At 69.0% G+C, this 115,343-nt stretch carries 96 protein-coding genes and 1 riboswitch (1 of these 97 running past the window's edge); of the genes, 51 read left to right on the top strand and 45 right to left on the bottom strand.

Annotated elements, in window-relative coordinates:
* The 9 genes from H0B54_RS10900 to H0B54_RS10860 all read right to left on the bottom strand — a co-directional run.
* Positions 1-100 carry the start of an L-2-amino-thiazoline-4-carboxylic acid hydrolase gene (locus tag H0B54_RS10900; RefSeq protein WP_425490026.1) on the bottom strand. 407 nt of this gene lie to the left of the window's left edge, so the window shows 100 of its 507 coding nt (coding positions 1-100); the start codon lies at positions 98-100; its stop codon lies off the left edge, out of view.
* Between the two features lie 8 nt (positions 101-108).
* Entirely contained in the window at positions 109-834 is a 726-nt protein-coding gene (locus tag H0B54_RS10895) for an ABC transporter ATP-binding protein (protein ID WP_211109308.1), read from the bottom strand.
* Positions 831-1,598, bottom strand: coding sequence for an ABC transporter ATP-binding protein (locus H0B54_RS10890; protein ID WP_094304648.1), 768 nt, complete (start codon positions 1,596-1,598; stop codon positions 831-833). Before H0B54_RS10890 ends, H0B54_RS10895 begins: the two co-directional genes overlap by 4 nt.
* A complete protein-coding gene (locus tag H0B54_RS10885) occupies positions 1,595-2,623 on the bottom strand; it encodes a branched-chain amino acid ABC transporter permease (protein ID WP_199230184.1) in 1,029 nt (342 codons plus the stop codon). Before H0B54_RS10885 ends, H0B54_RS10890 begins: the two co-directional genes overlap by 4 nt.
* Positions 2,610-3,524: a branched-chain amino acid ABC transporter permease gene (locus H0B54_RS10880; protein ID WP_040136279.1), complete on the bottom strand. Its 915-nt coding sequence runs from the start codon at positions 3,522-3,524 to the stop codon at positions 2,610-2,612. Before H0B54_RS10880 ends, H0B54_RS10885 begins: the two co-directional genes overlap by 14 nt.
* Before the next feature lie 53 nt (positions 3,525-3,577).
* Positions 3,578-4,705, bottom strand: coding sequence for an ABC transporter substrate-binding protein (locus tag H0B54_RS10875; protein ID WP_188260315.1), 1,128 nt, complete (start codon positions 4,703-4,705; stop codon positions 3,578-3,580).
* Positions 4,706-4,788: 83 nt separating this feature from the next.
* Positions 4,789-5,322, bottom strand: a complete 534-nt coding sequence (locus tag H0B54_RS10870) for an L-2-amino-thiazoline-4-carboxylic acid hydrolase (RefSeq protein WP_188260314.1) — start codon at positions 5,320-5,322, stop codon at positions 4,789-4,791.
* 2 nt (positions 5,323-5,324) lie between these two features.
* Positions 5,325-6,650: an FAD-dependent oxidoreductase gene (locus tag H0B54_RS10865; protein WP_188260313.1), complete on the bottom strand. Its 1,326-nt coding sequence runs from the start codon at positions 6,648-6,650 to the stop codon at positions 5,325-5,327.
* Positions 6,651-6,981: 331 nt separating this feature from the next.
* Positions 6,982-8,154 carry a M20 aminoacylase family protein gene (locus tag H0B54_RS10860; protein WP_188260312.1) on the bottom strand — a complete coding sequence of 391 codons (1,173 nt, stop codon included), beginning with the start codon at positions 8,152-8,154 and terminating at the stop codon, positions 6,982-6,984.
* Positions 8,155-8,329: 175 nt separating this feature from the next.
* Between H0B54_RS10860 and H0B54_RS10855 the strand changes: the two genes are divergently transcribed.
* Both H0B54_RS10855 and H0B54_RS10850 read left to right on the top strand, forming a co-directional pair.
* A complete protein-coding gene (locus H0B54_RS10855; protein ID WP_188260311.1) occupies positions 8,330-8,923 on the top strand; it encodes a TetR/AcrR family transcriptional regulator in 594 nt (197 codons plus the stop codon).
* 3 nt (positions 8,924-8,926) lie between these two features.
* Positions 8,927-12,337: an acyl-[ACP]--phospholipid O-acyltransferase gene (locus H0B54_RS10850; RefSeq protein WP_188260310.1), complete on the top strand. Its 3,411-nt coding sequence runs from the start codon at positions 8,927-8,929 to the stop codon at positions 12,335-12,337.
* Between the two features lie 12 nt (positions 12,338-12,349).
* Here the strand turns inward: H0B54_RS10850 and H0B54_RS10845 are convergent, their stop codons facing one another.
* Together H0B54_RS10845 and H0B54_RS10840 are read right to left on the bottom strand one after the other, a co-directional pair.
* The gene (locus tag H0B54_RS10845; RefSeq protein ID WP_188260309.1) at positions 12,350-12,943 is read right to left on the bottom strand and encodes an O-methyltransferase; all 594 of its coding nucleotides are present in this window, start codon (positions 12,941-12,943) and stop codon (positions 12,350-12,352) included.
* Positions 12,944-13,086: 143 nt separating this feature from the next.
* Positions 13,087-13,920, bottom strand: a complete 834-nt coding sequence (locus tag H0B54_RS10840; RefSeq protein ID WP_188260308.1) for a tellurite resistance TerB family protein — start codon at positions 13,918-13,920, stop codon at positions 13,087-13,089.
* A gap of 268 nt (positions 13,921-14,188) precedes the next feature.
* Between H0B54_RS10840 and H0B54_RS29750 the strand changes: the two genes are divergently transcribed.
* Positions 14,189-14,386 carry a hypothetical protein gene (locus H0B54_RS29750; protein WP_246472463.1) on the top strand — a complete coding sequence of 66 codons (198 nt, stop codon included), beginning with the start codon at positions 14,189-14,191 and terminating at the stop codon, positions 14,384-14,386.
* Positions 14,387-14,423: 37 nt separating this feature from the next.
* On the opposite strand, the gene H0B54_RS10830 is transcribed toward H0B54_RS29750, so the two are convergent.
* Complete coding sequence (locus tag H0B54_RS10830) at positions 14,424-15,113, bottom strand: alpha/beta fold hydrolase (RefSeq protein ID WP_188260307.1); 690 nt, start codon at positions 15,111-15,113, stop codon at positions 14,424-14,426.
* A gap of 279 nt (positions 15,114-15,392) precedes the next feature.
* Between H0B54_RS10830 and H0B54_RS10825 the strand changes: the two genes are divergently transcribed.
* Positions 15,393-15,761 (top strand): hypothetical protein, encoded by a 369-nt coding sequence (locus H0B54_RS10825; protein WP_188260306.1) that lies wholly within the window; start codon positions 15,393-15,395, stop codon positions 15,759-15,761.
* 76 nt (positions 15,762-15,837) lie between these two features.
* Positions 15,838-16,263, top strand: coding sequence for a hypothetical protein (locus H0B54_RS10820; RefSeq protein ID WP_188260305.1), 426 nt, complete (start codon positions 15,838-15,840; stop codon positions 16,261-16,263).
* A 26-nt stretch (positions 16,264-16,289) separates the two neighbouring features.
* Here the strand turns inward: H0B54_RS10820 and H0B54_RS10815 are convergent, their stop codons facing one another.
* Entirely contained in the window at positions 16,290-16,853 is a 564-nt protein-coding gene (locus H0B54_RS10815) for a manganese efflux pump MntP (RefSeq protein ID WP_188260304.1), read from the bottom strand.
* Positions 16,854-16,936: 83 nt separating this feature from the next.
* A riboswitch (yybP-ykoY riboswitch) is annotated at positions 16,937-17,058 on the bottom strand.
* Between the two features lie 219 nt (positions 17,059-17,277).
* Between H0B54_RS10815 and H0B54_RS10810 the strand changes: the two genes are divergently transcribed.
* From H0B54_RS10810 to H0B54_RS10800, 3 genes are all read left to right on the top strand, one after another.
* Positions 17,278-18,966: a methyl-accepting chemotaxis protein gene (locus H0B54_RS10810; protein ID WP_246472462.1), complete on the top strand. Its 1,689-nt coding sequence runs from the start codon at positions 17,278-17,280 to the stop codon at positions 18,964-18,966.
* A 16-nt stretch (positions 18,967-18,982) separates the two neighbouring features.
* Positions 18,983-19,327, top strand: a complete 345-nt coding sequence (locus H0B54_RS10805) for a hypothetical protein (RefSeq protein WP_188260303.1) — start codon at positions 18,983-18,985, stop codon at positions 19,325-19,327.
* A 90-nt stretch (positions 19,328-19,417) separates the two neighbouring features.
* Positions 19,418-19,714, top strand: coding sequence for a DUF1289 domain-containing protein (locus H0B54_RS10800; protein ID WP_188260302.1), 297 nt, complete (start codon positions 19,418-19,420; stop codon positions 19,712-19,714).
* Between the two features lie 8 nt (positions 19,715-19,722).
* Here H0B54_RS10800 and H0B54_RS10795 read toward each other — a convergent pair whose 3' ends face one another.
* Positions 19,723-19,905 (bottom strand): hypothetical protein, encoded by a 183-nt coding sequence (locus tag H0B54_RS10795; protein WP_014242488.1) that lies wholly within the window; start codon positions 19,903-19,905, stop codon positions 19,723-19,725.
* 264 nt (positions 19,906-20,169) lie between these two features.
* On the opposite strand from H0B54_RS10795, the gene H0B54_RS10790 reads away from it, so the two are divergent.
* From H0B54_RS10790 to H0B54_RS10770, 5 genes are all read left to right on the top strand, one after another.
* Complete coding sequence (locus H0B54_RS10790; protein WP_246472461.1) at positions 20,170-21,126, top strand: DMT family transporter; 957 nt, start codon at positions 20,170-20,172, stop codon at positions 21,124-21,126.
* A 73-nt stretch (positions 21,127-21,199) separates the two neighbouring features.
* The gene (locus H0B54_RS10785) at positions 21,200-21,985 is read left to right on the top strand and encodes an SDR family oxidoreductase (protein ID WP_094304622.1); all 786 of its coding nucleotides are present in this window, start codon (positions 21,200-21,202) and stop codon (positions 21,983-21,985) included.
* A 10-nt stretch (positions 21,986-21,995) separates the two neighbouring features.
* Positions 21,996-23,609 (top strand): alpha-amylase family glycosyl hydrolase, encoded by a 1,614-nt coding sequence (locus tag H0B54_RS10780; protein ID WP_188260301.1) that lies wholly within the window; start codon positions 21,996-21,998, stop codon positions 23,607-23,609.
* Complete coding sequence (locus H0B54_RS10775; RefSeq protein WP_188260300.1) at positions 23,606-23,902, top strand: GNAT family N-acetyltransferase; 297 nt, start codon at positions 23,606-23,608, stop codon at positions 23,900-23,902. Before H0B54_RS10780 ends, H0B54_RS10775 begins: the two co-directional genes overlap by 4 nt.
* A gap of 10 nt (positions 23,903-23,912) precedes the next feature.
* Complete coding sequence (locus H0B54_RS10770) at positions 23,913-24,707, top strand: DUF3108 domain-containing protein (protein ID WP_188260299.1); 795 nt, start codon at positions 23,913-23,915, stop codon at positions 24,705-24,707.
* A gap of 96 nt (positions 24,708-24,803) precedes the next feature.
* Here H0B54_RS10770 and H0B54_RS10765 read toward each other — a convergent pair whose 3' ends face one another.
* The 4 genes from H0B54_RS10765 to H0B54_RS10750 all read right to left on the bottom strand — a co-directional run bounded on the left by H0B54_RS10765 (position 24,804) and on the right by H0B54_RS10750 (position 33,094).
* Positions 24,804-25,388, bottom strand: a complete 585-nt coding sequence (locus H0B54_RS10765; protein WP_188260298.1) for a glycine zipper 2TM domain-containing protein — start codon at positions 25,386-25,388, stop codon at positions 24,804-24,806.
* Between the two features lie 104 nt (positions 25,389-25,492).
* Positions 25,493-27,577, bottom strand: a complete 2,085-nt coding sequence (locus tag H0B54_RS10760; RefSeq protein ID WP_246472460.1) for a response regulator — start codon at positions 27,575-27,577, stop codon at positions 25,493-25,495.
* A 10-nt stretch (positions 27,578-27,587) separates the two neighbouring features.
* Positions 27,588-32,522, bottom strand: coding sequence for a HAMP domain-containing protein (locus H0B54_RS10755; RefSeq protein ID WP_246472459.1), 4,935 nt, complete (start codon positions 32,520-32,522; stop codon positions 27,588-27,590).
* 140 nt (positions 32,523-32,662) lie between these two features.
* Positions 32,663-33,094 carry a response regulator gene (locus H0B54_RS10750; protein WP_188260296.1) on the bottom strand — a complete coding sequence of 144 codons (432 nt, stop codon included), beginning with the start codon at positions 33,092-33,094 and terminating at the stop codon, positions 32,663-32,665.
* 427 nt (positions 33,095-33,521) lie between these two features.
* Here H0B54_RS10750 and H0B54_RS10745 point away from each other — a divergent pair, with 427 nt between their 5' ends.
* The 4 genes from H0B54_RS10745 to H0B54_RS10730 all read left to right on the top strand — a co-directional run bounded on the left by H0B54_RS10745 (position 33,522) and on the right by H0B54_RS10730 (position 36,684).
* A complete protein-coding gene (locus H0B54_RS10745) occupies positions 33,522-34,808 on the top strand; it encodes a pentapeptide repeat-containing protein (protein ID WP_188260295.1) in 1,287 nt (428 codons plus the stop codon).
* Between the two features lie 294 nt (positions 34,809-35,102).
* Positions 35,103-35,474 (top strand): c-type cytochrome, encoded by a 372-nt coding sequence (locus H0B54_RS10740; RefSeq protein ID WP_188260294.1) that lies wholly within the window; start codon positions 35,103-35,105, stop codon positions 35,472-35,474.
* Positions 35,475-35,767: 293 nt separating this feature from the next.
* The gene (locus tag H0B54_RS10735) at positions 35,768-36,430 is read left to right on the top strand and encodes a DUF4142 domain-containing protein (protein WP_188260293.1); all 663 of its coding nucleotides are present in this window, start codon (positions 35,768-35,770) and stop codon (positions 36,428-36,430) included.
* The gene (locus tag H0B54_RS10730; RefSeq protein ID WP_188260292.1) at positions 36,427-36,684 is read left to right on the top strand and encodes a hypothetical protein; all 258 of its coding nucleotides are present in this window, start codon (positions 36,427-36,429) and stop codon (positions 36,682-36,684) included. The genes H0B54_RS10735 and H0B54_RS10730 overlap by 4 nt, the downstream gene beginning before the upstream one ends.
* A gap of 33 nt (positions 36,685-36,717) precedes the next feature.
* Here H0B54_RS10730 and H0B54_RS10725 read toward each other — a convergent pair whose 3' ends face one another.
* Positions 36,718-38,712 (bottom strand): methyl-accepting chemotaxis protein, encoded by a 1,995-nt coding sequence (locus tag H0B54_RS10725; protein ID WP_188260291.1) that lies wholly within the window; start codon positions 38,710-38,712, stop codon positions 36,718-36,720.
* A 347-nt stretch (positions 38,713-39,059) separates the two neighbouring features.
* Between H0B54_RS10725 and H0B54_RS10720 the strand changes: the two genes are divergently transcribed.
* Complete coding sequence (locus H0B54_RS10720) at positions 39,060-40,112, top strand: methyl-accepting chemotaxis protein (protein ID WP_246472458.1); 1,053 nt, start codon at positions 39,060-39,062, stop codon at positions 40,110-40,112.
* A 34-nt stretch (positions 40,113-40,146) separates the two neighbouring features.
* Here H0B54_RS10720 and H0B54_RS10715 read toward each other — a convergent pair whose 3' ends face one another.
* From H0B54_RS10715 to H0B54_RS10680, 8 genes are all read right to left on the bottom strand, one after another.
* A complete protein-coding gene (locus H0B54_RS10715; protein WP_188260290.1) occupies positions 40,147-41,259 on the bottom strand; it encodes a prohibitin family protein in 1,113 nt (370 codons plus the stop codon).
* A complete protein-coding gene (locus H0B54_RS10710) occupies positions 41,256-41,453 on the bottom strand; it encodes a hypothetical protein (protein ID WP_188260289.1) in 198 nt (65 codons plus the stop codon). Before H0B54_RS10710 ends, H0B54_RS10715 begins: the two co-directional genes overlap by 4 nt.
* A 120-nt stretch (positions 41,454-41,573) precedes the next feature.
* Complete coding sequence (locus tag H0B54_RS10705) at positions 41,574-42,224, bottom strand: YcjF family protein (RefSeq protein WP_188260288.1); 651 nt, start codon at positions 42,222-42,224, stop codon at positions 41,574-41,576.
* 193 nt (positions 42,225-42,417) lie between these two features.
* Positions 42,418-43,179, bottom strand: coding sequence for a thioesterase II family protein (locus H0B54_RS10700; RefSeq protein ID WP_211109307.1), 762 nt, complete (start codon positions 43,177-43,179; stop codon positions 42,418-42,420).
* Entirely contained in the window at positions 43,179-44,831 is a 1,653-nt protein-coding gene (locus H0B54_RS10695; RefSeq protein ID WP_188260286.1) for a cyclic peptide export ABC transporter, read from the bottom strand. Before H0B54_RS10695 ends, H0B54_RS10700 begins: the two co-directional genes overlap by 1 nt.
* Complete coding sequence (locus H0B54_RS10690; protein WP_188260285.1) at positions 44,828-46,477, bottom strand: ATP-binding cassette domain-containing protein; 1,650 nt, start codon at positions 46,475-46,477, stop codon at positions 44,828-44,830. Before H0B54_RS10690 ends, H0B54_RS10695 begins: the two co-directional genes overlap by 4 nt.
* The gene (locus H0B54_RS10685; protein ID WP_246472457.1) at positions 46,474-47,484 is read right to left on the bottom strand and encodes a TauD/TfdA family dioxygenase; all 1,011 of its coding nucleotides are present in this window, start codon (positions 47,482-47,484) and stop codon (positions 46,474-46,476) included. Before H0B54_RS10685 ends, H0B54_RS10690 begins: the two co-directional genes overlap by 4 nt.
* 17 nt (positions 47,485-47,501) lie before the next feature.
* Positions 47,502-60,095 (bottom strand): non-ribosomal peptide synthetase, encoded by a 12,594-nt coding sequence (locus H0B54_RS10680; protein ID WP_188260283.1) that lies wholly within the window; start codon positions 60,093-60,095, stop codon positions 47,502-47,504.
* Positions 60,096-60,460: 365 nt separating this feature from the next.
* Between H0B54_RS10680 and H0B54_RS10675 the strand changes: the two genes are divergently transcribed.
* Positions 60,461-60,664, top strand: a complete 204-nt coding sequence (locus tag H0B54_RS10675; protein WP_094306237.1) for a DUF3008 family protein — start codon at positions 60,461-60,463, stop codon at positions 60,662-60,664.
* A gap of 39 nt (positions 60,665-60,703) precedes the next feature.
* Here the strand turns inward: H0B54_RS10675 and H0B54_RS10670 are convergent, their stop codons facing one another.
* Positions 60,704-61,288, bottom strand: coding sequence for a DedA family protein (locus H0B54_RS10670; RefSeq protein ID WP_211109306.1), 585 nt, complete (start codon positions 61,286-61,288; stop codon positions 60,704-60,706).
* 231 nt (positions 61,289-61,519) lie between these two features.
* Between H0B54_RS10670 and glpD the strand changes: the two genes are divergently transcribed.
* The 9 genes from glpD to H0B54_RS10625 all read left to right on the top strand — a co-directional run bounded on the left by glpD (position 61,520) and on the right by H0B54_RS10625 (position 71,633).
* Complete coding sequence (glpD, locus tag H0B54_RS10665; RefSeq protein ID WP_188260282.1) at positions 61,520-63,061, top strand: glycerol-3-phosphate dehydrogenase; 1,542 nt, start codon at positions 61,520-61,522, stop codon at positions 63,059-63,061.
* A 68-nt stretch (positions 63,062-63,129) separates the two neighbouring features.
* Positions 63,130-64,233 carry an ABC transporter ATP-binding protein gene (locus H0B54_RS10660; protein ID WP_149649048.1) on the top strand — a complete coding sequence of 368 codons (1,104 nt, stop codon included), beginning with the start codon at positions 63,130-63,132 and terminating at the stop codon, positions 64,231-64,233.
* A 17-nt stretch (positions 64,234-64,250) separates the two neighbouring features.
* Complete coding sequence (locus H0B54_RS10655; RefSeq protein ID WP_188260281.1) at positions 64,251-65,339, top strand: ABC transporter ATP-binding protein; 1,089 nt, start codon at positions 64,251-64,253, stop codon at positions 65,337-65,339.
* Entirely contained in the window at positions 65,339-66,223 is an 885-nt protein-coding gene (locus H0B54_RS10650) for a carbohydrate ABC transporter permease (RefSeq protein WP_014242526.1), read from the top strand. Before H0B54_RS10655 ends, H0B54_RS10650 begins: the two co-directional genes overlap by 1 nt.
* 15 nt (positions 66,224-66,238) lie before the next feature.
* A complete protein-coding gene (locus H0B54_RS10645) occupies positions 66,239-67,036 on the top strand; it encodes a carbohydrate ABC transporter permease (protein ID WP_014242527.1) in 798 nt (265 codons plus the stop codon).
* 19 nt (positions 67,037-67,055) lie between these two features.
* Positions 67,056-67,349 carry a DUF2160 domain-containing protein gene (locus H0B54_RS10640; RefSeq protein WP_094306232.1) on the top strand — a complete coding sequence of 98 codons (294 nt, stop codon included), beginning with the start codon at positions 67,056-67,058 and terminating at the stop codon, positions 67,347-67,349.
* Between the two features lie 58 nt (positions 67,350-67,407).
* Positions 67,408-69,162, top strand: coding sequence for an ABC transporter substrate-binding protein (locus H0B54_RS10635; RefSeq protein ID WP_094306231.1), 1,755 nt, complete (start codon positions 67,408-67,410; stop codon positions 69,160-69,162).
* A gap of 179 nt (positions 69,163-69,341) precedes the next feature.
* Complete coding sequence (glpK, locus tag H0B54_RS10630) at positions 69,342-70,847, top strand: glycerol kinase GlpK (protein WP_188260280.1); 1,506 nt, start codon at positions 69,342-69,344, stop codon at positions 70,845-70,847.
* 12 nt (positions 70,848-70,859) lie between these two features.
* A complete protein-coding gene (locus tag H0B54_RS10625) occupies positions 70,860-71,633 on the top strand; it encodes an SDR family NAD(P)-dependent oxidoreductase (RefSeq protein ID WP_188260279.1) in 774 nt (257 codons plus the stop codon).
* Here H0B54_RS10625 and H0B54_RS10620 read toward each other — a convergent pair.
* On the bottom strand, positions 71,623-72,189 hold the full coding sequence (locus H0B54_RS10620) for an AAA family ATPase (RefSeq protein WP_246472456.1): 567 nt from the start codon (positions 72,187-72,189) through the stop codon (positions 71,623-71,625). The two genes, H0B54_RS10625 and H0B54_RS10620, sit on opposite strands and share 11 nt — an antisense overlap.
* Before the next feature lie 49 nt (positions 72,190-72,238).
* On the opposite strand from H0B54_RS10620, the gene H0B54_RS10615 reads away from it, so the two are divergent.
* Positions 72,239-72,706: a flavodoxin family protein gene (locus tag H0B54_RS10615; RefSeq protein WP_188260277.1), complete on the top strand. Its 468-nt coding sequence runs from the start codon at positions 72,239-72,241 to the stop codon at positions 72,704-72,706.
* 123 nt (positions 72,707-72,829) lie between these two features.
* A complete protein-coding gene (gene gltA, locus H0B54_RS10610) occupies positions 72,830-74,170 on the top strand; it encodes a citrate synthase (protein WP_188260276.1) in 1,341 nt (446 codons plus the stop codon).
* Positions 74,171-74,185: 15 nt separating this feature from the next.
* Here the strand turns inward: gltA and H0B54_RS10605 are convergent, their stop codons facing one another.
* The gene (locus H0B54_RS10605; RefSeq protein WP_188260275.1) at positions 74,186-75,049 is read right to left on the bottom strand and encodes an aldose 1-epimerase family protein; all 864 of its coding nucleotides are present in this window, start codon (positions 75,047-75,049) and stop codon (positions 74,186-74,188) included.
* A 22-nt stretch (positions 75,050-75,071) separates the two neighbouring features.
* A complete protein-coding gene (locus H0B54_RS10600; RefSeq protein ID WP_186464758.1) occupies positions 75,072-75,698 on the bottom strand; it encodes a MarC family protein in 627 nt (208 codons plus the stop codon).
* A gap of 197 nt (positions 75,699-75,895) precedes the next feature.
* Between H0B54_RS10600 and H0B54_RS10595 the strand changes: the two genes are divergently transcribed.
* The 10 genes from H0B54_RS10595 to H0B54_RS10550 all read left to right on the top strand — a co-directional run bounded on the left by H0B54_RS10595 (position 75,896) and on the right by H0B54_RS10550 (position 86,178).
* Complete coding sequence (locus H0B54_RS10595; protein WP_188260273.1) at positions 75,896-76,318, top strand: response regulator transcription factor; 423 nt, start codon at positions 75,896-75,898, stop codon at positions 76,316-76,318.
* Between the two features lie 42 nt (positions 76,319-76,360).
* Positions 76,361-77,029: a chemotaxis protein CheC gene (locus H0B54_RS10590; protein ID WP_246472455.1), complete on the top strand. Its 669-nt coding sequence runs from the start codon at positions 76,361-76,363 to the stop codon at positions 77,027-77,029.
* A gap of 104 nt (positions 77,030-77,133) precedes the next feature.
* The gene (locus H0B54_RS10585) at positions 77,134-79,107 is read left to right on the top strand and encodes a methyl-accepting chemotaxis protein (RefSeq protein ID WP_188260271.1); all 1,974 of its coding nucleotides are present in this window, start codon (positions 77,134-77,136) and stop codon (positions 79,105-79,107) included.
* Positions 79,108-79,129: 22 nt separating this feature from the next.
* Positions 79,130-80,680: a chemotaxis protein CheW gene (locus tag H0B54_RS10580; protein WP_188260270.1), complete on the top strand. Its 1,551-nt coding sequence runs from the start codon at positions 79,130-79,132 to the stop codon at positions 80,678-80,680.
* A gap of 18 nt (positions 80,681-80,698) precedes the next feature.
* Positions 80,699-81,784 (top strand): chemotaxis-specific protein-glutamate methyltransferase CheB, encoded by a 1,086-nt coding sequence (cheB, locus tag H0B54_RS10575; protein ID WP_188260269.1) that lies wholly within the window; start codon positions 80,699-80,701, stop codon positions 81,782-81,784.
* Between the two features lie 28 nt (positions 81,785-81,812).
* Complete coding sequence (locus tag H0B54_RS10570; RefSeq protein WP_188260268.1) at positions 81,813-82,430, top strand: HEAT repeat domain-containing protein; 618 nt, start codon at positions 81,813-81,815, stop codon at positions 82,428-82,430.
* Positions 82,431-83,291 (top strand): CheR family methyltransferase, encoded by an 861-nt coding sequence (locus tag H0B54_RS10565; RefSeq protein ID WP_188260267.1) that lies wholly within the window; start codon positions 82,431-82,433, stop codon positions 83,289-83,291.
* A gap of 12 nt (positions 83,292-83,303) precedes the next feature.
* Positions 83,304-83,747 carry a response regulator gene (locus H0B54_RS10560; protein ID WP_188260266.1) on the top strand — a complete coding sequence of 148 codons (444 nt, stop codon included), beginning with the start codon at positions 83,304-83,306 and terminating at the stop codon, positions 83,745-83,747.
* A complete protein-coding gene (locus H0B54_RS10555) occupies positions 83,744-85,939 on the top strand; it encodes a chemotaxis protein CheA (RefSeq protein ID WP_188260265.1) in 2,196 nt (731 codons plus the stop codon). The genes H0B54_RS10560 and H0B54_RS10555 overlap by 4 nt, the downstream gene beginning before the upstream one ends.
* The gene (locus H0B54_RS10550; RefSeq protein WP_094306214.1) at positions 85,939-86,178 is read left to right on the top strand and encodes a hypothetical protein; all 240 of its coding nucleotides are present in this window, start codon (positions 85,939-85,941) and stop codon (positions 86,176-86,178) included. The genes H0B54_RS10555 and H0B54_RS10550 overlap by 1 nt, the downstream gene beginning before the upstream one ends.
* A 75-nt stretch (positions 86,179-86,253) precedes the next feature.
* Here H0B54_RS10550 and H0B54_RS10545 read toward each other — a convergent pair whose 3' ends face one another.
* The 5 genes from H0B54_RS10545 to H0B54_RS10525 all read right to left on the bottom strand — a co-directional run bounded on the left by H0B54_RS10545 (position 86,254) and on the right by H0B54_RS10525 (position 91,102).
* A complete protein-coding gene (locus H0B54_RS10545) occupies positions 86,254-86,652 on the bottom strand; it encodes a response regulator (RefSeq protein ID WP_188260264.1) in 399 nt (132 codons plus the stop codon).
* Positions 86,649-88,538 (bottom strand): sensor histidine kinase, encoded by a 1,890-nt coding sequence (locus H0B54_RS10540; protein ID WP_246472454.1) that lies wholly within the window; start codon positions 88,536-88,538, stop codon positions 86,649-86,651. Before H0B54_RS10540 ends, H0B54_RS10545 begins: the two co-directional genes overlap by 4 nt.
* Entirely contained in the window at positions 88,483-89,124 is a 642-nt protein-coding gene (locus H0B54_RS10535; RefSeq protein ID WP_094306211.1) for a chemotaxis protein CheC, read from the bottom strand. The genes H0B54_RS10540 and H0B54_RS10535 overlap by 56 nt, the downstream gene beginning before the upstream one ends.
* Positions 89,125-89,366: 242 nt before the next feature.
* Positions 89,367-90,518, bottom strand: coding sequence for an acetylornithine deacetylase (gene argE / locus H0B54_RS10530; RefSeq protein WP_343068926.1), 1,152 nt, complete (start codon positions 90,516-90,518; stop codon positions 89,367-89,369).
* Between the two features lie 236 nt (positions 90,519-90,754).
* Positions 90,755-91,102, bottom strand: a complete 348-nt coding sequence (locus H0B54_RS10525) for a hypothetical protein (protein WP_188260263.1) — start codon at positions 91,100-91,102, stop codon at positions 90,755-90,757.
* 382 nt (positions 91,103-91,484) lie between these two features.
* On the opposite strand from H0B54_RS10525, the gene H0B54_RS10520 reads away from it, so the two are divergent.
* Entirely contained in the window at positions 91,485-91,994 is a 510-nt protein-coding gene (locus tag H0B54_RS10520; protein ID WP_188260262.1) for a DUF2934 domain-containing protein, read from the top strand.
* 22 nt (positions 91,995-92,016) lie between these two features.
* Here the strand turns inward: H0B54_RS10520 and H0B54_RS10515 are convergent, their stop codons facing one another.
* Positions 92,017-93,312, bottom strand: a complete 1,296-nt coding sequence (locus H0B54_RS10515; RefSeq protein WP_188260261.1) for a family 4 glycosyl hydrolase — start codon at positions 93,310-93,312, stop codon at positions 92,017-92,019.
* 198 nt (positions 93,313-93,510) lie between these two features.
* Between H0B54_RS10515 and H0B54_RS10510 the strand changes: the two genes are divergently transcribed.
* The gene (locus tag H0B54_RS10510) at positions 93,511-94,845 is read left to right on the top strand and encodes a GH1 family beta-glucosidase (RefSeq protein ID WP_188260260.1); all 1,335 of its coding nucleotides are present in this window, start codon (positions 93,511-93,513) and stop codon (positions 94,843-94,845) included.
* 426 nt (positions 94,846-95,271) lie between these two features.
* Here the strand turns inward: H0B54_RS10510 and H0B54_RS10505 are convergent, their stop codons facing one another.
* A complete protein-coding gene (locus tag H0B54_RS10505) occupies positions 95,272-95,724 on the bottom strand; it encodes a calcium-binding protein (protein ID WP_211109304.1) in 453 nt (150 codons plus the stop codon).
* A 231-nt stretch (positions 95,725-95,955) separates the two neighbouring features.
* Between H0B54_RS10505 and H0B54_RS10500 the strand changes: the two genes are divergently transcribed.
* From H0B54_RS10500 to H0B54_RS10485, 4 genes are all read left to right on the top strand, one after another.
* On the top strand, positions 95,956-96,693 hold the full coding sequence (locus tag H0B54_RS10500; protein WP_188260259.1) for a hypothetical protein: 738 nt from the start codon (positions 95,956-95,958) through the stop codon (positions 96,691-96,693).
* Between the two features lie 223 nt (positions 96,694-96,916).
* The gene (locus H0B54_RS10495; protein ID WP_188260258.1) at positions 96,917-98,974 is read left to right on the top strand and encodes a glycosyltransferase; all 2,058 of its coding nucleotides are present in this window, start codon (positions 96,917-96,919) and stop codon (positions 98,972-98,974) included.
* Positions 98,975-98,987: 13 nt separating this feature from the next.
* Entirely contained in the window at positions 98,988-100,532 is a 1,545-nt protein-coding gene (locus H0B54_RS10490) for a DUF6212 domain-containing protein (protein ID WP_188260257.1), read from the top strand.
* A gap of 119 nt (positions 100,533-100,651) precedes the next feature.
* The gene (locus H0B54_RS10485) at positions 100,652-102,451 is read left to right on the top strand and encodes an ABC transporter ATP-binding protein/permease (RefSeq protein WP_188260256.1); all 1,800 of its coding nucleotides are present in this window, start codon (positions 100,652-100,654) and stop codon (positions 102,449-102,451) included.
* Between the two features lie 8 nt (positions 102,452-102,459).
* On the opposite strand, the gene H0B54_RS10480 is transcribed toward H0B54_RS10485, so the two are convergent.
* Entirely contained in the window at positions 102,460-104,586 is a 2,127-nt protein-coding gene (locus tag H0B54_RS10480; protein ID WP_188260255.1) for a tetratricopeptide repeat protein, read from the bottom strand.
* A gap of 155 nt (positions 104,587-104,741) precedes the next feature.
* Between H0B54_RS10480 and H0B54_RS10475 the strand changes: the two genes are divergently transcribed.
* Positions 104,742-106,514: a radical SAM protein gene (locus H0B54_RS10475; RefSeq protein ID WP_188260254.1), complete on the top strand. Its 1,773-nt coding sequence runs from the start codon at positions 104,742-104,744 to the stop codon at positions 106,512-106,514.
* Here the strand turns inward: H0B54_RS10475 and H0B54_RS10470 are convergent.
* Entirely contained in the window at positions 106,466-107,851 is a 1,386-nt protein-coding gene (locus H0B54_RS10470) for a GH1 family beta-glucosidase (RefSeq protein ID WP_188260253.1), read from the bottom strand. The two genes, H0B54_RS10475 and H0B54_RS10470, sit on opposite strands and share 49 nt — an antisense overlap.
* A 135-nt stretch (positions 107,852-107,986) precedes the next feature.
* Here H0B54_RS10470 and H0B54_RS10465 point away from each other — a divergent pair, with 135 nt between their 5' ends.
* The gene (locus tag H0B54_RS10465; RefSeq protein ID WP_188260252.1) at positions 107,987-109,312 is read left to right on the top strand and encodes a GH1 family beta-glucosidase; all 1,326 of its coding nucleotides are present in this window, start codon (positions 107,987-107,989) and stop codon (positions 109,310-109,312) included.
* Positions 109,313-109,490: 178 nt separating this feature from the next.
* On the top strand, positions 109,491-109,958 hold the full coding sequence (locus H0B54_RS10460) for a Ros/MucR family transcriptional regulator (RefSeq protein WP_051658475.1): 468 nt from the start codon (positions 109,491-109,493) through the stop codon (positions 109,956-109,958).
* A gap of 82 nt (positions 109,959-110,040) precedes the next feature.
* Here H0B54_RS10460 and H0B54_RS10455 read toward each other — a convergent pair whose 3' ends face one another.
* The 3 genes from H0B54_RS10455 to H0B54_RS10445 form a co-directional block, all read right to left on the bottom strand.
* The gene (locus H0B54_RS10455; protein ID WP_246472452.1) at positions 110,041-111,270 is read right to left on the bottom strand and encodes a polysaccharide deacetylase family protein; all 1,230 of its coding nucleotides are present in this window, start codon (positions 111,268-111,270) and stop codon (positions 110,041-110,043) included.
* Between the two features lie 245 nt (positions 111,271-111,515).
* Positions 111,516-112,172: a class I SAM-dependent methyltransferase gene (locus H0B54_RS10450; RefSeq protein ID WP_343068925.1), complete on the bottom strand. Its 657-nt coding sequence runs from the start codon at positions 112,170-112,172 to the stop codon at positions 111,516-111,518.
* Positions 112,173-112,293: 121 nt separating this feature from the next.
* Positions 112,294-113,232 carry an alpha/beta hydrolase gene (locus H0B54_RS10445; protein WP_188260250.1) on the bottom strand — a complete coding sequence of 313 codons (939 nt, stop codon included), beginning with the start codon at positions 113,230-113,232 and terminating at the stop codon, positions 112,294-112,296.
* A gap of 104 nt (positions 113,233-113,336) precedes the next feature.
* Here H0B54_RS10445 and H0B54_RS10440 point away from each other — a divergent pair, with 104 nt between their 5' ends.
* On the top strand, positions 113,337-113,732 hold the full coding sequence (locus tag H0B54_RS10440; protein WP_188260249.1) for a PRC-barrel domain-containing protein: 396 nt from the start codon (positions 113,337-113,339) through the stop codon (positions 113,730-113,732).
* Positions 113,733-113,837: 105 nt separating this feature from the next.
* Entirely contained in the window at positions 113,838-114,266 is a 429-nt protein-coding gene (locus tag H0B54_RS10435; protein ID WP_188260248.1) for a serine hydrolase, read from the top strand.
* Between the two features lie 7 nt (positions 114,267-114,273).
* Here the strand turns inward: H0B54_RS10435 and H0B54_RS10430 are convergent, their stop codons facing one another.
* On the bottom strand, positions 114,274-115,035 hold the full coding sequence (locus H0B54_RS10430) for an SDR family NAD(P)-dependent oxidoreductase (protein ID WP_188260247.1): 762 nt from the start codon (positions 115,033-115,035) through the stop codon (positions 114,274-114,276).
* 235 nt (positions 115,036-115,270) lie between these two features.
* Positions 115,271-115,343, bottom strand: a 73-nt coding sequence (locus H0B54_RS30505; protein ID WP_188260386.1) for a 4Fe-4S dicluster domain-containing protein, incomplete at its 5' end; no start/stop codon positions are given.

The following is a 115,343-nucleotide window of genomic DNA, read 5'->3' as shown; positions in this document are numbered from 1 at the left end:
CCTCATAGACCGGCTTCAGGATCGCCGCCTCGATCCCGCGACGCTCCAGCATACCCATCGCGGGCTTGGCCGCGGGCGTGTCGGTCGGTTCGGTCATCATGGTCTCCGTTAATGCGTGTGCCCGCCGAGATAGGCTTCGGCGATGCGGGGGTCGTCACGCAGTTGTGCGGCCGGACCGGCCAGCACGATGCGCCCGTCCTCCATCACCGCGGCGTGGTCGGCGACCCGCAGGGCGGCGCGGGCGTTCTGCTCGACCAGCAGGATCGACACGCCCTCCGCCCGGATGCGCTGCACCAGATCGAAGATCTGCGCAACCACCATCGGGGCCAGCCCCAGCGACGGCTCGTCGAGCAGAAGCAGGGCCGGGCGGCGCATCAGGGCGCGGGCGATGCACAGCATCTGCTGCTCGCCGCCCGACAGCGACCCGGCGTTCTGCCGCAGGCGTTCCCGCAGAACCGGGAACATGTCGAGCATCCGGTCGAGTTCGCCGAGCCCGATGTCGCCGCCGCCGAGCACCAGATTCTCCCGCACGCTCATGTTGGAGAAGATCTGGCGGCCTTCCGGCGCCTGCGACAGGCCGAGCTTGACGATGCGGTGGGCGGGCAGGTTGGCGATGGCCTCGCCGCGGAAGGCGATGCTGCCCCGGCTCGCCCGGTAGACGCCCGAGATCGCCCGCATCAGCGTCGTCTTGCCGACGCCGTTGGAGCCCAGCACGGCGACGATGGCGCCCTGCGCCACGGTCAGGTCGATGCCGTGCAGGATCTCCTGCGGTCCCATGGTGACGTGCAGATTCTCGATCGCGAGGATCGGGCCGTTGGCTTGTGGCTGGCTCATGCGTCCACCCCCAGATAGGCTTCCAGGACCGCCGGATCGCGGCGGATGGCATCGGGCGGGCCGTCGGCGATCTTGCGGCCGGAGGCGAGCACCAGGATGCGCTGGCAGATGCTCATGACCAGGGTCATGTCGTGCTCCACCAGCATGATGGTCAGGCCGGTGCCGTGCAGCCGCTTGATGAAGTCGGCCAACGCTCGGGTCTCGGTGTCGTTCAGGCCAGCGGCCGGCTCGTCGAGGATCAGGAAGCGCGGCTGCATCGCCAGCGCGCGGGCGATCTCCAGATACTTGCGCTGGCCGTAGGGCAGGTTGGCCGCCAGTTCGCCCGCCACATGGGTCAGGCCGACGGCCTCCAGCGCCTCCCAGGTGCGGCGGCTGATCTCGGCGGAGCGGGCGCCGCCCCCGGCGAGGGAGCCGAACAGGGCGCCCAGCGCCCCCTGCGGCAGCGCGCCCACCGCGCCCACCGACACGTTGTCGAAGACCGACATGTTCGGGAAGACGCGCAGGTTCTGGAAGGTGCGGCTGATGCCCAACCGGGCCACCTGGTTGGTCTTCAGCCCGCTGATGGTCTTGCCGTCGAAGGCGACGGTGCCCGATGACAGCGGCGTGAAGCCGGAGATCAGGTTGAACAGGGTGGTCTTGCCGGCGCCGTTCGGGCCGATCAGCCCGACCAGTTCGCCCTCGTCCACATGACCGGTCACGTCGTTCACCGCCAGCACGCCGCCGAAGCGGCGGCTGACGTTGCGGATGTCGAGAAGATGGGTCATCGCCAGCCGATCCCTTCGCCCTTCACGGTGTTGCGCCACGCCGCCCCCAACTGGCGCCGCGCGAGCTGGAGCGCGGAGACCTCGCCCAGCAGGCCCTTCGGCAGCAGGAGGATCGACAGGAACATCACCAGACCGACCATGATGTTGCGGAAGTCGCCGAAGGCGCGCAGCCCCTCCGGCAGCAGGATCAGCAGAAGCGCGCCGATCACCGCGCCGGGAAGGCTGCCCAGGCCGCCCACCACGACCATCGCCAGGATCAGGATGGATTCGGAGAACTTGAAGTCGCCCGGCGAGATGTAGCCGGTCATGTGCGCCCACAGGCTGCCCGCCACCCCGGCGAAGAAGGCCGAGAGGGTGAAGGCCTCCATCTTCAGACGCGCCGTGCTGACGCCCATGGCGTCGGCGCACTGGTCGTCCTCGCGGATCGAGCGCAGCGCGTTGCCGTAATAGGAGTGGCTGAGCCGCCCGATCGCCAGCACGCACAGCGCCACCACCGTCGCCACCGTGTAGTAGGTGGCGAGCCGGCCCGACAGGCTGAAGCCGAACAGCTCCAGGCCCTTGGTGACGATGATGCCGTTGGGGCCCTTGGTGAACTCCACCCAGTTCAGCATGACCAGATAGAGCATCTGCCCGATGGCCAGCGTCGCCACGGCGAAATAGATGCTGACCAGCCGCATGGTCGGCAGCGCCACCAGGAAGGCGATCAGCGCCGCCACCAGACCGGACAGCGGCAGCGTCACCGTGAAGCCCAGCCCGAACTTGGTCGAGAGCAGGGCGGCGGTGTAGGCGCCGACCCCGTAGAAGGCGGCGTGCCCGAGATGCAGCAGCCCGGCCACCCCGGTGACCAGATGCATGGAGGCGGACAGCAGGATGAAGATCAGCGCCAGATTGGCGATCTGGTAGAAATAGCCGCGGTCGAAGCCGGCCAGCAGGGCGGGCAGCCCGACAAAGACCAGCAGGGCGAGCAGGAGCGGAATCAGCGCGCCTTGCCCGCGCCGCGGCGCCGACAGGTCAGACACGTTCACGGCGCGCTCCGAACAGTCCGTTGGGGAAGAAGATCAACGTCAGGATCAGGAAGCCGTAGGCCACCATGTCCGACCAGCCCGACGACACGAAGGTCGTCGCCATGCTCTCCGAGATGCCCAGGATCAGGGCGCAGATCACCGCACCCGGGATCGAGGACAGGCCGCCCATCACCATGGCGACGAAGGCCTTGATGCCGGGGACGAAGCCCATGGCGGGGAAGATCGCCCCGTAATAGAGCCCGGTCAGGATGCCGGCCGCCGCGCCCATCATCGAGCCGACGACGAAGGTCATGATGATGGTGCGGTCGGTGTCGATGCCGACATACTTGGCGCCCAGCGGGTTGTTCGACACCGCCCGGATCGACAGGCCGATGCGGGTGCGGGTCAGCAGATACTGGAGACCGATCAGCATCGCGGCGGCCACGCCGAAGATGATGAAGTCGCCGGTCACCAGGATCACCGGCCCGATGCGCACCGGCGTGTTGATGAGATACTCGAACGGGACGGAGCGCATCTGCGACCCGAACACGATCTCCAGCGCCTCGCGCACCACGATGGACACGGCGAGCGAGGAGAGCAGGGTGGATTCGCGCATCGCCCGCGACTTCAGCGACGCCTCGTCGGTGAAGCGGCGGAAAGGCTTGAAGGCGATGCGCTCCAGCGAGAATCCGGCCATGGCGCCGATCGCCAGGGCGATGAAGATCACCGCGAAGATCGGCGGGGCCGTCGCGGAGATCAGCACCAGCCCGGCGAAGGCGCCCAGCGTGTAGACCTCGCCATGGGCGAAGTTGACGACGTTCAGCACGCCGAAGATCAGCGTGAAGCCGATCGCCATCAGCGCGTAGGTCATCCCCAGCGACAGCCCGATAGCGAGCTGCTGGAGGTAGTAGGGGTCGATCATGCGGGCCGTTCGCTGGAGATCGTTGTCTTATCGGGTCGGTCTGTACGAAGCGGTCAGTCGGCGACCGGCACGAAGGCGCCGCCCTTGACCTCGACCTTCACCAGTTCCTTCTCGGCCTCGCGGTCGGCGCTGAAGCTGGTCTTGCCGGTCACGCCCGGGAAGTCCTTGGTCTGGGCCAGGGCGTCGCGCACCTTCTCGCGGGTCGGGTTCGGGTAGGCCTTCTCCACCGCGGCCAGCATGATGCGCACGGCGTCATAGGCCTGCGCCGGGAACTGGCCCGGAACCGCGCCGTTGGAGGCGGCCTTCCACTCCGTCACGAAATGCTGGATGTGCGGGGCCGGGTCGGTCGGCAGGAAGTTGGAGGTCAGGTGCACGCCCTCCGCGGCTTCGCCGGCCAGCTCGATCAGCTTCGGGCTGTAGGCGGCCGAGGTCGAGTAGACCGGGGTCTTGATGCCGAGCTGCTGGACCTGACGCAGGAACTGCGCGCCGTCCTCGTAGAAGAAGCCGGTGTAGATGGCGTCCGGCTTCGCGCGCTCCAGCTTGCTGATCAGCGAGCGGTAGTCCTTCAGGCCGCGGTTGAAGAACTCGGAGAAGACCACCGTGCCGCCGTTGGCCTTCACGCCGTCGGTGAAGCCGGAGACGACGGACTGGCCCCAGTCGGTCTGCTCAGCGATGACGGCGATGTTCTTGTAGCCCTTGGACAGCATCCACTTGGCGTTGTAGGGGCCTTCCTGCGCCTGGGTGGCGATGTTGCGGAACTGGTACTTGGAGATCTTGGTGTAGTCGGGATGCGAGGCCGTCTGCGAGAGCTGCGGCATCCCGGCGTCCTTGTAGACCTGCGCCGAGGCCATCGACACGCCCGAGGTGAAGTCGCCCAGCACGCCGACGATCTCCTTGTCGTCCACGAACTTGCGGGCGATGTTGGTGCCCTCCTTGGCGTCGGAGCGGCTGTCCTCGAAGACGATCTCGGCCTTGAACGGCTTGCCGGCGGCGTTGAACTCGGTCAGGGCGATCTCGGCGGCCTTGCGGAAGTCCTGGCCGTACTGTGCGGTCTCGCCGGTCAGCGGCAGCTGGTAGCCGATCTTCACGGTGTCGGCGGCCAGGGCGGTGCCGGTGGTCAGGACGCCAGTCAAGGCGCCGGTCACGAGGGCGGCGAGGGAGGCGGTCTTCAGGGCGGTCATCGCGGGTGAACCTTTCTTGTGAAGGCCGGCTTCGAGGCCGGTGTTGGGCAGCATCGTTCGGTTGGATGGGATCAGACGAAAGATCAGGCGGCTTTCGGGCCGGGCAGGACCTTCAGGCGGCAACAGCCTTCGTCGCCGGGCTTCCAGGTCTCGCCGCGGAAGACGAAGCCGGCCGCCTCGAACAGGCCGCCGTCGATGGCGCCGGCCATGTTGCAGAGCAGCTCCAGATCCTCGTCGGACTTGCCCTGGGCCTGCCACGCCTCCTTCAGGGGGCAGCGGTGGAAATGGATTTCCAGCGCGTCGTCGTCGCAGCGCTTGATCTCCGGCGCGAACATGGAATCGCGGTTGGGAATTCCGTCGAGGAAGGCGTGGCACAGGCCGGCCAAGTCGTCGGGGCCGTGAGCCGCGTATTTCACGCCCATCGCCTCGCCAAGGCGGCGGGTCGCCTCGCGCCCGATGTCCAGCGCCGTGTCGGTGCCGTAGCGCTCGCGCAGCACGTCGAACATGTGGGCGTAGGACGCGGCCCGCATCGCGTAGGCGTTGCGGAGCTGCGTGGCGTGGTCGGGGGCGCCGCCAGCGGCGGGGGCAGAGGCGGACGCCTTGGTGTCTTCAGCCATCGTCAGATTTCCCGGATGTCGTTCCAGCGGTATTGCAGGAGTTTGAACGGACCGATGCGTTGCAGCAGGTCGTTGAAGGGCAGGGGCCGCGGCTCGGTCAGCGGCAGCGCCAGCTCGGCGGGATCGCGGCCCAGCGCGGCGTAGGCCAACTCCCGCCCCAGCGAGACGGACAGGGCGACGCCGCGCCCGTTGCAGCCCGCCCAGGTGAAGGCGTTGGGGCCGAGCTGGTGGACCCGTGGGGTGTAGTCGGTGGTCATGGCGATTCGCCCGTTCCACACATGGTCGAACCGCAGTCCGCGCAAAGTCGGGAACATGGAGGCCAGACGCAGGCCGACGATGCGCCGCAGCCGGTCGGCCCCGTCGATGGGAACCAGCAGAGCGCCGCCGCTGACCAGCCGGTGGTCGGCGGTGTAGCGCATGAAGCGCAGGTCGCCATGGGTGTCCGACATGGCCTGACGGCCCGGCAGGATGCTGCGCCGCTGCGCCTCGTCCAGCGGCTGGGTGGCCATCTGCCAGGACAGCACCGGTACGACCTCCTTGCGGATCTCCGGAAAGACCGCGGCGGCGTAGCCGTTGGTGCCCAGCACCAGGGCATGGGCGGTCACCGTGCCGTCCGGCGTGCGGGCGACCCAGCGGTCGCCGCGCCGCTCCACCGACAGCACCGGCGAATTTATGTAGACCGACGCGCCGGCCTCGACCACCTTGCCGGCCAGCCCGCGCGCCAGGGCCAGCGGGTTGATGTGGCCGCCGCTGCGGTTCATCCAGCCGCCGTAGTAGGCGTCGGTGCCCAGCAGGGCCGAAATGCCGGCGCGGTCGAGAAGCTCCACCGGAGCGCCCCGGCTACCCCACTGCTTCGCCCGTCGTTCGGCGATGGCGATGCGGCCCGGCGAATGGACCGGCTGCACCCAGCCGGTCTGCTCGGCCGCGCAGTCGATGCCCAGGCGGCGAATCAGGGTGAACAGGGTCTCGGCGCTGTCGCGGATCAGCGCGACGAAGCGCTCACCCCGCTCCGGCCCGAAGCGGGCGACGAGGTCCTCGGGGTCCGGACGCGTCAGGGTCGGGATGACCTGCCCGTTGTTGCGCCCGGACGCGCCGCGCCCGATCTCCGACGCCTCCAGAACGACGGCACGCTTGCCCGCTTCGGCGGCGTGCAGGGCCGCCGACAGGCCGGTGAAGCCGCCGCCGATCACCAGCAGGTCGGCCTCCACCGCGTGCTCAAGCGCTGGAAGGACCGGCGGCGGCGGGGCCGTGGCCTCCCACAGGGAGTCGGGCCGTTGCCAGATGCCGCCGGTTCCAGGAACACCGGTCTTCTTCTCTATCGCCTTCACCGTGCCTTGTCCCACGTCTGTCGGGTGAAATCGGCCCGATCATGGGACAAATTGCATACTCGGGCAATTACCATAGCGAGGACGCGGTAATTTTCCTGTTTCATACACAAACCATAGGGAGATAGGAATGGTTTGTACAAGGGCACTGGAATGAACGCGGTGTCCTGGAACCCCTCTCCCGCCCCGGGAGAGGGTGCCCGCGCAGCGGGCGGGTGAGGGTCACGCGAGTATCAAGGCGCTGAGTCTTGCCGACACCCTCACCCTCCCGCCGCGACGCGGCGGGCCCCTCCCTCTCCCGGGGCGGGAGAGGGGATGGTGGATACGACTGCCGTTACGCAGCGCGCGGCAGCACGGTCTCGGCCAGCCGCACCCAATAGCTGAGGCCGATGGGCAGAACCGCGTCGTTGAAGTCGTAATGCGGGCTGTGCAGGTTCCGCCCGCCGTCCGACGGTCCGGCGCCGACCCAGACGTAGCAGCCGGGGCGCTGCTGCAGCATGAAGGCGAAGTCCTCAGCACCCATGCTGGGCATCGGGTCCAGGTCCAGCCCCGATTCGCCGACGACTCCGGCGGCGGCGCGGCGGGCCAGCGCGGTCGCCCCGGCCTCGTTCACCGTGGAGGGGTAGCGGCGCTCGTAGCGCAGCTCCGCCTCGACCCCAAAGCCGCTGGCGATGGCCTTGGCCAGTTCGCCCATGCGCCGCTCCACCATGTCCTGCACCTCCTTGCGGAAGGTGCGGGTGGTTCCACGCAGAACGGCGGTGGCCGGCAGGACATTCCACGTGTCGCCCGCGTGGAACTGCGTGACGCTGACCACAGCGGAATCGACCGGGTGCACGCTGCGGCTGGCGATGGTCTGCCAAGCGTTGACGATCTGGGTGCCGGCCAGAATCGTGTCGGTGCCCAGATGGGGCATGGCGGCGTGGGTGCCCTTGCCGGTCAAAGTCAGTTCGAAGATGTCGTAGGCGGCCATGATCGGGCCGGGGCGCAGCGCGATCTTCCCGACCTCAAGACCCGGCCAATTGTGCATGCCGTAGACCTGCTCGACGGGGAATTTCTCGAACAGCCCCTCCTCGACCATCACGCGCCCGCCGCCCTCGTTCTCCTCCGCGGGCTGGAAGACGAAGGCGATGGTGCCCTGGAAGTTCGGATGCGCCGACAGATGACGCGCCGCCCCCAGCAGCATCGCCGTGTGTCCGTCATGCCCGCAGGCGTGCATGCGCCCCGGATTGCGCGAGGCGTGGGGCAGGTTGGTCTGCTCGTGGATGTGCAGGGCGTCCATGTCGGCGCGGAAGGCGACCGCCGGACCCTCGCCGTTGCGCAGCAGGCCGACCACGCCGGTCTTGGCGAGGCCGCGATGCACCTCCAGCCCGAAGGAGGCCAGCTTCTCGGCTACGAAATCGCTGGTCCGCTCCTCCTCGAAGGCCGTTTCCGGGTGGGCGTGCAGGTCGCGCCGCCACGCGGTCATTTCGGCCGTCAGCGCCTCCGTCCCGTCGATCGTCCTCACCATGTCCCTGATTCCCTGTGTTTCATGAGTGTGTGCGAATGATCTTGCCCAAAAAAGCACCTGCGGTGCAAAGCGCACGGCGATGCGGTGCCGTCACATCACCCTTGCAGGGCGGCCCGGTTCCGTGCAGGATGTGAGTGAACGTTCACTCATAATGGACGCCACGAACGGAAGTGCCATGTCCAAAGATGCCCGCATCGATGCACGCAACAAGGTCCGGGACGCCGCCATCGCGCTGTTCGCCCAGAAGGGGGTGAAGGCGACCACCATCAAGGACATCGCCCGCGCCGCCGGGGTGTCGGAGGGGGCGCTGTACCGCCATTGGGCGAGCAAGGAGGATCTCGCCGCCGCCCTGTTCGCCGCCGAATACACCGCCCTGTCGCACAGCCTGCGCGAGGCGGCGGGGAGCGGTCCGGCGCCGGAGCGGCTGCGCCGCGTCATCGTCTGGGCTTTTGGGCTGGTCGAGGCGGCGCCGGACCGCGCGCGCTTTCTCCTGCTGTCGCAGCACGACGCGCTGCCGCCGGTGCCCGCCCTGATGAAAGACGGGCTGGAGACGCCGGTGGACGTGGTGTGCGCCATCGTCGGCGACGGCATCGCGGAGAGGAGCATCGTCGACGCCGACCGCGAGGCGCTGGCCCACACCGTCATTGGCGCCATCGTCCTCAACATCCAGTCGCACGTTTACGGACGGCAGACGGCCCCGCTTGGCACGCTGGCCGACACGGTTGCCGACGCGCTGCTGCGCGGCCTGTCCACAGGAAAGGGAGCCTGAAGCATGAGCGAACTCGGCCTTCTCGCCACGCGGCGCTTCCTGCCGCTGTTCGTGACGCAGTTCCTCGGCGCCTTCGGCGACAATGTGCTGCGCGGCGCCATCGCGGTGCTGGCGGTCTATGGCATGGCGGGGACGGCGGGCGACGGCGCGCTGATCTCAACGCTCGCCGCGGCGGCCTTCACCGTGCCCTTCCTGCTGTTCTCGGCAACCGCCGGGCAACTGGCCGACCGGTTCGACCGCACGCTGATCGCCCGTGCCGTGAAGGTGGCGGAGATCGGCCTTATGGCGATTGCCGCCTGGGGCATCCTGCGCGCCGACCTCGGCGTGCTGATCGTCGCGCTGGTCGGCATGGGCGCCCATTCCACTGTCTTCGGGCCGGTCAAGTACGGGCTGCTCCCCGACCTGCTGAAACCGGAGGAACTGACCGCCGGCAACGGTCTGGTGGAGGCCGGGACCTTCGTGGCGATCCTGCTTGGCACCATCGCGGGCGGCTCGCTCGCGCTGGCCCATCCGCTGGCGCTTCCGGGGCTGCTCGGGGCGACGGCGCTGGGCGGGCTGGCGGCGTCGCTGCTGATCCCGCGGGCGGGCAACGCCGACCGGACGGTGCGCGTCGGGCTGAACCCGGTGTCGGTCACCCTGCGCGTGCTGCGGGCCACCGCGCAGGACCGCGTGTCGATGCTGGCGATCTACGGCATCTCGGTCTTCTGGGGCGTCGGCGCGGTCGTCATGGCGCAGTTTCCGGCCATCGCGCGGGAAACGCTGGGCACCGACAGCGCGGGGGCGACCCTGCTGCTGGCGGTCTTCGCCGTCGGCGTGGCGGCCGGCTCCGTCTACGCCGGGCTGGGGCACCGGGTGCCGTCGCGCGCCGACGCGCGCCGCGCCGCCCTGGCGGGCCTCGTCGCCGCCGTGGCCGGGGCGGCGCTGCCCTTCCTGACGCCCGATGCGCCATCGGCCGAGCCCCTGTCGGCGCTGGCGCTGCTGGCCCAGCCCTGGGCGATGCCGCTGCTGGCCGACCTGTTCCTGATCGCCGCGGCGGGCGGCGCCTTCGCCGTGCCGCTCTACGCGCTGATCCAGCACCGCGCGGCGGTCTCGGCCCGTGCGCGAGTGATCGCGGCGGCCAACGTGGTCAACGCGCTGTTCATGGTGATCGGCTCGGGCATCGCGGCGGCCATGCTGGCGCTGGGCGTCACGCCGCTGACCGTCGCGGCCTGGGGCGGGGCGAGCATGCTGGCCGCCGTCGTCCTGGCGCTCGCCATCGACGCGGTGGGCCTGGGGCGGGCGCTGGCCCGCGCCTTCTTCCGGCTGGCCTTCCGCGTCGAACTGCGCGGGGCGGAGCATCTGGAGCGGCTGGAGGGAGCGGCGGTGGTCACGCCGAACCACCAGTCCTTCCTGGACGGCGCGCTGCTCGCCGCCTTCCTGCCGGGGATGCGCTTCGCCGTGGACAGCTTCATCGCGCAGCAGGCCTGGGCCAAGCCCTTCCTGGCGCTGGCCGACCATGTGACCATCGACCCGACCAAGCCGATGGGCACGCGCCTGCTCGCCCGCACCCTGGCCGAGGGCCATAAGATCTGTGTCTTCCCGGAGGGGCGGATCACCGTCACCGGTTCGCTGATGAAGATCAACGGCGGTCCCGGCATGCTGGCCGACAAGGCGGGCTGCCCCATCGTGCCGGTCTGCATCGAGGGCGCGCAGCGCTCCATCCTGTCGCGGATGCATGGGCGGCTGCGGCTTGGCCTGTTCCCGCGCATCACCATCACGGTCATGCCACCGGTCACCACCCCGGACGTCACGGGGCTGGCCGGCAAGAAGCGGCGGGCGGTGCTGAAGTCCTGGCTGTCGCGCGTCATGACGGAAACCGTCTTCGCCGCCGGGCAGCGGCCCGACACGCTGGCGCTCGCCCTGCTGGAGGCCGGACGGAAGACCGGCTGGGGCAAGGCGGCGGTGCAGGACGGCGACTTCACGACGCTGTCCTACCGCGCCCTGACCGCGCGCTCCCTGGTGCTCGGCCGCATCCTGGCCCGCGGCACCGAACCGGGGGAGGCGGTGGGCGTGCTGCTGCCGACCGCCTCGCCGACCGCGGCGGTGTTCTTCGGGCTGGCGGCCTACGGGCGGCCGGCGGCGATGCTGAACTTCACCGCCGGGGCGGAGGCCGCAAAGGCGGCCTGCCGCGCCGCCGGGCTGCGCCGCATCGTCACGTCGGCCCGCTTCGTGGAGATGGGGCGGCTCGGCCCGCTGGTGGAGGCGCTGGCCGCCGAGCACAGCATCGTCTTTCTGGAGGACGTGAAGCGCGGGCTGGGCATCGGCGACAAGCTGCGGGCGCTGGCCGCGTCGGTGGCGCCGGAGCGGTTCCTGCCCACGCAGGGCCAGCCGGACGACGTGGCGGCGATCCTCTTCACCTCGGGGTCGGAGGGGCCGCCCAAGGGCGTGGCGCTGACCCACGACAACCTGCTCGCCAACATGGCGCAGGTGGCCTCCGTCGTCGACTTCACGCGGCAGGACGTGGTGTTCAACTGCCTGCCGGTCTTCCATTCCTTCGGGCTTCTGGGCGGGATGCTGCTGCCGATCCTGAACGGGGTGAAGACGGTGCTCTACCCCAACCCGCGCCACGTCCGGCTGATCCCGGAGCTGGTCTACCAGACCAACGCCACGGTGCTGTTCGGCACGGACTTCTTCCTGAACGCCTGGGCGCGGGCGGCGGACCCCTACGACTTCCGTTCGCTGAGGCTGGTTTTCGCCGGGGCGGAGCGGTTGCAGGAGGAGACGCGCCGCACCTACACGGAACGGCTGCGCGTGCATCTGCTGGAGGGGTACGGCACCACCGAGACCTCTCCGGTGATCGCGGTCAACACGCCGGCCCGCTTCCGCCCCGGCACGGTCGGGCAGGCCCTGCCGGGCATCGAGACGGAACTGCTGCCGGTCCCTGGCGTGCCCGTGGGTGGGCGGCTGCGGGTGCGCGGACCGAACGTGATGAAGGGCTACATGCGCGCCGACAACCCCGGCGCGGTGGAACCGCCGGAGGACGGCTGGCACGACACCGGCGACATCGTGGACATCGACGCCGACGGCTTCATCCGCATCGTCGGGCGCGTCAAGCGCTTCGCCAAGGTGGCCGGCGAGATGGTCCCGCTGGGGCTGGTCGAGGAGCTGGCGCTCCAGGCCGATCCCGACGCCGCCCACGCCGCCATCGCCCTGCCGGACGCCCGGCGCGGCGAGCGGATCGTTCTGGTCACCGCCGGCACCGGCCTGACGCGGGATGCGCTGGCGGCGGCGGCCAAGGCCAAGGGCGCGCCGGAGATCGCCATCCCCCGCGACGTTCTGCGGGTGGAGGCCATCCCCCTGCTCGGCACCGGCAAGACCGACTACCCGGCCGTCAGCCGGCTGGCCGCCGAGATGCTGGCGAGCGAGACGGCGTGACGAACGCTGCGGTCAGGGGCGGCAGGCGACGTGCAGCCCCTTGCCCACCGGGAAGATGGTGGAGCCGAAGCCGGGCAGGGCGTCCACCGCCGCGATGTAGCCGGCGATCTCCTGCGGATGGGACAGGGCGTTGTCGGCCAGCAGCAGGCAATCCGGCTCCAGCTTCGGCAGCAGAAGGCGAAGCTGCTCCGGGGCGCTCCAGCGGTCGGCGTCGAAGAACACGCAATCGAAGGGGCCGTCCATCCCGGCCACCGTCTCCGTCGCATCGCCGACCAGCAGGTTGACGCGGCTGGCCAAGCCGGCGCGCTCCAGGTTGGTGGCGGCCTGGGCGCTCTTGCCCGGATCGCGCTCGATGCTGGTCAGCGGCTCCGTGGCGCCGATGGCCTGCAACGCCGCGGCGAGCCACAGGGTGCTGACGCCGTTGGAGGTGCCGATCTCCAGCACCCGGCGACGGCGGCCGCTGCGCACCAGGATGTGCAGAAGCTCTGCCGTCTCGCGCTCCAGATTCAGCATCTTGCGGGCGCGGTCGCCCTCGCGCGCGTCGTTGTCGCGCCCAAAGCTCTCAAGATCGCGGAGCACGCGGTCGACGGCGTCATCCAGCAGCATGGTGTTGGTCCCGGTGGCGGAGATAGGGACAAGACCCTGCGCCGATTGTGGCCGTGGGGTCAAGAGCGTGCGGTCAACAGGCTGCGGTCAATGAAAAGCCCCCTTCCGCACGGCGGCGGGAGGGGGCTTTGCGGTTGGAGCGGTCACGCCGCCTGGTTGAGCTGCTCGGCGCGTTGCGGGGCGATCTTCAGGCGGGTGGCGAGGTAGGTGAGATAGGCGCGTTCCGCCTCATGATCGCGGTCCACCGCCATCAGCGAGGCCAGATAGACCTGCTCCGCCATGTCCGGATCGGTGACGGAGCGGACCAGCGAGTCGAGCGATTGCGGCTGGGACAGTTCCCGTTCCACGATCTGCCGTTCCTCCGGGCCCCCGCCGGCCTCGTCCAGGGCGGACATGACGCGCTGGCGCTCCGCCGCGGAAATCTCGCCGTCGGCGTTGGCGGCGGCGATCATCGCGCGGATCAGCAGCAGGGCATGCTGGTCCTCCATGGCAAGTTCCGGGAACGCTCCTTCGCCCGATCCCGACGGGGTGGCGTCGGTCGGGGGAGCGGTGCGCTGCTGGAAGACCTGGGACAGCCGCTCGCCCAGCGATCCGCCGCCGGAAGCGCCGGCTCCACCGAGGATGCCGCCGAGGATGCCCCCCGGCGTGTTGCCCGAACCGGACGGCGGCGCCCCCCACGGGCTGGTCCCCGGCTGCCCGGAGCGGGCCGGCGCCTGACCGGAGGACGGCTGCCCGGATGACGGTCCCGACGGTGGCATGTTCTGCTGCCGCTCCTGATAGGCGCGGTAGGCGAGGTAGGCCAGCGCGCCCAGCCCGGCCATGGGGCCGACGCCCATGCCGCCACGGGCGTGCATCGCCGGTCCTGAGCCCATCCCCGACCGGTTCAGGATCGACCCCAGATCCTGGGGGCTCCTGCGGCTGTGCCCTCCCATGCCGGTCGCCAGAAGGGTGCCGAGGATGTTCTGAAGATTCGCCATGACGCGCCTCTCTCCTAATCGGTGTCCGTGTCGATGCAGCTTCGCGCCCCATCAACAGGCGGGAGGGCTTGGCGTCACGGCACAGCTATGGGTGCCTATGATGGGCCTGACCAGCCGATCCATCTCCTATGACGGCCTCTATGCCGGAGGTGGGGTGGCTTTCGAACAGGCTGTGCAGGATACCGACTTCCGCTATCGTGGCGCGCATCAGAGCGCAGCAAGCGCCGACGCCCGCCGGTCGGTGGGTGGCATTTTGGAGGAGACGCCCATGATCTTCGACCGGCACGCGGAACCGCCTCCGCTGGACTTGTCGCCGACGCCGTCCGCTCAGCCGCTGCCGGCCCCGGCCTGCGGGTCGCTGTGGAACGACTATCTTCACCGCCTGCTGGGCACCGCGCACGGCTGCCTTGCCGCGAACGACGACGAGTCCGATCCGGAGCCCGCCTGCTGCTGCGCCGCCGGATGATGCCGTGAAGCCGTAACCGGGAGCGGTCGGGTGCCCGTCAGCGGGCGCCCGCCGCCTCGATGATGACCGCCGCCACTGCGTCGGGCCGGGAGGCGTGCGGGATGTGGCTGGCCCCGACCTCCACCGTCCGCGCGCCGATGCGCTCGGCGGTCGCCCGCAGGAAGGCCGGGGGAAGCATCCGGTCCTCGCTGGCGACGACGTACCAGGACGGCTTGTGTTCCCACGCCGCGGCGGTCACCCGCGTGCGGAAACAGCCGGCATGGACCGGCCCCTGCGTCGCGGCCAGCAGCGCCGCCTCCGCCGCCGGCACATCCTGGGCGAAGTTCGCCGCCAGGCTCTCCGCCGACAAATGCAGATAGCCGGCACGGTCCATGGACACGCTGGACAGGCCAGGCGAGGGCGGGAAGGGCTTCAGCGTGTCGTTCGGCGACTGGCCGATCCCCGGCGCGAAGGCCGCCACATAGACCAGCGACTTCACCTTGTCCTGATTCCCGATCTGGGTGATCACCGCCCCGCCCCAGGAATGGCCGACCAGCACCACCGGCCCCTTGGCGCGGTCGATCGCGCGCTGGACGTGGGCGACATCCTCGTCCAGCGAGGTCAGCGGATTCTGCACGGCGATCGCCTCCAGCCCCTGGGCTTGGAGCAGGGGGATCACGCGGCTCCAGGCGGAGCCGTCGGCGAAGGCGCCGTGGACGAGGATGACGGAAGTGGCGACCGGGTCCATGGACCGATTCCCGTGACAGTGACCGACCCTATCCTCTGACCACGGCCACGCCCGTCTGTCCAGTGCGGAGCCTTCGCTTTTCCTCCCTGCGGAAAAGCCGCCCGGGCTTTGGGGTCAAAGGATGTCTTGCTGCGGAGCGGGATGAAAATTTCGCGAAATCGCTCTTGAAGCTAAGATTGTTCTGGGATACGGTATACCAACAGTGAGGCGGGGCGATTGTCCGCCCCTTCCGCCAAGCCAGTTCGTCCGTATCGCCAGCCCGAGCCCTTGAGGTGCGCCATGGTCAAGACCCTTTCCGCCGTCCGTCCCGGAAGCCGCCCGAACGCCGTCCGCGGCGCCGACGATGCCGCTCCCGCCGGCGTCGTGGTCGCCCTGCGCCCCGATCACCGGCAGTCTGATCATCGGCAGTCTGATCATCGGCAGCGGGCCGCGGTGCTGGCAGCGACCACCGGCGGGCGCGGTCCGCGCATGGACATGCTGACGATCACCCACAGCCGGGGGCCGACCGAGGATCGCGGGGCGGAACTCATCCACATCGACGGCCCCTACGCGGACGTTCTGGCCTACATCGCCGACTCGCCGGAGTGCGTGGTCTGCTTCGACACGCTGCACGGCGGCATGGCCCGCGCGCAACTGTCCGTGCCCTGACATTGTCCGTGCCCTGACTGGGCGCCGGGTCCTGCTGGAGAGCGAACCGATGAACGCCTGCATGATGAGCGATAGTATGACGACGCCCTTTTCCGGGCAGGAACTGGCCTCCGCGATCATCGCGGCGGCGTTGTCGCTCCCGTCGGCCAACGGCCGGCTGCATCTGCCCAACGGCGCGGTGCTGTGCGACCCGGCGTCGCTGGAGCGGGAGTTCGCGCTGGCCGCGCAAGGGCTGTCCCACTGGCTGGCGCAGAACGAGCCGCGCATTGCCGAGGCCGCGCGGGCCAGCCGGTTGAAGATTGGGGCCGGGGTCATCCGGGCCGCCGCGGCGACCCTGGAGCACGCTGGGCGACGCTGCGGCGAACTGAGCGACCGCGGAGAACGGGCACTGTCCATCGATTTCAGCGCCGTCTGCGACCGGGTTCAGGAGCGCCCGGGCCTGCTCGCCCAAACGGTTGCCGCGGCGGCCGCCGGCCACACCATCCACGCTGTCGCCGCCTGAGGACGGCGACCGCTGAAGGTTGGGCGTTACAGCAGAGTGTGCTCGACCAGGATCTTGGTGCCGATGGCGAGCAGGCCGAGGCCGCCGATCAGTTCGGCCCGACGGCCCAGCAGCGGGCCGGCGGCCCGGCCCAGCAGGACGCCGCCGAAGCCCATCAGGAAGGTGACCACGCCGATCAGGCTGCCGGTCACCGCGATGTTCACGTCCGCCATGGCGAGGCCGACCCCCACCGCGCTGGCGTCGATGCTGGTCGCCACCGCCACGGTCAGCAGGGCCAGCCAGCCCGACCGGGTGGCCGCCGCCTCGTCGTCCTCTTCCCCGGCGAGCGCGTTGCGGATCATCGAGCCGCCGATCAGCAGCAGCAGGCCGAAGGCGATCCAGTGGTCGATCGCCTGGACGAAGCCGGCGAAGGCCGAACCCACCGCCCAGCCGATGGAGGCCATCGATAGCTGGCAGGCGCCAAAGGCGAAGCCGACCCGCAACGCCTCGGACAGGCCGGGACGCTTCTGAACGGCACCGCGGCCCAACGCCGCAGCGAAGCTGTCCATGGAAAGGCTGACGGCGAGGACGAGGGAGGTCGCACCGAACATGGCAACAGGCTCCGGCCAAACGAACGCGATAGCACGGCTACGCCCGGTTGGCCTTCGGGAGCGTCCGCACCATCGGTCTTGCCGAACCGGCCGGACGGTGTCCGGCTGCCGCACGCGCCACGGGACGCCCTGATGCAGGAAGGTCCCGAGTCTGTTGGCGCGCGCCCCTCTCGCTGGAGGGTGGCTACTCCCCAATGACGAGGCGGACCCTAACGCCGGTAAGTGTGGGTGTCAATCTATATGAACAGCTGTTCATATATATTTGAATCACTCTAAAGAAGCGCCTGTCGAGCATCGCCATGCGTGGAGCATGGTGCGCCGCGGAAGGATTTGTTAAGAGCCTCTGACGCCTTTATGCCGGTGCGGTTCGTAGGGGTGCGAAACGCTTCGATTTGATGGGCAAGATTGGGCGTGGGGGTTCGCCATGGGATTGCTGACGGGGGTCGGCTCGCTGTCGCTTTCGGGCAAGACGGTGTCGCTGTGTGTCGGTGGGTTGGTGCTGTTGACGAGCGTCACGTTTGCCGTCAACGAGACGTTGCTGAGCCGCTACGCGGAGCGCATGGCGGTCGAGCGGCAGGAAACCAACATGCGCGTCGCCTGGGACGTGCTGAACCAGTACGGGCGCGACATCAGCGTTCGCGATGGCACGCTTTACGCCGGCGACCGGGCTCTGAACGGTTTCTTCGAGCCGGTGGATCGGGTGAAGACGCTGGTCGGCGGCACCGCCACGCTGTTCATGGGCGACACGCGGGTCACCACCAACGTCCAGAAGCCGGATGGTGGGCGCGCCATCGGTACCAAGCTGGCCAAGGGGCCGGTCTATGATTCGGTGTTGGTCCGGGGCGAGCCATACCGCGGGCAGGCCGACATCCTGGGCGTTCCCTTCTACACCGCCTACGACCCGATCAAGGACCGGTCCGGCACGGTGGTGGGCGTGCTCTATGTCGGTGTGCCGAAGGCGGAGTTCTTCGCCCCGATCCGTGACACCCAGACGATGATCGGCGGGCTTGGCGCGGTGGTGACGCTCCTGGTGGCCGGCGGTTGCCTGCTGCTGTCACGGCGCATCTTCCGGCCGCTGTCCGCCATGCGCGGCGCCATGGAGCAGCTGGCGACGGGGAACCTGTCGGTCGCCGTGCCGGCGCTGGGCCGCAAGGACGAGATCGGCGGCATGGCTCAGGCGCTGAGCGTCTTCAAGGAGAACGCGCAGCGGGTCGCCCGGCTCGACGCCGCCCAGGCGGAGGAGCGCGCCCGCGCCGAACGGGACCGCCGCGACGCGCTGGACTCCGTCGCCCGCAACTTCGAAGGGACGATGCTGAGCGTCGTCGAGACGCTGAGCGCCACCACGGCTCAGCTCGAATCCAACGCCCAGCGCCTGCATGGCATTGCCGAGAGCAGCAGCGGGCAGGCCGCCGCGGTCAGCGGTGCTGCGGGCGAGGCCAGCGACGACGTGCGGACCGTGGCCGGCGCCACCGAGGAGCTGACGGCCTCCATCGTCGAGGTGTCCCGCCAGATCGACGAGTCCTCTCGCATGGTTCGCAACGCGGTGGAGGAGGTGGAGCGCACCAACCACACGGTCGAAGGGCTCGCCGCGGCCGCCGGCAAGATCGGAGAGGTGGTGACGCTGATCCAGAGCATCGCCGCGCAGACCAACCTGCTGGCCCTGAACGCGACCATCGAGGCGGCGCGGGCGGGGGAGGCCGGCAAGGGCTTCGCCGTCGTCGCCAACGAGGTGAAGGGCCTCGCCAACCAGACGGCCAAGGCGACCGACGAGATCGCCCAGCAGGTCGCGGAGATCCAGGCGGTGACCGGCAGCGCGGTGACGGCCATCGGGGGCATCGGGCGCACGGTGGTCGCGGTCAACGATCTGGTGAGCCGCATCGCCGAGTCCGCCGACCGTCAGAACGCCACCACCGGCGAGATCGCCCGCAGCGTCCAGCGCGCCGCCGACCGCACGTCGGAGGTGACCCGCAGCGTCCGCGACGTGTCGGACTCCGCGCACGAAACCGGCACCATGGCGTCGGAGGTGCGCTCCGCCGCCGCCGATCTCGGCCGGCAGGCGCTGGCCCTGCGCGAGCAGGCCGGGGCGTTCCTGCGGCAGATCCGCTCGGCCTGAAGGGAAGGGACGGCCCGTGTTCCGCAACCCGCGTTCGCTGCTGTTCGTGTTCTTCTTCGCGTGCTTGGCAGCGTTGCTGGTCTTCAGCGGCGACCCGCCGGACGGTGGGAGGACCGACGCGAACCGGGATTTCCTGGCAGCCTGCGAGGCCAGCCCCTTTGCGGCGCAGAACACCGGCTCCACCGAGGCGGCGGTGCGGGTGTGCTCCTGCATCCTGTCCTGGCACCGCAAGGAGGGCGAGGCCACGGGCCGTCCGCTTCCCGCCGCGCTTTACGGCGGGGAGGGGACTGCGGGCGCCGCGGCGGCGGCGGTGGACGGGCGGGCGCGGGCCTCCTGCCTGTCCGGGCGCGTGACACCCTGATTAACGGAGACCCGCTTTTTTGAGAATCGTCCGCAGGACGGGGTGGCGGGGGCTTTCCCTTCGCCGCTGCCGCACCCATCCTATGGCGCTATGAGCACGCACCACACCCGCAATCCCTGCACGAAGCTCTGCCGCTACGACGCGGCGGACCGCTGCATCGGCTGCTTCCGCACCCGCGCGGAGGTCAGGCACTGGAAACGCCTGCCGGACGAGACGAAGGCGGCGATCAACGCCCGCATCGCCGCGCGCGGCGGCACCGTCTCCAAGAAGGATGGCAAGCGGGCGAAAAAGCTCGACAAGAAAATCCGCAAGCTGGAAACGAAGCTCGCCACCCTGCGCGCCCGCCGGTTGGAACTGGAGGGGCCGTTGGTCAAAGCGGCGGAGTGAGCACCGCCTCACCCGATCCCGGCGTGCCGTTCCACATACAGCAGCAGGGCGGGGTAATAGTGCTTCTGTGACGCCGTCAGTTCCTGGCAGTAACGGCGTGCCATGCCGTTGGAAAGCCAAGCATCAAGCTCGCCGCTCTCGCGTTTCTGGGCGATGACGCGGTCGATCTTGTCCATGATCTTGTGGATCACGTCCGTTCCTTTTCCGGTGTTGATTTGCTGTGGAAGGGGTGGGTGCCGCAGAGGCGGCGCCGTCGATTGCCCGTTCAATATGAACCTCGGGGCGGCGGTGAGCTGCGCATTATGGGCATGCCTGCGTACCGCATTGCACAAAAGTCCGTCCCGGCCACCGGGTCCGCGCGGGTCTGCCCTTCGCAGGCGTTCGTTGACCGGCTTCCCGGTGCCGTCCCATTCTGCACGACGAAGGAAGAAAAACCGGGAGGACGTGCGGTGGGGATGGCGGTGGACCGCCGCGCCGCCGCAGCCATCATCATGACCGCCATCGCCATGACCGAACGCCGCGCGGAGCTGGACGGCGCCGCCTCCGCCACGCTGGTCCTGCTCTGCCTGCTCTGGGGCCTGCAGCAGGTCGCCATCAAGGTCGCCATGACCGGATTCTCGCCGGTGCTCCAGGGCGGGCTGCGCTCGCTGGGCGCGCTGGCGCTGCTGTGGGCCTGGGCGGCGCTGCGCGGCATGCGCCTGTTCGAGCGGGATGGCACGCTGGGGCTGGGCCTGCTGGCCGGGCTGCTGTTCGCCGGGGAGTTCCTGCTGGTCTATGCCGGGCTGTCCTACACCACGGTGTCGCGCAGCATCCTGTTCCTCTACACCGCCCCCTTCCTGGTGTCGGTCGGGGCGCATCTGCTGCTGCCGGGGGAACGGATGCGCGGCGTCCAGGCGGCCGGGCTGGCCTGCGCCTTCATCGGGGTGGCGGTGGCCTTCGCCGACGGGCTGCGCCTGCCGACGAACCGCGAGATGATCGGCGATCTGATGGTGCTGGCGGCGGCGGTGCTGTGGGCGGCCACCACGTTGGTAATCAAGGGCAGCCGGCTGGTCCGGGCCAGCTCGACCAAGGTGCTGTTCTACCAGCTCGCCGTGTCCGGGGCGGTGATGCCGGTGGCCTCGCTGCTGATGGGCGAGGCGGGGGTAACCGCGCCCGGCCCGCTGGCGCTGGCCTGCCTCGCCTTCCAGATCGTGGTGGTGGCCTTCGCCTCCTACCTCGCCTGGTTCTGGCTGATTGCCCGCTACCCGGCGGCCCGCCTGTCGGCCTTCACCTTCTTGACGCCACTGTTCGGCGTGCTGTCCGGCGCCCTGCTGCTGGGCGAGCGGGTCAGCGCGAGCCTCGCCGCGGCGATGCTGCTGGTCTGCGCCGGCATCTGGCTGGTGAACCGCCGCGCGCCCGCTGCGGGCGCCTAGAAAGACGGGAACCGGCCCGGCCTCCATCGGTTGGCTCTGCTGTCCCAGCACAAGCAGCGGAGCCGGCTTCATCATGGATTTGAACGGAAAAGTCGCCCTCATCACCGGGGCCGGGTCGGGCATCGGCAAGGCCTCGGCCACCCTGTTCGCCAGCGCCGGGGCGAGCGTCGGCGTCCTCAGCCGCACCGAGGACGAGATCCGCAAGACGGCCGAGGAGATCACCGCGGCGGGGGGCAAGGCCATCCCCCTGGTCGCCGACGTCGCCGACAGCGAGGCCGTGAAGCGGGCGGTGGAGCGGCTGGTCCAGGAATACGGGCGCCTGGACATCGTCTTTGCCAACGCTGGGATCAACGGCGTCTGGGCGCCCATCGACGAGCTGACTCCGGAGGAGTGGGACCGCACCATCAACATCAACCTGCGCGGCACCTACCTGACGCTGCACCACGCGGTGCCGCATCTGAAGAAGGCGGGCGGCGGGTCGGTGCTGGTGACCGCCTCGATCAACGGCACGCGGGTGTTCAGCAACGCCGGGGCCACCGCCTACTCCTGCACCAAGGCTGCGCAGGTCGCCATGGTCCAGATGCTGGCGCTGGAGCTGGCCAAGCACCGCATCCGTGTCAACGCCATCTGCCCGGGGATGATCGACACCGCCATCCAGGACAACACCCAGGCGCGCAACACCGAGGAGGCCGAGGAAGCGGCCGAGTACCCCGATGGCGAGGTTCCGCTGACCCGCGGCAAGGCGGGCAGCAGCGCCGACGTGGCGGAGCTGGCGCTGTTCCTGGCGTCGGACCGGTCGAAGCACATCACCGGCACGCCCGTCTGGATCGACGGCGCCGAGTCCCTGCTGATCGGCTGAGGGACCGCTCATGGCGGACGGCTTCGCGTGGTGGCAGAGCGGGGTGATCTATCAGGTCTACCCGCGCTCCTTCCAGGATTCGAACGGCGACGGGGTGGGGGACCTGCCGGGTATCCTGGCCCGGCTCGATCATCTCCAGGCGCTCGGGGTGGACGCGCTGTGGGTTTCGCCGATCTACCCATCGCCGATGGCCGATTTCGGCTACGACGTGTCGGACTACACGGGCATCCACCCGCTGTTCGGGACGATGGAGGATTTCGACCGGCTGCTGGCGGAGCTGCACCGCCGGGGCATGAAGCTGATCCTGGATTTCGTGCCCAACCACAGCTCCGACCGGCACCCGTGGTTCCAGGCTAGCCGCTCGTCGCGCAGCGATCCGAAGCGGGACTGGTACATCTGGCGCGACCCCGCTCCCGATGGGGGACCTCCCAACAACTGGCTGTCGGAGTTCGGGGGCGGCGCCTGGGAATGGGACGCGGCGACCGGCCAATACTATTACCACGCCTATCTGAAGGAGCAGCCGGACCTCAACTGGCGCAACCCGGCGCTGCGGGAGGTCATGCTCGACGCGCTGCGCGTCTGGCTGGACCGCGGGGTGGACGGGTTCCGGGTCGACGCCATCCACCACCTGATCAAGGACGCGCAGTTCCGCGACAACCCGCCGAACCCCGGCTGGCGGGAGGGCATGTCGCCGGTCAGCCGGGTGATCCGCCTCCACACGGTGGACCAGCCGGAGGTTCACGACGCCATCGCCGCGATGCGGCGTGTGGTGGACCTCTACGGTCCTGACCGACTGCTGATCGGCGAGGCCTATCTGCCCATCGACCAGCTCATGGCCTATTACGGCGCCGACCTGACGGGCTTCCAGCTTCCCTTCAACTTCCATCTGCTGTCCACCCCGTGGGAGGCCAAGGCGCTGGCCGCGCTGATCCGCACCTACGAGGCCGCCCTGCCGCCCGGCGGCTGGCCGAACTGGGTGCTCGGAAACCACGACCGCTCCCGTGTGGCGACCCGGCTGGGGGCGGGCCAAGCGCGGGTGGCGGCCATGCTCCTGCTGACCCTGCGCGGCACGCCGACGCTCTACCAGGGCGACGAGATCGGGATGACCGATGTGCCCATTCCGCCGGATCGCGTGCAGGACCCGTGGGAGAAAAACATCCCCGGCCTGGGGCTGGGCCGCGATCCGGTGCGCACGCCGATCCCCTGGGACGACGGCCCGCGGGGCGGCTTCACGACGGGCGAGCCCTGGCTGCCGCTTAGCCCCGACCATGACCGGGTGAACGTCGCGGCGCAGGCGGCCGACCCGTCCTCCATGCTGGCGCTCCACCGTGCCCTGCTGGCTCTGCGGCGGGCGGAACCGGCCTTGTCGGTCGGGCGCTACGAGCCGGTGTCGGCGGAGGGCGACGTCCTGGTCTATGAGCGCCGTCATGGAAGCGGCCGCTTCCGCATCCTGCTGAACCTGTCGGCGGAGGAGCGGATGGTGGACGCGGTGCCGGACGGTGCCCATATGCGGCTGTCCACCCATCTCGACCGCGGTGGGGAGCCGGTGTCCGGCGCCCTGCGCCTGCGGCCCGACGAGGGGGTGGTGATCGGCTTCGACGACAAGGGAAAGGGTGGGGAATGAGCGGGGACGTGAAGAACAACGCGGCCAAGAACCGTTACGAGCTGACTGTGGGCGACGCCACCGCGGTGGTGGAGTACGAAAAGCGCGACGGGGCCATCGTCTTCACCCATACGGAGGTTCCGGAGAGCATGGCCGGGCAGGGCATCGGCTCCGCCCTCGCCCGCGGCGCGCTGGAGGACGCGCGTTCCAGCGGGCAGAAGGTTGTGCCGGTCTGCCCCTTCGTGGCCAAATACATCCAGCGCCACCCGGAGTACCAGGATCTGGTCGTCGCGGGGGGTGGACCATCGACGTGAGGCGTTCGCCGTGAAACGGACTCTCCTGGCCGCCGGATTGCTGACTCTTCTGCCGGGGGGGGGGGCGGCCGCGCCGCGGGAACTCGCCTCCCCCGCCTGGGGCGGCGGCGTCTCCCTGGCGCGCGGCAGCGTCGTGCTGACCGAGGAGGCGGAGGGGGCTGCCAGCCGCTACCGGGCGGCGCTGGAGGCGGAGGCGGTGCCCTGGCTCGGCCTCTTCACCAATTTCCGTTACCACGCCGAGTCCGCCGGACGGCTGGAGGCCGGCGCCGCCCAGCCGGACCGCTTCCGCGGCGAGCGTCGCTTGCGCCGCAAACAGGACATCATGACGCTGTCCTTTGGCCCCGACGGGGTGGACGTGACGGCCGATCCGCCGCTCAGCCCCGACAAGGCGGCGCGGGTGCCGCCGGACAGCCGCCGGGGCAGCATCGATCCGTTGAGCGCCGGGGCGGCGGTGATCCTCACCGCCAGCCGGTCGGGCGGCTGCGGCGGACGCTATCCCGTCTATGATGGGCGCCGCCGTTACGACATCATCATGACGCCGCAGGGCAAGGGGGATTTGCCGTCGTCGCGCTACCGCATCGCCACGGGAACGGCGGAGGTCTGCGCGGTCACGGTCCGCCCGGTGGCGGGCTTCCAGGGCGACCGGGACCGGGACCGCTTCTTCGCCGAGGGGGTGGAACGCAAGGCGACCGTGTGGTTCGCCGGCGCGCCGGAGAGCGGGCGCGTCGTCCCCGTGACGGTGGAGGTGCCGACCGACACGATGACGGTGCTGGTCCACACCGTTGGCGTGAAGGCCGGCTTCTGAAGCGAACGTTCGTTCGCTTCAGACTCATATCGCCTCATTCGCCGACGGGCTTCGGTCGCATGGGCAACCGGGACCGCAGTCGCGGTCCAAAACCGATCAAGGATTGGCGGCGAGGCGCCACTGGCCGTCGTCGCCGCGGCAGGCGGTGCCGGTGGCGGATTCCTGACGGCCGTCGATGGTCACCTTGTGCTGGAACTCCTTGCACTCCCGTCCGGCGGAATCGCGCCCGGCGCGGATCGGGGTGATGGTGCCGCTGGTGTTGGCGCTGTCCGGGCTGTTCCAGCGGATGGTCTGACCGACCGGCGCGTCGAGAGCGCGGGTCTCCGCGCTCTGCGCCGCGCTGCGGCTGCCGGGGCTCAGCTGTTCCATCAGATAACCGCCCGCGAAGTAGCCGAGCAGGCCGCCGGCGCCGATGGCCAGCAGGTTGCCCGTGCCCTTGCCGATCTGCGACCCGGCGAGCGCCCCGACGGCGGCCCCGCCCAGCTTGCCCAGCAGGTCGTTGTCGATGCCAAAGGTGGTGTTGTTGCCGTTGGCCTGCGGGCTGGTCTGGGTCGGCGCGCCGTAGCCGCCCTGGGTGAACACCTGCGCCGCGGCGGGCGCGGCGGTCAGGGGAAGGGCGACGGACAGGCCGAGGCAGAGGACCGAGGCGAAGCGAATCCCGGACAGGCGGACAGCGGGCACGTCGGCTACTCCTTTATTGCAACGCGACCGTCATCTCAACACCGCGGCCACGCTCAAGGTTGGGGCAAAAGGGCGACAATGACGTTCGGTGATGATGGCCAGAGTCAGGCGCTCTTCAACTCCGGGCGGGCATCCGCCACGCCGCCCAGCGCCTTGCGGACGGCACGGGCAAGGTCGCGGTCGCGGTAGGGCTTGATCAGGAACTCGGCACCCGGCCCCTCGCCCGTCAGCCCGCCAGCCACGCCATGGGCGTAGCCGGAGGCGTAGAGCGCCTTCAAGGCGGGATGGCGGCGTTGCGCCTCCTGGGCCAGTTCCAGCCCGTTCATGCCGCCCGGCATCACCACGTCGGTGAACAGCAGGTCCACCCGCGGCTCCCCGGCCAGCACGGCCAGCGCCTCCGGCCCGTTCTCCGCCTCGACCACGGTGTAACCCAGATCCTGGAGGGTCAGCACGGCGACCTGACGCACGTCGCGGTCGTCGTCCACCACCAGGATGACCTCGCCCTGGCCGGGCAGCGGACCGGTGTCCTCGGTCTCCTCGCACGCCTTCGCTTGGCGGACGGCCGCCGGAGCGCAGGGCAGATGAAGGTGGAAGGAGGTGCCGCGGCCCGGCTCGCTCTCCACCCGGATCAGCCCGCCCGACTGCTTCACGAAGCCGTGGATCATGCTCAACCCCAGCCCGGTGCCCTTGCCGATCTCCTTGGTGGTGAAGAAGGGCTCGAAGGCGCGGGCCAGAACCTCCGGCGGCATGCCGCAGCCGGTGTCGCTCACGGTCATCCGCACGTAGCGTCCGGGCCGCAGCTCCGCATCGCCCTCTTCGGCCTCCACCATCGCCGTGGCGATGGTCAGCGTGCCGCCCGTGGGCATGGCGTCGCGCGCGTTGATGACGAGGTTCAGCAGGGCCGACTCCGCCTGCGTGCGGTCCACCAGCGCCGGGCACAGGGACGGCGCGCTGTCGATCTCGACGGTGATCGCCGAACCGAGCGTGCGCTCCATCAGTTCGCTCATGTTGCGGACCAGCGCCTCCATGTCCACGCTTTCGGGGTGGAGCTGCTGGCGCCGCGCGAAGGCGAGCAGCCGCCGCGTCAGGTCGGAGCAGCGCAGCGACGCCTGCAGGGCCATCTCCACCCGCCGCGCCGCCTTGGGGTCGTCGAAGGCCATGCGGCCCAGCCGCTCCAGGCTGCCGATGACCACGGTCAGCATGTTGTTGAAGTCGTGGGCGATGCCCCCGGTCAACTGGCCGATGGTCTCCATCTTCTGGACATGGGCGAGCTGCAGCTGAAGCTCCCGCGTGTCTGTGACGTCCAGCACCGTGCCGCAGAGTTCCGGCGGCCGGCCGTCCTCGCCCGGCAGCAGCATGGCCTTCTCCAGAAGCGTGCGGTACTGCCCGTCGGCGGCGCGCCAGCGGTATTCGACCGTGGACACGCCGCCCTGCCGCATCGCCTCGAACTGGACGGCGGCGCGCTCGCGGTCGTCCGGATGCAGGCGCGATTCCCAGAAACCGCCGTCCGTCAGGAAGCGCTCGGCGGGGAAGCCGAACAGCGCCTCGACATTCTCGGTGACGTAACGGAAGGGCGTGCCGCGCTCCGGCCCGGCGGTGTAGAGCAGGATCGGCAGCGAACGGGCGATCATCGCCTGCCGCTCCTCCGACCGGCGGAGCGCCTGTTCAGCCTCCAGCTTTCCGGCCCGCACGCGGTAGTTCTCGGCCATCAGCCGCTCGCGCAGGGTGGCTTGGCGCTTGACCTCTTCGGTCTTGCGGTACAGCTCGACGAAGACGGTGACCTTGCTGCGCAGGATGACCGGGTCCACCGGTTTGAACATGTAATCCACCGCTCCCGCGGAGTAGCCGCGGAAGATGTGCATCTCGTCCTTGTTGATGGCGGTCAGGAAGAGGATGGGGATGTGCCGCGACTTGCGGCGGTTGCGGATCAGCTCCGCCGTCTCGTAGCCGTCCATGCCCGGCATATGGACGTCCATCAGGATCGCCGCGAAGTCCTGGTCGAGCACGCGCTTCAGCGCCTCCTCGCCGGAGCGGGCGAGGATCACCGTGGCGTCCAGGTCGGCCAGGGTTTCCCGCATCGCCAGCAGGTTCCGCGGGTCGTCGTCCACGACGAGCACGCGGACCTCCGGCGGGGGCAGGGTGGCGTCCTCGATCTCGGCGAAGTGGGCGGGGAATTGGGTGTGGGGCATGGGCTTCTCCTCACTCCCGCCCGGCATCGTGGGCCACGGCGCGGCTGTCGTCCTGCCGGCGCCCGGCCCAGACCCGCAGCAGCGACAGCAGGTGATCGATGTCCACCGGCTTGGCGAGATAGTCGGTCGCCCCCGCCTCGATGCACTTCTCGCGGTCGCCCTTCATCGCCTTGGCGGTGACGGCGATCACCGGCAGTCCGCGCCCGGCCGCGGTCGCGCGGATTTCCCGGATGGTCTGGTAGCCGTCCATCAGCGGCATCATGATGTCGACCAGCGCGACGTCCAGGTCGGGATGCGCCTTCAGCAGCTCCAGCCCCTCCGGCCCGCTCTCGGCGTGCAGCACCGTCATGTCGTGGGCCTCCAGGACGCTGGCGAGCGAGAAGATGTTGCGGAAATCGTCGTCCACGATCAGCGCCTTGCGCCCCGCCAGCACCGGGTCGCGCTGGCGGATCTGGTCGAGCGCGTTGCGCTTGTCGTCGGGCAGCCGGTCCACCGCCCGGTGCAGGAACAGCGCCGTCTCGTCCAGCAGCGAATCTGCGGAATGGACGCTGCGCAGCACCACCGTCTCGGCCAGCCGGCGCAGCCGTGCCTCGTCCTCCGGCGCGATCGCGTCGCTGACATAGGCGACGACCGGCATCCAGGCGGTGGAATCGCGGGTGCGCAGGCTGTCGATCAGCTCGAAATCGCTGGGCTGGGGGATCGTCAGGTCGAGCACCATGCAGTCGAACCGCTCCTTCGCCAGGAGGGCGCGGGCGGCTTCCGCGGAGGTGACGGTGCTGATGTCGATGTCGTCCCCGCCGCTGTCGTGGTCGATCAGGCCGGCGATGCCGCCGGTGTCCGGGTTGGGCAGCTTCTCCACGATCAGCAGCCGGCGCTGGTGCCGCTCCACGAAGCCCTTGACCTTGGCGAGCGCTGCAAAGATCGCTTCGCGGTCGGCCGGCTTCTCGGTGTAGTCGAAGGCGCCCATGGCGAGACCGCGGCGCCGCTCCTCCTTGGCGGAGATGACGTGGACCGGAATGTGGCGGGTGTGCGGATCGCGCTTCAGCAGGTCGAGCAGCGCCCAGCCGTCGATGTCCGGCAGGCCGATGTCCAGCATCACCGCGTCCGGACGGTACTTGCGCGCCATCGGCATGGCCGGGCTTCCAGCATGGGAGAGGATCGCCTTGAAGCCCTTCTCCCGCGCCAGATCGACCAGGATCGAGGCGAACTTCACGTCGTCCTCGACGATCAGCACCACCGGGTCGCCGGGCCGGATGCGCTCACGGTCGTCGGCGACGGGATGGTTCTGCGGCAGCGCCAGCCGTTCCTCCGGTCCCGGCACCACGATGGGGCGTGTCGGCGTGGGCATCGGGGCCGTCTTCGGCGCCGGGTCGCCGTAGCGGGCGACGTCGAACTCCATCGGCACATAGAGCGTGAAGGTGCTGCCCGCCCCGGACTCGCTCTGCACGCGGATTTCGCCGCCGAGCAGGCGGGCGATCTCGCGGCTGATCGACAGGCCGAGGCCGGTGCCGCCGTATTTCCGGCTGGTCGTGCCGTCGGCCTGCTGGAACGCCTCGAAGATGATGCGCTGCTTGTTCTCGGGGATGCCGATGCCGGTGTCGACGACGGTGAAGGCCAGCACCCCCTCCGCCGCGTTCAGCACGGGGTGGGCCGCACTCCAGCCCTCGCTGGCCAGCCCGACGCGGAAGGTGACGCCGCCGGCTTCGGTGAATTTGAAGGCGTTGGACAGCAGGTTGTTTAGAACCTGCTCCAGCCGCTTCTGGTCCGTCTGGATGGCTGCGGGCAGCGGCTGGGTCATGTCGATGTCGAAGCGCAGCCCCTTCTCCTCGGCCAGCTGGGCGAAGGTGCGCTCGACATGGCCGCGCAGGTCGTCGAGCACCACCGCGCCGATTTCCAGCGTGACCGTGCCGGATTCGATCTTCGACAGGTCGAGGATGTCGTTGATGAGGTTCAGCAGGTCAGACCCGGCGGCGTTGATCGTGCGGGCGAATTCCACCTGCCGGGGGGTCAGGTTGTGGTCGCCGTTGTCCGACAGCAGCTTGGACAGGATCAGCAGGCTGTTCAGCGGGGTGCGCAGCTCGTGGCTCATGTTCGCCAGGAACTGCGACTTGTACTTGGAGGTGAGGGAGAGCTGCTCCGCCTTCTCCTCCAGCGCCTCGTTGGTCTGGCGCAGCTTTTCCTGCTGGGCCATCAGCAGCTCCTCCGACTGGCGGAGCGAGGCGGCCTGATGCTCCAGCCGCTCGTTGGTGGTCTTCAGCTCCTCCTGCTGGCTCTGCAGCTCGGCGGTCAGGCGCTGCGATTGCTTCAGCAACCCTTCGGTCCGCATGTTGGTGGCGATGGTGTTCAGAACGATCCCGATGCTTTCCGTCAGCTGCTCCAGGAAGGAGCGGTGCGTCTCGCTGAAATGGCCGAAGGAGGCCAGCTCCAGCACGGCGTTCACTTCGTTCTCGAAGAGCACGGGCAGGACGATGATGTTCAGCGGCGCCGCCTCGCCGAGGCCGGAGCTGATGCGCACATAGTCCTTCGGCACGTTGGTCAGCAGGATCGGCTTCTTCTCGTGGGCGCACTGGCCGACCAGCCCCTGCTTCAGCGTGAAGCGGGTGCCCAGCCCGTCGCGCTCCTTCAGGGCGTAGCTGGCGACCAGATCGAGGACCGGCTCGTCGCCCTCGCGGCTGGTGACGTAGAAGACGCCGTGCTGGGCGTTCACCAGCGGCGCGATCTCCGACAGGATCATGTTGGTGACGGTGACCAGATCGCGTTCGCCCTGGAGCATGCGGGTGAATTTGGCGATGTTGGTCTTCAGCCAGTCCTGTTCCGCGTTTTTCTGCGTCGTGTCGCGCAGGTTGCGGATCATCTCGTTGATGTTGTCCTTCAGCGCCGCCACCTCGCCCGACGCCTCCACAGCGATGGAGCGGGTGAGGTCGCCTTTGGTCACCGCGGTCGCCACCTCGGCGATGGCGCGGACTTGGGTGGTCAGGTTGGCGGCGAGCTGGTTCACGTTGTCGGTCAGGTCGCCCCACACGCCGGTGGCGCCGGGCACCTTCGCCTGTCCGCCGAGCTTGCCTTCGATGCCGACCTCGCGCGCCACGTTGGTGACCTGATCGGCGAAGATGGCCAGCGTCTCGATCACGCCGTTGATGGTGTCGGCCAGTGCCGCGATCTCGCCGCGCGCCGCCACGGTCAGCTTGCGCTTCAGGTTGCCCTCGGCCACCGCCGTCACGACCTCGGCGATGCCGCGCACCTGACCGGTCAGGTTGGCGGCCATCATGTTGACGTTGTCGGTGAGATCCTTCCAGGTGCCGGCCACACCCTTCACCTGGGCCTGTCCGCCGAGCTTGCCTTCGGTGCCGACCTCGCGCGCCACGCGGGTGACTTCCGAGGCGAAGCTGTTGAGCTGATCGACCATCGTGTTGATGGTGTCCTTCAGCTCCAGGATCTCGCCCTTCACGTCCACGGTGATCTTGCGCGACAGGTCGCCATTGGCCACCGCCGTGGTGACGTCGGCGATGTTGCGGACCTGATTGGTCAGGTTGCCGGTCAGCAGGTTGACGTTGTCGGTGAGGTCCTTCCAGGTGCCGGCGACACCCTTCACCTGAGCCTGTCCGCCCAATTTGCCCTCGCTGCCGACCTCGCGGGCGACGCGGGTGACTTCCGAGGCGAAGCTGTTGAGCTGGTCGACCATCGTGTTGATGGTGTCCTTCAGCTCCAGGATTTCGCCCCTCACGTCCACGGTGATCTTGCGCGACAGGTCGCCCTTCGCCACCGCCGTGGTCACCTCAGCGATGTTGCGGACCTGGCTGGTCAGGTTGGTCGCCATCGCGTTGACGTTGTCGGTGAGGTCCTTCCAGGTGCCGGCCACACCCTTCACCTGGGCCTGCCCGCCCAGCTTGCCCTCGGTGCCGACCTCGCGGGCGACGCGGGTGACCTCGCTGGCGAAGCTGTTGAGCTGATCGACCATCGTGTTGATGGTGTCCTTCAACTCGCGGATCTCGCCCTTCACGTCCACGGTGATCTTGCGCGACAGGTCGCCATTGGCCACCGCCGTGGTGACGTCGGCGATGTTGCGGACCTGATTGGTCAGGTTGCCGGTCAGCAGGTTGACGTTGTCGGTGAGGTCCTTCCAGGTGCCGGCGACACCCTTCACCTGAGCCTGTCCGCCCAATTTGCCCTCGCTGCCGACCTCGCGGGCGACGCGGGTGACTTCCGAGGCGAAGCTGTTGAGCTGGTCGACCATCGTGTTGATGGTGTCCTTCAGCTCGCGGATCTCGCCCTTCACGTCCACGGTGATCTTGCGCGACAGGTCGCCCTTCGCCACCGCCGTGGTCACGTCGGCGATGTTGCGGACCTGGGCCGTGAGGTTGGCGGCCATCAGGTTCACGTTGTCGGTGAGATCCTTCCAGGTTCCGGCGACGTCCTTCACCTGGGCCTGCTCGCCCAGCTTGCCCTCGATGCCGACCTCGCGCGCCACCCGGGTCAGCTCCGCCGTCACGGTGACGAGCTGCTCGACCATCCGGTTGACCGTCCGGGCGGTGTGCAGGAAGTCGCCCTGGAGCGGGCGCCCGTCGACCTCCAGCGGCATGGATTGCGACAGGTCGCCCTTGGCGACCGCGCCGATGACGCGGGCCATCTCCTGGGTCGGCTGGGTCAGGTCGGCGACCATCGCGTTGACGCTGTCCACGCAGGCGCCCCAGCCGCCCGAGGCGGTGGGCAGGCGGACGCGCTGGCCGATGCGGCCCTCCTTGCCGATGGCGACGCTGACCCGGCCGACGTCCTCCACCAGGGCTTCGTTCATCTCCACCACGTCGTTGAAGGCGGCGGCGATCTCGCCGTCCAGCCCGTCCAAGTCCAGCGGCAGGCGCACGGAGAAGTCGCCCTTGCGGAATTGGCGCAGCGCGCGCAGGAGATGCTGGGGAGAAAGCCGGTCGTGAGCGTCCGTCATCGTCATGACGCGATGGTCCCTAAGAAGTCCAGTCCTGTGTCTCGGGTGCCCCTTGCGCACGATCGACGGCGCGCCCGGCTGAACGCCGGAATGGCCGCGCGCCGGAGCGGCGCAGCCACGGGACGGCAAGCGGAAGGCGGAGGGAGCTAATGCTGGGGGGCGGCGTTGTTCAGCAGGGTCTTCAACTGGCGCTCGTCGTAGGGCTTCTGGATGAAGCCGTGGGGGCCGGCGGCGCGGGCGCGCTCCAGCAGGACGGGGTCGCTGGCCCCGGACATGAAGATGCTGCCTACGGCGAAGCGCTCGCGCAGAGCTTGTGCGGTCTCGATCCCATCCTGGGGACCGGCGAGGCCGATATCCACCAGAGCCAGGGCGGGGCGCTCCCGCTCGGCGATCTTCAGCGCGTCGGCGGCGTTGGCGGCGACGCCGCAGACTTCGTAGGACAACTCCTCCAACATATCGGTCAGATACATGGCGACGATCGTCTCATCCTCGACGACCAGGACCCGGACGGGGGCAGCTGCGCCGGGCGCGATCCCGTCCGCCCCGGCCCGTGGTGACCTGTTGATCGGGTTGGTCATCCCTTATCCCTCTTGTCGTTCTGCCGGCTGCGGTGCGGGATCGGCGTCGATGAGGCGCCCACCCCGCCCGCCGCCGGAACCCGAGCGGAGACGTCGGATGCCGGCGAGGCTGACCGGGACGAGTAGCACGGAGGAGTGAGGCAATTAAGGGAGAAAAGGTCAAATACCCCCTACAGGTTATGCTCAATAGAGTGAACACACCCCAAAAGAGGGCGCGCCTATTCCTTAGCCTCGATATGGAATAGGGCGAGTCAGGCGCGTTTGGGCCGTCTTTGCTTTGCGGTGATTGAAAAATGCGGCGCGAACGCGTGGCTGCCATGTAGCGATGTATGGGATTCTTAATAACTTTTCAAGTAATTTTACGCGTAAGCTTGCCACTGTCCAAGAGGCTGGCGTGGAGTCGGCCATAGGGGGGCTGAGGACCGGGATGAGTGTTGCCCCGACAAGTGGGCCGGGCGATGGGGCGGACCTGAACCTGGAGGATCTCGCGCAGGCCATCAGAGCCCACTGGCTCTATCTGGCGGCGCGCCCGAACGGCCTGCGTCTCCAATTGAAGGCGGCGGACCTGACCGGCTTCGACCTGTCGGGGCTGCTTCTGTCGGACGCCATCCTGACCGGAGCGAATTTCCGGTGCAGCGTTCTCCGGCGCTGCAACTTCGACGGAGCGGATCTGTTCGGCGCCAGCTTCGTGTCCGCCGACCTCAGGGAAGCCTCGCTGGTCGGGGCGGACATGCGCGGGGCGAACTTCACCAAGGCGTGTCTGCGCAACACCCTGTTCGAGCGGGCGGACCTCCGCCCCGGCCAACTTGTGCTGTGGAAGGACCGGCGCAAGGCCCGGCAGGAGGCGGCGCTGCAGGAAGCCGTCCTGGTCAATGCGAACTTCACCGACGCCGATCTGGCCGGCGCCAACCTGACCCGCGCCAGCCTGGAAGGGGCGGATTTCAGCAACGCCGCTCTGTTCGGCGTCAACCTCAGCGGCGCGGATCTGCGCGGCGCCGATTTCAGCATGGCGAAGCTGAAGGGGGCCATCCTGAACAACGCCGTCGTTGCCGGCGCCACCTTCCAGGGCGCCGACCTGCGCGATGCGGAACTGCGCAACGTCGCCATGGCCACCGCCGATTGGGCGGACGCGCGGATGATGGGCGCCATCTACCACCGCAACCAGTCGGACTTCCCGCCGGAAATCCGGGAGGGGCTGGAGGGCCATGTCCGCTGGATCAACAGCAACGGCAAGCAGGGCAAGCGGTTCGACGTGTCGGACGGGGCCTTCGCCGGAACCGATTTCGACGGCTGCGACCTGAGCGGAGCGATCTTCCGCAACTGCGACTTCACCCGGGCGAGCTTCCGCGACAGCAAGCTGCAGATCGCCCAGTTTCCCGGTTGCCGCATGCGCGAAGCCTGTTTCGAGAATTCGGAGCTGTCCGGGGCCAGCTTCGAGGGCTGCGACCTCACCCGCGCCATGATGCGCAACGCGGTGATGCGCGCCATCGAACTTTTGGCGGCCGACGGCCAATCGACCGGGCGCATGTGGCCGACCAATCTGCGCAACGCCCTGCTGGCCGACAGCGACATCCGCGGCGCCGACCTGCGGGGCGCGCGGCTGGCCGGGGCGGACCTGACCAACTGCAATCTGTCGGGAGCCGACCTGCGCGACACCGACATCGACAAGGCCAACACCACCGGAACGACGCTGGTTCATTGCCGGCTGAAGTGACCGCAATTTTTAATCCCGAAGAATTTTCGAAAAGAGTCGGGCATTTTGTCGCAGTGTGTGCCTTCCGCACATCCCCGGCATTGTGCATACCAGCATGCGGGGATTAAAACGCCGGCCGAGGTAGCGGCTGGTTTCCCGAGCCGCTTGTCATGATCGAGACCAAGTAACGGACCGGCAACCGCCGCGCACCGAAGCGACGAATATTGATTGTGGTTAAGCGAAGAGCACAGGGCGTCCTGTGGGGCTTGGATAGCCGTGCCTGTGTTTTGGGCACAGACAATCGAGGATAGTGCAATGAAGCGTAGTGTTGCCGTGCTGGCATTTGGCCTGTTCGCCGCCCTTCCCGGCATTGCCTCGGCGCAGGACGCCGATGCGGGCGAGAAGGTGTTCAACCAGTGCAAGGCCTGCCACACCATCGAGGCCGGCGGCCCCAACCGCGTCGGCCCGAACCTGCATGGTGTGGTCGGCCGCCCGTCGGGCTCCATCGAGAGCTTCAAGTATTCCGACGCGATGAAGGGCGCCGGGCTCACCTGGGACGAGGGCAATCTCGACAAGTATCTGACCGATCCGAAGGGCGCCGTCCCCGGCAACAAGATGGCCTTCGCCGGCGTGAAGAACGAGCAGGCCCGCAAGGACCTGATCGCCTTCCTGAAGAAGAACAGCTGACACGTCCGCTGGAACACGCGCTGCGTGGCCGGGAGGGGCGGCCGCCCCTCTCGTGGCCGGCGCCCGACGAGACCGAGCGCCGCTGCACTCCTTTCATAGGGGTGGCCGCAGGGTCATACCTCTTTGAACACCGTCTCGCGCCCCCTGCGGTCCATCCTATGAGGATGGCGGTGGTCAACCTGTCCATGCGAGCAGGGGACCCGTAAAAACGCTCATTGCCAGGCACAAGGAGAACAAAAGGCTGTTGGGGGACGGGTATGTCCCAACGCAAGATTGCATATCGGGAGGTCGGAATGCCCACGTTGCGAACCGGGGTCTTTGCTGCCGTGTCCATCCTCACGCTCGCCGCCTGTTCGAGCGAACCGGGTCTCGTGCCGCCCCTAGGCAGTTCCGCTGGCAGTTCCGGTGCCTCCTCATCCCAGCTGGGAAGCGCCGGGTCGGGCGCCTCCTCGACGCTGACGGTGGCGGACCAGTCCTTCCTGACCCAGGCGGCCTACGGCGGCTTTGGCGAGGTGGCGATGGGCACGCTGGCCCAGCGGCAGGCCTCCAGCGCCACCGTGCGCGAACTCGGCCGACGCATCGCCGCCGATCACACCCAGGCCAACCAGGAACTTGCCCGGCTCGCCCAAGCCAAGGGCGTCACGCCGCCCACCGCCCCGGACCCCGGCCGGCAGGCGGTCGCCGACGCGTTGGCCTCGCTTCAGGGAGCCGCGTTCGACCGGCAGTATCTGCAGCAGCAGATCGCCGAGCACGAGATGTCGGTCGCCCTGTTCAACGCGCAGGCCCGGGGTGGGACGGACCCGGACGTCCGGGCCTTCGCCGCGAAATGGTTGCCCGGCCTGCAGATGCACACGCGCGACCTGCGCGCGCTCGGCAGCCCGCTGGCGCAGTTGTCCCAGCCTGCGGGCACCGGGTCCGCCGCAACCCACGGCCACGGGCTGGAGCGGGCACGATGAACGGCACGGAGCGCGACCATCGCAAGGGTGGCGGACCGGTCACGCCGGGGCGCGCCGGCCAGGGAATGGGCGTGTCCGGCGGGGCTCCCGAAGGGGCGCCCGCAAGCGCCGCCGACGGACCGGAGGTCACGGAGACGGTCGGGGCGGACACCGGCCAGAGGCGTGACCTTCCCGACCAGCACGCGGCCCCACCCACCCCGAAGGAGGAAGCCGGCAAGCGGCCCCGCAATCGGGAGGCGGGCAAACCGGGCTGATCGGTCACGCCGCAAGGCTTGAAGCCTGCCGCCTCAGGCGACCGCCGGAAGCGGGTGCAGGCCCGCGGTGAGGCGTTGAAAGTCCGTGGCGAAACGGTCCGTGACGTCCGGGGTCATCTCGAACCGGACATGCAGGTCCTGCTCCTTGCCCCCCAGCACCGCGAAGGGGATGGAGACGGTGCAGCCGGGGATGGTCAGCACACCGCGGCTGCCCACCTGCATCCGGTCCAGGCCGCGGATGGTGGCGCCGCCTTCCGACAGGTTGGTGAGTTGGCCCGTCAGCGACCCCACCGCCCCGGCGATGGTGCAGGACAGGTTGACCTCGAACCGCGGGGCGCGGCGGCGGTCGACTTCCGGGGTGGCGGTGCGGACGGCGCGGACCAGCATCTCGCGCAGATGGTCGATGCTTCCCGCCACGTCGGACGCCACCCGGCGCACCTCGTCGGCGCGACTGCCGGTCACCGCCGCTTCCTCCGACACATGGGCGATGCGGGACGACACCTCCTGAGCGGCGGCGGCGGTCTGGCCGACGTTGCGGGAAATCTCGCTGGTCGCGGCACCCTGCTCGTCCATGGCGCTGGCGATGCTGCTGGCGACCCCGTCGATTTCGGTGATGGTCCGCCCGATGTCCTGCACCGCGTCGACGGCACCGGCGGTCATGCTCTGCAGGTCGGTGATCTGGCGGGAAATCTCCTCCGCCGACTTCGAGGTCTGGGTGGCGAGATTCTTCACCTCCTGGGCCACCACGGCGAAGCCCTTGCCGGCCTCGCCGGCCCGCGCCGCCTCGATGGTGGCGTTCAACGCCAGCAGGTTGGTCTGGCTGGCGATGTCCTGGATGAAGGTGGCGACCTCCCCGATGTGGCCGATGGCCTCGGACAGGGAAAGCACCACATCCTCGGTCTTGCGGCCGCTTTCCACCGCTCGGCGGGAAATCTGGCTGGCGAAGGTGACCTGCCCGGTGATCTCGGCGATGGAGGCGGTGAGCTGGTCGGTGGCCGCCGCCACGGCCTGGGCGTTGCCCAGCGCCTGTTCCGCCGCCGCCGCCACGCTCTGCGAGTTGGCGGAGACGGTTTCGGCCGAGCTGGCCATCGCCTGGGCGTTGCTGTCCATCGAGACGGACCGCTCGGCGACACGGTCCACGGCGGTGCGGGTTTCCTGCTCCACCGTGCGGGCCATGGACTCCAGGGCGGCAATCTTGGCGGCCTCGGCCTCGCGGCGCTCGCGCTCCTGCGCCTCGCGCAGGCGCTGGTTGTCGATGCCCTTCTGGCGGAAGACCTCGACGGTCTTGGCCATGGCTCCGATCTCGTCCTGGCGGTCCAGGCCGGGCACCGTCACCTCGTAACGCTCGTCGGCCAGTTGGAACATGGTGCCGCGGATCTGGTCCAGCGTGCGGAACTGGCGCCGGACCACCAGAAGCATCACCAGGGCCATGCCGACGGTGACGACCGCCGCCAACTGGATGATGTTGGGAACCACCTCGTCCAGCACGCGCAACGCGATGCTCTTCTTCAGGCCGACGAACAGGACGCCGATGACCTCGCCGTTCTGGTCGACGATCGGATCATAGGCGGTGAAGTAGGCTTCGCCCAGGATGTCGGCCTCGCCGCGGAAAGGTTCCTTCCCGTCGATGACGGCGCTGTAGACGGGGCCGCGGGCCAGCTTGGTCCCGACGGCCCGGCTGCCGTCCGGGTTGTGGATGTTGGTCGCCACGCGGGTGTCGCCGCGGAAGATGGTGGCCACGCCGCCGGTCACGCTGCGGACGGTGTCGACGATGTCGTTCGCGCCGTCCAGCTTGACATCGTCGATGTACAGCGCGCCGTCCCTGAGCCGGTACTCGGACCCCCGCTGGTCGAGCAGCATCCGGAAGTTGGTGATCGCCTGCTCCCTCCGCTCCGCCGCGTCCTTGCCAATGCTGGCCGTAACCTTGGCGATCGTCGCGTAGGTCAGCGCGCCGGACAGGGCAATCAGGCCGAGCGTGCACAGAATGGTCAGCTTCGTCGCAAGGCTGAGCGTGCGGAGGGGATTCATCGGCCGAAAACTCCTTGAAAAACCGTCGGGTCGTCCCGGAGGCACCGGGAAGGCGGCGCATTGGTAACCTTTGTCGCGTATTTGTAACAAATAATTTTATCAACCCCGGGACGTACGGGAATCAGCAATGTGAAGGTGCCGTTGCGACTTCCGCCAGCCGTCCCGAGGAAAGTGATTGTATTTCAATGCTTATTCATTGCGCCCGTGCTGCGCGTTGCGCAAGGTAAACCATCTGTTAATCATGAAGTGGGACAGCATGTCGCACGCGAATTCCTTTTCGAGGTACCTTCAGTGTGGTGGAGATGTTATCGGTTTGCCCTTCTTCATTACAGAATACAAACATCGCCATGCCGGAAGCCCTTCTCGTGGCCACGGAGGTGAAGAACCTCGCCGGGCAGTCAGCCAAGGCGGCGGACGAGATGGCCGCCAAGGTCGGCGCCATCCAGGCGGTGGCGGAGCAGACCATCATCAGCATGGACGGCGTGGCCACCACCATCACCACCATGCAGGAGATCAATTCCTCCATCGCCGCGGCGGTGGAGGAGCAGTCCTCCGCCTCGCGCGAGATCGCCCGCAACATCGGCGAGGTCGCCGGCATCTTCCGCGGCATCGCCAGCCGGATGACCGAAGTCGGCGGCGAGACGCAGCGCGCCACCACCGTGGCCTACACCGTCGGCGAGAGCGCCAACCGCATGCAGGAGGCGCTGGACACCCTGGCGTCGCTGCTGGCGCGGGCCATACGCACCTCCTCCGATCTGGCGAACCGGCGCCACACGCGCCGCCGTCCGGTCCTGCTGGACGGCAGCGTGGACCAGACGCCGGCGCTCGTCCGTGACATCTCCGAATGCGGCTGCTACGCCGAGACGAAGGGGGCGGCGCCCACCGGCGGGCAGGGCACCGTGTCGCTTCCCGGCTACAAGCTGTCCCTGCGCGGGTCGGTGGTGGCGCGGCACGATAACCGGCTGCACATCCGCTTCGACGAGCGCAAGATCGGCCGCGAGGAGGTGGACCGGATGAGCCGCGACGGGGTGTGCGAACTGGTCCGGCTGGCCAAGCAGGACCATCTCGCCTTCGTGGACAAGATCATGGAGGCGGTGGGCGGCCAACGCACGCTTTTGCCGGCGGACCTGTCGACCCATCACTCCTGCCGCCTGGGTCGCTGGTACGACAGCGTGAACGATCCCAGGACGATGCGCCTGTCCACCTACAAGGGCATGGCCACCCCGCATCGGACCGTCCACGAATCGGGCCGCGAGGCGCTGCTCGCCCTCCACGCCGGCAACCGCACGGAGGCCGAGCGCCACGCCGCCGAGATGAAACGGGCCTCGGCGGAGGTGATCCGTCTGCTGGACGAGATGGAGCGCGATTTCGCCCGGACCCTCGCCGAGGCCACCGAATAGCCGGTTCCTTTGGAAACGGCGGCCCCGTCGGGCGTCAGCGCCCGGCGGCGTCCGGCGGTGCTTCCGGCGCGGTGTTCTCGGCCGGCGGCTCGTCCAGGGTGGACAGGCGGGCACCGAACCTGTCCGGTTCCTTGGCGGCGGTCTCGTGGGGGGGCTTGGCGGTGGTGCCGGTGGCGGTCGCCGTTCCCGACTTGGCGTCGTCCCCAGTGTTCAGGATGACCGGCAGACCGTCGCGCCCGCCGATGATGATGGTCTTGGCGTTCGAGGAGGTGGCGAAGGCCCGCGTCGCCTCAATGCCGCGCAGGCGCAGATATTCCGGCGTGATGTTGCGGGCGACGATGTCCTGGAAGTCGCGCACGCCCTCCGCCTCGATCCGCTTGCGGTCGCGCTCCTTGGCCTCGCGGGCGATGCGGAAGTCGTATTCCTCCATGATCTGCTGCTGCTCGATCTTGCGGTCGATGGCCTGACGAACCAGCGGCGGGAAACTGACCCCGGCCACCAGCACGTCCTCGATCCGGATCATCACAGAGTTGTAGTCCTCCGCCGTCGTGCCGGGTGGCAGCTTCAAGGCTTGCAGATCGGTCGGTGGGGTGGGGAACTGCTGGCGGGCCTCCCTCAGCAGGAAGCCTTGGATGTCCGCGCGGTTGATCGAGTAGAAATTCTCCGGATTGTGTTTGGACACGAACTCGTAGACGAGACTGGCGATCTCCGGATGCACCAGCTTTTCCGCGTAGTCGTCCCCGGCCAGCTTGTGGACAAGGCCGGCGGCGGGCGGATTGACGCGGTAGCGCAGCGCCACGTTCACCGTCATCGACATGCCGTTGGCCGCGACCGCCTCGTAGGTGCGGGTGTCGGTGCGCAGGCGCACGTCGTACATCGTCACCCGATCCCACGGGAAGATCAGGTGGGTGCCCTCGCTGTAGACCCGGTCGGTGACCGTGCCGCCGAAGAAGCGCAGCCACAGCACGCCGACATGGCCGGAGGGCACCTCGACGAAGACGGCGGGGGCGATGGCGAGGAAGCCCAGGATCAGCGTCAGCGCCAGCGCATAGATCGACACGCTGCGCCGCCTCAGCCAGAGGCGGGCGCGCTGCCCCAAGGGGATGCGGGCGACGCCGTCCCCGGCGGACTGGTCCAGCGTGGTCATCGCGGTCTCGTCGTCAGCATCTTCTCACGTTCCCGCATGCTGGGGCGGCCCACCGCCTGGATCACGAAGTTCACCGGTGGAGTCAGGAAGAGGGCCAGCAGGAAATGGCCGATGAAGCCGATCGTGGTGTTGCGGCCCATGACGGCGCACACCAGACAGGCGAGGAGATAGAGCATGACGAGAACGAGGGGCATGCGCGTCCGGCCTTGGAAGGGGAGCAGGGCGGAAGGGTGACGGCGGCCGGAGGGGAGCGGGGAAGCGCGGAGGCGTCCCCGCCCGTCCTCCCGGTCTGCGGTGGCGTCCGGGTGCTGCGGTCAGGCCGCGGCCTCGGCGGCCTCCGGCGCGGCACCCTTGCGGCGGCGGGCCTCCTCGAACTTCTCGCGGAAATAGGTCTTCACCTTTTCCGGCTGGAAGGTCAGGAAGGTGCCGCCCGACGCGAAGTGCTGCTGGAAGACCTTGCCCAGCGCGTAGGTGAAGGCGCTGTTGAAGGCCGGCTGTGTGGCCAGCCGCGTCACCGTGCCGATCACCGGCACCGACCGCAGGGCCATGTTGAACGCCATGGAGCCGAGCAGGCCGCCGGCCAGCGCGGTCGGGGCGACCGTGGCGAACAGCGTGCCGACCGCGGAGCGGCCGATGTCGCCGCGGAAATCGACGCCGTGCAGCTCCGACAGCTCCTTGAGCAGGCGGAGCTGGATGACGGCGAGAGCCGCGGTGTCCACGAAGTTCAGCGGGATGACCCCCGCCGCCGCGGACAGCAGCACATGCTTGCGGATGATCTCCGCCGCCTGCGCCTCGGTGGCGACCGGAGCGGCCGGGGTGGTTTCCGGTGCGGCTTCGGCCGTGTTGGCGGTTGTGCCGGCGGTTTCCGGAGCGGCCGTCACGGCCTCCGGAGCCGGGGTGGGGGCCGGGGCGACCGTTGTTTCCGGCTTGGCCTTGCCGCCGGGTGTTTCCTTCTCACTGACCATGCTGTGGTGCTCCAAAAATGGACGTTGTCGAGAGAAAATCAGCAATGAACGCCGCGCACCGGATGATACGCGGCGACAGTCGGCCCCGAAGGGACGGCCCGCTCCGAAAACGCCGCCGGTGGTCGCCGACGGCACCGTCTTATGGGCTAACGAATACGGTTGTCTTCGTCAAAGGATTTGCCATCAGAAAGAGTCATTGGTTCTTTTGTTTGTTCCGCAACACCGACTCCATCAAAGCTGAGACAATCGAAGCACGGTGCTCCTGCAGGAAAAAATGGCCGCCAGGAAGCGTGCGCAGCGTGAATCCCGCTCCGGCGATCCGTTCCCACCCGGCGACTTCCTCCACCATGGCCTCGGTATCCTCCGTCCCGGCGAAAGCCAGGATCGGCACCGGAAGATGCGGCGGATCGTGTTCGATGAAGGCCTCGGACATGGCGAAGTCGGCCCGCAGCATGGGAAGCATCAGTTCCATCAGATCGTCGCAGGCCAGCACCTCCGGCGGAGTGCCGCCCAGCGCGGCGAGACGGGCACGGAAGGCTGCCTCGTCCAGACCCTGGATGGGCGGCCTCCACGACGGCAGGTGCGGCGCCCGGCGCCCCGATACGGCCAGCAGGGCGGGCGGATGCCCCCGCGCAACCAGAGCGCGGGCGGTGGCGTAGGCCAGCGCTGCGCCCAGGGAGTGGCCGAACAGGATCGCGGGCCGGTCCGCGAGCGGTTTCAGCGCGGTCAGGATGGCAGGCACGGCGTCCTCCGTCCGGCGCAGCGGCGGCTCGCCGATGCGGCTCTCCCGCCCCGGCAGGCGCACGGCCAACAGTTCTGTGTCCGGCCCGACGTCCGGCGCCCACTCACGAAAGACGGCGGCTCCAGCCCCGGCGTAGGGGAAGCAGAGCAGGGTGTGGCGCGGCGCCGAAACCGGCCGGAAACCTTGCAGCCAGGGGGAGAGAAACGGTGCCATCACGCCGTCTCCAGCGCGAACAGGTGATGGTGGCCGTGCCCTTCCTCGATGCGGCCCTCGCTCATGTGATAGACGCGGTCGGCGAGGCCGAACCAGCGCTCGTCGTGGGTCACGCAGATGACGATCTTGCCTAGGGCCTTCAGTTCCGGCAGCAGCTCCTCGTAGAAGACGCGGCGGAAATGCGGGTCCTGGTCGGCGGCCCATTCGTCCAGGACGACGACCGGCTTGTCCTCCAACTGCGCGACCACGAGGGCGAGGCGCTTGCGCTGGCCGGTGGACAGGGCGACGGTGCTGAAGCCGCCGTCCGCAACCGTCACCTTGTCCTGCATCTCCAGCCGCTCCAGCAGGGCACGGACGCGCACCGGCTCGGGGTCGGCGACGCCGTAGAGGTGGCGCGACAGGTGATAGTCGGAGAAGATGGCGGAGATCATGTCGCGGTAGCTCTGCATCCGCTCCGCCGGCACCGGCTCCCCGTCGGCGAGCAATTGACCGCCGCTCAACGGCATCAGCCCGGTCAGCAGGCGCAGCATGGTGGATTTGCCGGACCCGTTGCCGCCGGTGACGAAGGTGATCTCGCCCGCCCGGAACTCCGCCGAGAGCGGCCCGACCGCGAAGACCGGCGCGCCCGCGTCGTCGTGATAGGCGAAGGTGGCATCGGTCAGCGCGATGCGGGCGGGCGGGCCGGGCAGGCGGTCGGCGCCTTCGTCCGGGGCGCTGCCGGCGGCAGCGCGCAACCGCTCCTCCATCGCCTCGATGTTGGACAGGGCCATCTCGGTCTGGGCGACCAGCGGGGTGACGAAGGAGACGGTGCTGACCGGCCCGACGATGAACAGGGCCGCCGTGGTCGCCGCCACCACCACCGCGTGATAGCCGGTGGTGAACAGCGGCACGACGAAGACCATCATGCCGATCAGCGTGTAGAACATCGCCTCGACCAGCGCGAAGTTGCGGCCCCACTGTGCCTTCATGTCGACATTCACCGCCCGCGCCCGGGACGAGGCGTCGGCGAGGTCGCGGATCAGCCCGTCGCCGCGGCGGCGGTTCATCCGCACCTCCTTGAAGCCGCGCAGCAGGTCGGTCAGCCCGTCGAAGACGCGCGTCTCGGCCGCCGCGGCCTCCATCATATTGCGGCGCAGGCGCTGCACCCGCGCGACCTTCACCGCCACGGCGATCCCGGCGAAGGCGAAGGCCATCACGCAGGCCAGCGGCGACAGCCAGGCCAGATAGACCGCCAGGAAGACCAGCATCACTGCCTGCTGCCCGCCGATCGCCAGAAGCGGCAGGGTCTGGGCCAGCGTCTGGGTGTCCTGGGTCAGCACGCCGTGCAGCGACGCCCGCCCGATGCGGTCCACGGTCACGAGGTCGGCGCGGCGCACCAGATCGAACAGGCGCAGCCGGATCTTGTGGATCAGCCGCTCGGCGTCCTGGGACGCGGTGACCAGCGCGTAATTGTGGGTCACCCCGAACAGCGTCACGGTGACCGCGTACATCACCAGAAGCCGCGGGTTGATGATTCCCTTGGCCGCGTCCTTGGCGGCGGCGTCGACCAGCCAGAGCAGCGCCGCGGTCGCGATCGCCGACAGGACGTTCATCAGGGCGAGCGTGCGCAGATTCTCCGGAAGCTCGCGCAGGACGATGGCGGCCAGCCTCATGCCACGCCCTCCGTCCAATGGGCGAGTTCGGTCAGGCGGCCTTCCTCCATGTGCAGGCGGCGGTCGGCGACGTCGAAGTAATGGTCGTCGTGGGTCACCGCCACGATGGTCAGGCCGCGCCGCTTCAGCTCCGGCACCACCTCCCGGTAGAACTTGAAGCGGAAATGCGGGTCCTGGTCGGCGGCCCATTCGTCGAGGATCAGGATCGGCGCCTTCTCCAGGATGGCGGCGACGAGGCCCAGCCGCTTGCGCTGGCCGGCGGACAGGTCGCGCCGCCCGAAGCGGTCGCCCTCCAGCGCGGTGACCCGCTCCATCTCCATCCAGCGCATCAGCTCGGCGGCCTCCACAGGGTTGAGGGCGTCCTGGCCGTAGAGCCGGGCGAACAGGTGGAAGTCGGCGAAGACGGTCGCCATCAGCTCGCGATAGGCGGCGATGCGCTGCGGCCCGACCGGCACCCCGTCCACCGTGATCCGCCCGCGCAGCGGGTGGTAGAGGCCGGTCAGCAGCTTGATGAAGGTTGATTTGCCCGACCCGTTGCCGCCGGTGATGAAGATCACCTCGCCGCGCCGGATGGTCAGGTCGAAGGGGCCGACCGCGAAGGGCGGCTCGCCCGGCGGGGCGGGGAAGGCGAACTCCACCCTCTCCATCCTCACCGCGGCGACGTTGACCGGCACCGGCAGGGCGGGGCCCTCGCTTCCGGCCTCCGCCAACTCGGCGAGCTGGCCTTCCAGAGCCATCATGCGCCCGGCGGCGGCCTCCGCGGCGCTCATCACCGCCAGCGACTGCATCAGCCCGAAGACCGGGGCCGACATGAAAAAGATGGCGGCGGTGATCTTCACCAGCTCCGCCGAGATGGCGCTGGAGTAAGACGGCACGACGAAGACGACCACGCCCAGCATCAGGTTGAAGGCGCATTCGCCGAACACGAACTGCTGCCAGGTGTGCAGATGCACCGCGCCGCGGGCTGTGGTGGTGCGGTCGGACACACTGCCGAAGGCGGCGTTCAGGTCGCGGCTGCGGGCGCTGTTCAGCCGCTGTTCCTTGAAGCCGTCGAACAGATCCGACACGCCTTCGAACAGGGCGGCCTCCTCGGCCATCATGGCGCGCTGCCGCTCCTCCAGCGCGCGGCCCAGCCGGATGTAGAACCACGTCCCGGCGCCGAGCAGCCCGCCGATCAGCAGGAAGGCGACCGGCGAGATGGTGGCGATGTAGAGCAGGATCGTCCCGGTCAGCAGGACCGAGCGCACCGTCAGCGCCAGGAACTGCGAATTCTGCGAGATGAGCTGGCTGCTCTGCGTCACGCTTTCGAACAGCGGGGTCTGGCCGAAGCGTTCCAGCTTCCACAGGTCGGCGCGGCGGATCCGGTCGAGCAGCCGCATGCGCAGCGTGTCCACCACCACCTCCGCGTCCGCCGACAGGTGGGCGACCATGCGGCCTTCCAGGAGCATGTAGAGGATGACGCTGACGACGAAGGCGGCGGCCAGCGGCACGTTGACGAAGTCGGCCTTCTCCGCGGCGATCTCCTCCGCGCCCCGGTTGACCAGGGCGAGCACCAGCGTGGAGAAGAGGGCCGACCCCAGGGCGTAGAGAACCAGCCGGCGCAGCGGCGCCGGTCCCAGCCGTCCCAGCAGGCGGAGGAGGTTCATTGCGCCTGATCCTGCGCCGCGGAGTCCTGTTGGGCGGAATCCTGCGGAGTGCCGTCGTCGATGCGGATGCGCAGCGCGTGGCGGTCCGGGTCGGCGAAGGCGCCGCGGCCGTGGAGCGCCTCGTGGTTGTTCATCGCCAGCAGGCTGTCGGACTCCAGGAAGGTCTCCAGCCGCCGGGCCGGGTTGTCCAGCTCCGCCTGGAGGATGGCGAGCGCGCGACGGACCTCCGGCGTGTCGTGCTCCGGACAAGCGGCCAGCCCGCGGCGCAGCGTGTCGGTGCGGAAGCGGATGAGCGGGCGGTCGCCGAAGACGGTGGCGAAGGTCACCTCCACCGCGTCGCGCGACCCGGTGCGGGTGAAGGTGGCGGGGATGCGGAAGGGCAGCGCCGTCCGGGACAGCAGGTCCAGCGCCCAGCGCCCCTCGTCGCTGCCGGCCAGCGCCGCGCGGACGCAGCGGGCGTCGCGCAGGCTGGACCGCCCGCCGCCGCAGGCCGCCGCCCGGGCGAAATAGAGCAGCATGTAGCGTTCGGGATTCGGGAAATACTGGGTGTCGGTGTGGAAATCGGCCTCGTCGGCGTGTTCGGAGAAGGTGGAGGCGCCGCCGCTGCGGACCAGCTCGGGGCGGACCTTGATGTCCCACACCACCTTGCGGTCGATCCGGTCGGTCGCGGTCGGCGCGCCGATGCACACCGCCAGCGCGTAGAGCAGGCGGCGTCGGGTGTCGAGATCGTGGCGGCCGAGATGGGCGCGGCGGATCAGCACGCCGCTGTGGCTGGTCTCCAGCCGGTCGCGGATCGCCGTGGCCAAGGCGGACAGGCCGGGCGCTGCCTCCGCCAGTTCGCCGCGCAGGTCGGCCTCCCGCCCGTCCGGGATGAGGGCGGCGGCGTCGGTCTCCGTCCCGTGGCGGGTGGCCAGGACGGCGAGGATTCGCCCGGTCTCCGCGTCAGGCAACGGTTCGACGGTGAATTCTCCGGAGCGGAAGCCCAGGTCTTGGACGTGGTTCAGCATGAAAGGTCCCCAGGCGTTCATCGGGAGAAAAGATCGGCCGCGGCGCGCAGCATGTCGGCCTGTCCGGCGCGGGGAACCGGCGGCCAGCCGAAGCCCATGCGGCCGAGCAGCCCTTGCGTGCGTTCGGAGGTCAGCTCCTGCCGCCGGCCGCGCGCCTGGGGGGAACGCCCGCCGTAGAGCCCGAAGCCCTCCAGCGTCTGGGCCAGGGCGCCGTCCATCTCGGGTTCGCCGATGGCGCGCTCCAGCCGGTCGAGCAGCGCGTCGAAGCCGACCGCCCGCACCGCACCTTCCATGCCCGCCGCCGAGGTCACGAAGTTGGCCAGCGTGTCGCGGCGGTGGTTCTCCACATGGTGCGTCTCGTTGGCGAGGCCGGCGGCACCGGCCAGCAGAGCCACCGCGCGGGCGACGAGATCGACGTGGCACAGCCAGACGTGCGAATCGTCGGGCACCACCCCCAGCCGGACGAAGGCGGCCAGCTGGCGGAAGAAGGCGTTGTCCCGCAGGTTCAGCTGCAACGGCCCACCCTCCGCCGCGAAGACGACGTTGCCGACGCGGTGGATGCTGGCGTTGCGCAGATCGCCGCGGGCCGCCGTGACCAGACGTTCCGCCTCCTGCTTGCTGCGGACATAGTAGTTCTCGTCGAGCGTCTCCGGCACCGCGTCGTATTCGGTGACGAGCTTGAAGCCGTCCTCCGGCGCCTTGCCGGTGACCGACAGGGTGGAGATCAGGTGGAAGTCCGCCGGATCGCCGCGCCGCGCCGCGGCGAGGTCGAGGAGCCGGCGCGTCGCCTCCACATTGTCGGCGTGGAACTCCGCGTAATGGCCGAAATGGTTCACGTTGGCGGCGCAGTGGAAGACCGCCCGCATCCCCTCCGCCAGCGCGCCGTGCACCGTGGGGGCAAGGCCCAGCCCGTCGCGGCGCAGGTCGCCGGCCCGGACGGTCAGGCGCGGATCGGCGATCAGCGTGGCCCCGCCCGTTGCCCCGAAATAGCCGGCCAGCACGCGGCCCAGCCGGGCGCGCGCGGCCCCGTCGTCGCTCCCGCGCACCAGCGCGGTCACCTTCCGCGCCGGATCGGACAAAAGCTCCCGCAGCAGATAGGCGCCGAGATAGCCGGTGGCGCCGGTCAGCAGCACCTCGCCATAGTCGCGCCGCTCGCTCCCGTCGAAGGCGGCGTAGGCGGCGTTGCGCGCCTCGTACGCCCGCTGCTGCTCGGCCAGCGCCCGGTCGCGGGCGGCGTCGAAGGCGGGCAGGGTCGCCTGATAGTCCCGCCAATGGGATCGGACGGCGGCGATGACGCGGTGCAGGTGGTCCGGCTGGGGCCGCAGGCGCAGCGCGAAGTCGGCAAGCACCGGGGCTTCGTAGAGGTCGTTGATCTTGCAGGAAAATTCGCGGCGCAGGCGGTTGACCACGGCGATCGCCCGCAGGCTGTCGCCACCCAGCTCGAAGAAGCCGGCCTCGCGCCCCGGAACGGGCCGCTGAAGCTGCTCGGTCCACAGCTCGGCCACCCGCTGCTCCACCGCGTTGCGCGGCGGGGTGTAGGCGCCGGAGGCCGTGCCTTCGGAGGGCGCGTGGTCGGCCAGCGCCTGCAGCAGCACCTTGCGGTCGACCTTGCCGGCCACCGTCACCGGGATCGCGGGCACCCGGATCACCGCCGCCGGCACCATGTAGGCGGGCAGCGCCGCCGCAGCATGGGCGGCCCAGGCGGCCTGCGTCGGCTCCGCGGCGTCCGGGGCGAGGCTGACGAAGGCCCACAGCGTCTGGGTGCCGCCCGGCGGCGTGTCCACCAGGGCCACCGCCTGCTGCACGCCGGGATGGGCTTCCAGCCGGTGCTCGATCTCGCCCAACTCAACGCGCTGGCCGCGCAGCTTCACCTGGCTGTCGAACCGGCCGAGGACCAGCAGCTCCCCGTTGGGAAGCCAGCGGCCAAGGTCGCCGGTGCGGTAGCGGCGGCCTTTCGGCGTCTCCACGAAGGCGGCGGCGGTCAGGTCGGGTCGGTTCAGGTAGCCGATGGCCAGCCCCATTCCGCTCAGCCAGACATGGCCGACGGCGCCGGGGGGAACCGGCTCCCCGTCCTCGTCCAGGATGTGGATGGCGGTGTTGGGCAGCGGGCGTCCGGCGCTCATCCACGGCGAGTCCGGGCACAGGATGCCGATGCTGGCGGCGGCGGTGTTCTCGGTCGGGCCGTAGCCGTTGATGTAGCGCAGCCGCGCCGCGTAGTGCAAGGCGTCGGCGGCGTTGGGCGGCTCGCCCACCGTCATCAGGATGCGCAGGGTCGGCAGATCCGCCTGCTCGAACAGCCGCAGGTAGGAGGGCGGCAGGGTGGCGGAGGTGACGCCCAGCCGTTCCATCTTGGCGCGCAGACCGGCGGTGTCGTCCATCTCGGCGCGGCGGATCGGAACCAGCGCTCCGCCGGTCGCCCAGGTCATCACGGAATCGGAGATCCAGGCGTCGAAGGAGGGAGAGGAGCTGAGAAGCGTCCGTTCGTCCGGCTGGACGCCCATCATCCGCGCCATCGACAGGCCGAGATTCAGCAGCCCGCCATGATGCAGCACGACCCCCTTCGGCAGCCCGGTGGACCCCGAGGTGTGGATGATGTAGGCGGGATCGCCGGGATGGCTGCGTTCTCCGGCCTCCGGCTCATGGGCATGGGCGGCGCGGAAGCCCTCGGTCAGGGTTTCCGGGCGGAGGACCGCGTAACCGGCCTGCGCAAGCGCGTCGGGCAGGGTGTGGCCGTCCAGCGCCACGACGGTGCGGATGGCGGCGTCGCGGGCGATGAAGGACAGCCGGTCCGCCGGCAGGTCGCGAGTCAGCGGCAGATAGGCGGCCCCGGCCTTCCAGATCGCCAGCACCGCTTCCGGCAGGGCGGGCGAACGCTCCGTCAGGACGCCGACCGCGTCGCCGGTCCGCACGCCCTGAGCCAGCAGCGCGTGGGCCAGCGCGTTGGCGTGGGCGTTCATCGTGGCGTAGCTGACCGCGCCGTCATCGGTGATGAGGGCGGGACGGGCCGGCTGCGAGCGCGCCAGAGCGGCGAACTGGTGGTGGAAGCAGGGAACCGGGTGCGGCATCGCCGGGCCGCGCTCCCACGCGGCGAGCAGCGTTTCCTCGTCCGGCAGCAGGGCGGGCAGTGGTTCGCCCGGCGCCCGTTCCGGATCGGCCAGCCGCCGCGCCCAGCCGGCCAGCGCCGCGGTCCAGGCCTGCGCGGTTTCCCGCTCGTAAAGGGCAGCGTTGGTGTAGAGCTGGAGGACCAGCCCGCCGTCCGTCTGCCCCTCATGCACCAGGACGAGGTCCTGGGCGGGGGCGCTGTGGCGCAGTTCGTACTGGATATCGGAGCCGTCGAAGGCGTCGATGGCCGCGAAGCGGAGCCCATCGCCCCGCGGGGCCGCCATGGCCGGATTTTCCGTCACCGCCAGATCGAACAGCGGGTAGCGGGCCGGATGATGCGCCTGAGGCTGGCTGCGGCGGAACTCCTGGTGGATGCGGGCGAAGGGCTGGCGGCCATGGCGCAAGGCTTCCGCCAGACGGCTTTGCGTGGCCTTGACCGCCTGTTCCAGCGGTTCGCTCCGGTTCACCCGGAAAGGCACCGGCAGCATGTTGACGTAGTAGCCGACGACGCCCGCCTCCTCCGCCGTCTCGCGGGTGGAGGCGGCTGTGCCCATCAGGAACGCCGCCCGGCCGGTGCGGCGGCGCACCTCGTGCGCCATCAGGGTCATCATCAGGGCGTGCAGGCTGGCGCCGTTGCGCCGGGCGAGGGCGCGCAACGCCTCCGCCACGTCGGGGGCGAGGCGGACGCGGTGGCAATGGCTTCCCTTGGCCGTTTCCGTGCTGCGCACCGGCGGACGGGGTTTATCAAGCGGCCACTCCTCGAAGGCGGCAGGGTCGATTCCAGAGAGCAGGCGCCGCCAGTGCTCCGCGTCCGCCCGAGCGGCCTCGCCGGCCAGATAGTTCTCCTCCCGAGCGGCGGATCGGCCGAAGCCGGGGGCGCGGCCGGGTAGGGACTCTCCGCGCAGCAGTGCGGCGAGGTCATCCGCCAGCAGGCCGAGCGACAGGCCGTCGCCAATGGAATGGTGCAGGGCCAGCCAGAACAGGGCGCCGCTGCCGTCCGTCACCCGCACCAGCCCGGCCCGCCACAGCGGCGGTGCGGCCATGGCGAAGGGTTCCGTCTGGCGCGCCCGGATGAGATTCAGGGCGCCGGGGCGGTTGGGGGCCGTTTCGATCTCCAACTCGGCGGTCGTAGAGTGGCCGGTCCTGCGCAGCGTGCCGTCCTCGTTCTCATGGAAGCCGGTGCGCAGGGCCTCGTGCCGGTCGGTCAGGGCGGCCCAAGCCTCGTGCCAAAGATTGTCGGCAGGAAGGTCACCCTCCACCGCCAGCGTCAGGGGAATGTTGAAGCCGCGGGTGTCCAGCCCGGCCTGCTCGGCCACCCAGAACTCCCGCTGGCCCTCCGTCGCGCAATCGGATTCGGCATCGGATGGGAAATCCGCGGGAGCGGCGGCGGCGAGGCGGGCGGCAAAGCCGCGCAACGTCGGCTCGGTGAACAGGTCGCGGGCGGAGACGGGGCGCCCCAGCTCCGTCTCCAGCGCGTGGGCGACGGCGATGGCGAGCAGGCTGTGGCCGCCGAGCGCGAAGAAATTGTCATCGCGCCAGACCGGGCCGCGGCCCAGCCGCTCTGCCCAGGCGCGGGCGATGGCTTCCTCAAGCCGGCTCTGCGGCGGCACCTTCGCTCCCTGCGGGATAGGACCAGCGGTCAGCCCTTGCAGCGCCGCCCGGTCCACTTTGCCGGACGCCGTCACCGGCACCGTCTCCACCGCGATCACCCCGGCCGGGATCATCACCGCGGGCAGCCGGTCGGCCAGCCAGCCGCGCCAGGATTCCTCGGCTGGCACCGGCTTGCCGGGGTTGGGGCGGACGAAGGCCCACAGGCTCTGAGCGGCGCCGGCCTTGCCCTGCACAAGGGCTACGGCTTGCGCGATGTCCGGGTGGCCGCCCAGCGCCTGCTCGATTTCGCCGAGTTCGACGCGGATGCCGTTCAGCTTCACCTGATCGTCGATGCGGCCCAACACCTCCAACTCGCCGTCGGCACGCCAGCGCCCGAGGTCGCCGGAGCGGTAGAGCCGCCCGCGTCCCGTCCCGACGAAGGCGGCCGCCTCCTGCTCCGGGCGATTCAGATAGCCGCGGGCGAGGTTGGCGCCGCCGAGCCAGATCTCCCCCACCGCCCCCGGCGGCACCGGGCGACCCGCCGCGTCGCGGATGTGGACCGACGTGTTGGGCAGCGGGCGGCCGACGGGCAGGAAGCCCCGATCCTCCGCACCCAGCAGCCCCATGGCGCTCGTGATCGTGTTCTCGGTCGGGCCGTAGGCGTTGTAGTAGCGCAGCCGCCCGGCGTAGGCGCGCACGTCCGTCGTCAGCGGCGCCTCGCCGCCGGTCACCAGGATGCGCAGCGACGGCAGCTCCGCCCCGTCGAACAGGCGCAGATAGGTCGGGGTGAGGTCGGCGACGGTCACCCGCTGCTCCGCCAGGAAGGCCATCAGGCGGGCCGGCGCGCTCAGCACTTCATAGGGAACGGCGCAGAGCGCCGCCCCGGCGGCCAGCGGCACGCCGATGTCCGACAGCGACACGTCGAAGGACGGCGAAGCGAACATCAGCGTCCGGTCCTCGGCGGTCAGGCCGAAGGTTTCCACGGCGCCCGACAGCATGTTCACGTAGGCGCCGTGACTGACCGGCGTGCCCTTGGGCCGGCCGGTGGAGCCGGAGGTGTAGAGGATGTAGGCGGTGTCCTCCGGTCCGCTCACGGCTTGCGGACGGTGGGCGTGCGCCGTTCGGAAATCGGCGGAGAGATCCTCCGGACGCAGAAGCAGGAGGGCGGACAGCGCGTCCGGCACCGCCACGCCGTCCAACGCCAGCAGCAGGGCCGCACTGGCGTCAGCGGCGATGAAAGCCAGCCGTTCCGCCGGCAGGTCGGCGGCGAGCGGCAGATACACCGCCCCGGCTTTCCACACGCCCAGAAGCGCGGCGGGCAGGTTGGGGGAGCGGCCGGTCAGCACGCCGACCACGGTGCCGCGCTCCACTCCACGCTCCCGCAGGGCATGGGCGATGGCGTTGGCCTCCGCCTCCACCGCGCGGTAGGTCAGAACGCGGTCGGCACCGATGACCGCCGGGCGTCCGCCTTGCCCGGTGCCGGGACGGTCGATCAGCCGTTCGAACAGCGCGTGGAAGGGCAGCGCCGGGCGCTCCACCGCCGGGCCATGCTCCCACGCCGCGAGGGTGGCCTCCTCCTCCGGCAGCAGGGCGGGCGGCATCGCCTCGGCGCGGGCGGCGTCACCACCCAGCCAACGCGCCCAGCCGGCCAGCGCGTCGAACCAGCGCTCCGCCGTGTCCTTGGCGTAGAGCGCGGCGTTGACGTGCCATTGCAGCAGCAGCCCGCCGTCCGCCAACCCTTCATGGATCAGCACCATGTCCTGGCCCGGGGAATGGCCGGTGCGTTCATAGGCCAGCCCTTCGCCATCGGGGCGGACGAAGCGCAGCGGGCCGGCGGCGGGCAAGCCTTGCGGATTCTCCGTCACCGCGATGTCGAACAGCGGATAACGGGCCGGGTCGCGGTGCTGCGGACGATCCGCCCAGAAGCCGTGGCAGATTCGCGCGAAGGGCAGACGGGCGTGCTGAAGCGCCCCCGCCAGCGCTGCCTGGGTGGCGCGCAGTTCCGCCCCGAAGGGGGTTCCGGCAAAGGGGCGGACGGCCAGCGGCAGCATGGTCACGCCATAGCCGACGATGCGCGCGTCCTCGGCGGTTTCCCGAATGTCGCTCGTGGTGCCGATGGTGAAGGCGCCGCGCCCGGTGCGCCGCAGCACCTCGCGCGCCAGCAGGGTCAGGAGGACGGCGTGCAGGCTGGCCTCGTGCCGACGGGCGACGGCCTTCAGCCCGGCGGCGGTGGCCGGGTCCAAGCGCAACTCGAAGCGGTGGCTGCCCGGCGCGGCGCCGGCGGCGCGCGGCGTGTCGAGCGGCCAGTCGTCGAAAGCCTCGCCGGGCAGGGCGGACAGCCGTTCCCGCCAGTGGGCCTCGTCCGCCGCGCGGTCCGGGCCGTCCAGATAGCGCCGCTCACGGGCGACCATGGCGGCGTAACGGGCGGACAGGGGCGGAAGACGCCCGCCCGCCAGCAGCGCGGACAGGTCCGCCAGCAGGATGCCGACCGAGCGCCCGTCGCCGATGGAATGGTGCATCGCCATCCAGAACAGCGGCGCACCGCCGTCCGCCAGCGTCACCAGCCCGGCCCGCCACAGCGGCGCGGTCGCCATGGCAAAGGGCACCCCCTGCCGGGCGCGGATGTGGGTGAGAGCCGCGGCGCGGTCGGCCTGTGTGGACAGCTCCAGCGCTCCAACAACGGAGGGGGCGACGCGGCGGCGCAAGCGTCCTTCCCTGTCTTCCGCGAAGGTCGTGCGCAGCGCCTCGTGCCGTTCCGCGAGCGCCGTCCAGGCGCCCGCCCAGCGGGCCAAGTCCGGAACCTCCCCCTCAACGGCGCGGATCACCGGGATGACGAAGGGCCGCGTGTCCAGCCCCGCGGCCTCGGCCACCCAGAACTCCCGTTCCCCTTCGCTGGCGAGGTCGGAGTCGTCCGTATCGGCCTGAGGCGCGTCCGCGACGCGCAGCTCCGCCACCTTGCGGGCGAAGTCGGCCAGGGTTGGGGCGGCGAACAGCGCGCGTGCCGGGACGGTCACGCCCAAATCCTGCGACAGCCGGTGGGCGATGGTCACCGCCAGCAGGCTGTTGCCGCCAAGCGCGAAGAAATTGTCGTTGCGCGCGACCTCCTCGCCCAGCAAATCGCCCCATTGGGCGGCGATGAAGCCTTCCAGCCCGTCCAGCGGTGCCTGGCGTTTCGCCGTGGCGGCGTGGCCATCGGAATGGGAATGGGCGAGGCGGAGCAGGGCGTCGCGATCGACTTTGCCCGCCGGCGTCAGGGGGACGCTGTCCACCGTCGTCACGCTGGCCGGCACCATGAAGGCTGGAAGGCGGTCGGTCAGGAAAGCGCGCCACGCCTCCTCGTCGGGCAGGGTGGCGCCGTCCTTGGCGCGGACGAAGGCGCGCAAGGCCTTGGTGCCTTCGGCCGCGGCGTCCACCAGGACGACGGCCTGCGCGGCGGTGGGGTGGGCCAGAAGATCCTGCTCGATCTCGGCAAGCTCGACACGCTGGCCGTGCAGCTTCACCTGATGGTCGATGCGGCCGCAGAGAAGCAGTTGGCCGTCCACTGTCCAGCGACCCAGATCGCCGGTGCGGTAGAATCGGCCCTCCGCCGTTTCGACGAAGGAGCGCGCGGTCAGGTCGGGGTTGTTCAGGTAGCCGCGAGCGAGGCCAACCCCGCCCAGCCACACTTCCCCCGGCAGGCCCGGCGGAACCGGCGTGCCGTCCGGACGGCGCAGCGTGACGCGGCCATTGGGCAGCGGGCGCCCGGCGGGCACCGGGCCGCCGACTCCGGACCCCGGCAGGACGCGGCCGATGGACGCGAGGATGCTCGCCTCCGTGGGGCCGTAGGCGTTCCAGAAGGCCAGATCCGCCGCGTGGTGGCGGGCATCGTCCGCGTTCGGGGCCTCTCCGCCGGTCAGCAGGACGCGCAGGCCGCGGAACGGCTTCTCCTTGCTGACCCGCAGATAGGAGGGGGCGTGGAAGGCCACGGTGACGCCCAACTCCGCGTAGGCGTCCTTCAGCGCCCAGGGATCGTCGCGCAGGTCCGGCGGCACCGGAACCAGCGCCGTGCCGTGGAGCAGCGCCAGCCCGAGTTCCCACAGCGAGGCGTCGAATCCTGGCGTCGCCGCCAGCGCCATGCGGTCGTCCGCCAGCAAGCCGACCGTCTCCCCCGTCGCGAGCGCGGCGTTGACGAAGCCGTCGTGCCGGACCGCGACTCCCTTCGGATGCCCGGTGGTGCCGGAGGTGTAGATGACGTAGGCGAGGTCGTCCGGCGCCCCGGCAATCATTGTCCGTTCGGCGGAGCCTTCGAGAATTTCCGGGCGGATCAATGTGGGCACGGCCTCGGCCAGGGTGGGCGGGACGGGGTGGCCGTCCAGCGCGATCATCAGCCGGACGCCGGCGTCGCGGACCATGTAGGCCATGCGCTCCGGCGGCAGGTCCTGGGCCAGCGGCAGGTATGCTGCCCCGGCTTTCCAGACGCCGAGCACCGCCGCGGGCAGGTCCGGCGCGCAGCCGGTCAGCACCGCCACCGGCTCCTGCCGCGCTACGCCGCAGCGCAGCAGGGCGGTGGCGATGCGCTCGGCGTCCTGATCCAATTCGCCGTAGCTGCGCAGGCCGGCGCGGGTGACCACGGCGGGGCGGTCCGGCTGGCGGTCGGCGATTTCCTCGAACAGTTCATGGGCACGGCGGGCCGGGCGGGGGCGCTCCTCGCCGTGCTCCCAGCGGTCGAGAAGGGCCTCCTCCTCCGGGAGCAGAGCGGGCAGCGGGGATTCCAGCCGTGCCGGCTCGGCGGCCAGCCAGCGCGCCCAGGCGGCGAAACCGGCCAGCCAGGAGCGCGCGGTGACTTCCGAATAGACATCGGGGTTCCACAGCAGCGCCAATTCCAACCCGTCGCCGTCCTCCGCCGTCACCGGCTCGTGGCTGAAGGCGAGGTCGAGGCCGGCGGCGGGTTGGGCAAGCGCGCCGGGCAGTCGGCGTGGGGACAGCGACAGGCCGCTGCCCGGATCGGCGCTGGTCCGCGGCGGGTTGGCGGTCAGCGCCACCGAGAAGAGATTGGCGCGGGCGGGTGGCAGCGCGTCGGGCCGGCGCTGGCGGAACTCACGCTGGATCAGGTTGGCGGGCAGGCCGGCGTGTCCGACCGCCTCGGTCAGCGCGTCCTGGGTGGCGCGGACCTGCCCGGCCAGCGCTGCCGGGGCGCCGGGCAGGACGACCGGCACGAGATTGACGAAATGCCCAACCGCGTCTTCCGCTCCCGCGGGGCGCAGCGAAACGCCGGTCCCCAGGATTAGGTCGGCCCGTCCGCCGCGCCGCCGCGTCTCCGCCGCCAGGATTGCCAGCAACAGGCCCTGCAATCCCACGCCCTGCGCCTTGGCGATGACGGTGAGGGCCGCGGTGGTCGCGGCGTCCAGCCGCTCCGCCAGGGGTGGGGCGGAGCGCCCGCCAGGCGTGGTGGGGCGGGGCTGGTCGAGCGGAAGCTCCTCGAAGGCCTCGGGTGGCAGGGCGTCCAGCTTGGCGTTCCAGAAGGCGCGGTCCCGCTCCGCCCGGTCGGAACGGAGGTGGCGCTCCTCGTCCCGCGTGGCCAGCGCGATGCCGTGCGGCGCCGGGAGCAAGGGGCGGTCCAGAAGCAGGGCCAGGACATCCTCCTGCACCGTGCGGGCGGACTGGCCGTCCACCACCGCGTGGTGCAGCACGAACCAGAACAGCGTCTCGCCGCTGGATTCGATGACCATCAGGCCGGCGCGGGCCAGCGGCGCCCGGGTCAGGGCGAAGGGCGTCTCGGCATAGCCGGCGATCAGCTCCCGCGCCTCCTCCGGAACGTGGCAGCGGTCGATGGAAAAGCCGGCGGCGGGCGGCAGGTCGGCGATGGGAAGTGTGCGCCAACGCAACCGCCCTTCGGCGTCGGGGTGGAAGGCGGTGCGCAGGGCGGGATGACGCTCCAGCAGGGCGCCCCAGGCGGCGCGCCAGCGCTCCACCTCCGGAACCGGGCCGCGCACCGACAGGACGCGCACGACGTGCGACCCGGCGGGCGCGAGGCCGAGCTTGGCGGCAACCCAGAAATCCTCCTGACCGGCGGTGGCGGAGCCTTCGGTCAGATCCGGCGGAGCGGCGTCCTCGTCCTTCTGTTCGGCGATGCGGCGGGCCAGCGCCTCCACCGTCTGGGAGGCCAGAATCACCGGCACCGTCACCGGATGGCCGAGCGCGTGGAGGCGCTGCCCCACCGCGATGGCGAGCAGGCTGGTGCCGCCGACGGCGAAGAACAGGTCGTCCCGCATCACCGGGCGGGTGTCCAGCACCTCTTCCCAGACCGCGGCGATGGCCCGTTCCAGATCGCCCTGCGGCGGGGTTCCACCCGTCATGCGCGGTGCGGTCAGGGCCTCCTCGGCGAGGGCCAGCAGGGCGCGGCGGTCGGTCTTGCCGGCGGAGCTGATCGGCATCCGCGCCACGGCGCGGACCTGCGCCGGCACCATGTAGGCGGGCAGCGTGCGGCCTAGGAAAGCGCGCCAGTCTTCGGCCTGTGCCGCCTCCGGATCGGCGCTCTCCACGATGGCGGTCAGGCGGCCCTGGTGCTGAAGGGCGGCGGCTCGGCTGACCAGCGGGTGGCGCAGCAGCGTCCGCTCGATCTCGCCCAGCGACACCGATTGGCCGGACACCTTCACCATGTCGTCGGCGCGGCCCAGCGTCTCCAGATCGCCGTCCGCGTTCCAGCGCCCCAGGTCGTGCGTGCGGTAGGCGCGCCCGAAGCGCGTCTCCACGAAATTCTCCGCCGACAGCTCGGGCTGGTTCAGGTAGCCGCGCGAGACACCCCGCCCGACGACATGGATCTCGCCGACCTCGCCGTCGGGGACCTCGTTGCCGTGGCGGTCCAGCAGATGGACGGCGTTGTTGGTGAAGGGCCGCCCGCTGGGCAGCGGGCCGTCGCCGTCCGGATTCACCTTGTGCATGCAGATGGTGCCGCAGACCTCGGTGGCGCCGTGCATGTTCCAATAATCGAGATGGCGGGCGTAATGCCGCGCATCATCGGGGTTCGGCCGTTCCCCGGCCGTCAGGATCATGCGCAGCCCCGTCGGCACCGTCCCGCGCAGAAGCCGCAGATAGGAGGGTGTGAACAACGCGATGGTCACGCCCAGCCGGGTCATGTGGTCGAGCAGCCGCGCCGGATCGTCGATCAGCGCGCGCGACGCCGGAACATAGGCGGCCCCGGAGAGCAGCGGCAGGCACAGCTCGCGGAAACCCAGGATGAAGCCGGGGGAGGTTGACAGCAGCACCCGGTCGCCCGGTCCGACGCCCTGCGCCTCCATGTGGCCGAGCGCCAGATTCACGCAAGCGTCGTGCTGGATCAGCACGCCCTTCGGCTGGCCGGTGGAGCCGGAGGTGAAGAGGATGACCGCCAGCCCATTCGCCGGACCGGGCCGGTTCGGGCGCTCCGCAGACTTGGCGAGGCTGTCGCCGTCAAGGGATTCCGGGCGCAGGACGGCGTGCGTCCGCTCGGTCCGGCCGTTGACGGACAGGGCATCGGCCAGCGCGTCCGGCGGGGCCAGCCCGTCCAGGGCGATCAGCAGGCGCATCCCCGATTGCCGCGCCATGTTGGCCAGCCGCTCCGGCGGCAGATCGGCGACCATCGGCACGTAGACGCCGCCTGCCTTGAGAATTCCAAGAAACGCCTGTGGCAGGTGGCCCGACCGCTCCGTCAGCACACCGACCGGCTCCTCCGCCTCCAGGCCCAGCGCCAACAGCGCGTGGCCCAGCGCGTTTGCCGACGCGTCCAGCCCGGCGCAGTCGAGGATGCCGACCTCCGTCACCACCGCCGGGGCGGTGGGATGCCGCTCGGCAAGCCTTTCGAACCCCTCGTGCAAACGAAGATCGGGCCAGATTTTGACCGGTCCGAAACTGTTGGACAGATGAAGGCGGTGGTTGGGGAGGTGCGGCGTGGTGTCGGGCATCGAAGTCCCCACAAATCCTTCGGCGTTGCAATGATCCGACGTGAAAAATCGCGGCGAGTTTTACAAAAACGTCATATGCGTCCCAAAAAGGGATTAGATCGCCGAGAATACGTCCTAAAGAGGGGTTGTCAACAAATGATACAACTCAAAGAAATTTTAACGAAAGAGAAAGCCGCATTACGGATATGGAATGACGCAGACACACCAATGTGTGGTTATTCCGGTCCGGTGGGCAGCGCGGCAGCCATGCTGGAGCGAACTGGTTGCGAAGGGGCATCAAAGGTTGCAGCGCCGGTCCGCAAGAACGGAATCCGCTCATGCTCTGTTGATGGAAAGAGCGTTCACATCACCGGTGGAGGAATCTGATGAGCAAGGCGGAGTCCAAGAAGCAGCAGATGGCCGCGGGCGCGGCGCTGGCCGCCAAGCGCGGGGAGCAGCCGGAATCCAGCCTGCGCGGCGCGTCAAAAGAAATGGCAAAGTCGATGAGCGAAAAGGAACTGCGGGAGATGGCGTCCGCGAAGCGCAAGGACCTGCCCTCCCGCAGTTCGAAGGACGATGCGAAGGAGTGAAGTTGAACGGGTGTGGGAAAACTGACGGGGGCGTCCCCGTCAGTTCTGTTCCTGCGGACGGAAGGTTGCGACGCGGTAGGCGTACCAGGCGGCGATGGCGGCGATGACCAGCTTGGCCACCGGGTCCATCCATCCCGACACCTTGTCGTACTGGCCCTCCAGCAGATAACCCGCCCCGGCGAGGACCAGCGACCACAGCGCCGTTCCGATGGACGAGTAGACCAGGAAGCGGGCCAGCCCCATCCCGGCGATCCCGGCGGGGACGGAAATCAGCGTGCGCACCGCCGGGATCAGGCGCCCGATCAGCACCGACGCCGCGCTGTGCCGGCGGAACCAGCCCGTCGCCTCGTCCACCTGTGCGGGAGCCACCGTCAGCCAGCGGCCATGCCGCGCGGCCAGCCGCTTCAGCCGCTCGCTGCCCAGCCACCGCCCGGCGTAGTACCAGAACAACGCTCCCGCCACCGAACCTACGGTGCCCGCCAGAACCACCAGCGGGAGGCTGAGATCGCCACGGGCCGCGACGAAGCCGGCCAGCGGCATGATGAGTTCCGATGGGATGGGTGGAAAGACGTTCTCCAGCAGCATCAGAAGCGCGATGCCGGCGTAGCCGCCGCTTTCGACCATGTTTGTGATCCACTCGAACACGCGGTCCTCCGGTTCCGGTTGCCTGGATAACCCGCCAGCGCCGCGGGAGTTCACCGGCTCTACCAATGAGGGAGGGGCGCCGACACCATGACCTTTCGTATTGCTTTCACTTTTTTCGTATTGCGGCCCGTTGAACCCTCAGCTACCGTTTGAAACGAAAACAAAGGCGCAGACCGCAAGGGGCGGGCGCACAGCGAAGAGGAGGGATGGATGGCCGGGGTCTACGACCTTGCCATCGTCGGCGGCGGCATCAACGGCTGCGGCATCGCGCGCGATGCCGCGGGGCGCGGCTGCTCCGTCTATCTGTGCGAACAGAAGGATCTGGCGTCGGGCACGTCCTCGGCCTCGACGAAGCTGATCCACGGCGGCCTGCGCTACCTGGAATATTACGAATTCCGGCTGGTCCGCGAGGCGCTGCGCGAGCGCGAGGTGCTGTGGCGCATGGCGCCGCACATCATCTGGCCGCTGCGCTTCGTCCTGCCCCATCTGCCCGGCCTGCGGCCCTCCTGGTTCCTGCGGCTGGGCCTGTTCCTCTACGATCACCTCGGCGGGCGGGAGAAACTGCCGGGCACGCGCGGGCTCGATCTGCTCAGCGATCCGGCGGGGAAGCCGCTGAAGCCCGGTTTCGGTCGCGCTTTCGAATATTCGGATTGCTGGGTCGACGACGCGCGTCTGGTGGTCCTGAACGCGCAGGACGCCGCCCGCATGGGCGCGACGATCCGCACCCGCACCCGCTTCCTGAGCGCCATCCGCGAGGACGGGCTGTGGACCGTGACGGTGGAGGACACGCGCAGCGGGCAGCGCAGCAGCATCCGCGCCCGCGCGCTGGTCAACGCCGCCGGCCCCTGGGTGTCGGAGGTGATGCGGCAGGGGGCGCGGTCCACGGTGGACGCGCGCATCCGTCTGGTCCAGGGGTCGCACATCGTGGTGCCGAAGCTGTTCGACCACGACCGCTGCTACATCTTCCAGAACGCCGACAAGCGCATCGTCTTCGCCATCCCCTACGAGCGCGACTTCACCCTGATCGGCACCACCGACAACGACTACCAGGGCGATCCGGCCGACGTCCGGGCGTCGGAGGCGGAGATCGCCTATCTCTGCGCCGCCGCCGGGGACTATTTCGCCAAGCCGGTGACGCCCGCCGACGTGGTGTGGACCTATTCCGGCGTCCGCCCGCTCTACGACGATGGCGCCTCGACGGCGCAGGCGGCGACCCGCGACTATGTGCTGGCGCTCGACGCGCCGGGCGACGGCAAGGCCGCGCTGCTCAACATCTTCGGCGGCAAGATCACCACCTACCGCCGTCTGGCCGACGCGGCCATCGCCAAGCTGGCTCCCTTCCTGCCGAAGCTCGCCCCAGGCGCCTCGGACTGGAGCAGCGCCGGGACCCTGCCAGGCGGCGATTTCCCGGTGGACGGCGTCGCGGCTCTGGTCGCCGAACTGCGCGGGCGGGCGCCCTTCCTGACGCAGCCGCATCTGGAGCGGCTGGTGCGCACCTACGGCACCCGCGCCCGCCGGATTCTCGACAGCGCCGCGCGGCCGGAGGATCTGGGCCGCGACTTCGGCGGGACCCTGACCGAGGCCGAGGTCCGCTATCTGATGACGGAGGAATGGGCGGAGACCGCCGAGGACGTGCTGTGGCGCCGGACCAAGCTGGGGCTGCGGCTGGACGCCGCCCAGGTGCAGGCGCTCGACGCCTTCATGACGGAGGAGCGCAGCCGGAGGGAGAGGGCATCCGACGCTGCCGAATAGCGGGCGTGGAAAAACGGCGACAAGAACCATCTCAATAAAGAAAAAATGAATATTGGGGAGGAAGGCCGGTGGGCTTGGTTCTGGACAAGGTCAGCAGGCATGTCGGCGGCCACGTTCACCTCGAGAACGTGTCGCTGAGCCTGGAGCGCGGGTCGCTGAACGTTCTGCTGGGGCCGACCCTGTCGGGCAAGACGTCGCTGATGCGGCTGATGGCCGGGCTGGACGTGCCCAGCGCCGGGCGCGTGCTGGTGGACGGGGTGGACGTGACGGGGCGGCACGTCCGCGAACGCTCCGTCGCCATGGTCTACCAGCAGTTCATCAACTACCCCTCCCTGACCGTCTACGAGAACATCGCCTCCCCCCTGCGGGTCGCCCGCCGGCCCAAGGACGAGATCGACCGCAAGGTGCGGGAGGCGGCGCGCCTGCTGAAGCTGGAGCCCTACCTGCAGCGCACGCCGCAGCAGCTCTCCGGCGGCCAGCAGCAGCGCACCGCCATCGCCCGCGCCCTGGTCAAGGAGGCGCAGCTCGTCCTGCTCGACGAGCCGCTGGCCAACCTGGACTACAAGCTGCGCGAGGAACTGCGGGAGGAGTTGCCGAAGATCTTCGCCGCGACCGGTGCCGTCTTCGTCTACGCGACAACGGAACCGGCGGAGGCGCTGCTGCTCCGCGGCAACACGGCGACGCTGTGGGAAGGGCGGCTGGCGCAGTTCGGGCGCACGCCGGACGTCTACCGCCGCCCGGCCAACCTGACCAGCGCGCGGGTCTTCTCCGACCCGCCGCTCAACACCATGCGGGTGCACAAGCGCGGCCTGCAAATCGTGCTGGCGACCGGCGAGCACGGGCCGGCCCGCGGCGTGCTGGCGGAGCTGCCGGACGACGACTACACCATCGGCTTCCGCGCCGACCACCTGCACCTGACGCGGCCCCACGCCGACGCGATGTCCCTGAGCGGTGCGGTGGCGGTCAGCGAGATCACCGGCTCGGAGAGCTTTGTCCACATCGACCTGCCGCGCACCGATGGCGGAACCGACCGCTGGGTCGCCGTCACCCGCGGCGTGCTGGAGGTCGAACCGGGCGAGCGGATCGACTGTTTCATCGACCCGCGGCGGCTGTTCGTGTTCGGCCATGACGGGCGGCTGGCCGCGGCGCCGCCGCTGGTCATGGCGGCGTAAAGGGGAGGGCGGACGGCATGGCGCGCATCGACCTTCAATCCCTCGGCCACAGCTACATATCCAATCCCAAAGGTGACGACGACTACGCGCTGAAGCCGATGACCCATGTGTGGGAGCAGGGCGGGGCCTACGCGTTGCTCGGGCCGTCGGGCTGCGGCAAGACCACGCTGCTGAACATCATCTCCGGCCTGCTGACCCCCAGCGAGGGACGGGTGCTGTTCGATGGCAAGGACGTGACGGCCCTGCCGACCGAGGCGCGCAACATCGCCCAGGTCTTCCAGTTCCCCGTCGTCTACGACACCATGACGGTCTACGAGAACCTCGCCTTTCCGCTGCGCAACCGCGGCCTGCGCGGGGCGCCGCTCGACGCGCGGGTGCGGGAGATCGCCGGGCTGCTCGACCTGACGGCGGACCTGAACCGGCGCGGGCGGAACCTGACCGCCGATGCCAAGCAGAAGATCTCGCTGGGGCGAGGGCTGGTCCGCCCGGATGTGGCGGCCATCCTGTTCGACGAGCCGCTGACCGTCATCGACCCGCATCTGAAATGGGAGCTGCGGTCGAAGCTGAAGGCGCTGCACCGGGCGCTCGACCTGACGATGATCTACGTGACCCACGACCAGACGGAGGCGCTGACCTTCGCCGACAAGGTGGTGGTGATGCATGACGGGCGCGTCGTCCAGGTGGGCCGCCCGCAGGAGCTGTTCGAGCGGCCCGCCCACGTTTTCGTCGGCCACTTCATCGGATCGCCGGGCATGAACGTCCTGCCGGCCGAGGTATCGGGCCGCGCCGCGCGGGTCGGCGGCCACGTCATCGCGCTGCGCCGCGGCTATCCGGCCCTGAACGGCGGAGCGAAAATTGAAATTGGCGTGCGGCCGGAGTTCGCCACGCTGGCGCCCGCCGGGGCCGGCGGCGTGCCGGTGCGGGTGCGCCGGCTTGACGATCTGGGACGCACGCGCATCGCGCGGGTGGAACTGTCGGGCCTTCCCATGGCCGCGACGGTGCCGGAGGATCTGACTCTCGCGGGGGACGAGGCGTCCCTGCTGCTCGACCCCGCCATGGTGCATGTCTACGCGGACGGAACGCTCGTGGAAGGGGAGGCGGCGTGATGGACAAGCCCGTCAACCAGGGGGCATGGCTGTTGGTCCTGCCGGTTCTGCTGATCGTCGCCTTCTCGGCCATCCTGCCGCTGATGACGGTGGTCAACTACTCGGTGCAGGACACCTTCGGGAATAACCAGTTCTTCTGGAACGGCATCGGCTGGTACCAGGAGCTTCTCGACCCCTCCACCGACCTCGGCGGACGGTTCTTCGACGCGCTGTGGCGCAACCTGCTGTTCTCGCTGCTGATCCTTCTGATCGAGGTGCCGCTGGGCATCGCCGTGGCTCTGAGCATGCCGCGCCACGGCTGGCGGGTGGCGGCGACTCTGGTGGTGCTGGCGCTGCCGCTGCTGATCCCGTGGAACGTCGTCGGCACCATCTGGCAGATCTTCGCCCGCGAGGATATCGGCCTGCTGGGCTGGGCGGTCAACCGGCTGGGCATCCCCTACAACTACACGGCGGACCCGCTGTCGGCCTGGGTGACCATCGTGGTGATGGACGTCTGGCACTGGACCTCGCTGGTGGCGCTGCTCTGCTACGCCGGCCTGCGCTCCATCCCCGACGCCTTCTACCAGGCGGCACGGATCGACGGGGCGTCGCGCTGGGCGGTGTTCCGCAACATCCAGTTGCCGAAGATGCACCGGGTGCTGCTGATCGCCGTGCTGCTGCGCTTCATGGACAGCTTCATGATCTACACCGAGCCCTTCGTGGTGACCGGCGGCGGCCCCGGCAACTCGACGACCTTCGTGTCGATCGACCTCGTCAAGCTGGCGCTGGGGCAGTTCGACCTCGGCAAGGCCGCGGCCCTGTCGATCGTTTACAACCTGATCATCCTGGCGGTCTGCTGGGTCTTCTACACGGTGATGACCCGCATGGACGCGCAACGGAACTAGCAAAGGAAACGGGCCATGCTGCGCGCACGGATCGTCCTCACGCTCTACATCCTGTTCCTGATGCTGCCGATCTACTGGCTCGTGAACATGAGCCTGAAGACGAACACCGAGATCGTCAGCGGCCTGACGCTGTGGCCCCACACCCTGACCTTCGAGAATTACCGGCGGATCTTCACCGACTCGTCCTGGTATTCGGGCTATCTGAACTCGCTGCAGTATGTGGCGCTGAACACGGTGCTGTCGATCGCGCTGGCCCTGCCGGCGGCCTACGCCTTCTCGCGCTACCGCTTCGTCGGCGACAAGCATCTGTTCTTCTGGCTGCTGTCCAACCGCATGGCCCCGGCGGCGGTCTTCGCGCTGCCCTTCTTCAACCTCTATTCGGCCATCGGGCTGTTCGACACGCCGCTGGCCGTGGCGCTGGCCCACTGCCTGTTCAACGTGCCGCTGGCGGTGTGGATCCTGGAGGGCTTCATGTCGGGGGTACCGCGGGAGATCGACGAAACCGCCTATCTCGACGGCTACAGCTTTCCGCGTTTCTTCGTGAAGATCTTCATGCCGCTGGTGGCGAGCGGGATCGGCGTCACCGCCTTCTTCTGCTTCATGTTCAGCTGGGTCGAGCTGCTGCTGGCGCGCACGCTGACCTCGGTGGACGCCAAGCCCATCGCGGCGACGATGACGCGCACCGTCTCGGCCTCCGGCATGGATTGGGGGCTGCTGGCGGCGGCGGGGGTGCTGACCATCCTGCCCGGCGCGCTGGTGATCTGGTTCGTGCGCAACTACATCGCCAAGGGCTTCGCCCTGGGCCGCGTCTGACGGGAGGGAGGACGCCGCCATGGACACCGTCACCGAACATCTCGCCTGGATGGCCTGGACCTGGCAGACCGGCGCCTTCTTCGCCGTCATCGCCGGGCTGCTGACCCTGCTGACCGTCCTGGCGCTCAACCGGCCGGAGGTGGCGCGCCCCGGCGTGCTGGGCATCACCACGACGCGCGGCGACCGGCTGTTCATCACGCTGCTCGGCAGCGCCTTCATCCACCTCGCCTGGCTGGGGCTGGTGGGTGGGGAGGTGCAGTACGCGACCGCGCTTTCGCTTCTTTACGCCGCGGCGGTCTTCCGCTGGGTGTGACGGCCGGCCTGTGCCGGCCGGAACGGGCCTAAAACAATGGAAACGGGAGGAAACAACGATGCGTACCCTGTATCTCGCCTCCGCATCCGCGGCGGCGCTTCTTCTGTCATCGGCCCCGGCCTTCGCCGACATCGAAGCGGCCAAGCGCTGGATCGACAGCGAGTTCCAGCCTTCGACCCTGTCGAAGGAGGAGCAGCTGAAGGAAATGCAGTGGTTCATCGACGCCGCCAAGCCCTTCGCCGGCATGGAGATCAACGTCGTCTCCGAAACCATCACCACCCATGAGTACGAGGCCCGGACGCTCGCCAGAGCCTTCAGCGAGATCACCGGCATCAAGCTGCGCCACGACCTGATCCAGGAAGGCGACGTGGTCGAGAAGATCCAGACGCAGATGCAGTCCGGCAAGAACATCTACGACGCCTGGATCAACGACAGCGACCTGATCGGCACCCATTTCCGCTACAAGCAGGTGGTTCCTCTCACCGACTGGATGGAGGGGGAGGGCAAGGACGTCACCCTGCCGACGCTGGACGTGAACGATTTCATCGGCAAGTCCTTCACCACCGCGCCGGACGGCAAGCTCTACCAGCTCCCCGACCAGCAGTTCGCCAACCTCTACTGGTTCCGCTACGACTGGTTCACCAACCCGGACATCAAGGCGAAGTTCAAGGCCAAGTACGGCTACGATCTGGGCGTCCCGGTCAACTGGTCGGCCTATGAGGACATCGCCGAGTTCTTCACCAACGACGTGAAGGAGATCGACGGCGTCAAGGTCTACGGCCACATGGACTACGGCAAGAAGGACCCGTCGCTGGGCTGGCGCTTCACCGACGCGTGGCTGTCGATGGCCGGCAACGGCGACAAGGGCCTGCCCAACGGCAAGCCGGTGGACGAGTGGGGCATCCGCATGGAGGGCTGCCGCCCGGTCGGCTCCTCCATCGAGCGCGGCGGCGACACCAACGGCCCGGCCGCCGTCTACTCCGTCACCAAATATGTGGAGTGGCTGAAGAAATACGCGCCGCCGCAGGCCGCCGGCATGACCTTCTCCGAATCCGGCCCGGTGCCGGCCCAGGGCAACGTCGCGCAGCAGATGTTCTGGTACACCGCCTTCACCGCCGACATGGTGAAGGACGGCCTGCCGGTGGTGAACGCCGACGGCACGCCGAAATGGCGCATGGCCCCGTCGCCGAAGGGCGCCTACTGGAAGGACGGCATGAAGCTGGGCTACCAGGACGCCGGGTCGTGGACTCTGCTGAAATCCACCCCGGTGGACCGCCGCAAGGCGGCGTGGCTCTACGCCCAGTTCACCATGGCGAAGTCGGTCAGCCTGAAGAAGAGCCATGTCGGCCTGACCTTCATCCGGGAAAGCGACATCTGGGACAAGAGCTTCACCGAGCGCGCGCCGAAGCTGGGCGGGCTGGTCGAGTTCTACCGCTCTCCCGCGCGCGTGCAGTGGACGCCGACCGGCAACAACGTGCCGGACTATCCGAAGCTGGCGCAGCTCTGGTGGCAGAACATCGGCGACGCCTCCTCCGGCGCCAAGACGCCGCAGGCGGCCATGGACGCGCTGGCCGCGGCCCAGGACTCCGTGCTGGAGCGGCTGGAGCGGTCCGGCGTGCAGGGCGAATGCGGGCCGAAGATGAACAAGAAGGAGTCGGCGGAGTTCTGGTTCGCCAAGGCCGAGAAGGACGGCACCACCGCGCCGCAGCGCAAGCTGTCCAACGAGAAGCCCAAGGGCGAGACGGTGGACTACGACCAGCTCATCAAGTCCTGGCCGGCCTCGCCGCCGAAGAAGGCCGCCATGGCGCAGTGATGCGATGACTTGAATCCCTCTCCCGTCCCGGGAGAGGGTGGCCCGAAGGGCCGGGTGAGGGTCGTTCGAGGATCAAGGTGCTGATCCTTGCCAGTACCCTCACCCTCCCACGCTGACGCGTGGGTCCCTCCCTCTCCCGGGACGGGAGAGGGGAAAGAAGAAAGACCATAGGAAAGACCATGTCTGAAGCCGGCCACGTCCTCGCCATCGATCAGGGCACCACCTCCACCCGCGCCATCGTCTTCGACCGGCGGGGCGTTCCCGCCGGGGTGGCCCGGCGGGAGTTCGCGCAGCATTATCCCGCCGACGGCTGGGTGGAGCACGATCCGGAGGACATCTGGCGCGACACCGTGGCGGTGATCCGGGGCGCCGTGGACGAGGCCGGGCTGAATGCGTCGGACATCGCCGCCATCGGCATCACCAACCAGCGCGAAACCACCGTCGTCTGGGACCGCCGCACGGGCGAGCCGGTGCACCGCGCCATCGTCTGGCAGGACCGCCGCACCGCCGACCTCTGCCGCAAGCTGGTGGAGGAGGGCTGCGGGCCGCTGGTGCGGCGCAAGACCGGGCTGCTGATCGATTCCTACTTCTCCGCCACCAAGATCGCCTGGATTCTCGACCATGTCCCCGGCGCGCGGGAGCGGGCGGAGCGGGGCGAGCTGTGCTTCGGCACCATCGACAGCTTCCTGCTGCACCGGCTGACCGGCGGGCGGGTGCACGCCACCGACGCGACCAACGCCTCGCGCAGCATGGTCTTCGACATCCACCGCCAGGACTGGGACGACGAGCTGCTCGCCCTGTTCCGCATCCCCCGCGCCATGATGCCGGAGGTGCTGGACAGCAGCGCCGAGTTCGGCGCGACGGAGCCGGATCTGCTGGGCCGCCCCATCCCGATCACCGGCATCGCCGGCGACCAGCAGGCGGCGACCTTCGGGCAGGCCTGCTTCGAACCGGGCATGGTGAAGTCCACCTACGGCACCGGCTGCTTCGCCCTGCTGAACACCGGCGACGAGCCGGTGGAATCGCGCTCCAACATGCTGACCACGGTGGCCTACCGGCTGGACGGGCGGACGACCTACGCGCTGGAGGGTTCCATCTTCATCGCCGGGGCGGCCATCAAGTGGCTGCGCGACGGGCTGGGGATCATCACCCACGCCTCCCAGACCGACGACATGGCGACCCGCGTTCCGGACAGCCACGGCGTCTATCTGGTGCCGGCCTTCGTGGGCTTGGGCGCCCCCCATTGGGATCCCGAGGCCCGCGCCGCGATCTTCGGCCTGACGCTGGACGCCGGCCCGGCCCACATCGCCCGCGCCGCGCTGGAGGCCGTGGCCTTCCAGACCCGCGACCTGCGCGACGCCATGGTCTCCGACTGGTCGGCCTCGCACATGGCGACCTCCGACGCGCTGCGGGTGGACGGCGGCATGGCGGCGAACGACTGGCTGTGCCAGTTCCTGGCCGACGTGCTGGACCTGCCGGTGGAACGCCCGGCGGTGATCGAGACGACCGCGCTGGGAGCGGCCGGGCTGGCCGGGTTGAAGGCCGGAGTCTATCGCGATCAGGCGGCGCTGGCCGGCGCTTGGCGCTGCGACCGCCGCTTCGAGCCGCGGATGGACACGGCCAAGCGCGCCCGCCTGTACGACGGCTGGCTGGACGCCGTGCGCCGCGTGCGCCGCGAACGCTGAGGGACAGGAGCCATGACCCTGTTGGGCGAGGATCTGCGCGGCAAGCGCGTGCTGGTGACCGGCAGCAGCCGGGGCATCGGCGCGGCGGTGGGCACCGCCTTCGCCAGCCTGGGGGCGCGGGTGGCGCTTCACGGTTCTGGTGGCAATGATGCCGCGGCGAAGCTGGCGCTCGCCCTCACGGCGGGCGGCACGGAGGTCTATGCGGTGAGCGGCGACTTCCGCGACCCGCGCGCCGTGGAGTCGGCGGTGGACGCGGCGGTGCAGGCGCTGGGCGGGCTGGACATCCTCGTCAACAACGCCGGCACCATGGTGGGGCGGGTGCCGCTGGAGCGGATCGGCGACGACTTCCTGGACGAGGTGATCGACCTCAACCTGCGCTCCGTCGTCGTGGCCTGCCGGCGCGCCCTGCCGGCCCTGCGCGCCGCGGGGGGAGGGGCCATCGTCAACACCGTCTCCATCTCCGCCCGCACCGGCGGCAGTCCCGGCTCCTCGATCTACAGCGCGTCGAAGGCCTTCGTGTCGACCTTCACCCGCTCCCTGGCGGCGGAGCTGGCGCCGGACCGCATCCGCGTCAACGCTGTCTCGCCCGGCACCATCGACACCGATTTCCACCAGCGCTACTCCTCGCCGGAGAAGCTGGCGGCGACGGCGGCGCGCATCCCGCTGGGCCGGCTGGGCACGGCGGAGGACTGCGTCGGCGCTTATCTGTTCCTGGCGTCGGATGTGCTCAGCGGCTACATCACCGGGCAGGTGATCGAGGTGAACGGCGGCCAGCTCATGGCGTGAGCGGCCCCGGCCCGGCAAGCCGGTCCAGGACGAAGCGCAGCCGCTCGGCCACCGGCGCCTTGGGCAGTTCGACCAGCTCGTAACCCAGCCCGCCGTAGGTCTCGACCATGGCGTCGTGGGTCGCCGCGGCTTCGGCCAGGGTCTGTCGGCGCTCGGCGTCCGGCGCGAAGATCTCCGGCCAGTGCGGAGCAATGAAGACGGTCCGGTGATAGCGGAAGCGGCGGGCGGCCGTTTCCATATGCGCCGGAACCGGGCGGCTCATCAGACGCAGATAGCCGATGACGTCCGGGATGCCGCGGTCGAAGAAGACCGTCCCCGCCTGCTCCCGCGCGAGGCGGAGGGAGCGCAGTTCCCAGCACAGCATCAATTCCGCGAAGGCCGACGGATCGATCCAGGGCAGCGCCGGCCCGCCGATGGCGGCTTGGTCCTGGATGATGGCGCGGCCCGCCTCGACGCTGTGGGCGTAGCCTTGGCGGGCCAGCGCGTCGATCAGGGTGCTTTTCCCGGAGCCGGGGCCACCCGTAATGACGACGAGGCGGCGCGCGTCTTCGCTCATGGGACGTCCTCCTGTGTTGTTGGTACAGTCGCCGTGGAAAGGACGAATCATGCCGCCCAAACGCCTCCTCATCGTCGCCCACTGCCCGTCGCCCAACACGCGGGCGCTGCTGGACGCCGTGCTGCGCGGGGCGCGGTCGCCGGAGGTGCAGGGGGTGGAGGTGGTGGCGAAGCCGCCGCTGGAGGCGGGGCCGGAGGATGTGCTGGAGGCGCAGGGCGTGATCCTCGGCACGACCGAAAATCTGGGGTACATGAGCGGGGCGCTCAAGGATTTCTTCGACCGCAGCTATTACCCTTGCCTGGAGCGCACTCAGGGGTTGCCCTACGCCCTGTTCGTCCGGGCGGGCCATGACGGGACGGGGACCTGCCGCGCCGTCGCCTCCATCACGACGGGGCTGCGCTGGCGTCCGGTGCAGGAACCATTGGTCTGCCGCGGCCCCTACCGCGATGATTTCGCCGCCTCCTGCGCGGAGTTGGGGCTTCTGATGGCCGCCGGGCTGGAGGCGGGGATCTTCTGATGGCCTATGCCCGGCGGGGTGGCATCTATCGGGAGTGCTATTGACGACACCCCCCATTCATACAGTCTCCTACGTGCAACGAAACAGCGTCACGCCCGATGACGCGTGCATAAGGAGGGGCCGATGGAGAGCAGCAAGGGCCGGCCGGTCTGGCGCGGCGAGGTCAAGAAGGTCGGGACCATCACGGTCACCGACGACACGACCGGAAAAACCGTCAAGCTGCCGCTGCTGGAAGGCGAAACCGGCCCGCGCGCCATCGATGTGCGCAAACTCTACGCGGAAACCGGCTACTTCACCTTCGACCCCGGCTTCACCTCCACGGCGAGCTGCGAGTCGGCGATCACCTTCATCGACGGCGACGAGGGCATTCTCCTGCACCGCGGCTACGCCATCCAGGATCTGGCGGAGAACTGCGATTACCTGGAGGTCTGCCACCTGCTGCTGCGCGGGGAGCTGCCGAATCCGCAGCAGAAGGAGGAGTTCGAGCGGACCATCACCTACCACACCATGGTGCATGAGCAGTTGAGCCGCTTCTACAGCGGGTTCCGCCGCGACGCGCACCCCATGGCGGTGATGTGCGGCGTGACCGGCGCGCTGTCGGCCTTCTACCACGATTCGACCGACATCCTCGACCCGCGGCAGCGGATGATCGCCGCCCACCGGCTGATCGCCAAGATGCCGACCATGGCCGCCATGGCCTACAAATACTCGGTCGGCCAGCCCTTCATGTACCCGCGCAACGACCTCAGCTACGCGGAAAACTTCCTCTACATGACCTTCGGGACGCCCTGCGAGACCTGGAAGGTCGATCCGGTCCTGGCCCGCGCCATGGACAAGATCTTCATCCTGCACGCCGACCACGAGCAGAACGCCTCGACCTCCACGGTGCGGCTGGCCGGCTCGTCGCACGCCAACCCCTTCGCCTGCATCGCCTCGGGCATCGCGGCGCTGTGGGGGCCGGCGCACGGCGGCGCCAACGAGGCCGTGCTGCTGATGCTGGAGGAGATCGGCTCGGTGGAGCGCATCCCCGAGTTCATCAAGCGCGCCAAGGACAAGAACGATCCCTTCCGCCTGATGGGCTTCGGTCACCGGGTCTACAAGAACTACGACCCGCGCGCCAAGATCATGCGCCAGACCTGCTACGAGGTTCTGGACGTGCTGGGCATCAAGGACGAGCCACACCTCGCCATCGCCATGGAGCTGGAGAAGATCGCGCTGGAGGACAGCTACTTCGTCGAGAAGAAGCTGTACCCGAACGTCGACTTCTACTCGGGCATCATCCTGAAGGCGATGGGCTTCCCGACCAGCATGTTCACCGTCCTGTTCGCGCTGGCCCGCACCGTCGGCTGGATTTCCCAGTGGCAGGAGATGATCGAGGACCCGCAGCAGAAGATCGGGCGCCCCCGCCAGCTCTACACCGGCAATCCGGGCCGCGCCTTTGTTCCGCTGAACAAGCGCGGCTGACGGAACGCCGGTCCCTTACGCCACGGCGATGCGGTAGCTCAGCTCCCGCATCGCGCCGGGGGCGAGATGCAGCAGCCCCGGCTTGTCCGCGAACTCCCCGTCGAAGTCCGCCGGGGAGGCGTGGCCGTGCCAGGGCTCGATGCACAGGAAGGGCGCGCCGGTCGGCTTCGACCAGATGCCCAGTTCGCGAAAGCCTTCCCAGGAGACGGTGACGGCCGGGGTGCCGGGCGCGCCGTAGCGGACGGATCGGCTGGCCGGCCGGTCGAGGATCACCGCGTCCCGCGTGAACAGCCCCTGGTTCAGCGGCAGGCGGCGGCCTTCGACGGGCGTCGGCTCCGGCTGCGGCGACAGGAGCCCGCCATCGACGCGGCGGATCGGGGCGGGTTCGTCCGCCTCGAACACAAGCTCGTGCGCCTCCTTCGGCACGCCGTCCTGCAACGGCCAGCGGAAGGCCGGATGCACGCCAAGCGAGGCGGGCAGCACCTCCGTGCCCAGATTGGTGATGCGGTGGCGGATGGTCAGCCCCGCCGCGTCCAGCTCGAAGATCAGTTCCAGCCGGAAGGCGAAGGGATACAGCGCCCGCGTCTGCGCGTCGTCGGACAGCGAGAGGCGGCAAAGGGTAGGGGTGTGCTCCTCCCAGGCGAAGCGGCGGTCGCGGGCGAAGCCGTGCTGTGTCATGCGGAAGGGGCGGCCCTGGTGGCGCAGCGTGTCGTCCTTCAGCCGCCCGACGATGGGGAACAGCACGGGCGCGTGGCGCGGCCACTCCGGACCGGCCTGCCAGAGCAGCTCCCGCCCGTCGAGGGTCAGGGAGCACAGCTCCGCCCCATCGGCCTTGATCGCGGCGCCGAGGCGCCCGTTGCTGAGTGTGTGCCGGTTCATGGGGCGATGTCCTTTGCGGCGATCAGTGGGGCGGATAGACGGCGGTGATGCCTTCGATGATCGTCTGGGCGGCCAGCGCCGCCAGGACGATGCCCAGCACGCGGCTGACCGTGTGGATCACCGTGCGGCCGAGCAGCTTGTTCACCAGATCGGCGACGACCAGCAGCGCCATGACGCTGCCCACGGCGACCGCGGCGGCGCCCAGCACCATGCCCTGTCCGCCCAGCGTCGTGCCGTATCGGTCCATCAACAGCAGCGTGGAGGTGATGGCGCCCGGCCCGGCGATCAACGGAATCGCCAGCGGGAAGACGGCGAGGTCGTGGGCCTCCTCCTCCGTCCGCGCGTCGTCGGCGGTGCGCTCCTTGCGCTCGGCTCGGCGTTGGAACAGCATCTCGAAGGCGATCCAGAACAGCAGCGCGCCGCCGGCGATGCGGAAGGCCGGCATGCCGATGGACAAGGCGTTCAACACCAGTTCGCCCAGATAGGCGAAGAAGACGATGATGGCGAAGCTGATCAGCGGGCCGCGCAGGGCGATCGTTCGCTTACGCCGGCTGTCGAAGCCGCGGGTGAGGCCGAGATAGATCGGAACCAGCCCGATCGGATCGACCACGACGAGAAACACCACGAGCGCGCTGATGAAATCTTCCACGAACGGAACCCCGGACGTCATGATCCTGTTTGAGGATAGTCTGTTATCAAAGCCGCCGCGGGCGGCCAAGGGGAGCCGCGCCGGGACCGGCGTTAAAAAAACGGTGATTGTGAACTGCAATCCATGCTGGCGCGCGGCGTGCCGGTGGCTATAATCGTTTCACAATTCAAATTTTCTCCCCTCCCGGAGCACAAGCGTTGAGCAAGACCGTAATCGTCGTGGACGACAGCAAGCTGTCCCGTATGCATGTCCGCGGCATAATACTTCGGAACAAGCCGGATTGGACGGTCATCGAGGCGGCGAACAGCGCTGAGCTTTATGGAAAACTCGACGAAAGTGATATCCATATCGCCATAATCGATTTCAATATGCCGGGCGACAACGGCCTGGAGGCCGCCGCCCGCCTGCTGCAGGCGAAGCCGGACATCCGCGTCGCCATCATCACCGCCAACGCCCAGGACTCGGTGATCTCCGGCATCCGCGCGCTGGGCGCCGCCTTCATGCCCAAGCCGCTGGAGGAGGAGCAGATGGCCCGCTTCCTGACCGCCGCCAGCCTGCCGCGCCGCCCGTCGTCCAATGATGGAGCCGGCAACAACGGAACCGGCGGGAGCGCCGGTTGACCGGCACGGTCCGGCCGGCACACGCCGATGGACCCGATCCCCATGGGCTTTGACCCGCACGGCTTCGACCCGAACGGCTTCGACCCGAACGGCTTCGACTTGGACGAGCTGGAACGCGACGCGCTGACGGAGCTGGGAAACATCGGCGTGGGGCGGGCCTCCACGGCGCTCAGCCGGATGATCGGTGGGCCGGTGGAGATCTCTGTGCCGATGGTCAGCCTCGTCTCCGGCGACCGGGTGTCCGGCCTGCTTCGGTCGGCGCTGCCGGGAGCACTGATCGCGGTGACCGAGTGTCTGTCCGGAACCTTCTTCGGTTCGGCCATCCTGCTGATACCGGAACGGAGCGGCCTGCCGCTGGCCGCCGCCGCCCTGCCGCCCGGCGTTCCCAAGGAGGACGCGGCGGAGCTGGTGGAGGAGGCGCTGGCCGAGGTCGGCAACATCGTGCTGAACAGCTGCCTGTCCTCCATGGGGAATCTGCTGGGCGTCGCGATCGGCACCACCCTGCCGCAGGTTCTGTACGGCGTGGGGGACGACCTTCTGGAGCGCTGCGGCGTCGCGCTGACGGCGGAGGCACAGGCAATCCTGTTCCACGTCACCTTCCGGACTCCGCCCCACGATGTCGAGGGGACCATCGTCCTGGCGCTCGACGCCGGGTCCGCTGCGGAGCTGAAGGCGGCCATCGGACGCTACATCGGACGGGTGCTGGCCTGAGGTCGGGGCAGCCGCCAGCAATCAACACAAGCCAATCAACACAAGCCAATCAACAAGAGCAACCGACAGAGAAGCACGGGCTCACGGGGCAAGGGGTTTGGATCATGGCATTGGTCAAGAAGAAGCGGATCGACACGGCGAGCGCCTCCCGCAACGCGGACACCGTCGAGGACGCGATTGCGCTTCCCAGTGACGCCGCTTTGCCCAGCCAGCCCGACAACGCCGTGTCGACCCGCCGCGCGGCGGAGGTGAGGCGGCGCGCCCGCGCCGGGAACCGGCGGCGCAAGGCCGCGGAGGGCATTGCCGCCGCCGCGAACGAGCTTGCCAGCGGCGTGACCCAAGCCGCCGCCGCCGCGGAGGAACTGCGCAAGGCGATGGAGCAGGTGGCCGCCGGTGCGGAGGAGGCGGCCAGCGCCACCCAGCAGTCGCAACGGATGATCGACCGCAGCGCCAGCCTGATCGGGCGGGCGCGCGGCAACGCCGAATCCTCGCTGTCGCGGATCGAGGCGCTGCAATCGCTGATGAAGGACGTCAGCGGCCAGATCCTCACCTCCGTCGATGGATTGGTCCGCGCCGCCGCGCGGCAGGAGGCCGCGGTCTCCCTGGTCCGCGACCTGGAGCGGCAGGCGGCGGAGATCGGCACCATCGTGGAAGGGGTGGCGGTCATGGCCGACCAGACCAACCTCCTGGCGCTGAACGCCGCCATCGAGGCCGCCCGCGCGGGCGACGCCGGGCGCGGCTTCGCCGTGGTGGCCGACGAGGTCCAGGCCCTTGCCGAACGGTCGGAGCGCTCCGCCAACGAGATCAACCGCATGGTCGCGGAGATCCAGAAGGCGGTGGGCGCCATCGCGGAGAGCATCGTGGCTGGCGCGGACGCGTCCAAGAGCGAGGTGGAGCGGGGGCGACAGATCGCCGCTCAACTCGACCGGGTTCGCGACGGCATGGGGGACATCGCCCGCGGCGCGCAGGAGACCATCAAGGCCGCGCTGGAGGCCGATTCCGCCGGGCGGGAGGCGCAGCGCGGCGCCGAGAGCGTGGCCTCCGCCGCGGAGGAGCAGGCGGCGGCGAGCGAGGAAGCGCTGAAGACGGTCGGCGAGCAGGCCAAGGCGCTGGCTCAGAGCGAGCAGGCCGCCGGCCAGCTGTCCGATCTCGCCGATGAACTGACGGGCAGCACCGACGTCCATCGCGCCGCCGGCGATCTCGCCTCCGCCGCCGAGCAGCTGTCCGCCGCCATCGAGGAGATCAACCGCGCCGCCGCCCAGATCATGGCGGCGATCACCCAGATCTCCCGCGGCGCCCAGGCCCAGGGGGCCGCGACCCATCAGTCGAGCAGCGCCATCGCGGAGATCGAGGCCAGCGCCCGGCTCAGCCACAGCCGCGCCGAAGAGGCGCTTCAGCGTTGCGTCGGTCTGGAGGCGCTGCTGTCCGAGACGCAGGACATGGTGGGTGCCCTGACCGCCGGGGTGGGCGAGGCGGTGGCCGCCAGCCTTCGTACGGTGGAGCGCATCGGCACCATGGAGCAGATCGGGCGGCGCATCGACAAGGTGGTCGACGCCATCTCCATCATCGCGATCCAAACCGGCATGCTGGCGGTCAGCGGCTCCATCGAGGCGGCGCGTGCCGGAGAGTTCGGGCGCGGCTTCACCGTCGTCAGCAACGACATCCGCAACCTCGCCCGCGACAGCTCGGAGAATGTCGAGCGGGTGAAGGACATCGTTCACGCGATCCAGGACCAGATCGGGCGCGTCCGTCGCGACATCGAGGACATCGGGGGTGAGACGGCGCGCCAGTCCGTCCGCCACCAGGAGTTCGCCGGCAGCCTCGCCGCCGCCATCGCCGACCTGCGCACCGTGACCTCCGGCAGCCGCGAGATCGTCGAGAACGCCGGTGAGGTGCAGCGCGCCGTGGCGGAGGCGCAGAAGGGCGTGGAGCAGGTCGCCACCGCGGCCAACCAGGCCAACCGCTCCGCCAACGAAGCGGCCAAGGCCGCACGGGAGCAGGCCAAGGGAGCCGAGGAACTGGCCGCCGCCATCGAGGAAATCGCCGCCATGGCCGAAGAACTGCAAGGGGCCGGCTGACCGGCCGGCGGGGAGACGACCCATGGCCGCAATCATCCGCCGCGACGGCGTGCGTTCCTTCGTCTTTTTCACGGTCGGCGGCATGGGGTTGGCCCTGCCGCTGGACAGCGTGCTGGAAATCCTGCGCCCGCCCGCCCTGGTGCCGATCCCGCTGGGGCCGCCCAGCCTGGAAGGGCTGGCCCGGCGGCGCGGCGCCGTGCTGCCGGTCATCGGGCTGCGCCGGGTCCTGGGCCTTGCCGGGACCGGGGAGGGTGGAACCGCTGATGGGGAGACGAAGGCGGCGCGGTTGCTGATCGTCCGCCACAACGGCCAGCCGGTCGGTCTGCTGGTGGATCGCGTCTCGGGCCTGTCCGCCGTGGACGAGGATCGCATCGCCGACGCCGGGGCGGCGCCGGATCCGTCCATCGACGCGGATCTTCTGGCCGGTGCCATCCTGGCCGGGGACGGGCGGGACGGCGCGCTGATCCTCGATACCGATCCGCTGATCGAACGCCAGTTCGCCGACCTCGGGCGGGCCGGCGGCCCTGCGGGAACCGCGGATTTCAGCGTGTCCGCCCAGCCGAAGACCGTTGCCGTGGTGCGGCAGGACGAGGAACAACTCGTCGTCCTCACCGTTGCGGAGCAGGAGTTCTCGTTGCCGGTGGCGGCGGTGCGGGAGGTGGTTCCGGTCCCGGAGACGGTGATCCGCGTTCCCCGCGCCCGCCCCCATCTTCTGGGCATGATGACGCTGCGCGATGCGCTGCTTCCCCTGGTCGGGCTGCGGGAGCTGTTCGGGCTCGACGCTGCGAAGGACGGGGGGCGCGGGAAGGTGGCGGTCCTGCGCACGGCGGAGGGGCCGGTCGGCGTGGTGGTGGAGGATGTGCGGGAGATCCTGCGCGTTCCCCGCGAACGGATCGACCCGGTGCCGCCGCTTATGGCGCGGGAGGCCGAGTTCGAGGACATGGACGGCATCGCGCGGCTGGACGGCGGCGCGCGGCTGATCCCGGTCCTGTCGGCGGGGCGGCTGTTCCGCCATGGAGCGGGCAATGGAGCCGGGTTGGGCGGCGACGCCAGAGGGCACGAAGGAGAGGCGGCTGTGGCGACGGAAGCGGAGGCGGAGCGGGCGGAGGCCTTCGTGGTGTTCCGGCTGGCCGGGGCGGAATACGGCCTGCCGGTTGCGGCGGTGCAAGAGGTGCTGCGCCAGCCCGATGCCGTGACTCCGCTGCCCAACGCGCCGGATTTCGTCAGTGGCGTGACGACCCTGCGCGGCGCCGTCCTGCCGCTGGTCGCGTTGCGCCGCCTGCTGCGCCTGCCGGAGGGGCAAGGGCACGGCGTTGAAGGCGACCGGGGCCGTGTGGTGGTGATCGCCGCCGGGGCGGCGCGCGCCGGGTTGTTGGTGGACGGCATGGCCGGGATCGTCCGCATTCCGGACGGCGCCATCGGGCCGGCGCCTGTCGTGTCGCAGGCCCAGCACCGGCTGATCCGCCGCATCGGCGCGCTGGAGAGCGGCGGAGAGCGGCGGATGATCCTGCTGATGGACCCGGAGGAACTGCTGGATATGGACCAGCTCGCCGATCTGCTGGCCCCCGTCTGATCGGAAAGTGGGCCAGTCATGGTGAAGGTCCTGGTGGTCGATGACTCGGCGTTGATGCGGCGGCGGATCGGCGACATCCTTTCATCCGCCGGTTTCGAGGTCGAAACCGCCGCCGATGGGGCGCAGGCGCTGGAACGGCTGTCCGATTTCGATCCGGATGTGGTGACCCTGGACGTCACGATGCCCGGCATGGACGGCCTTGCTTGCCTGAAGCGCATCATGGTCGAGCATCCGAAACCGGTGGTGATGGTGTCCGCCCTGACCGCGGACGGGGCCGAGGTGACGCTGGAGGCCCTGCGGCTGGGGGCGGTGGAGGCAGTGCGGAAGCCGTCGGGGGTCGGTGCCATCGCCGGCATCGCCGAGCAACTGGTCGACACCGTGCGCGCCGCCGCCGGATCCCGGCCCCGCCGGGTCCAGGGGTTGCGGGAACGGCTGCGCCGGGCGCGGGAGCGCATCGTCGGGGAGGATTTCCTGGCCGATGTTCCCCTTTCCAAGCCGCAGAGCGTGGTCGACAGCGACGGCGATCCGGGCGAAGGGCTGGTGCTGATCGGCGTCTCCACCGGCGGGCCGCGCACGCTGGAGGACATCCTGCCGCTTCTGCCGGCGGATTTCCCTTGGCCGGTGGTGGTGGTCCAGCACATGCCCGCCAGCTTCACCGGCCCGCTGGCCCGCCGCCTCGACAGCATTTCCGCCGTGACCGTGGTGGAGGCCGCGGCGGCCACCGCGCTCCAGCCGGGAATGGCGTGCATCGCGCGCGGCGGCGCCGACCTTCAGATCGTCCGGCGCGGCGGGCGGCTCTGCGCCCAGCCCGTTCCGGCGGACGAGCGGCGGAGCTGGCATCCCAACGTGGACCGGCTGGTCGAGAGCGCGCTGCGCGCCGTGGCACCGTCGCGGCTGATCGGCGTTCTCCTGACGGGCATGGGGTCGGATGGCGCGGCTGCGATGACGGAGCTGCGCCGCCAGGGCGGGCGCACCATCGCGGAGGCGGAGGGCAGCGCCGTCGTGTTCGGCATGCCGCAGGAGCTGATCCGCCGTGGCGGCGCCGACATGGTGTTGCCGTCCGACCGGGTGGCCCAGCAGGTGACGCGGTGGGTGAGGGGATGAGTGTGATTGGAGCGGCGGAGGCGGCGGCATGGCCCTGGTGAAGGCACGGAAAATCGACGGAGCGACGCCCGCAGCCGCTGCGGAGGGCGGCGATCCGCTGGCGTGGCTGGAGGAGGCCGATCCGGCTCAACGCCGACGGGCCGCCCACGCGCTCGGCGAGCGTCCCGACGCCGTTCCCGCCCTGTCCGCAAGGCTGGCGCGGGAGGCGGACCCGAGCGTCCGAGAAACGCTCCTCACCGCCCTGGTCCGCACCGGAACCGCAGAGGCCGCAGTGGCGTTGGTGCCCCATTTGGCGAGCGAGGATGTCGGGCTGCGCAACGGCGTGATCGAAAGCCTGCAGCAGATGTCCGCCGCCGTGGTGATGCCGGAGGTCGCCCCGCTGCTGACGGCCGCGGATTCGGATCTGCGCATCTTCGCGGCCCAACTCATCGGAAAGCTTCCCCATCCGGACCGGCTGGACCTGCTGGCCGGGGTGATCGACCGTGACCCGCACGTCAACGTCTGCCTCTCCGCGGTGGAGGCGCTGATGGAAAGCGGCGATCCCGCGGCCCTGCCGGTCGTGGAGCGGCTCGGCGCGCGTTTTCCGGACGATCCCTTCGTCGCCTTTTCCGTCGACGCGGCGCGCCGCCTGTTTTCCGGAGCCTGAATGACGCCGCCTTCGGACAAGGGCGACGCCCCCGGACTGAGCGCCGCGGATTACGACGCCTTCTGCCGGTTCCTGCGGGAACGCACCGGACTGTCCTTCACCGAGGCCAAACGCTACTTCGTGGACCGCCGCGTCTCGGAGCGGATGGCGGCGGTCGGCGTCGAGCATGTCCGCCAATATCTGAATCTTCTGCGCTTCCAGGCGTCGGGGGAGGAGTTGCAGCTTCTCGTCAACCGCATGACGGTGAACGAGACCTATTTCTTCCGCGAGATGTACCAGCTCGACTGTCTCGTGAACGCGGCGCTGGACGAGGTGGTGCGCGGGCGCGAGCCGGGCAGCCGGGTGCGCATCTGGTCCGCCGGTTGCGCCACGGGGGAGGAGCCTTATTCCATCGCCATCACGCTGCTGGAGCGGTGGGGCCGGGTCGACGATTTCGAAATCGAACTCTACGCCTCCGACATCGACAGCCAAGTGCTGGCCCGTGCGCAGGAGGGCATTTACGAGGAGCGGTCACTCCAGGCGATGCCACGGGATCTCGTCGCCAAATACTTCACCCGGCTTGACGACCAGCGCTGGCAGATCATGGAGGAGTTGCGGGACTCCATCGATTTCTCGCTGGTGAACATCGCCGATCCTCGGCACATGGCGAATTTCCGTGGCATGGACATCATCTTCTGCCGCAATCTGCTGATCTATTTCGACGATCTGGGGCGGCGCGAGGCGGCGTCGATGTTCTACGACGCGCTGTCGCCCTGCGGGTTCATCTGCCTCGGCCATTCGGAGAGCATGAGCCGGATGTCCTCCCTCTTCGTGCCGCGCCGGTTCCCCGACGCCATCCTCTATCAGAAGCCCCAGAGTTAAGGAGGCCGCCCGGTGACCGACCGACCAAATCCGCAACCCCGCGTCCTCGTGGTGGACGACGCCGTCACCGTCCGGGCCTACACCCGGCAGGTTCTGGAAGCCGATGGCTTTCTGGTCGACGAGGCGGTGAACGGCATCGACGGGCTGGAGCACGCGCTGGCGTCCGCGCCGGATCTGCTGATCGTCGACATCAACATGCAGAAGATGGACGGCTACACCATGCTGCGCCGCCTGCGGCAGGAGCAAACCCTGCGGGACGTGCCGGCGATCATGATCAGCACCGAGTCCAAGGACAGCGACCGCGAGAATGCTCTGCTCGCCGGGGCCAACTGGTATTTCGTCAAGCCGGTGCGTCCCGCCGACCTCACCGGCGCCGCCCGCCTGCTGACCGGGCGGCACCAGGACGATGGACGTCAGGATGGTGGGCGCCAAGCCGGGAACGGGGAACGGTCATGAGCGCGCTGTTCGAGCAGTTCGTCCTGGAATCGCGGGAGTTGCTGGAGGCGGCGGGCGCCGCCCTGCTTCGGCTGGAGCGCGATCCGACCGACACCGCAGCGGTCAATGACCTGTTCCGCGCGTTGCACACGCTGAAGGGCGCCACCGCCCTGTTCGACTTGGCGCCCTTCACCCGCATGGTCCATGCCGGCGAGGACGCCCTGATGGCGGTGCGCGATGGACGCGCCGCAATGAGCGGCGATCTGGCCGACCGGCTTTTGGAATTGCTGGACACCGGTGCGGCTTGGGTCGATGGCTTGGAGCACAGCCAATCCCTGCCCGACAGTGCCGGCGCCCGCGCGCAGGCGCTGGAGACGGGGTTGCGCGCCGCTCTCGGCGGGGCGGCGGAGACCGCGGACGGCGCCACGCCCGCCGGATTCGCCTGGGTGCACGAGTTGCCGGAGGCGGAGCGGGTGAAGGCCGCCGGGCGCACAGTCACCGCCATCGCCTACGTCCCTGCGGAGGATTGCTTCTTCGCCGGGGATGATCCGCTGGACCTGTGCCGCCGCATCCCGGACCTGCTGCTGCTGCGCATCGAGGCCACCGGGGCGTGGCCGCCGCTGGCGGATCTCGACCCCTACCGCTGCGCCCTGCGCTTCCGCGCGCTCAGCGGCGCACCGAAGGACGAGTTGACGCGCCTGTTCCGCGGCGTTCCCGATCAGGTGTCCCTCGCCACGGTGGCGATCCCCGCCCTGGCCGTGCCGGCGCCCCCCGCCGTGCCACCCAGCCTTGCCACGGCCATGCTGCGGGAACAGGCGCGCATCCTCGGCTTGCCCGGCAGCGACGAAGAGACGGCGGCCCGCCGGGCGGCGGTGCTGCGGGCGGCGCGCAACATCCTCGCCGCCGAGGGGCGGAACGCGGAAGGGGCGGCGCTGGACCGCGCCGCCGAAGGCCCGTCGGACGCGCTCATCCGCTGCATTGCATCCCTGGCCGACGACCCGGCCGCGGTGACGCAGGCGACGCCTGTTCCTCCGGCGGCCCCGGCGCGGCGGGCGTTGCGGGTGGATGCTGAGCGCATGGACCGGCTGATGGCGCTGGTCGGCGAACTGGTCGTCGCCAAGGGAGGCCTGCCCTACCTCGCGCGCGAAGCGCAGGAGGGGCGGAGCGCCGACGCGCTGGCCCAGGGCATCAAAGAGGCCCACGGCCGCATCGACTCCATTGTGGGCGAGTTGCAGGACGCGGTGCTGCGCTTGCGGCTGCTGCCACTGTCGCGCGTCTTCGACCCGCTGCCCCGGATGGTCCGCGACACCGCGCGGCGGCTCGGCAAATCGGTCGAACTGCACCTTTCCGGCGGCGAGACGGAGGCGGACAAGGACATCCTCGACATCCTGGGCGAGCCGCTGCTGCACCTCGTCCGCAACGGGCTGGACCACGGCGTCGAACCGCCGGAGCGCCGCCGCGCCGCCGGCAAGCCGGAGGTGGCGGCGCTGCGCGTCCAGGCCTTCCAGGACAGCAACGGCATAGTGGTGGAGGTTTCCGACGACGGGGCGGGCATCGACGCCGAGGCCGTGCGCCGCAAGGCGGTGGCAAAGGGCGCCTTGACCGTGGAACAGGCGGCTGCCCTGTCCGACGCCGAGGCGCTGCGCCTGATCTTCCTGCCGGGAGTCAGCACCTCGGAGACCGTGTCGGACCTGTCGGGCCGCGGGGTGGGGATGGACGCCGTGCGCGGCGCGGTGGAACAGGCGGGGGGACGGGTGGAGGTCGCCTCGACCCCCGGCGCCGGGACGCGCTTCCGCCTCGTCCTGCCACTGACCATGATGGTGACCCGCTTGGTGACGGTGGAGACGGCGGGCGCGCTCTACGGCTTTCCGGTGACGTTGGTGACCGGCATGCAGCGCGTTCCCCACGGAGCGATCCGCCGGATGAAGCACGCGGAGAGCGTCGTCGTGCAGGACGCGGTGGTGCCTCTGCTGCGGTTGCGCCGCCTGCTCAACCTGCCGGAGGACGAACGTGAGCGGAGTGGCGAGGCGGTCCTTCTGGTGGATCTCGGCGGGCAGCCGGTGGCGCTGGTTGTGGACGCCTTTCGGGAGCGCGCCGACGTGGTTCTGAAGCCGATGACCGGGCTGCTCGCCAGGCTGCGCGGCTACGCCGGCACGGCGGTGCTCGGCGACGGGCGGCTTCTGCTCGCCCTCAACCTTCGGGAGCTGGTGTGATGCCCATCCATTTCGAGGACCGCACCGCACGTTTCGAGGGCGCCTGCACGGTGGAAGAGGCGATCCCGCTGGCCGAATGGCTGTGCGCCGTGGAGGACCCTCGGCTGGACCTCGGTGGCTGCACAGCCCTGCACACCGCGTTGCTTCAGCTGCTGCTGGCGTCGGAGCGGCCGATCGCGGTGCCGCCGGAGGACGCTTTCCTGAAGGGCTGGGTGATGCCGGTGCTGGTCAAGCGATAGCGCGCGAACCTCTTTCGCCTCCAGGCGCGCCGCCGCGAGCCGCGGCCGGTTCCCTGATCCGTTGCGGACGGCGCTTTAGGAGAACAGCTCCATCGTGTCGGGAACCTTGGCGGGCGTCCGCCCGGCCAGAATGGCGCTGACCGCTTCGACCGCGGAAACCAGCGAGGTCTGCGAGAAGGGCTTGGGCAGGCAGCCCACCCCATACTCGCGCGTCGGCTCCACCTCCTCGCGGTAGGAGGTGACGAACAGGCAGGGGATGCCCAGCGCGGTCATCCGGCGGGCCGCGTCGATGCCGCTGGACCCCTGGGCCAGATGGATGTCCACCAGCGCCAGATCCGGCCTGACCTCCTGCGCCAGGATCAGCGCCTTTTCGCTGGTGGAGGCCGGCCCATGCACCTCGTGCCCGGCGGACTCCAGGTAGAAGCTCTGCTCCATGGCGATGAGGACCTCGTCCTCGACGAGAAGGATCTTCATCCGTTCCACTCCGCCGCGCTGTCTTCCAGGATGGGGCCGCGCGTTTCCGGCATGGTCAGCGCGAGGCGGAAGGAGGTGCCCCGTTCCACCGGCATCAGCGTGACTGTCGCCCCGACTTGGCCCGCCAGGCTGGTGATGAGCCTCATGCCGAGGCTGCGCGACCGGCGCATGTCGAACCCGGCGGGAAGGCCGGGCCCCTGGTCGGTGACGGTCAGCGTCAGCAGGTCGCCGGCCCGGTCCAGCGCCACCAGGACGTTGGCGGGCGAGGATCCGCGGTGCTTGATGGCGTTGGTGATCAGTTCGTTGGCGATCAACCCCAGCGGTGCGGCCTGATCGATGGGCAGATCGACGCGCTCGGCCCGCACCTCGATGGAGCCCAGCGTGTCGCCACCCGACGCACGGGACAGGTCGGCGCACAGCTCGTTCAAGTAGCTGCCGAACTCGATGGTCTGGAACTGCTCGGTCTGGTAAAGCCGGCTGTGCACCCGCGCGATGGCGTCGATGCGGCTGCGGGCGTCCTGGAAATGAACGCGTTCGGCGGCGCCCGGCAGGCTCATGGTCTGGAGCGTCAGCAGGCTGGAGACGAGCTGCAGGCTGTTCTTCACCCGGTGGTTCACTTCGCGCAGCAGCGTGGACTTCTGCCCCACCAGCTTGCGCAGCGCGGCTTCCATCGACTTGATCTCGGTCACGTCGATGTGCATCAGCACCGCCCCGCCGAAGGGGCCGGCAGCCATCGGTGCGGCGAGGCAGCGGAACCAGCGCGCTCCCGCGGCGGACAGGCCCGGATACTCTATGGACACCGGCGCCCCGCCGCGCAGCAGGCCGCGCAGGCCCTCGATCAGCGCATCGGCATGCTCCGCCCCGCTGCGGGTGGCGGCACAGGCTTCCAGATAGTCGTCGCCGATCGCCGACCCGTCGCCGAGGAAGCCGGCCTGCGGCCCGCATTCCGCCCAGGCCTTGTTGACGAAAATGATGTGTCCGCCATGGTCGAGCACGGCGATGTGCGCCGGCAGCGCGTCGAGCGTGGCCTTGGTCTGCTCGGCCAGTTGCCGCATGGCGAGCGCGTTGGCCTTCATTTCCTCGCGGGTGCGGCGGCGTTCGGTGATGTCGCGCAGGACGCCGGTGATGAAGCTGCGCCCCTCCGACTCCCAGCGGGCCAGCGAGACCTCCAGGTCGATGCGGGTGCCGTCGCGCTTGCGCCCGATCAGCTCCACCGGGGCGGGGCGCCCGGCGGGATCGCGTTCCAGCAGGCCGGACCAGTCGGGGGAGCCTTCGGCGAGGAAGAGGCTGACATGCTGGCCGATCAGCTCGTTGGGCTGAAACCCGAACTGCCGGGCGGCGGCCCCGTTGGCCCATTGCACGACGCCGCGCGTGTCGGTGGTGACGATGGCGTCGGGGGCTGTGTCCACGATGGCGCGATAGCGCGCGTCGCGCTGTTCGCGCAGAACCCGTTCCCGGTTGACCACCGCGGTGACGTCGGTCACCTGGATCAGACAGTAGGAGGCGTTGCTGGCGGTGAAGGGACGGATGAGCACGTTGTGGACCATCCGCCGCCCGTCGGGGCAGCGCAGCGGGAACAGCACCGGGTTCAGGGTGTGGGACAGGACGCTGGGCGCCCCTGTTTCCAGCACGTCACGCACCGCGTTGTGCAACCGCGTGTCGCGGAGGGACGGCAAGGCTTCCACCAGTTCCCGTCCGTGGATGTCGGGTTCGGGGGTGCCCGACGCCCTTTCCATCCAACGGTTCCAGAACTGGACGCGGCCATGGCGGTCCAGCACGACGATGCCGGCGTCCATTGCGTCCAGAAGGCCATCCAGCCAGGGCATGCGCTTAAACTCGGTCGGTTCCATCGGGCGTTCCGGAGGCGATGCGGTCGATGAAGCCATGGATCAGTCCCTTCAGCGACTCCAGAGACGACAGACCCATGAGCAACGCGATGTAGCCGCGGATGCTCCGGCTGCGGATCAGGAAGTCGATGTAGAGGAACATCACCAGCTCGTCGGGGTTCGGCCCGTTGCTTTGGAAAATGCGGTCGCTGTCGCCGCGCAACACGCTGGGCAGCGAGATGTCCAGATCGTCCTTCAGCGTGTTGGCCATCACGACCAGACAGCCATTGAGGATGATGTTGCCGATCTCCGCGAGCGCGTCCTGCTCCAGATCGACGATCTCCTCCAGGCTCAGGTCGCTGCCCAGGACGGCGCGGGCCAGTTCCAGGCTGTTGGTCTCAGGGAAGATCAACAGGGCGCGACCGGAAAAGGACCCGTCGAAACGCTGCTCCACCGCGACGAGGCTCATCTTCTCGCGCGCGGCGAGAAGGCCGGCGGCGTCGTTGCGGCTGACGATCTCGATGGAGGGAACCGACAGCAGGACCTGATCGGCGACCATGCGGCTGAGATGGGTCGCGGCACGGCCGACGCCCATGTTCACCAGCTCGGTCAGCGCGTCGCGCTCGAGGTCGCTCAGATCAACCATGCACCGGCGCTCCCGTTTCCATGGAAGCGCCGTGGCATCGGCGCCCCAGGGCACAGTGCGACAGGAACGCCGTCAAAGTCTCCCCCGTCAACGGCATAGGCCAAATTGGGAGTGCCCTAGGCAATTCAGCAACAATGTGCTGTCGATCCAACAATTGGTCCCTTCCATTGATCCCGCCTCGAAGAAATGGGCGCTTTTTGCTGTGGGGCCGGCGTGACGCTCCGCCGCACCCGTCATTGAGTTCAGGCGGCCAGTCGGCGGACGAGATCCCGGAGGAACCCTTCGCAGGCCGTGACTTGCGCGACGTCGATGTACTCGTTGGGCTGATGCGCCTGATCGATGGAACCCGGGCCGCAGAGCACCGTGGACAGGCCGGCCTCCTGGAACTGCCCGGCTTCCGCCGCGAAGGAGACCATGCCGGTGTCGTTGCGTCCGGTGAGGGCGTGGCAGAGCTGGGCGGCCGGTCCGTCCGGTTCCGGCGCCAGTCCGGGCACGCCGGCGAGCTGTTCGGTGCGGATGTCGCAATCCGGGCTGATCCTCCGCATGGCGGCGCGCAGCCGCTCGCATTCCGCCTCGAACCGGTCGCGGTAGCGCGTCCAGTCGTCGCCGGGCAGCGGGCGGATGTCCCAAACGAAGGAGCAGTGGCGCGCGGTGATGTTGGCCGCCGTGCCGCCTTCGATGGTCCCGACCTGCAACGTGGTGAAGGGCGGGTCGAAGCCGCAGGCGGGATCCGCGGCGGCGGCGTTCTCCGCCGCCATGTCGCCGACGAGGGTGACGAGCCGCGCGGCAATCATGACGGCGCTGACCCCGCGGTCGATCTGGGACGAATGGACTTCGTGCCCGGTGACGGTGGTGCGCAGCACGTAGCAGCCCTTGTGGGCCAGCACGACCCCCATCGAGGTCGGCTCGCCGACGATGACGGCGCTGGGGCGCGGCAGTTCACCGGTGATGCGGGCGATCATCGCCGGGGCGCCGAGGCAGCCGACCTCCTCGTCGTAGGACAGCGCCAGATGCAGCGGCCGCTTCAAACCGGCCTCCAGGATCTCCGGCAGCAGGGCCAGCGCCACCGCGGGGAAGCTCTTCATGTCGGCGGTGCCGCGTCCGTAGAGACGCCCGTCGCGTTCGACCAGGGTGAAGGGATCGGTGTCCCAGGGCTGCCCATCCACCGGCACCACGTCGGTGTGGGCCGACAGCACCACGCCGCCTTCGGTCATCGGGCCGATGGTGGCGAACAGGTTCGCCTTGGCGCCGTCCGGGCTGGGGACCAGCCGGCTCTCCACGCCGTATCCGGCGAGATGGTCCCGAACCCAGTCGATCAACGCCATGTTGGAACGGCGCGAAACCGTGTCGAAGCCGACCAAGCGGGCGATCATCGCCTTGGAGACGTCTTGCACCCTTGCGATCCATTCTGCGGGACGGCGGCGCCGATCCCACGCTTGTGATAATCTTTAGCAGTCAGACACTGGCCCCTGCATCCTACGATGTCAAATGAGTCGTCCGGATTACGCAGGCATAGCGGCCAACGGCCAACACCGGTTGAACGGTCCTCCCGCATTCGGGGTGCCGTCCAACCGGCCTTAAAGCGGAACCGCTCGGGCCGGAGCGCCGCAGGGCGAATGGGGCAGAGCCGTCAGGCCGCCGACCAGACCTTCTCGGTCAGGATCGTGCGCACCAGCGTCAGAGCGCTCTCGGCGCTCTCGCGCCCGTCGAGCTTCGCCGCCACCGCTTCGATCTGGGCCGCAGGCAGCGTGGAGCGCAGGCGGCGCACCGTGTCGGTCAGGTGCTTCTTGGCGAAGCGCGCCTGGTTCCCGCGTTCCGACAACTCCTGGAAGGCCAGCCGCCGAGTGGTCGCGTCGCGTCCGGCGCTGGCCGCCGTCGCCCGCTCCGCCGCCGCCGCAAGCTCATTGGAGGATTGGAGATAGTTGCTGATGGCTTCGGTCAGGATACGGTTGGCTTGAAGCAAGGGATCAAGGGACATGCGCTGAACTCTTTGCCTTCCGTGACGGCTCTGGGCCGCAAATGGCCCCCTGCCAAGACGTTTCACCCGAAGTTAATTGGGCCGGCCGGCCCGCTTCAACCCGGCGAAGGGTTCTATGCGGACCGCAAGCCGGACCCGGATCGATGCCGCCGGGGCGGTACCAACCCATGGTCTATCACCGTCCGCCGCCTGTCGAGGCTGGACAAGCAATGGGCCTATGAATTTCCTATGAACTAAGGCACGCTTTCTTTGTGTACGTTTATCGTCACATAAACCGGGCACTAAAACGGGAACCCACAGGCGCAGGACGCCGTTTTCCTCGGGCGTCGATGTTTCTGCGGCCAAAGCCCACTTGGACCAAAGCCCACTTGGAGACGGAAGAATGCAAGGCGATCGTGAAGACCGCATCCGCCACCGCGCCTATGAGATCTGGGAGCGCGACGGGCGACCGGAGGGACGGGGACAGGACCACTGGGCGCAGGCTTGCGCCGAGATCGAAGCCGAGGACCGGGCGTCCGCCATGGCGGAGCCGGTCGCCATGGTCGCGGCTGTCAAGGACGCCGCTGCGGGCGCGGTGAAGAAGGCGGTCCGCCGGACCAAGACGGCGGCGACCGAACTGCTGGGCGTCGGCTTGAACGCCGTGGTCGATGTCGTCGAGGAGGCCGTGGCTTCCAAGAAGCCGCGCGCCCGCAAGGCAAAGGCCGAACCCGCGGCTGCAAACGAGGCCCTGGCCGAACCCCCAGCCGAACCCCAGGCCGCGAAACCGGTTCCGGCAACCACGAAGGTGGCGAAGCCGCCCCGCGCCAAGGCCGGGAAGGTGGACGCGGCGAAGCCGGCCACTCCGCGCACCCGCCAAAAGCCGGCTGCGTCCGACACCGAGCCGGCGCATTGACCCGCACCGGCCCTGCGCGCTCCTACACACAGGGGCGGATGTAGGGCCGGTTCGCCTCCCACAGTTCATCCAGGATCTTCACGGCGGCGTCGGTGGAGTTCACCACCGGGTCGATCAGCAGGGCCTGGAGCGCCAGTTCCTTCGAGGCGTGAACCGCCGCCTCGACGGACAGCTGCTGCACGCTCGCCTGGACGTGCAGCAGTTTGGCGATCGGGTCGGGCAGGGGGCCGAGCGAGACCGGGTGGACGCCCGCCGCGTCGGCCAGCAGCGGCACCTCCACCGCCAGATCGGGCGGCAGGTTGGGAATGGCGCCCTGGTTGTAGACGATTCCGGACTCGATGAAGCACTTCTGGTTGTGCAGCACCCCGGCGATGACCTGCACGGCCCGCTCGCCCCAGGACGGCTGGGTCCAGTCGTCCGGCACCGGGGTCGTCCCGGCGGTCACACCGTCCATCAGTGTGTTGAGAATGCCGCGCCCGCGCTCGTCCTCCGTGAAGTCGAAGCCATGCTCGCCGCCTTCCCAGCCGTAGGGGAGGTATTCGCCCATATGGTCGTCGCTGCAGGTCGGCCACAGACCGAAGCTGTTGAACAGGCGGCGGGTCAGCGGCGTGAAGGCCGGATCGTGGGTCTTCTCCCGCTCACGCAGCAGCGGGTAGAGGTCGCGTCCGCTCGCCTTGTCGCGGATGTGCATCAGCCATTGGAAGTGGTTCAACCCGGCGCCCCAGACCTCCACGTCCTTTTCGGCCATGCCGAGGATCTGGCAGATGAACCAGCGCGCCAGGAAGATGCCGTGGCACAGCCCCAGCGTCTTGACCTTGGTGTATTTGCCGAGGCCGAGGACGACGCGGCTTTCCGGATTGGACAGGTTGATGAACTGGGCGTCCGGGCACAGTTCCTCGATGTCGCGGGCGAAGTCGAAGATCAGGGGCAGGGTGCGCAGCGTGAAGAACAGGCCGCCGGGTCCGCCGTTCTCACCGAGCGTGTGGCGGATGCCGTGCGTCTTCGGCACCTCGAAATCGAGCTTCCACAGGCGGTTGCGGTCGATGGCGACCGAATTGACGACAAATTCGGCGCCGTTCAGGGCGGCGCGGCGGTCGGTGGTCTGTTCGATGATCAGGCCGGCATTGCCCTTGGCGTTCAGCAGGCGGGCGAGCGCGGTCATGCGGTCGAGGGCTGCTGGATTCGTGTCCACCAGCGTCAGGGTGCTGCCCGCCAGCTCCTTCGTGGTGAAGAGGTCGCGGTACATGCTCAGCCCGAAGGCCGCGCTGCCGGCGCCCAGGAAGACGATCTTGGTGGTTTTGGGAGTGGTAATGACCATGGGACGCCTCCCGTCGGCGGGAATGCTGCTGTGCTGATTTTTCAGGGCAGCCGCCTTGGGTGAAGCATACACTTGTTAAGACGAAGAGACTATACCTGATGGTCGGAATAAGTGTGGTGATCTCTTCGCTCGCGCAACATGTCCTTCGCGCTCGCAACAGTGCGCCCGCAGCATAATCACTTCAAGGGAGGCCCCGTCATGGCACTCTTCACTTTTCCCACGGACTTCCTGTGGGGGGCGTCCACCGCGGCCTATCAGATCGAGGGCGCGATTCACGAGGACGGGCGCGGTCCCTGCGTGTGGGACAGCTTCACAGACGCCGGGCGCATCCAGGACGGCAGCAGCGCCGCCGTCGCCTGCGATCATTACCACCGCTGGCCGGAGGACATCGCCCTGCTGAAAAACGCGGGCTTCAACGCCTACCGCTTCTCCATCGCGTGGCCGCGCATCCTGCCCAGTGGGACGGGGGCGGTGAACGCGGCGGGGCTCGACTTCTACGACCGGCTCGTGGACGGGCTGTTGGCCGCCGGCATCCGGCCGATGGCCTGCCTGTACCATTGGGACCTGCCGCAGCCGCTGGAGGACCGCGGGGGCTGGCAGGGCCGGGAAATCGTCGGCCCCTTCGCCGACTATGCCCGCATCGTCGCCGCCCGGCTCGCCGACCGGGTGAAGGACTGGATGATGCTGAACGAGCCGAACGTGGTCGCCACCCACGGCTACGGCACGGGCGAGCACGCGCCCGGCCACAAGCTGGGTGAAACCGGCATCCTGCGCGCCCTGCATCACCAGAATCTGGCGCAAGGGGCGGCGCTCCGCGCCATATCGGCGGAGCATGCGGGCCTGACGCTCGGCACCGTCATCAACCTCCAGCCCTGCCGGGCCGAGAGCGACCGGCCGGAGGACGTCGCCGCGGCGGCCCGCTGGGACGCGGTGTGGAACCGGGTGGCCCTGGACGGCGTGATGCGCGGCAAGATCCCGGAGCTGATGGCCGAGCGGATGAAGGATTTCGTTCTGCCCGGCGACGAGGAAGCGATTCGCTTCCCCATCGACCTGCTGGGCATCAACTACTACTCGCGCATGACCATGAAGCACGAGACGGGCCATCCGTTCGACGTTTGGTGGGGCGACGCCCATTGCGACCGTTGGACCGCCATGGCTTGGCCGGTTCAGCCCGATGGGCTCTACGACCTGCTGATGGAGTTCAAGCGCGACTACGGCAACCCCGCCGTTTTCGTCGCGGAGAATGGTGCGGCCTATGACGACGTGGTGACGCCGGACGGGCTGGTGCATGACGCGGAGCGTGTGGCCTTCCTGCGCGACCATGTGGCGTCGGTCGGCCGCGCCCTGGCCGATGGCTGCAACGTGAAGGGCTATCTGTGCTGGAGTCTGCTGGACAATTTCGAATGGGCCTTCGGCCTGTCGAAGCGGTTCGGCATCGTTCGCGTCGACTATGACACGCTGGTCCGCACGCCCAAGGACAGCTACCGTTTCCTGAGCGAAGTGGCGAGGAGTGGTCGTCTGGACGACGTTTGAAAGATCAGAAGGGACAGGCCGGAAACTCCGTAATGGAATCCGGCCTGTTTGAAGAAAATCAGAGATATTCGCGGGAAGCAATCCACGATCATTCTTCAGAAATTTCGCGGTGGCACAATTTCTGATTCTGGTATTGCAGCGGAGGTCTTGACTTTACCATCAGAGTCCAAGGTAGACCCAGAGGCTGTAGGTCGTCGATCCCACCGTTATGTAATCTACCTCGCCAGCTCCATGGCCATACGTCGAACCATTGAAGAACCCTTGAATGTAGATCTCATTGGAGCCGCTGGTGTCCGCGGTGGTGAAGATACCAAGCCAGTCGTTCAGATTACCAGAGGAGTCCGTGAGCCGCGTGAATGTGAGATTGCTGAAGCTCGATACGTCGTTAATGACGAGGTGGTCGGACGTTCCGCTTCCATCGACAATTCAGGAAAGGCCGCCGTCGTTGTAATAGTGGGTATAGGTGTCGTTCCCATTTCCACCGGCAAGAATATCACGGAAGCCTGAAGCGCCACCGTTTAACGTATCATTGCCGTCCCGCCCATAGAGCGTGTCGTCTCCTGTGCCGCCGAGCAAATTGTCGGAGCCGGACCCGCCATAGATCAAGTCAGAACCAGCATCGCCACTGATCATATCGTCGCCAGCGCCGCCATCCAGTGAGTCGTTGCCGTCTCCTCCGCTGATGTAATCATTGAGACTGCCCCCAACAATCTGGTTGTTCAGATTGTTTCCGTATATGGACCAAGTCTCATAGGGGTTGGAGGGAGCCCAGTTGTACTGGCCAGACGTAAGTGCGTAAAATCCCATTTGGAGCTCCATTCGAGTATGATTGTATGCGTCAAAGATCGCATCATTATTGGTATATTCATGAAAGATCACGGTCAACGAACCTGAATTGCGAAATATTGTCGTACTTTGTATTGAATAGTTATTTATCTAACCATTATATCGCTAATCATTAGCCCCTTAGGCCTTTTAAATTAGCTTTTCTTTAGGTATTTTCAACAATCATCGATCGGGAGCGACGAGGTGGATTTGCATATTGCTGTATGCAATCACCATGTCAGATGCGGGCTTTGACTTGTTGCTTTATGAGCATCGGGGGAAGTCATGGGAATTTCCGACGTTTCGGCATCCTTGTTCCACGCCACCGCCGCGGCCTCCGTCCAGGCGAAGCCCGCCGCTGCGAAGGCCGGCGCCACGGACGGGACGGCACCGGCCGCCTTCTCCAAGACCGACAAGGTCGATCTCAGCAATCTGGCTTCGGCGCTCAAGGGTGATGCGCTCGACCTGTTCAAGAACCTGTCAGCGGATGATCGGACGTCGCTGGGCAAGCTCGTATCCAGCGGGGCGCTGTCGGCGGACGAACTCAACGACGCGCTGTCGTCCGCACTGAAATCGGAGCGCAAGAAGGCGTTCTGGCAGTCCGCAAAGGAAGACGCAGATGCAGGAGGCACTGCCGAAGGAGCGGCGCGTCAGCAGAGCATGAAGGCCATCTCGGATCGCATGGAATCAACTCTGGAGAGCCGGTATGCAGCCATGGATCGGCCTGGAATGAGCCCCCAAGACCGCTTGGCTGCGCTGAGTAAGCTGAGCGCAGAGATGAAGGATATGCAGGATTCCTGGGACCAGTTGGCCGGTATCGGAATGCCGATGAAAGCCTACACGCTCAAGGGAGGCGATGAGCGCTTCTTCGCAACGTCCAAAGAGCAAGCGGCAGGGCAGAAGTTTTCAGATCTGGGTTTCCAATCCGGGACCTTTAACAAGGTGGTGTCAACACTCGCCAAGGATTTTTCACAGAAGTATTTAACGGAGGAAGGGACATCTGAGATGAGATTGAGAAAATAATTTGCGCGTTCCGCAGATAATGTGCTTTTTACAAACCGCTTATTGGCAGGAACAGGGTGGGCGCGGACCCGGCGGTTTCTGCCTCGGAATTGTCACATCTTAATCAAGCGGAAGCGGTGCTATCGACGGTGTCGTGTCATCACTGCGTCCGCCCATGCATTCCGTTGGAACTCACATCGCTTCAGGGTCCGGTGACGCCGAAGACGTCCGCGCAGCCATCGTCGTGCCGACCTACAAGCATTCGGGCCTGCTGGTCGAGGCGTTGTCCACCGCGCTCGCCCAGGACACGGACTTCGCCTACGCCGTGGTCGTGGTCAACGACGGCTGCCCCTTCCCGGAGACCGGTCGGGTGTGCCGGGAGTTCGCGGCGGCCCATCCGGGGCGGCTCCATTACCTGCACAAGCGCAACGCCGGGCTGAGCGCGGCGCGCAACAGCGGGATCGCCTTCGCGCTGGACGCCTTTCCGGCGCTGGAGGCGGTCTACTTCCTCGATTCCGACAACCGCATCCGGCCCCATCTGCTGCAACGCATGCTGGACGCGCTGCGGGCGGCGGGGCCGGAGGTCGGCTGGGCCTATCCGGACGTCGACAAGTTCGGCTTCTTCGAGTTCTGCGACATGTCCGGTGCCTATTCGCCGCTGGAGCATCTGTTCCGCAACGTCAGCGAGGCGGGCAGCATGGCCTCGCGCCGCCTGCTCGACAGCGGCGCCCGATTCGACGAGGCGATGCGTCAGGGCAGCGAGGATTGGGAGTTCTGGCTGCAAGGGCTGGAGCGCGGCTTCCACGGCGTCCATGTGCCGGGCACCGGCTTCGGCTACCGCCGTCGCGGCGAGAGCATGCTGACCGAATCGGAGCGCGATTACCGCCCCATCCTGACCCACATCCAGAAGCGCCACCCCGCGCTGTTCGCGGTTCGGGCCGTGCTGCGGGCGGAGGCGGCGGTTGGTCGGCGCTACGCGGTGTATCTGCCCGACCGCGCCGTCGTCCGTTGCATTACCGATCCCGCGCTGGGTGAAGAGGACCTGCCGCTCGCCGACTTCGTGCGCCGCGCCCTGCGCGCGCCGGAGCGGCCCGGCTACGGGGAGTGCCCCGGCCTGCTGGCGGTGATGGACTCCGGTCTTTACGAACTGCTGAAGCGCCACCGTCTGCTGCGCGGCACGCTGTGGGTCCTGGAGCGCGCGGCGGCACAGGCAACCCTGGTGCGCGCCGAGGTGACGGCGCGGATGGCTGCGGGCGGCTGTGCGTTGTCCTGGTCCGGGGCGCCCGTGGGGTTGCAGGCGGACGCGCCGTTTCCTCTGCCGGACGGCGGAGCGGCGATGGCGATGCTGCCCACCGCGGTGCTGCTCGACCTCGTGCGGCGCCAGCCGGTGGGCATCCCCTTGCTGGAGCGGGACCCCCGGAAGCCCTGCGCCGAGGCCCGGCTGAGCCTCACCCTGGCGCTGCCCGGCGCGGTGCAACCGCCGGCCGGCGCCGATTCTGCCTTGTCCGCGCTGCGCGAGGCGATGGCCACGGCGTGGTCGCGGCCGTCCAACGGCGGCTGGGCGGCGGCGCCCATCGACCGCTACCGCGCCGGGGTCGCCACGCCGGAGGATGTTTACGAAACGGTGCATCGGCTGCCCTCGGTGCTGCCGCTGCTTCCCCCGGCGGGGAACCGGCGGCTCGCGGCGCTGGTGGCCGATCCCGCCGACGCGGCGGCGCTGGACACCGCCGTCCGCATGGCCCGCTGGCTGGCCGGGAAGGGCTATGACGCGCATCTGGTGGCGCTGGGCGGCGGAGACTTGTTCCTGACAGTGGAGGCGCTGGAGGCTTTCGCGTCGGTCATCCCCCATCCGCTGCCGCTGGTGCTGCCCGAACGCCCGCTGACCCGCCGTGACGCCTATCTGGGCACCCCGCTGCGTCCCTCGGACGCGGTGGAGGAGGATCGGGCGGTCGGTACGCTGGCCGTCTTCGATCTGGTTGTGACCGTGCGGCATGGCGCGGCGCACCCGCTGATGGGCCGGCTGCGCGCGCTCGGCGTGACGGGCTGGGCGCTGCTGGGTGCGTCCACCGTCCCGGACGCGCTGTCCCTGGCCGACACAGTCAACGCCTGTGCCGCTTTCGAGCACGCCTACCAAACCGTCGTGCCCCTCGACGCCCGGACCTTCCGCCTGTGCCAAGGGCTGGGGTTTCCACCGGACAAGCTGCGGCGCTGGGAGGATGCGACGGAGCCGGACGCCGATCCCGATTGGGCTTCATGCGCGCCTCTCTCCTCCTGTCTTCCCGAACCATCCGCGGCTGCCTGAGAAGGGTGTCATTATGAAGCTCTCAACCCCCGCGGCCCAGTTCGCCTCCCTCTACGACGGCACGCCGAAGCTCATCGCCATCGGCGCCTGCGCCGGGCTGGAACCAAGCGCCGTTCCCCTTCGCCTGCTGCGGCTGGTCCGTCACGACGGCGGCTATCTGCTGCTGTCGGGGGACGCCGGGGCGGCGGAGGGCGAGGCGCTGCGCACGTTGGCGGTTCCACCCGCCGCCGTTCGGGTGTTGTGGTCATGCGACGAGGCGGCGGGGCGGGACGCCGAGCGGCTGCTCGGCTGGTGGGAGGAGGCCGGCGGGCCGGACAGCGCGCCGCCGCAGGTGACGGGCGACGCCTCCACGCTGCTGCATGGCCTGTTGGCCCAGGCCGTCGCGGAGGTCGACGCGCTGCACCGCCGCAACGCCGGGCTTCAGCGGACTCTGTCCACCCTGCGGGAGGAATGGGGCCGCTCCGCCCGTCTGCCGCCGGAGGCGGTGGAACTTCTGGACGCCCTGCGCCTCAGCCCGCCGCGGCTGGTCTTCGCCACGCCGCGCCCGGTGGGAGCGCTGCCGGTGCCGCTGCGCCATGGCCGGAACCCCGCCGGGGTGGGCGAGATCGTGCAACGCCTTCCAGCGGGCGCGCGGGGGCTGGCGGGCATCGACCTGCATCTGGACCAGGCACCGAAGGGAAGCGGGGTGCTCGCCGTTGCCCTGACCGGGATGGAGACCGGCGAGGTCATCGCGGAATGGACGCTGTCGTTCGCCGAGTTGCGATCCGGCTGGCTGCCGCTGCGCCTGCCCGTCGCCTCCACCCGGATGGATCGTCTTCTGGACCTGCGGATCGCCGCCACCGGGGTGGTGACGGAGGCACCGCGCCTGTCACTGGCCCAAGCCGGTCTGCTCGACGAATACGCCGTCGCACCGCCGGCCCGCGCCATCGGACAGCCGGCCATGCTGGCGCTGCGGCTGTGGGGCGGGCTGCCGGGGCTGGAGTATGGCCCGGCGGAGCATCTGGCGCCGCATCCGGCGGCTGAACGCATGGTCTGGCCGCTGACCAAGCCGGTGCTGTCGCAACTGCGCAAGGGACGCGAGTTTGAAGCGACCTTCCCCTGGTTCGGCCTGCTGCGCGGCGGGCGCATCCTGCTCCATCCGCTCCACGGCGTCGTCACGGCGGCCCTCATTCCCTTGGACGAGGTGCCGGGTGTCGTGGCGGTGCGGGCGCGGGCGGTGATCGACGATCCGCGTTGCCGCACACCCATCGCCTGCAAGCTGGTGGTCGCCTCGCCATCGGTGACGGTGGACGAGGCGGAGCGGGAGGAGGGCATCCTGGCATCCAGCGGCTGGATGGTGCTGGAGGAGCCGCGCCGCCGGCTCGACCTGTCGGCTGCCCTGGCGTCTCCCTGGTCGGGGCCGATGGCGCTTCACCTCTTCACCGACATCCCGGACCGCGGCCACGGCCTGTACGGACGCACCATCTTTTCCGATTTCGAACTGGAGATCGATTCCCGCACCGCCTGGGCCAACCCACCCGCGCTGCCCGTGGTCGACGGGGTCGCCGCCACGCCGTGACCAACTATGCCTTGTGGCGGCGCACCAATCCTTTGGTGCGCTGCGGGGCAAGCTGTTGGTAATAAACTGTTCGTTAGGGTAAAGGAGGTCTTGCTTCAAGCCCAGGGGGTGGAAGGGCCATGTCGATCGCGTCCAGGACGCCGGACCGGTCCGGCTTCACCCGCCGTTTCCTTCACCTTGCCGGAGGCTTCTGGTCCGGCGGCTTTGGATCGGGCCGACGGAACTGGACGGTGTGGCTTCTCGTGGGGGCGCTGGGGCTCCTGACGGTCGGACAGGTGGTGGTTCCCATCCTGCTGAACCTGTGGAGCCAGCATCTGTTCGATGCGCTGGAGCAGCGCTCCATGGACCGCTTCGTCCTGATGATCGCGGCGGCGGGCGGCATCATCCTGTTCAACATCGTCAACACCATCCTGCATTTGCGGGTGAAGCGCCGCCTGCAGCTGGGTTGGCGCACATGGCTGACAAACAAGCTGCTGGGCGACTGGCTGACGCGCGGGCGGCAGCATCAGGTGACCTACCTGTCCGGCGACCACGACAACCCGGACGGGCGCATCGCCGAGGACATCCGCATCGCGACCGAGGCGGCGATCGACCTCGTCCTGTCGCTGTCCTACTGCGCGCTGCTGCTGATCAGCTTCACCAACATCCTATGGCGGCTGTCCGGCGCGCCGGAGGTGACGCTGGCCGGGAGCACATTCCATGTGCCGGGCTATCTGCTCTACATCGCGCTGGTCTACGCGGCCGTCGGCACGAGCATCGCCCTGCTGATGGGAAAACCGCTGGTGAAGGCGGTGAACCGGCGGCAGGGGCACGAGGCGTCCTTCCGCTTCGGCCTTGCCCGCGTGCGCGAGAACGCGCAGGACGTAGCGCTCCTGCATGGGGAATCGGGGGAGCGCCAGCGCCTTGGCGTGCTGTTCGGCGGGGTGCAGCGCGGCTGGAACGGCCAGACGCACGCGCTGTCCAACATGATGGTCTTCAGCGCCGCCTATTCGGTGCTGTCCGCCGTCTTTCCGATTCTCGTCGCCTCTCCCAGCTACATCGCCGGGGCCATCTCGCTCGGCGTGCTGATGCAGACGGCGCAGGCATTCCAGCAGACGGTGGGCGCCCTGTCCTGGCCCATCGACAACCTCGCCCGCGCGGCGGAGTGGAAGGCGTCGGTGGAGCGCGTGCTGGGCCTGCATGAGGCGCTCCAGCGTTTGGACCGCGAGATCGACGGGCAGGGGACGGAGCGCATCACCGTGGAGCGCAGCGACGGCGAGCATTGCCTGAGCTTCCGCGGGCTGTCCATCGCCGAGCCGGACGGGCGCCGGGTGGTGGAGCCCTTCGATCTGGAGATCCGCCCCGGCGAGCGCGTGCTGATCGTCGGCGACCCGGCGGCGGCCGTGCGTCTGTTCCGGGCGGTGGCGCGGGTCTGGCCCTGGGGTGGAGGGAGCATCGTCCTGCCCGCGCTCACCCGCGTGTTCTTCATGGCCGAACGCCCTTATCTGCCGCACGACACGCTGCGCGCCGCTCTCAGCTACCCCCAGGGGGTGGAGACGGTGAGCGATGCCGGCGCGGCGGAGGCGCTGGCGCGGGTCGGGCTCGGCCAACTGCTGCCGCGGCTGGACGAGCCCGACAGCTGGGACGAGGTTCTGGCGGTGCCGGAGCAGCAATTGCTTGGCTTCGCCCGCCTGCTGATCCACCGTCCCGACTGGATCTTCCTGGAAGACTCCACCGACAGCCTGGACCCGCGGACCGAGGAGGCGATGCTGCGCCTGATCGATGCCGAGTTCCCCGATGCCACCCTGATCACCATCGGAAGCCACCCCGGCCTGGAGGCGCATCACCGCCGCAAGCTGGTGCTCGAACGGGCGGACGACACCGTGCGGATGCGCGAGGTGCCTTGCGGGGACCGGAGGATCGCGGCCGTGGCCGAGTAGGGGGCGTCTTACTGCGGAATGGGGGCCGCGGCCTGAAGCCGGCGCACCAGAGCGGTCAGGGCGGCGCGGCGCTCCTCCTCGGATCGGCCTTCGGTCCGCAACTCCTCATGGATGCGCGTCGTGAGCGCGGACAGTTGGTCGGTGAAGCCGGTGCGATGCTTCTCGTCGAGGAATGGCAGAAAGATGTCGGACATGCCGAGGCGGCGGCCCAGTTCCTCGATCGGCAGAATGCCGACCGCGCCGCGTCGGCGCTCCACGTCCGCGAACCCTTGGATCAGCGCCATCTGGTCAAGGAAATAGGCCATGTTGCGCTGTCGCAGCCAATGCAGGAGGGCAACGGCCGTGCGCTCCAGAACGTCCAGCATGGAATCGCTCGGGCGCAGCACGATCAGCCCGTTGCTGATGGTGTTGTAAAGATAGTCGAGGCTGTCCGGCCGATGGATGAGCATCGCCTCCTCCTCCGGCGCCATGGCGTCGACGAGACGCCGCGGGTCGATCGGCAGCAGGGCGTCGATGTCGATCATCACCAGCGCCGGGCGCCCGTGGAGTTCCAGCACGTCGGGCGCCCTCATCAGGCGCAGGCAGGTGTACAGGGTGCGCCGGCTCGCCGGATCGAGGTCCGCTGGTGTCCGCTCGGTGCTGACGGTGAGGCGGCAGCGGCGCAGCGGCGCGCGCAGGCCGGCGATCACCTCCGCGATGTCCGGACCGGGGTCCGCGATGTGGATGTGCACCCGCTGCCCCGCGCCGCAGAAGGCCTCCACCGTCTGCAGCAGGGGCGTCGCGAAGAGCCGCAGGAACCGGTCGTCGCAGGCGGCGAACAGCAGCGGTCCCTCGCCCTCGGCGGCCGGTTCCGACTGGAAGCCGGCCCGGTGGTCCGTGCGCTCCTTTGGCGAAACCGACCGGCAGAGGACGTCGAATTCATCGCCGAAGGTGACGTGGCGCAGGAAGGGCAGGGCGGGGACCAGCCCCTCCAGCACGGACCGCCCCGCCGCCTCGTCTCCCGGCGACCGCAGGAGCAGCGAGCCGCGCAGGAAATCGATCCAGGGCAGCAGTTCCCGGTTCTCGGCCGCCGCGGCCTGACGGAAGCGGTCCAGCGCCCGCATTGCGGCGTCCGGGTGGCCCGCCGCGATCCGGTCGTTCGCCACATGCATGGCGATGTAGACGGGCGCCTTCCAGAACAGGTGCTTCGCCCGCGCCGCGGCCATCAGCCCGCGGGCATGGACGGCGAGGGCGGAAAGCCGGTCTCCGCGCGCGTCGAGAAGGGCCGCGTTCTCCCAGGCCGTGTAGTCCGTGGGTCGAATGGCCGCGGTGTCCTTGTAGGCCGTCGCGGCCCGGTCGGCATCGCCCGCCGCCTGTGCGGCCTCGGCCAGATGGAAGCGATCCTGTGCGTTGTTGGGACGCATCCGGACCACCCGCGCAAGGGTTGCGGCGGCCCGGTCCGCACTGCCTGCGGAGAGCAGGGCCAGACCGAGCCCGGACAGCGCCGCCGGGTCCGCCGGGTCGAGCGCCGCCGCCGCGTGGAACACGGGAATGGCGGCCCCGGCATCCCCGGCCTTCTGAAGCGTCGAGGCGAGATTGTAGGCCGCGAAGGGCGCGGCGGGGCGGAGCCGGAAGGCCCGGCGGTAGGCCGTCAGCGCCGAGGCTGGGTTGCCGGAGTTCGTCGCCGCGAGTTCCGCGGTGGCGTGGGCGATGCCCTCCTGCGCGGCTCCGTCGGCCGGATCGATGGCTTGGGCGGCGCGGTAGACGGCCAGCGCGGCGGCAGGGCGGCCGCCGGCCCGCCGCACGCCCCCCAGCGCGACGAGCGGTCCCCCCGCTCCCGGAGCCAGAGTGATGGCGCTCCGCAGGGCCGCCTCCGCGTCGTCGAAGCGCCCGAGCGCCTTCAAGGCAAGCGCGAGGTTGGAATGATAGGCGGCGACGTTGCCGCGGCGGGCGATGGCCTCGGCAATCAGGGCCGCCCCCTCCGCCGGATCGCCGGCTTGGCTTCGCAGCACGCCGAGGAGATGCAGCGCGTCGGGATGGCCGGGCTGCCGCTCCACGAGCGCGCGGTACAGAGGCTCGGCCCCGGCGAGGTTGCCGGTGCGGTGCAGCGCCACGGCGTTCGCGAGAAGCGCTTCGGGCGGCAAGGGCGCGTTCATGGGAAGCGATCCGCGATCTGAGGCAGCGATGGGCCCTTTCTATCGCAGAGGCTTCGGTCGGCTCAACAATGTCCACTGGAAGGGAAAGCGTGGGATTGCGTTTCCCGTTATGAAAGAGTTTTCTGGAAACCGGCGCAGGAGCAGGGGCGGCGGGTATGCAGGATCTTTCCACGAGCTTCCGGCAGGCGGTGGCCTTGCATCAGCAGGGTCGCCTGCCGGAGGCGGAGGCGGCTTACCGCATCGTGCTCCAGGCCGTGCCGGACCATCCGGACACGCTGCGGCTGCTGGGGCTGGTCGCCTTGCAGGCGGGTGCCGTTGCGGCGGCTTGCGAACGCCTGTTCCTCGCGGTCGCGGCCAACCCCGGATCGGCGGAATCCCTGCATGTTCTCGGCGGTGCGCTGCGGCAGGCCGGCGATCTCCGGCGGGCGCTCGACGCCTACCGCCGCGCGACGCTTCTGCGGCCGGTCTTTCCCGAATGCCATTTCAACCATGGCAACGCCCTGACCCAGGCGGAGCGCCCGGTGGAGGCGGCGGCGGCTTACCGGCAGGCGGTGGCCCAGCAGCCGCTGGCCGCGAACAGCCGCCTCAATCTGGCGGGGCTTCTGGTCCGCATCGGGGATGCCGCCGGGGCGGCGGTGCAGGCGAAGGCCGCGGTGGCTCTTGAGCCCCACCAGCCGGCGACGCTGGCGGCGCTCGGCCGGGCCGAGACGGGGGTGGGGAGCTTCGCCGCCGCGGAACGGGCGCATGGACGCGCCGTCCGGCTGGACCCGCGGCAGGAGGTGCTCGCCTACGAACACGGCCTTGCCCTGTCGTCCGCCGGCCGGATCGCCGAAGCGGCGACGCGCCTGCACGCCCTGACCCGCTCGACCGATGCGACGGTGCGCCGGGGGGCGAGGACCGCCCTGCACAATCTGGTGGTCCAGTGCGTCGACGCCGACGAACACCGGCAGGCCGCCGCCGTCACCCTGGACGCCTGGAGCGGGCGGGCGGACGACGGGACCGCCATGCTGCCCACCCGGGTCCGCATCGAGACCTCCAGCGCCTGCAACCTGCGGTGCCGCCACTGCACCACCGGCGTGGCCTACCGCAGCACCGACCGCCGCCTGCTCAAGCCGGAACTGTTCGAGCGCATCCTCGATGAACTCAAGGGGATGGAGCTTCTGGTCAGTTGCGTCATGTATCTGGGCGGCGAGCCCCTGATGAATCCGCATCTGGAGGCGATGATCCGCCGTCTGCGGGACGAGACGTCGGTGGCGCAGATTCACTTCGTCACCAACGCCATGCTGGTGACCGAGGAGCGCTGCCGCGCCCTGGCCGGCTGTGGTGTGGAAAAGATCATCGTGTCGATCGACGGTCGCACACCGGAGGAGAATGACGCCATCCGGCGCGGCTCCCACTATCCCACGGTGCGCCGGAACCTGACCCTGCTGCGCCGGTATCTCGAACCCGCCGGGGTGGAACTGGCCATCTCCAACAACATCCTGCGCCGCCCAGGGGACCCGCCGTCGCCAGTGACTCCGGCTTTTCTGCTCCGAGATTTTCCCGGCCTGCCGATCGCCACGAACTATGCCTACAAATGGCCGGGCTGGACGCAGACGGAGGAGGAAACGGTTCTGGCGGTCGAGACCGATCCGGGGCGCCGCCGCGGCTTCTGCAGCGCGCCGTTTACGGAAACGGTGATCCGTCCCAACGGGGACGTGACGCTCTGCTGCTACGACATCTCCGGCATCGAGGTCATGGGCAACCTGGGTCGGGGCTCCCTGGAAGACATCTGGAACGGTGAGCGCTATCGGGCGTTGAGGCTCGCCATGATGGCCGGTGACGAGGCGGCTCTGCCCGGCGTGTGCCGGAACTGTCCGGTCTACACGGGCGAGGAAATTCAGGAGCGGCCGGCGAGCCTGCCCGTCCCCGCTTTGGCGGCGGGGTAACCGCCCAGCGTTCCGCCAATCAGCGCCGAGTACCATTTGGCGGACTCCTTCGGCGTGCGCTCCTGCGTTTCGAAGTCCACATGGACGATGCCGAACCGCGTGCCGTAGCCGCCCCCCCATTCGAAGTTGTCGAGCAAGGACCACACGAAATAGCCGCGCACGTCGGCCCCGTCCTCCAGCGCCCGGGCCATCTCGCCGATGCAGGCCTGCAGATAGTCCAGCCGTTCCCGGTCCATCACGATCCCCTGCGTGTCGGGGGATTCCGGCGCCTTGGTGCCGTAGCCGTTCTCCGTCACGTAGATGGGCAGGCGGTAGCGCGCGGTGGCCTGCAACAGCGCCTTGTGGAAGGCGCTGGGCTGGAGCGGCCAGCCGATGTCGGTGCGCGGCATGTCCGGTGGCGGGGCGCCGAAACCGCAACCCCAGACGGCGCCCGGCTCGGCCTGGGCGAAGAGGGGCGCGTAATGGTTCATGCCGAACCAGTCCGTGGGGCGACAGATCCGCGCCATGTCGCCGGCCTGGACGTAGGGTTCGATGGCGCGGGCGATGCGCGGCGGGTAGTGCCCGAGAATCTGCGCGTCGGGGAAGCACAGGTTCCACAACTCGTCGAACAGGGCCGCCGCCTCGACGTTTTCGGGCGCCGGATCGGCGGGGCGGCAGGGCTGGAAGCTGTGCACCGCTCCGATGGAAGCCCGCGGCACCAGATCGCGCAGCACGTCCACCCCAGCCCCGTGGGCGAGGTTGGTGTGGTGGATGACCTTCAGATGCTCCCCGCGGTCGGACACGCTCGGCGCGCCCCAGCCCAGCGCGTAACCGAACAGGGTGAAGACGGAGAACTCGTTGAAGGTGATCCAGCGCGTCACCCGGTCGCCGAACCGGCGGGCGCAGAGGACGGCATAATCGGCGTACCAGCCGGCGCTGTCCCGGTTCGCCCAGCCGCCAAGATCCTGCAACGCCTGTGGCAGGTCCCAGTGATAGAGGCAGGCCCAGGGCTCGATCCCGGCTTCCAGAAGCCGGTCGATCAGGCGGTCGTAGAAGTCCAGCCCGGCCTCGTTCACCACCCCGCGTCCCCGCGGCAGGACACGCGGCCAGGAGATGGAGAAGCGGTAGGCGCCGACTCCGATGTCCCGCATCAGCGCCACGTCTTCGGCGTAGCGGTGGTAATGGTCGCAGGCGACGTCGCCGGTGTCGCCGTTGTCCACCCGGCCCTTCAGGCGGCAGAAGCTGTCCCAGATGCTGGGCCCCCGCCCGTCCACCGCCGCGGCTCCCTCGACCTGGAACGCCGACGTCGAGGTTCCCCACAGGAAGTCCTGAGGGAAACCGGAGGTGAGCAGGGGCATCGCGTGCCGTTCCACAGCCATACCTTCCAAAGGGGGAGCGCTCCGTCGAGCCGTTCGCTCGTCATTATGCCTGTTTCTTGACCATTCCGCCAAAGGTAGTATGGGTATGGACCCTGGGTGCGGATGGAGATGGCGATGGCGGACCTGCCGAAGGATTTTGTCTGGGGGGTCTCCACCTCCGCCTATCAGATCGAGGGTGCAGCGGCGGTGGAGGGGCGTGGCCCCAGCATTTGGGACACGCGCTGCCGCACGGCGGGTGGAGTGGTGAACGGCGACACCGGCGACGTCGCTTGCGACCATTACCATCGCTACGCCGAGGATGTGGCGCTGATGCGGGACATCGGCGTCGGTGCCTACCGCTTCTCCGTGGCGTGGCCCAGGGTGCTGCCGCGGGGGCGGGGCTCGCTCAACCAGCCGGGTCTGGATTTCTACGACCGCCTGATCGACACGGTGCTGGAGGCCGGGATCGAGCCCTGGCTGTGCGTCTATCACTGGGACCTGCCACAGGCGTTGCAGGATCTTGGCGGGTGGGCAAACCGGGACAGCGCTGGCTGGTACGCCGATTACACGGCTCTGCTGGCGCGGCGCTACGGCGACCGGGTGACACGCTGGATCACTTTCAACGAGTTCTCCGTCTTCACCCTGTTCGGCTACGCCATTCCTTGGGCGGCCCCCGGCATCACCGACCGTGACCAGCATTTGCGGGCCATCCACCATGTGAATCTCGCTCATGGGGCCGGGGTGGACGTGATCCGCGCCCTGGTTCCCGGCGCCTCCATCGGGGCGGTGCACAACCGCCAGCGGGTGCTGCCGGAAGGCGGCAGGCCGGAGAACGTGGAGGCCGCCGCCCTGCTGGATGAGCATTGGAACCTGACCTTCTGCGACCCACAGCTTCTTGGCCATTACCCGCCGCGCGTCGCCCGCGCCATCGAGCCCTACGTCCAGGCCGGCGACATGGCACGGATTTGCCGGCCCATGGACTGGTTCGGCCTGAATCATTATGGCCCGATCTTCGCCCGCGTGAACCCCGACACCACCTGGGGTTACGGCTGGGGCGACGCGCCCTCCGATTCGCCGACATACGGTGTCGGATGGGCGGTTTTCCCCGACACTTTTCGCGACGAGCTGCTGGAGATCACCCGCCGCTACCGCATGCCCATCGTCATTACGGAAAACGGCTGTGGCGGCAGCGATTCGCCCGACGAATCGGGCGTCATCGACGATCAGCACCGAATCAACTACCTGCGCCTCTATAACGCCTCAATGCACGAAGCGATTCGCGGCGGAGCGGACGTGCGCGGTTACTTCGTCTGGTCGCTTCTGGATAATTTCGAGTGGGGAAGCGGTTACGGGAACCGTTTCGGCATCGTGCATGTGGACTTCGAATCGCAGAAGCGCACGCCAAAAGCCTCCGCCCGTTGGTACGCCGATCTGATAAAGCACGCGCGTTCCGGCGCCTGACCGGGCAGCGATTTCATCACCGAAGCCTACTATTTCCGTTCGACTGGGCCGCCTGTGCGCGTGTCCTGCATGAAACACATTACACATTTGCATGTTAAACCTGACGCACAGGCTTGCGCTTTGCGCATCACTTTGCCCATCCTCCGTTCTGGATCATTCGTTCTCGAAGGAAACTGACATGCAAAGCAGCGACACCGACGGTTCTGAGAATTCGGCCACCGATCTGGTCGCCATGACGGGCAAGATCGTTGCGTCTTATGTCCGCTCGAACCAGATCGCGGTGAATGATCTTCCGAACCTCATCCGGATCGTTCACCAAAGTCTGTCGGGTACGGGCCGTCCGGTGGAACCGGAAGCGGTGGAACTGCGCCCCGCCGTGCCGGTGAAGAAGTCTGTGATGCCGGACTACATCGTTTGCCTTGAGGACGGCAAGAAGCTGAAGATGCTGAAGCGCTATCTGCGCACGGCTTATGGCATGACGCCGGACGAATACCGCCGTAAGTGGGGCCTGCCCGCGGACTATCCGATGACCGCCCCGAATTATGCGGAGCAGCGTTCCGCTTTTGCCAAGTCGATCGGCCTCGGCAAGAAGGCCGCCGCTCCGGCCAAGCCGGCCCGTCGCGGTCGCGCCAAGAACGTGGCCTGACCACGCCTCCGCTCCGAACCGTCCCTTTTCCGGCACCCGGGAAGGGGGCGGCGGGGGCGGTTCCATGCTGTTTGCCCCGGCCTCAGCGCTGCGCGATGCGCGGTGTGGCGAGGCTGTTCAGGCTGGTGATCCACTCCGACAGGGTGACGAAGCGGCAACCGCGCGTGCGCAGCAGGCCAATGGCCTGGGGAAGCGCCTCGGCGGTCGCGTTGTAGGTGGTGTGCATCAGAACGACGCTGCCGATGGTGCCGGTGGCTTCGAGTTGCGCCATGATCTTGCCGGCGTCGCGGGTGAACCAATCACGCGTGTCGACGTTCCACAGCGCCGGGCTCATTTTTTCCTGCTCGACGGCACTCAACGTGTCGTTGTTCCAGCGTCCGGCGGGCGGGCGGAACAGCACCGGGTCGGCGCCCGCTTCGGCCAGGATGCGATTCGTCTCCGCGATCTGCGCGCGCTGGGCCTCGGTGGTCAGCGTGCGCATGTTCGGATGGGTCAGGCTGTGGTTGCCGACCTCGTGGCCTTCCCGGACGATTCGCTGAATGATCCGGGGGTGGCGGACCGCGACGTTGCCGATCGGGAAGAAGGTCGCCCGCACCCCTTCGCTGCGCAGGATGTCGAGGATGCGTGGGGTCACCGCCGGGTGCGGCCCATCGTCGAAGGTCAGGGAGCAGAGATTCCAGCGGCTGGCCTTCAGAGCACCGATGTCCACCCGCGCTTCGTTGCCGGGCACGATGGCGGCGATCCGCGACAGCCGGGCGGCCTGCCGTTCGATCTCCTGCATTTCCCGGCTCTGGTCCGGACTGTAGGTGACGACGCCGTTGTGGTCGTTGTCCTCCGATGCGGCTGCGGGGGCTGCCGTCGGCTGCTCTTCGGCGGCATCCACCACGAGACAACTGCCGCCACCGCCGACGATTCGGCGACAGACGAAGTTGGGGTCGAGGTCGGGCAGGGGCGCGGCCCGCAGGATGAAGCCGGAGTCGGGAACCTCGGGCTTTTGCAGGGAGACTCGGGGAACGAGATCGGCGACCATGTCGGGCTGGCGCCGGACGACGGCCTTCCAGGCAACCCAGGCGTCGGCCTCCGTCCGGTAGACGCCGAATTGCAGCATCTTGGCCGTTTGCCCACCGGCGTCCTTGCGGACCGTGGTGACGGTGGAGAGATGCGGTTGATCCGCAGCCCGGGCTGGGCCGGTGAGCGGGCCATAGGCCATCGCCGCCAACAGGCCTGCGGTCAGCAACCCGAAGCGCTTTTGCCCCCGCATCGTTGCGCGGGCAAAGCTATGGACGGTGGAGAGGCCCGAACCTGACGTCATGTGCGATCGACCATCAACATCGCCGCGGTGAGATCAGGTGTGGGCGATACCTCTTATGGAATAGAGCAAAATTTATCACGCCTCCATAAGGATCGTCGTCAAAGGTACGATGTCACGGATTTCTCGAGCATATTTTCCATAATGTACCTTATGGGATCTATTGGCGGGTGCGAGACGGGGGCTTGTCCCGACGCTTCGGGCTCCGGCTTCATGCTCCTGCTTTCCGTCCCGGATGGGCCGCCGGCTCAGCGCCTCCGCAGGAGAGTCACGCCGTCTCCCACAGGCAGCATGCAGAGGGTTACCCTCCCGTCTTCCAGACGGGCCGCGTTGAAGGCACGGATGGCCTCGGTCTTGTGCTTGCGATCTCCGGGGTCGGCGACTCGTCCGCGCCACAGGGTGTTGTCCACCACGATCAGGCCACCACGCCTCACGAGGCGCAGGCACCGCTCGTAGTAGGCGTCGTAGTTTTCCTTGTCGGCGTCGATGAAGGCGAAATCGAACGACTCGCCCTCGCCGTTTGCGAGGAGCTTGTCCAGGCTGTCGAGCGCCGGCCCGATGTGCAGGTCGATCTTGTCCGCGACCCCGGCCTCGGACCAGATCGCGCGGGCCTGGGAGGTCCACTGCTCGTTGATGTCGAAACTGATGACGCGTCCATCGTCCGGCAGGGATTGCGCCACCGTCAGCGCGCTGTATCCGGTGAAAGTGCCGATGTCCAAGGTCCGACGCGCGCCGGTCATTTCGACCAGGAAAGCCAGAAGTTGGCCTTCTTCCGGCGCGATCTGATAATGGGCCTCGGTCAACTTGGCCGTCTCGGCGCGCAGCTTCGCCTGGATGGCTGTCTCGCGCAGGGAAGCGCCGAGCATGTAGCGGTAGATGGCGTCGGGCATGAAGATCGACTGCACGGTCAAGGACTCCGCTCCCCAATCTGGTCGCCCGCTCCTTGCGGACGTCCGTTCACATGTGGGGAGTGGCAGCGATTCCGAAAGGTTCCCCCGTGTTCCCGGTGGTCGCCTCCGCCCCCGGTCAATCCGGACCCTGCCCGAAGGCGAATCGCAGGGCGTCCGCCACGGCCAGCGGCAGCATGGAGCCGTGGCTTTCCTCAACGAAGTCATGAAAGGCGAGCCGCAAGCCTGGAACCGTCGCAAGGGTGGCCGCGACCTCCCTCCCCGTCTGTCCGGAGCGCAGGCGCTTCAGCCGCTCGGCGTCCGCCGCGGGCAGCGGGCGCTCCACCAGCTTGCCGGACGTTTCGATCAGCAACGCTGTGCCGGAGACCACGTCCGCACCCTTCGAACGCGCCAGGAATGCCGCTTGCTCTTCTAGGATCGCCTGACCGCTCCACCAGATGGCCGGGTCGGCGGCGACGTAGGTCTGGAACAGCTCCCCCTTCGTGTAGAGGACATAAAGGGAGAACAGCCCGCCCAACGAATGGCCGAACAGAGTCCGGCGCCGACGGTCGACGGGCAGGCGCGCTTCGACCGCAGGGATCACCTGCGTCTCAATGAAGGCCAGGAAATCGTCGCGCCCGCCGGTTTCGATGACGGAGGCGCCGTCCCGCGACGGCGGAATGAATTCCGGCGGAGTCGGCGGGGTCAGGTCGCGGTAGCGGCGGAGGATGTCGAACGGCTCGTCAGTCGGATAACCGATTCCGACGACCGCAGCGGAACCGTATGGTTCCTGCGGATTCGGACCGATAATCTTCTCCATCATCGGCACGGTCGCGTTGCCGTCCAGCAGGAAGATGACCGGATATCCCCCCGGTGGCGGCGGTTCGGATGGACGGACGAGGAAGATCCGGTAATCCAGGCCCGTCCGGTCGGCGCGCAGATCGAATCGTTCCATCTTGCGGACCTCTTTCATGGTCTCGGCTGTCACGGCTTCGGCTGTCACGGCTTCGGCCGGCGCGGCCTGGACGCTGAAGCTGGACAAAGCCGCCAGCAGTGCGGTCGTGGCGAATCGGAGCATCGGCGTCGGTTCCTGCGCAATCGGACGGTGTGGACCGGCGCATCGGTTGGAACCGTGCTCGCGGCCCCATGTTGTTGCACGGTCAGCAGCAGGAGAGCAACGTGATGAGAAAACTCCTTTCCGCAACGGCGGTCACCCTTGTCATGGTCGCGGCCGGGCCGTCGCTCGCCCAGCAGAGCGCCGCCATCGCCAACCCCGCCAACGCCTATCGGGAGGTGAAGGACGACAGCGTCATGGTGCCGTCCCTCAAGCGGACGGTCGGGCAGCTGGACGACATGGATGTCCTAGGGCCGGACGGCACGAAGATCGGCGAGGTGGAGGACGTGCTGATGGACGCCTCGGGGCAAGCGGTCGCCGTGGTGGTGGATGTGGTGCATGGCGTGGGGATCGGCGACAAGGAGGTCATCGTCGGCCTGGACCAGTTGCGCGACGACGGGCGTAGCCTGACGACCATGCTGTCGAACGCGCAGCTTGGCGCCCTGCCGATCTGGGACGATTAAGGCGGAGCCGGCCCCAACGGGCATTGACGCCGATCGCGCTCTGGTTGTCCCTCCCCCTTTTTCGCGATATCTGCAGACGCGGTGCGGAGAAGGGGGAAAAGGGCGATGACCGTTCCGCTGTCCCGACGTCGATTTCCGCGGCGAGGCCTCGCGGCATGTCTGGCTGTCCTGATCGGTGTCGGCTTGCTCGCCCTGCCCGCCCGCGCGCAAACGATCACCCCGAAGGACGCCGTGGAACGACTGTTCATCGGTCCGGCGCTCGAATTGGGATGCGTCCTTCAACGGCTCGCTCCCGGAACGCCGGTCACTGTCGAGACCCTCGCGGCCTTGATGATCCAGCAGAGCGAAAACACGGCGACGGATGCGTCGCTCCGTCGACTCGGGCTGGCCGCAAGGGAGGCTGAGGCCAAGCGCACCGCCGATGGCCGGCCGGTCTGCACCGTCCTCACCGCCAACGGCGGCCAGCCGCAGCCGGACGACCGCCTTGCCCGGCTCTTCTCCACGCTGTTCCGCAGCGTGGAGAAGAGCCTATAAGCGCCTGTTACTGCGGCGCCATGCGGATGGCGCCGTCCAGCCGGATCACTTCGCCGTTCAACATCTCGTTTTCGAGGATGTGCTGCACGAGCCGGGCGTATTCGGAGGGCTGGCCGAAGCGCTTCGGGAAGGGAACCGTGGCGGCGAGGCTGTCCTGGACCTCCTGAGGCATGTTCAGCAGCATCGGCGTGCCGATCAGGCCCGGCGCGATGGTCATCACGCGCACGGCGCTGCGCGCCAGATCGCGGGCGGCGCAGATGGTCAGGGCGACGACGCCGCCCTTTGACGAGGCGTAGGCGGCCTGCCCGATCTGACCCTCATAGGCGGCGACGGAGGCGGTGTTGACGATCACGCCGCGCTCCCCCGACTCCAGCGGGTCGAGCTTGCCCATGTCCGCGGCGGCGAGGCGCAACATGTTGAAGGTGCCGATCAGGTTGACCTCGATCACCTTGCGGAAGTCGTCCAGCGCCATCGGACCGTCGCGTCCGACGATCCGCTTGGCCGGAGCGACGCCCGCGCAGTTCACCGCGATGCGGGCCGGGCCATGGGCCGCGCGAGCCTCGGCCACGGCCTTTTCCGCCGACTCGGCGCTCGACACGTCGCAGAGCAGGCCCAGACCGCCGATCTCCTCGGCCACCTGCTTGACCGCCGCCTCGTTCATGTCGAGCACGGTGACCTTGGCGCCGAGCTTCGCCAGATGGCGCGCGGTTTCCGCCCCCATGCCGGAGGCGCCACCGGTGACGATGGCGGCCTGACCGTTGATCTGCATCACACTCTCTCCCTGATGTCGTTATTGAAGTCCCCTCTCCCCTCCGGGGAGAGGGTTAGAGCGCCGATCAAAACCTCTCTCCGGCCAAGCGAAATCAACGGCTTGGGTCCACAGAGGCGGGGTTTTGATCCGCACTCTTAGGGTGAGGGGGTTGCCCTTGTGCCGGACGCCTCACGTTGCACATCCCCCTCACCGGCCCTACGGGCCACCCTCTCCCCGAGGGGAGAGGGCTAGGTCACATCCCGCCCGGATAGTTCGGGCCGCCGCCGCCCTCGGGGACGACCCAGTTGATGTTCTGGGTGGGGTCC

The sequence above is a fragment of the Azospirillum tabaci genome (assembly GCF_014596085.1).
Lineage (GTDB): Bacteria > Pseudomonadota > Alphaproteobacteria > Azospirillales > Azospirillaceae > Azospirillum > Azospirillum tabaci.
The sequence above is the reverse complement of the archived record's forward strand: the minus strand, read 5'-3'. Positions and strand labels throughout refer to the sequence as shown.

Bases quoted from the DNA above. Each gene is read 5' to 3' on its own strand.
- H0B54_RS10645 (WP_014242527.1), top strand. From the start codon at position 66,239: ATGCTGCGCGCACGGATCGTCCTCACGCTCTACATCCTGTTCCTGATG.
- H0B54_RS10875 (WP_188260315.1), bottom strand. From the start codon at position 4,705: ATGACCGCCCTGAAGACCGCCTCCCTCGCCGCCCTCGTGACCGGCGCC.
- H0B54_RS10735 (WP_188260293.1), top strand. From the start codon at position 35,768: ATGCCCACGTTGCGAACCGGGGTCTTTGCTGCCGTGTCCATCCTCACG.
- H0B54_RS10500 (WP_188260259.1), top strand. From the start codon at position 95,956: ATGGGAATTTCCGACGTTTCGGCATCCTTGTTCCACGCCACCGCCGCG.
- H0B54_RS10455 (WP_246472452.1), bottom strand. From the start codon at position 111,270: ATGACGTCAGGTTCGGGCCTCTCCACCGTCCATAGCTTTGCCCGCGCA.
- H0B54_RS10755 (WP_246472459.1), bottom strand. From the start codon at position 32,522: ATGACGATGACGGACGCTCACGACCGGCTTTCTCCCCAGCATCTCCTG.
- H0B54_RS10465 (WP_188260252.1), top strand. From the start codon at position 107,987: ATGGCGGACCTGCCGAAGGATTTTGTCTGGGGGGTCTCCACCTCCGCC.
- H0B54_RS10745 (WP_188260295.1), top strand. From the start codon at position 33,522: ATGAGTGTTGCCCCGACAAGTGGGCCGGGCGATGGGGCGGACCTGAAC.
- H0B54_RS10760 (WP_246472460.1), bottom strand. From the start codon at position 27,577: ATGCCCCACACCCAATTCCCCGCCCACTTCGCCGAGATCGAGGACGCC.
- H0B54_RS10725 (WP_188260291.1), bottom strand. From the start codon at position 38,712: ATGAATCCCCTCCGCACGCTCAGCCTTGCGACGAAGCTGACCATTCTG.
- H0B54_RS10880 (WP_040136279.1), bottom strand. From the start codon at position 3,524: ATGATCGACCCCTACTACCTCCAGCAGCTCGCTATCGGGCTGTCGCTG.
- glpK (WP_188260280.1), top strand. From the start codon at position 69,342: ATGTCTGAAGCCGGCCACGTCCTCGCCATCGATCAGGGCACCACCTCC.
- H0B54_RS10470 (WP_188260253.1), bottom strand. From the start codon at position 107,851: ATGCCCCTGCTCACCTCCGGTTTCCCTCAGGACTTCCTGTGGGGAACC.
- H0B54_RS10475 (WP_188260254.1), top strand. From the start codon at position 104,742: ATGCAGGATCTTTCCACGAGCTTCCGGCAGGCGGTGGCCTTGCATCAG.
- H0B54_RS10520 (WP_188260262.1), top strand. From the start codon at position 91,485: ATGCAAGGCGATCGTGAAGACCGCATCCGCCACCGCGCCTATGAGATC.
- H0B54_RS10810 (WP_246472462.1), top strand. From the start codon at position 17,278: ATGGGATTGCTGACGGGGGTCGGCTCGCTGTCGCTTTCGGGCAAGACG.
- H0B54_RS10480 (WP_188260255.1), bottom strand. From the start codon at position 104,586: ATGAACGCGCCCTTGCCGCCCGAAGCGCTTCTCGCGAACGCCGTGGCG.
- H0B54_RS10435 (WP_188260248.1), top strand. From the start codon at position 113,838: ATGACCGTTCCGCTGTCCCGACGTCGATTTCCGCGGCGAGGCCTCGCG.
- H0B54_RS10790 (WP_246472461.1), top strand. From the start codon at position 20,170: ATGGCGGTGGACCGCCGCGCCGCCGCAGCCATCATCATGACCGCCATC.
- H0B54_RS29750 (WP_246472463.1), top strand. From the start codon at position 14,189: ATGATCTTCGACCGGCACGCGGAACCGCCTCCGCTGGACTTGTCGCCG.
- gltA (WP_188260276.1), top strand. From the start codon at position 72,830: ATGGAGAGCAGCAAGGGCCGGCCGGTCTGGCGCGGCGAGGTCAAGAAG.
- H0B54_RS10535 (WP_094306211.1), bottom strand. From the start codon at position 89,124: ATGGTTGATCTGAGCGACCTCGAGCGCGACGCGCTGACCGAGCTGGTG.
- H0B54_RS10720 (WP_246472458.1), top strand. From the start codon at position 39,060: ATGCCGGAAGCCCTTCTCGTGGCCACGGAGGTGAAGAACCTCGCCGGG.
- H0B54_RS10715 (WP_188260290.1), bottom strand. From the start codon at position 41,259: ATGACCACGCTGGACCAGTCCGCCGGGGACGGCGTCGCCCGCATCCCC.
- H0B54_RS10860 (WP_188260312.1), bottom strand. From the start codon at position 8,154: ATGGTGAGGACGATCGACGGGACGGAGGCGCTGACGGCCGAAATGACC.
- H0B54_RS10655 (WP_188260281.1), top strand. From the start codon at position 64,251: ATGGCGCGCATCGACCTTCAATCCCTCGGCCACAGCTACATATCCAAT.
- H0B54_RS10550 (WP_094306214.1), top strand. From the start codon at position 85,939: ATGCCCATCCATTTCGAGGACCGCACCGCACGTTTCGAGGGCGCCTGC.
- H0B54_RS10820 (WP_188260305.1), top strand. From the start codon at position 15,838: ATGACGACGCCCTTTTCCGGGCAGGAACTGGCCTCCGCGATCATCGCG.
- H0B54_RS10580 (WP_188260270.1), top strand. From the start codon at position 79,130: ATGGCCGCAATCATCCGCCGCGACGGCGTGCGTTCCTTCGTCTTTTTC.
- H0B54_RS10700 (WP_211109307.1), bottom strand. From the start codon at position 43,179: ATGGCACCGTTTCTCTCCCCCTGGCTGCAAGGTTTCCGGCCGGTTTCG.
- H0B54_RS10870 (WP_188260314.1), bottom strand. From the start codon at position 5,322: ATGGCTGAAGACACCAAGGCGTCCGCCTCTGCCCCCGCCGCTGGCGGC.
- H0B54_RS10680 (WP_188260283.1), bottom strand. From the start codon at position 60,095: ATGCCCGACACCACGCCGCACCTCCCCAACCACCGCCTTCATCTGTCC.
- H0B54_RS10460 (WP_051658475.1), top strand. From the start codon at position 109,491: ATGCAAAGCAGCGACACCGACGGTTCTGAGAATTCGGCCACCGATCTG.
- H0B54_RS10895 (WP_211109308.1), bottom strand. From the start codon at position 834: ATGAGCCAGCCACAAGCCAACGGCCCGATCCTCGCGATCGAGAATCTG.
- H0B54_RS10690 (WP_188260285.1), bottom strand. From the start codon at position 46,477: ATGAACCTCCTCCGCCTGCTGGGACGGCTGGGACCGGCGCCGCTGCGC.
- H0B54_RS10570 (WP_188260268.1), top strand. From the start codon at position 81,813: ATGGCCCTGGTGAAGGCACGGAAAATCGACGGAGCGACGCCCGCAGCC.
- H0B54_RS10515 (WP_188260261.1), bottom strand. From the start codon at position 93,312: ATGGTCATTACCACTCCCAAAACCACCAAGATCGTCTTCCTGGGCGCC.
- H0B54_RS10620 (WP_246472456.1), bottom strand. From the start codon at position 72,189: ATGAGCGAAGACGCGCGCCGCCTCGTCGTCATTACGGGTGGCCCCGGC.
- H0B54_RS10565 (WP_188260267.1), top strand. From the start codon at position 82,431: ATGACGCCGCCTTCGGACAAGGGCGACGCCCCCGGACTGAGCGCCGCG.
- H0B54_RS10775 (WP_188260300.1), top strand. From the start codon at position 23,606: ATGAGCGGGGACGTGAAGAACAACGCGGCCAAGAACCGTTACGAGCTG.
- H0B54_RS10615 (WP_188260277.1), top strand. From the start codon at position 72,239: ATGCCGCCCAAACGCCTCCTCATCGTCGCCCACTGCCCGTCGCCCAAC.
- H0B54_RS10555 (WP_188260265.1), top strand. From the start codon at position 83,744: ATGAGCGCGCTGTTCGAGCAGTTCGTCCTGGAATCGCGGGAGTTGCTG.
- H0B54_RS10650 (WP_014242526.1), top strand. From the start codon at position 65,339: ATGGACAAGCCCGTCAACCAGGGGGCATGGCTGTTGGTCCTGCCGGTT.
- H0B54_RS10710 (WP_188260289.1), bottom strand. From the start codon at position 41,453: ATGCCCCTCGTTCTCGTCATGCTCTATCTCCTCGCCTGTCTGGTGTGC.
- H0B54_RS10625 (WP_188260279.1), top strand. From the start codon at position 70,860: ATGACCCTGTTGGGCGAGGATCTGCGCGGCAAGCGCGTGCTGGTGACC.
- H0B54_RS10800 (WP_188260302.1), top strand. From the start codon at position 19,418: ATGAGCACGCACCACACCCGCAATCCCTGCACGAAGCTCTGCCGCTAC.
- H0B54_RS10705 (WP_188260288.1), bottom strand. From the start codon at position 42,224: ATGGTCAGTGAGAAGGAAACACCCGGCGGCAAGGCCAAGCCGGAAACA.
- H0B54_RS10525 (WP_188260263.1), bottom strand. From the start codon at position 91,102: ATGTCCCTTGATCCCTTGCTTCAAGCCAACCGTATCCTGACCGAAGCC.
- H0B54_RS10685 (WP_246472457.1), bottom strand. From the start codon at position 47,484: ATGCTGAACCACGTCCAAGACCTGGGCTTCCGCTCCGGAGAATTCACC.
- H0B54_RS10890 (WP_094304648.1), bottom strand. From the start codon at position 1,598: ATGACCCATCTTCTCGACATCCGCAACGTCAGCCGCCGCTTCGGCGGC.
- H0B54_RS10750 (WP_188260296.1), bottom strand. From the start codon at position 33,094: ATGACCAACCCGATCAACAGGTCACCACGGGCCGGGGCGGACGGGATC.
- H0B54_RS10850 (WP_188260310.1), top strand. From the start codon at position 8,927: ATGAGCGAACTCGGCCTTCTCGCCACGCGGCGCTTCCTGCCGCTGTTC.
- H0B54_RS10815 (WP_188260304.1), bottom strand. From the start codon at position 16,853: ATGTTCGGTGCGACCTCCCTCGTCCTCGCCGTCAGCCTTTCCATGGAC.
- H0B54_RS10845 (WP_188260309.1), bottom strand. From the start codon at position 12,943: ATGCTGCTGGATGACGCCGTCGACCGCGTGCTCCGCGATCTTGAGAGC.
- glpD (WP_188260282.1), top strand. From the start codon at position 61,520: ATGGCCGGGGTCTACGACCTTGCCATCGTCGGCGGCGGCATCAACGGC.
- H0B54_RS10730 (WP_188260292.1), top strand. From the start codon at position 36,427: ATGAACGGCACGGAGCGCGACCATCGCAAGGGTGGCGGACCGGTCACG.
- H0B54_RS10585 (WP_188260271.1), top strand. From the start codon at position 77,134: ATGGCATTGGTCAAGAAGAAGCGGATCGACACGGCGAGCGCCTCCCGC.
- H0B54_RS10605 (WP_188260275.1), bottom strand. From the start codon at position 75,049: ATGAACCGGCACACACTCAGCAACGGGCGCCTCGGCGCCGCGATCAAG.
- H0B54_RS10830 (WP_188260307.1), bottom strand. From the start codon at position 15,113: ATGGACCCGGTCGCCACTTCCGTCATCCTCGTCCACGGCGCCTTCGCC.
- H0B54_RS10740 (WP_188260294.1), top strand. From the start codon at position 35,103: ATGAAGCGTAGTGTTGCCGTGCTGGCATTTGGCCTGTTCGCCGCCCTT.
- H0B54_RS10785 (WP_094304622.1), top strand. From the start codon at position 21,200: ATGGATTTGAACGGAAAAGTCGCCCTCATCACCGGGGCCGGGTCGGGC.
- H0B54_RS10540 (WP_246472454.1), bottom strand. From the start codon at position 88,538: ATGGCTTCATCGACCGCATCGCCTCCGGAACGCCCGATGGAACCGACC.
- H0B54_RS10510 (WP_188260260.1), top strand. From the start codon at position 93,511: ATGGCACTCTTCACTTTTCCCACGGACTTCCTGTGGGGGGCGTCCACC.
- H0B54_RS10640 (WP_094306232.1), top strand. From the start codon at position 67,056: ATGGACACCGTCACCGAACATCTCGCCTGGATGGCCTGGACCTGGCAG.
- cheB (WP_188260269.1), top strand. From the start codon at position 80,699: ATGGTGAAGGTCCTGGTGGTCGATGACTCGGCGTTGATGCGGCGGCGG.
- H0B54_RS10545 (WP_188260264.1), bottom strand. From the start codon at position 86,652: ATGAAGATCCTTCTCGTCGAGGACGAGGTCCTCATCGCCATGGAGCAG.
- H0B54_RS10695 (WP_188260286.1), bottom strand. From the start codon at position 44,831: ATGAGGCTGGCCGCCATCGTCCTGCGCGAGCTTCCGGAGAATCTGCGC.
- H0B54_RS10490 (WP_188260257.1), top strand. From the start codon at position 98,988: ATGAAGCTCTCAACCCCCGCGGCCCAGTTCGCCTCCCTCTACGACGGC.
- H0B54_RS10635 (WP_094306231.1), top strand. From the start codon at position 67,408: ATGCGTACCCTGTATCTCGCCTCCGCATCCGCGGCGGCGCTTCTTCTG.
- H0B54_RS10840 (WP_188260308.1), bottom strand. From the start codon at position 13,920: ATGGCGAATCTTCAGAACATCCTCGGCACCCTTCTGGCGACCGGCATG.
- H0B54_RS10445 (WP_188260250.1), bottom strand. From the start codon at position 113,232: ATGCTCCGATTCGCCACGACCGCACTGCTGGCGGCTTTGTCCAGCTTC.
- H0B54_RS10430 (WP_188260247.1), bottom strand. From the start codon at position 115,035: ATGCAGATCAACGGTCAGGCCGCCATCGTCACCGGTGGCGCCTCCGGC.
- H0B54_RS10670 (WP_211109306.1), bottom strand. From the start codon at position 61,288: ATGGTCGAAAGCGGCGGCTACGCCGGCATCGCGCTTCTGATGCTGCTG.
- H0B54_RS10825 (WP_188260306.1), top strand. From the start codon at position 15,393: ATGGTCAAGACCCTTTCCGCCGTCCGTCCCGGAAGCCGCCCGAACGCC.
- H0B54_RS10855 (WP_188260311.1), top strand. From the start codon at position 8,330: ATGTCCAAAGATGCCCGCATCGATGCACGCAACAAGGTCCGGGACGCC.
- H0B54_RS10780 (WP_188260301.1), top strand. From the start codon at position 21,996: ATGGCGGACGGCTTCGCGTGGTGGCAGAGCGGGGTGATCTATCAGGTC.
- H0B54_RS10590 (WP_246472455.1), top strand. From the start codon at position 76,361: ATGGGCTTTGACCCGCACGGCTTCGACCCGAACGGCTTCGACCCGAAC.
- H0B54_RS10440 (WP_188260249.1), top strand. From the start codon at position 113,337: ATGAGAAAACTCCTTTCCGCAACGGCGGTCACCCTTGTCATGGTCGCG.
- H0B54_RS10485 (WP_188260256.1), top strand. From the start codon at position 100,652: ATGTCGATCGCGTCCAGGACGCCGGACCGGTCCGGCTTCACCCGCCGT.
- H0B54_RS10675 (WP_094306237.1), top strand. From the start codon at position 60,461: ATGAGCAAGGCGGAGTCCAAGAAGCAGCAGATGGCCGCGGGCGCGGCG.